Origin of the sequence: Bacteroides pyogenes DSM 20611 = JCM 6294 (genome assembly GCF_000428105.1) — a bacterium.
GTDB classification, from domain to species: Bacteria; Bacteroidota; Bacteroidia; order Bacteroidales; family Bacteroidaceae; genus Bacteroides; species Bacteroides pyogenes.
Genome location: NZ_KE386623.1, coordinates 10,670 through 126,012 on the forward strand (window position 1 = coordinate 10,670; position 115,343 = coordinate 126,012).

Consider the following 115,343-nt stretch of genomic DNA (forward strand, 5'->3'; position numbering starts at 1 on the left):
GTATAAAACCAACGCGTTGTTATGAAAACTACACGATATTGTGGGGCATAGAGCGCCTGAGCATAGTACGGAAACCAATGCGCTGTTATGAAAGCTGCACGATGCAGTAGGGGCATAGAGCGCCTGAGCATAGTATAAAATCAACGAACTATTATGAAAGCAGTTGTCAGAAGTCTTGTCTTTTTGTTTTGCGTGCCGCTGTGCGCCTGTAAGAACGGGAACGCTTCCAATACCCGGATCTGCGGGGAAGCGGCGCAGGATACGGTAAAAGCAATCGTTTTGCCCGCCATTCCTCCTATGTTTACCACAATCGAGCAGCGGGCAGACTTTCTGGTAAAGCATTATTGGGATAACGTGAACTTTGCCGACACGAATTATATTCATCACCCCGATGTGACGGAGCAGGCGTGGGTGGACTACTGCGACCTGCTGAAGCATGTTCCTTTGTCTGTGGCGCAGGATGCCGTGCGGGCAACCATCAAGCGAACGGAGGCGGACAAGAAGGTGTTTGTTTACATCACCGATCTGGCAGACAAGTATTTGTACGATCCCAACTCGCCCATGCGCAACGAAGAGCACTACATCCCTGTGCTCGATGCGATGATCGCCTCCCCATTGCTGGACGAGACGGAGAAGATACGCCCCCGCGCCCGCCGCGAACTGGCGCAAAAGAACCGTCGGGGCACAAAAGCGCTGGACTTCTCGTACACAACGGCGTCGGGCGCGCAGGGTTCTTTGTATGGCGTGAAGGCCGCCTATACGCTGCTCTTCATCAATAATCCCGGCTGCTACGCCTGTACGGCGGCTATCGAAGAGTTGAAGACTGCCCCGACTATCAGTTCCCTTCATCGCAACAACCGGCTTGCCGTTCTTTCCGTCTATCCGGACGATGAACCGGAAGAGTGGAAGAAGCATCTGACGGATTTTCCGAAGAGCTGGATCAACGGGTACGACAAGCACACGGCCATCAAAAACCGGCAAATCTACGACCTGAAAGCGATTCCCACCTTATACCTTCTCGACAGGGAAAAGAACGTGTTGCTGAAAGACGCTACCGTGCAGGCAATCGAGGAGTACCTCTCGGCTACGGCTCGCTGAAGTAGTTTGCTGTCGTGGGTAGCGAGTCGATGAGTAGTGCCGGCTCTTTTGATTACTGTTCGCTGAAGAAACTTGCTGTCGTGGGTAGCGAGTTGATGGGTAGTGCCGGCTCTTCCGACTACTGTTTGCTGAAGAAGCTTGCTGTCGTGGGTAGTGAGTCGATGAGTAGTGCCGGCTTTTCCGACTGTCGCTCGCTGAAGTAGTTTTTTTCCCCTCATCATGAAAAGAGCAGGAGGCTTCTATTTGCTTTTCTTTGCCTGTTTGCTAACAGCGTATTTTTCTCCTTTCGCTATGAAAAGAGGGGGAAACTTCTATTTGCTTTTCCTTACTCTGTCTTGCGAACGATTGTTTTTTACCGTGACCGCAAAGGATGAATCCGAAAGGTCTGCGGTTGATACTTTTCACGTGTGACGTTTTTCTTTAATCATGAATGGAGAAAATCTCAGACATCGTTTCTCCGGACTGATTCTTTTTCCCCTCGTCATGAAAAGAGGGGGAAACTCCTATTTGATTTTCTTTACTCTGTCTTGCCAACAGCGTATTTTTCTCCCCTCGCTATGAAAAGAGCAGGAGACTTCTATTTCCTTTTCTTCGATTGTTTGCCGATGGCGGGCTTTTCTTTCGCCAGCGTGAAAAGGAACTCCAGTCCTCCTTCGGGACTGTGCTTGGCGGAGATGCTTCCGCCGTGTATGAGAACCGCGTTCTTCACGATGGCAAGTCCCAACCCCGTTCCGCCGAGCTTGCGCGACCGCCCCTTGTCTACCCGGTAGAACCGTTCGAACAGACGGCTCAAGTGTTCGGGCGGCACTCCCGCCCCCGTGTCGGCAAAGCTGAAATAATAGAATTGGTCGTCTTCGCGGAAGCAGCCGATGCGGATCTGTATGTCCGTGCCGGCATAAGCGATGGCATTGTCCGTCAGATTGCGGAAGATGGAGTATAGCAGCGAATGGTTGCCCCTGATGCGTATGCCCTCCTTCAGCGTGTTCGCCACGGTGATGCGCTTCTTCTCCAGCTCCAGCGACACTTCGCCGATGATGTCGCCCACAAGCGCGCCGATGTCCACCGTCTCCATGTCCGTCAGGTCGGCTGCCTCGTCCATGCGCGTGAGTACCGATATGTCGCGCAGCAGGCGGCTGAGGCGGTTGCTCTGCGCATAACACCGTTCCAGAAACGTATTCGCCTGCCCGTCGGAGATGCCCGGCGTGTTCAGTATGGTTTCCAGATACCCCTGTATGCTGCTGACGGGTGTTTTCAGCTCATGCGCTATGTTCTGCGTCAGTTGTCGTTTCAGGCGATTCTGCTCCTCCTCGCGTGTGATGTCGTTGATGGAAATCTCGAAGCTCGCGTCTTGAAAGAGGATGCACTCGACGTGGAACGTCCGTCCGCTTTTCGGGATAACGACCGAGAGCTTCTTTTCTCGTTTTCCGGCGGTGGGTTGCTTCCGGTTCTGGTTGATGAAGCGGGTAATCTCTTCGAACTCGGCGATGGCGAAGACTTCTTCGGTCGTTTCCAGATTCGAGTCGGCTATCAGGTTGCTGTACCGAATGAAGAGGTTGTTGGCCAGAATCTCCTTTTTGTTCCTGTCGAATATCCCCAGCCCTTCGCGCGAGATCCGGAGGTGGGTGATGAGTTTTTCGCGTTCGATGTAAAGCGCGTCTTTGGTTTCGTGCAGCCGTTCGTATATCCGGATGATATGCTGCGATATTTCGCCCAGTTCGTTGTGAGGGAAGGCCGCTTGCATTTCCGCGCTGATGGGTTCGTTGCGGTCCGCCCGCATGGCAAATTCGCGCAGCCGGCTGACCGAAGTCCCCAGCTTGCGCACGTACCGGTAGAACACCGCCATCAGCAGCAAAGTGATGAGCGCCGTAAACCACAAGTAGTGCGAGTCCGCCCGCAGGGTGTGGCTCAGACTGACGTTGTAGGGAAGCGCCGAGCGGACGATGCAGCGCGGAAAACGAGTGGCGGAATAGAAGTACGGCAGTCCGGTGGTTTCGGAAGTGCGGCGGACGTCGAACCCGTCTCCGTTTTTCACCGCTTTCCGCACCTCCGGACGGTTCAGGTGGTTCTCGGCGGGATGGTTCGGAGCGTGAAAGCTGTCGTACGCCACATCGCCTTGCAGACTGATGACGGTCACCCGAAGCTCTTTCAGCCCGTGCTTTCGTATATAGCCGTCGACGGATTCGCTCTCCGTCTTTCCATTCCCGTCCGTGTTTTCGCTCAACAGCTCGTACAGCCGCGCGTTGTGGTTTTGGAGTTGCGTGTGAAGCAATTCCACCTTATAGCTTTTCTCGCGGCGGTACTGGTAGGCGATGAAGCTCACGGCAAAGGCCAGAAACAGGGAAACCACCGAAAGGAACAGCTTCCGGCTGAAAGAAAGAATTCGTTTGCGGCGTACGGGCGTGTGCATGATGTCGGTCGTTATTCGGTTTCGAAACAATATCCGTATCCCAGCCGGGTGACAATGTTCTTGCCGTATTTCCCTATCTTCTTGCGCAGGCGGGTGATGTTCACGTCGACGGTGCGGTCGAGCACGTACACTTCGTCGGTCCACACGCGGTCGAGTATCTCCTCGCGCGAGAAGACACGCCCTTTGTTTTGCAGCAACAGCGAAAGAATTTCGAACTCCTTCTTCGTGAGCGGTGTCTCCTTGCCGTCGACGCTCGCTTTCTTCCTGCCTGCGTCGATGACGAGCGACTCATGCGCTATCGTCCTCGCGGAGGCTCCCGCAGAGTCGGCGGCAGTGCGCCGCAGCACGGCCTTCACCCGGGCGACGACCTCGCGCAGGGAGAAAGGTTTGGAAATGTAATCGTCGGCTCCCAGATTGAATCCGGTCATCGTGTCGTTTTCGGTATCTTTGGCAGTGATGAAGATAATCGGTATCGCGGCGGTCTTCTTGTCTTTCTTCAGCATGCTTGCCATCTTGAATCCCGATATCTCGCCCATCATCACGTCCAGCAGGATGAGGTGGTAGCTGCCGATGTCCATTCGCAGCGCTTCTTCGGCAGAGTTGGCGGTGTCTGCTTCGTATCCTTCGTTTTCGAGGTTGAACTTCAGTATCTCGCAGAGGTCTTCTTCGTCGTCGACGATCAAAATGCGGTAGTCATTCATAAGCGGCGCATGTTATATACATGTTATATATTAAGTGTAACAGCCCAAAGGTAGGCTTTTCGTTTCATTTCCGCAGCAAAATTGCGGAGATTTTGTTACAGCCCGGTGAAACAAATGTTACGATTGCATTACATTTTGTGGGGAGCTGTGCCGTTGTGTGGGAGCTGCACCATTGTGTGGGAGCTGCACCGTCGTGTGGGAATCTGCGCCTTTGTGTGAAAAGCTGTACCGTTGTGTGGAAAGCTGCTCCATTGTGTGAAAAGCTGCGCCTTTGTGTGGGAATCTGCGCCGTTGTGTGGGAATCTGCGCCTTTGTGTGGGAATCTGCGTCTTTGTGTAAAAAGCTGCACCATTGTGTGGAAAGTTGCATCGTTTTGTGGGAATCTGCGCCGTTGTGTGAAAAGCAAACCTCGTTGTGTGAAAGCAATCTCCGTTGTGTGAAAGCAATCTCCGTTGTGTGAAAGCAATCTCCGTTGTGTGAAAGCAATCTCCATTTAGTGAAAAACAAATCTCTGTTTTATGTGAAATGAATCTCTATTTTGTGTGAAACAAATCTCTGTTTCCCCTTTCATTTGATGATTGCATACTTATCGGGATAGTGTTGTCTTCTTGTTTCTTGCCGATTGTTTATCCTCTTGCAGTTTCACAAAGAAACGTTGCCGATGGAAGCTTGGGGCATGATGCCGGTTGTTTATCCTCTTGCAGTTTCACCCGCTTGATTCCTTGAAAAAAGCCTCTCTTGACTCGAATCTGAAAGATTTTGTCCGGTGGCTGGGAAAATACGCTTCCAATTTGTTATCTTTGCCTCATTAAAAACAGACTTTGCAAAAACAGACTTTGCCAAAATGACCATATCTATCGATTTCAAAAGATATAAACGGGAAATAACGGGGGCTTTCGTCGCTCTGCTGATTCTCATCGGGGGCGTGTCTCTGTTCAGGTACGCCTCTTCTGGTTCGGGATTTGAGATTGTGGACGATCTGGGAGGGAACATTTTCCCCTCGGCTATCCTCTCGGTAGCCACTACCGATGCACAGGTCATCGTGCCTTCCGATTCGGTGTACGTGGGCAATCCGAAGTCGTGCGTTGCCGTCAGGCTGAAATCTCGGAAGGCCTATACGCGGGTGCGTGTCGAAGTGGCGGGCACTCCTTTCTTCTCGCGCTCGGTTTCGGAGTTCGTGCTCGACAGGGCGAGAACGGAATATACCGTGTATCCCGACATCATCTGGAATTACGAAGCCTTGCGGAACAATGTGCAGGCGGAACCCGTGAGCGTGGCGGTGACCGTGGAGGTGAACGGCGAGGAGATGGGGCAGAAGGTGCGGACGTTTTCCGTGCGCAGCATCAACGAGTGCTTGCTGGGGTACGTTGCCAACGGAACCGACTTTCACGACACGAGCCTTTTCTTTGCCGCGTACGTGAACGAGGAAAACCCGCAGATCGACGCATTGCTTCGCGAGGCGCTCAATACGCGCATCGTCACCCGTTTTCTCGGCTACCAGAGCAAAGCTTCCGGGGCGGTGGACAAGCAGGTTTACGCGCTCTGGAACGTATTGCAGAAACGCCGCTTCCGGTACAGCTCGGTGTCGAACACCAGCCTGTCGAGCAATGTGGTCTACTCCCAGCGGGTGCGCACGTTCGACGATGCCTTGCAGTCTTCGCAGGTGAACTGTGTAGACGGTAGCGTTTTGCTGGCTTCGCTGCTTCGCGCCATCAATATCGACCCCATTCTGGTGCGTACGCCGGGACACATGTTCGTGGGCTACTACACAGATAATTCGCACAAGGAGAAGAATTTCCTCGAAACCACGATGATAGGCGATGTCGACCTCGACGATTTCTTTCCCGACGAGAAGCTCGACTCTACCATGGTGGGCAAGTCGCAGAACGAAATGTCGCTGCTCACGTTCGAGAAGTCGATGGAGTATGCCAACAAGAAATATAAGGAGAATGAAACGGGTATTCATTCCGGAAAGTTGAACTATATGTTCCTCGAAATATCGAAAGAGGTGCGGAGGAAAATACAGCCCATCGGGAAGTGACCCGGGAAGGAGACCGTCGCTATTGCGGAATAAGCAGTGGTGAAAAGCGGCAGTGAGGGAGCCGATGACAGAAAGCCTTCGCCTGCTTTCGAACAGCTTGGCTGCGGTCGAAAGCGGCAGTGTCGGAACCGATGAAAGAAAGCCTTCGCCTGTTTTCGAACAGCTCGGCTGCGGTCGAAAGTGGCAGTGGCGGAACCGCTCATAGAAAGCCTTCGCCTGTTTTCGAACGGCTTGGCTGCGGTCGAAAGCGGCAGTGTCGGAACCGATGACAGAAAGCCCTCACCCGTTTTCGAACGGCTCGGTTGCGGTGAAACCAGCATTGGCGGAACCGCTCATAGAAAGCCTTCGCCTGTTTTCGAACGGCTCGGTTACTGGTGAAAAGCGGCAGTGGTGGAGGAGTCGCAGAAACTTTCACCTGTTTTCGAACAGCTCGGTTACTGGTGAAAGCGGCAGTGGAGGAACGAATGAGCAAGAATTTAAGCGTTGACAAATATAGAATCCAGATAGAACAGAAAAGATGATGAAAGGCAAGAAATTTATCTCTCCCGGAGGATGGTTCGCTATCGTCTATCCTTCCGACTGGAGCGAGTTTGAGGATGGCGAAGGCTCTTTCCTCTTCTACAACCCCGATGTATGGACGGGCAATTTCCGCATTTCCGCCTATAGAGGCAAACCCGGATACGGACGTGAAGCCGTCAGGCAGGAGCTGAAGGCGTCCGGTTCGGCGTCTGCGGTGCGTGTGGGCGGGTTGGAGTGTGCTTACAGCAAAGAGACGTTTCAGGAAGAAGGCGCTTGTTACACGTCCCATTTGTGGGTTACGGGCGTGGGAAATACGGCTGTGGAGTGCTCTTTCACCGTGCCTGAGGGAAGGTCGGTGAAAGAAGCCGAAGAGGTGATCGCTTCTTTGCAGGTGCGCGAAGAGGGACGGAAATATCCCGCCGAGCTCATTCCCATCCGTCTCTCGGAGATTTATCAGGTGAACGAGGGGTACGAGTGGGTGGTGTCTGCCGTCAGCCGCGAACTGAAAAAGGAGTTTCAGGGAACCGAAGCCGATTTGGAGTATCTTCAGCAGCTTGTCGACAGCGGCAGGATAGGCACGAAGAAAAAAGAAGAATGGCTGGCTGTAGGCATTGCCGTCTGTGTCATACTCGCCAACGAGGTGGAAGGCATGGAGTGGGCCACGCTCGTCGACGGCAATCGCGAGGCGCCCGTACTTCGCTACAAGGAGGAGGTGATCGACCCGATGAAGATGGCATGGAGCAAGGTGAAAGCGGGTGAAGCCTGCAATGTGATCGAAGAATACAAGGCAGTGGTGGGCGGTTAGCGCAGCGTTGCCGGTTATAGGATATAACATAGAAATACGAATAATGACGCCTTATCTGCAAATAGACGGTCTGACCAAGTCGTTCGGCGACCTGGTTCTTTTTGAGAACATCTCTTTCGGCATTGCCGAAGGCCAACGCATCGGACTTATTGCCAAGAACGGAGCCGGAAAGACCACGCTGCTCAATATCATTTCGGGCAAGGAGGGATACGACAGCGGGAACATCGTTTTCCGTCGCGACTTGCGTGTGGGCTATCTGGAACAAGACCCCCGCTATCCCGAAGAGCTGACCGTGCTCGAGGCTTGTTTTCATCGGGGAAATGACGTGGTGGAGCTTATCAGGGAGTACGAACGCTGTATGGAGACCGAAGGACATCCGGGACTGGAAGAGCTGTTGGAAAGGATGGACCACGCCCGGGCATGGGAGTATGAGCGGAAGGCGAAGCAGATTCTTTCGCAACTGAAAATCAGCGATTTCAACCAACAGGTGAAGCAGCTTTCCGGCGGGCAGCTCAAACGGGTGGCGCTGGCCAATGTGCTGATTGCCGAACCCGATCTGCTGATTCTCGACGAGCCGACCAACCACCTCGACCTCGACATGACGGAGTGGCTGGAGGAGTATCTGCGCCGGGCCGGACTCAGTCTGCTGATGGTGACGCACGACCGTTATTTTCTCGACCGGGTCTGTTCGGAAATCATCGAGATAGACAACCGTCAGGTGTATTCGTACAAGGGAAACTACAGTTATTATCTGGAGAAACGGCAGGAACGCATCGATGCCAAGACGGTTGAGATAGAGCGGGCGAACAATCTTTACCGCACCGAACTCGACTGGATGAGGCGGATGCCGCAGGCGCGCGGACACAAGGCGCGTTATCGCGAGGAGGCGTTCTACGAACTCGAGAAAGTGGCGAAGCAGCGGTTGAGCAACGACCGGGTGAAACTGGAGGTGAAAGCCGCCTATATCGGCAGCAAGATATTCGAGGTCGACAGCCTTTGCAAGCGTTACGGCGACCTGAAGATTCTCGATGATTTCTCGTATATCTTCTCGCGCTACGAAAAGATGGGAATTGTGGGCAACAACGGAACGGGGAAATCTACCTTTATCAAGATTCTGATGGGGCAGGTGCAACCCGACAGCGGTACGGTGGACATCGGGGAAACTGTCCGTTTCGGCTACTACTCGCAGGAAGGGATGGAATTCGACGAACAGATGAAGGTGATCGACGTGGTGCAGGACATCGCCGAAGTGATAGAAACGGGCGACGGGAAGAGGCTCACCGCCTCGGAATTTCTCCGGCATTTCCTGTTTACGCCCGAAACGCAGCATAGCTACGTCTATAAGCTCAGCGGCGGAGAGAGGCGCAGGCTCTACCTGTGCACCGTGCTGATGCGCAACCCTAATTTCCTTGTGCTCGACGAGCCTACCAACGATTTGGACATCATTACGCTCAATGTGCTCGAAGAGTATCTGCAAAGCTTCAAGGGATGCGTCATCGTTGTGTCGCACGACCGTTATTTCATGGACAAGGTAGTCGACCACCTGCTGGTCTTCAACGGGCAGGGCGACATTCGCGACTTCCCCGGCAATTACAGCGACTACCGCGACTGGAAAGAGGCGAAAGCCGAGAAAGAGGCGGAAGCGGAGAAGCCTCGCGAAGAGAAAACGGCACGGGTGCGCCTGAACGACAAACGGAAGATGAGCTTTAAGGAAAAGCGTGAGTTCGAACAGATCGAGAAAGAGATAGCCCGACTGGAAACGGAGAAGGCGCAGATCGAAGAGCAACTTTGCAGCGGCACGCTTTCGGTCGGTGAACTGACGGAGAAGTCGAAACGCCTACCCGAAGTGAATGAACTGATTGACGAAAAGACGATGCGTTGGCTCGAACTGAGCGAACTCGCCGATTGAAAAGATGGAAAAATAGTTGGAAGAAACCGGCGGTAGTTTCTTTAAAACCTGAAACCTGAAGAGAATATGACGAATTTGACAAATTACCACAGTCACTGCCTGTATTGCGACGGGCGCGCGAATATGGAGCTTTTTATCCGTTTCGCCCTCAGCGAGGGGTTCACTTCTTACGGGATTTCCTCCCACGCCCCGCTTCCTTTTCCCACTGCATGGACCATGGAGTGGGAGTGTATGGACGATTATCTTTCGGAAATTTCCCGTCTGAAAGAGAAGTACGCCGGGCGTATCGAATTGCTTGCGGGGCTTGAAATCGACTATCTGGACGAGGAGCATAATCCCTCGTCGGAGCGTTTTCGAAGCTTGCCGCTCGATTACAGGATAGGGTCTGTGCACATGCTTCGCTCCATGGAGGGAAGGGTAGTGGATATCGACACCTCGCCCGAAAAGTTCCGGCAGTCGGTCGACCGTTATTTCGCGGGCGACCTCGATTACGTGGTTTGCCTGTATTACACAAATTCCATGCGCATGTTGAGAGCGGGAGGGTTCGACATTGTGGGGCATCCGTGCAAGATGCATTATAATGCTTCCCGCTATCGGCCCGGTCTGGAAGAAGAAGGTTGGTACAACGACTTGGTAAGCAGATTCTTTGAAGAGATTGCCCGTGGCGGATATATCGCCGAGATCAACACCAAAGCATACCGCGACGCAGGCGTGTTCTATCCTTACGAGCGTTACTTCCCGCTGATGAAAGAGCTGGGCATACGGGTACAGGTGAACAGCGACGTCCATTGTCCCGACCTTGTCAACAGCGGCCGTCCGGAAGCGTTAGCTGCCTTGAAGCGGGCGGGGTTCACTTCGGTGACAGAGTGGAAAGATGGCGGATGGACGGAGGTGGAGATAGGCCGTCACGCAGCTTCCCCGTTCGGTTGACCTGCGGCATCCTGTGCGTTTCAAAGCTGCGCACTCACTGCCTGCGCTTACTCCGGCATATCGGCGTAAGCATTGTCCGGGCTTCGGATTTCTTCGCTCTTCATAGCCGGATGCTCTGACGACATATCGGCGTAAGCATGTCCGGACTTCAGCCGGCTTGCACTTATTCCATCCGTTTGCATCCGTTTACCTGAAAGAACTCGTTCAGCGTTTCCTCATGGTTGCCCCGCACCATCACGTGGTGGTTGCCCAGCGGTGTCTTCAGGAAATAGTCCACCGGAGTATTCATCCGGATGCGCACCTGTGTACGGCACATATTCACGTAATTGGTGTTTTCCGTCAGGTTGCCCGTCGAAAGATAATACTCGTTCAGGCATTCGCCGCCGCATTTCACTATCGTCACCTCTCCGGTAGGCATCACTCCCTGTATGCCGATTCCCTTTTCCGTTTCGAAGTGGTTGCGCAGGATGTATGTGTCCGACTGCTTGAGCCCCACTGTGCAGTGCGACAGGATGAGGTCGTTTGCCGGGGTGTTGATCATCGAGGGGTTTGCCATAAAGCCGTCCTGCCCTGTCAGCGCCTTTACCGTCAGCAAGGTGAATACCGACTGCAAGTCTCCTTCGCATCCCGCCGTAATGCCTTCGTCGTTGAGTAACGAAAGCGCCAGATAGCCGGTCGTGTTGATCTCTTCGATCACTTTGAAGCAGCTTAGCGTGATGGCATCCAGTTTTTCTTCGTGGCACACCTGCTTGATGGCGCGGTACAGACGCATCGATTTCAGCAGTTCCTCAGGAGTTGCTTCGCGAAGCGCAATCGCCTGTGAGGCCACGGCAGCGCAGGCAGCTTCCACTTCTTTGTCTCCGATTCGTTGGAAATGCTCGTACACACGTTCCAGAGGAATATCCATGTATTCGATTCCCCAACGGCGTTTGGCGAGCAGGTAATCCACGTTGCTGGCTATCAGCCAGGGCGAAGGCGAACCGATTACGCCGATGCGCTTGCCCGACAAAGAGCGTTGCGCCCGGAAATTGTTGTACAAGGCATGGATCCGTTCTATCACGGAAGTGGGGGCGCCATGAAGTATTTCGCTTTTCATTCCCCGCATCCTCAACCATGCCGATATTTCCAGAGCGGCAGCCAACGAATTTTGCATACCGTCGGCTAATAAAATCGCGGGGCGCGGCAAATGTTCGAACTGCTGCATGACAAGTTTTTCCACCCCTCCGGTAGCGATGAAAATGATTTTGAAGTCATCGTCGCTCAGCCGGTCCGTGTGCCGGTAATCTACGAATCTGACGGTATAATGTTTTTTAAGTTCATTCAGGATGGCTTCATGAGAATGGTGTAAAGATAGTTCAGGTTGAAGCGGTGATTTAAACGAAATAAGATGTATTTCCATGGCCCTTGTTTTTGTATTTTAGGTGTCACAAATGTATGCTTTCTTTTTGTATTATCATAGTGTTTTTAGCCTTGATAAGTATTTTAAAGTTTTTATGTCTGTGTATTCAAATTATTGCTAACTTTGTGGTTCCATAATTATGATGACTAAACAATAAATCGAGAATTATCTTATGCCAACCATATCCATTCGCGGGAATGAGATGCCTGCATCACCTATCAGAAAGTTGGCTCCTTTGGCCGATGCAGCCAAGCAACGGGGAGTCCATGTGTTTCATCTGAATATCGGCCAACCCGATTTGCCTACTCCGAAAGCCGCGATTGACGCCATACGCAACATCGACCGCACGGTACTGGAATACAGTCCGAGCGCAGGTTATGCCAGCTATCGCGAGAAGCTGGTGGGGTATTACGCCAAATACAACATCCGTCTCACCGCCGACGATATCATCGTTACTTCCGGCGGGTCGGAGGCGGTTCTTTTCGCTTTTCTTTCGTGCCTGAACCCGGGCGACGAGATCATTGTCCCGGAACCCGCCTATGCCAATTATATGGCTTTCGCCATCTCTGCCGGGGCCAAGATACGCACCATTGCCACTACCATCGAAGAAGGGTTCGCTTTGCCGAAGGTGGAAAAGTTCGAGGAACTGATCAACGAGCGTACCAAAGCCATACTGATCTGCAACCCGAACAATCCGACAGGTTATCTGTATACCCGCCGGGAGATGAACCAGATACGAGACTTGGTGAAGAAGTACGACCTCTTCCTTTTCTCCGACGAAGTGTACCGTGAGTTTATCTATACCGGTTCGCCTTATATCTCCGCCTGCCATCTGGAAGGAATAGAGAATAACGTGGTGCTCATCGACTCCGTGTCGAAACGCTATTCGGAGTGCGGCATCCGTATCGGGGCATTGATCACAAAGAACAAAGAGGTGCGCGACGCGGTGATGAAGTTTTGTCAGGCGCGCCTGAGCCCTCCCCTGATCGGACAGATTGCGGCGGAGGCTTCACTCGACGCGCCCGAAGAGTATTCGCGTGAGACGTACGATGAATATGTGGAGCGCCGCAAATGCCTCATCGACGGGCTGAACCGCATTCCCGGCGTCTATTCGCCCATTCCGATGGGAGCTTTCTATACGGTTGCCAAACTTCCTGTCGACGATGCCGACAAGTTCTGCGCATGGTGTCTTTCGGATTTCGAGTACGAAGGGCAGACTGTTTTCATGGCTCCGGCTTCGGGTTTCTATACCACGCCGGGATCGGGCGTCAACCAAGTCCGCATCGCCTATGTGTTGAAGAAAGAAGACCTCACCCGCGCGCTGTTTATCCTGCAAAAGGCTTTGGAGGCCTATCCGGGACGAACGGAAGGATGATGCGCGATGAAAACGACAAGAGTGTGCAATGGCATTCGTTAAATCATACATAAAAGGTAGCCTTCCTTTTTTTCTGGCGAGGCGCATCTACCGTGAGAGCGACGGGGGGAAGCAGGTTTCGCGTCCGGCCGTGCTCATTGCCATGGCGGGCATTGCCGTCGGGCTGGCGGTGATGATCGTTGCGGTGGCGGTAGTGGTCGGTTTCAAGAGCGAGGTGCGCAACAAAGTCATCGGCTTCGGGTCGCACATCCAGATAACCAATCTCGACGCCGTGACGTCTTATGAAACACATCCGCTGGTGGTGGGCGACAGTATGATGGAGGCATTGAGGCGTTATCCCGAGGTGGAGCATGTGCAACGCTACGCTACCAAGCCGGGTATGATAAAGACCGATGAGGCTTTTCAGGGAATGGTGCTGAAGGGAGTTGGGAAAGAGTTCGACGCCCGCTTTATGAAAGAGCATCTGCTGGAAGGAGCGATACCCGCTTTCGGCGATTCCGCGTCCGCCAATCAAGTGCTTATCTCCAAGACTCTGGCCGACAAACTGAGGCTGAAAACTGGGGATAAAATCTATACGTATTACATTCAGGATGATGTACGTGCCCGCCGATTGACGATTGCCGGAATCTATCAGACCAATTTTGCCGAATATGACAACCTATTTCTGCTGACCGACCTTGCCCTCGTGAACCGGCTCAATCGTTGGCAGAACGATCAGGTGAGCGGCGTGGAGTTGCAGATACGCGATTACGACCGCTTGGAGGAGGTTACCTACCGGATAGCGGCGGATACGGATAATCGCCGTGACGCGCTTGGAGGAGTATATTACGTGCGCAATATCGAGCAGATGAATCCGCAGATATTCGCCTGGCTCGACCTGCTCGACCTGAACGTATGGGTGATTCTTTTCCTGATGATCGGCGTGGCAGGCTTCACCATGATTTCGGGATTGCTGATCATCATCATCGAGCGTACCCATATGATCGGGCTGCTGAAAGCTCTGGGAGCCGACAACTTTACCATACGCAAGACTTTCCTCTGGTTCTCCGTCTTTCTTATCGGCAAGGGGATGCTTTGGGGAAATGCGTTGGGGCTGGCGTTCTGTTTCGTTCAGTCGCGGTTCGGCGTTTTCACGCTCAACCCGGAGACTTATTATGTGGATACCGTTCCCGTCTCCTTCAACCTGTTGCTTTTCATGCTCATCAACGCAGGCACGCTTGCCGCCTCTGTCCTGATGCTGGTCGGTCCCTCTTTCCTGATCACCAAAATCCGTCCGGCAAGCTCCATGAGGTACGAGTAAGCCGTGACGCGAGGACGACTCCGAATCACCTTCTCATGAAGTCGCCCTTTCCTCTCAACCGTCGGTAGAGCTTGAACTTCAGAGTCTGCAAAGGCAAAAGAATGTCGAACACCGGCAGTGAGAAATAATACCTTCTGCCTCCTCCCAATTCTTTGGCTGCCCGGTTCACTACGACCGCTTGCAATGCGTAACGGCAGCACCAGACGCATAGGGCGACGCCTGCAACGAGCCAGTGGGCGTGCAGGATGCCCGAAACCATTCCCGCTATGCATACGGCATAGAGCATGAGGTAAGAGAACGTCTCAAATCCGCAAAGGTAGCGTTGGATGCCTTTGTAGAAGCGAGCCGTCGCCATGTAGCTTATCTTCTCTTCTTTCCATTCTTTGCGTGAGGCCGGCAGGATGCAGACAGTGGCGGACGGATCTGTCTCCACACGCGTGTTCGAGCGGGTTACCGAATGGTTTATGAACAGATCGTCTTCGCCCCGTTGCAGGTTCAGGTAAGAAGAGAATCCTTTCTGGCGGAAGAACACCTCTTTGCGATAGGCGAGGTTGCGGCCGATACCCATGTACGGACAGCGGGCGAGGGCGAAGCCCAGATAGCGCAAAGAACGGAACAGATTGTCGAATGCCGTCCGTTTGTGAAACCATCCCTTCGTGCGGGCATATCCGCTGTAACCCAATACGATTTCCGTCTCCGGTGTGAAATTCCGCGCCAGCATCTTCAGCCATTGGTTGCTTGCCGGTGTGCATCCGGTCTCCGTAAATACCAGCCAGTCGTATCTGCTTGCCTTGATTCCCAAGGTCAAAGCCAGTTTCTTGTGACTGATGTACCGGGCCGTGTTCGGCGTGAAGCTGTGGTACAGATGGGGATACTTTTCTTCGAGCACGCCAAGCACGTCTTCGGTGTCATCGGTCGATCCGTCGTTGATGACAATCACTTCGAAGCAAGGATAATCCTGCTCCAGAACGGCGGGAAGCATCTTGCGCAGGTTGTCGGCCTCGTTGCGCGCGCAAATCACCACCGAAAGCGGTTCGAAATCCGCTGCAAACGTTAGTTTGTTTTTGCCTGCGGCTTTGTTGCGGACATATATACGATTGTATAAACCTAAATAATAAATAAGTTGAATTGCGAAAAGAACTCCGGCCGCCGATGTTAAAATCAATTCGGCCGTGTTGAACGTAAATGCTTCCATCTATTTGTCTATGTAGTAATGTTTATTACATGCAAATGTAAGCCTTTTCGGGAAGATTTTCCCTATTTGTAGAATCTTATTTTCCCATTGTCCAGATATTCTCTTTTCAGTATGTCGACAAACAGAAAGAATAGGGAGAGAAGCAGCGGACCGAAGATGACTCCCATGAAACCGAAGAGCGGAAGTCCGATGACAACTCCGAATACGGTGATGAGCGGATGGATGTCCGCCATTTGCTTCTGGATGATAAACCGGATGAGGTTGTCGGAGTTGGATACAATGATAATTCCGTAGGCGGCTATCCCGATGGCTCCGAACCAGTCGTCGCTGAGCGCCATGTAGATGGCGGCGGGCAGCCATACGATTCCCGAGCCTACTACCGGTATGACGCTTGCAATGCTGGTGAGCACACCCAGAATGATGGCGTTGGGAACCCCGAATATGAAAAAGCCGACTGTCGCCACAGCTCCCTGTATCAACGCCAGCAGAGGGATTCCGATGGCATTGGAGCGGATGATCATATTGATTTCGTTGGTCACATTCAGCCTGTTTTCTTTATTGAAAGGAAGCAGTTCGCTCACATATTTTTCCATTCGTTCTCCTCCCATCAACATGAAATAGAGCACGAAGATGAGCACGAAGATGTTGATTACGAAACTCCCGATTCCGCCCATTACGGCCTGTCCGATACGCGGAAGCTGGGCTAACAGGAAAGAGAGCGCGTCGCCTCCCAATATGTCGTATCCCGTTTTCTTCCGGATAGCGGCAGCCAATTGCTCTATGGGAGCGATGAATGATTGCGGATCCAGATTGATGTCTTGCAGTTTGTTCACCAGCATCCAAACGATTAGCGAGAGCGGAACCAAAAAGAACAGAATCGCCTCTACGGTAATGATAGTCGCTCCGATAACCCGTTTCATTCTTCGTTTCTTGGTGAGATAGAACATTTGTCCCCGTACGAGGGTATAGATGGTCAGCGCTCCAAGCAACCCTCCTATGAAAGGAGTCATCTGTCTCAAGATAACAATTCCTATCAGCAGGATGATGCTGATGAGCGAATATTTCCGGTATTTGTCGGTAAAGTCCATGACACGTATCTTTGTTGTTCATTAAAAATAACACGAAAAAGGAGAAAAAAGTTTATTCGTCCGCTTTTTTCTTTCATCGTTTCAGTCGTACGATTTCGCTTTCCTGCTATGGGGCGAAACAGTAGCTATTTTTTATTTTTTATCGTCGCAAGCGTTCGGTTTTGCTTTCTTATCACAGGGCAAAGCAGTAGCCGGGTCTTCTCTTTCACTTCAAAGAAGTCTGGTTGTACATCGAAGCTGATAGGCGAAGCAGTAGCCGGTTTTTTACTTTTCATCGTCGCAAGCGTTCGGTTTTGCTTGTCTGCCACAGGGGGAGCAGTATCTTGTTCCTCTTTTTCATCGTTTCGGTCGTACGATTTTGCTTTTCTGCGGCAGGAAAAAGCGACATTCGGTTTCTTTTTTTACTGTCGTAAGCTTTCGGCACATAATAAACACTACTGAATCGAAGTAAGCAGGGCTTTCTTTTGCTACTGTCGTAAGCTTTCGACTTGCAGAAAAGGCGGGAATCGCTGTCGCTTTGCCGCGCCGTTTCTTCTTCCCCCTTTTGCCCTGCGTTTACTTGGTTTGCAGTTCAGGCACGAGCACGAATCCGGTTTCGGGGAAGTGCTTGCCGAGATATTCGCGGATAAACTCCATCGTATCGTTCTGTATGGTTTTGTCTTCCACCGGCGGATACAGGTTGTATGCCACCGTGTCGAGGGTGATGCCTCGCCGCTGTATGGCCTCGAAGCTGAGTAGCGTATGGTTGATGCTTCCCAGTTTGCCGGAGGTGACGAAGATGAGCGGATAGCCCTCCCGCGCGATGTAGTCGATGGTCAGAAGCTCCTTCGTCAGCGGAACCATGAGTCCGCCCGCCCCTTCCAGCAGTACGGCGTCGTAGCGTTCGCTCAGTCTTTCGGTCGCCTCTTTTATCTTGCGGAAGTCGATCGCGCGGTTGTCGATGCGGGAGGCGAGGAGCGGCGAGGCGGGATACGAGAAAATCTCCGGCATGGTCCATCCCTTCTCATCCTCTTCGGTGAACGGGATTCCCATGATGCGACGGTGCAGGTCGATGTCTTCCGAATGCCCCACGTTGCCCGTCTGAATGAATTTCTGGGTGATGGTGCGCCGTCCCGCCCTGTTCCATTCGCGGGCGATGAAGGCTGTGGCATAGCTTTTTCCGGCATCCGTGTCGATGCCGCTGACGAAATATACATTCTGTTTCATTATTCTTTCTTTTTAGCGATTATATAAATAGGGTGATAAGTGAGCGATACGGAATGGTCGCGACGAAAAAGGCGGTCGTACCGCTCGCAGAACTCGTGTAGGTCGCGGCGTGTCCACGGACGTGTCGCTCCACCTTCTTGTCCGGTCGGAATAGAGCCTCTGTTCGACTGAAATGGAGCGTTCACTCCGGTCTGTTTGAGGTGGTAAAGCACCTCGATAGAGCCTCTGAATGCAAGCGGTATGATTTCCTCCTCCGAGTGTATGATGTCGAAGCGGGGCGACAAAGCCTTTTCCAGCTCTTCCAACGATCGGTACGGAAGTCCGTTGCCGGTGAGCGTTCTCACTTCGCGCATGTTTTCCTTCCCGAAGGTGCTGAACGCAAAGTACCCCCGGCTGCGGAGCAGGGCGTTGCAACGCTCGAAGAATTTTTCGGGCGATTCGAACCATTGCAGCGCAGAGCAAGACGTGATCAGGCTCGTACCGGCGGGGAACGGAATTGTTTCGGCGTCGCCGGGCAGGAAAGAAACCCGGTGTTCTTTCAGCAGATCTCCGCAACACGCTTCCATCTTCGGGCAGAGGTCGTTCAGAAACAGCCTGCGGGGGCGGAAAGCGTCGAACAGCAGGCGGGAGTAAGTCCCCGTGCCGCATCCGAACTCGATTACTTCCGGGCATGGAGAGGGGATGTGCGTTTGCAGCAGCCCGATCATTTTGCCGGCTATCCGGCGTTGTACGTTCGCTTCGCGCGGGTAAGTCGCCGCCGCTTTGCCGAAACGTTCGGCTATCAGTGATTTATCCATGTACGTTTGTTATCTGTCGGTTGGTCAATAGGTTTTCGAAAAGAGAGCGGCTGTAATGGGCGGCTTCGGTCTGCGTCACGTCTGTCGTGCCCGCCCATGCCCTCAATTGGTTTGCCGGCGGGAAAATCCGGTCGCTGGTTCCCACCACCGCCTGTCGCCACCGGAATGCCGAAGCCGGGAGCGCATCGTATTGCCTGCGGATGGATTCGAGTTCTTCCTTCAGCTCTTCCGCAGTCCGTTGCGGCATCACATCCGCAAAGGCCTCGTACTCGTCCGCCGAGCCGCACATTCTGCGGCGGAACTTCCTCAGGGTCTGCTCGTTGAGCCCTTGCAACGTCCCCTCGAAGATGGAAGGAGGGATGCCCCTCGTTTCGTCGATGGGGTAGGGAGTGCCGTTGATCGCTATGCTTTGGGTGACGGGGAGGTCGGGAAACCGGCGCATGACTTGCGTAGCCGTCCATACCCCCATCGACCACCCGATGAGGGTGATGCGGGAGTAGGCTTGCAGCAGGGTGTCGTCGAACTCCGGCGAGCGGTAGTCGTAGCAGATCATCCAGTCGCACCCCGCAGGACGTATGCGGGCGAACGGGCGTTCGTTCATCCCCCAGCCTGCGAAGAAAAGCAGCAGTTCCGGTTCGTTATTTTTTATCATAAACAGTTGCTCCATCGGTTTATCGTTTTTTCAGTCGGTCTATATTATTTTTTTTATCGGTTAGTTTATACACTTCTTTCAGTTTGTTTACGCTTTGTCAAGCCGGTTTGTCTTGCTTTTACCAGCCTGTTTATGCTCTGTCAAGCCGGCTTGTCTTCCTTCTTTCAGCTTGTTTATGCTCTGTCAGGTCGACTTGTTTTGCTTCTTTACAGTCTGTTTATAGTTTCTCTTTCAGTTTCCTTTATCAATTCTTTCACCTTCTTTATACTCTGTCAAGCCGATCTGTTTTGCTTTTGCCAGTCAGTCTATCACTTCTATCAACCTCTCTATATCGTGTTCCGTCAGGTCTGCCGTCAGCGAGAAGCGGAGGCGGGAAGTGCCTTCGGAAACTGTGGGCGGGCGTACGGGGAGGACGTAGAATCCTTTCCGCTGCAATTCGTCTGCTTTGAGCACGGCGGCTTCGCTTGCTCCCGCAATGAGAGGGATGATGTGGCTCTCCGAAGGACTATCGTATCCTTTTGCCGCCAACGCTTGTTTCAGCGTAGAGCTGATGCGTGATAAATGTTCCCTTCTGTCCGAAAATTCCGGCAGCCGACCGAGCACCCATGACGTCCATGCGATGTTCACCGGCGGGAGAGCCGTAGTGAAGATCAGCGTCCGCATCTTGTTGATGAGGTATTCTCTCACCACCTTCCGGCATACGATGTATGCCCCTGCGGAGGCGGCAGCTTTTCCGAACGTGCCCACCAGAAAGTCGATTTGCCCGATGCACCCCTGTTCTTCGGCGCATCCCAGTCCGTTCGCACCCCGCACACCGAAAGCATGCGCTTCGTCGACATACAGGAGCACGTTGGGGTAGCTTTGTTTCAGCCGCACCAACGCGCGGAGGTCGCTCACATCTCCGTCCATGCTGAATATGCTTTCGGTGACGAGGATGATTTGCCGGTACGCGTCGTGATGCTGTTCCACCAGCCGGGCGGCCTGCGCCAGATCGTTGTGCCGGTAACGGATACATTTGGCTGCCGACAGCCGGATGCCGTCGATGAGGCTGGCGTGTACCAGTTTGTCGGCGAGTATCAGCGTCTGTGCGTCGCTCACCGCAGGCAGAATCCCCGTGTTGGCATGGTATCCGCTGTTGAATATCAGCGCGCTTTCCGTTCCGAACATTTCCGCCAGTCGCCCTTCCAACTCTTCGCAGGCGGTAAAGTTGCCCGTGAGCAATCGCGACGAAGAGGCTGAGGGAAAGAAATTGCGGGGAGTGAGCGTGCGTATGAACGCTTCCCGCAGCGACGGCTCATTCGCCAGTCCCAGATAATCGTTCGACGAAAGGTTCAGCATCCGCCGTCCGTTCAGTATCACTTCGCGTCCGTCGTGCACCAGCGGAGGAAGCGAACGGAAGTTCCCTTTCCTTTTCAGCGTCTCCAACTCTTCGTGCATCGTTTCCAATATATTCATCTCATTTCTTGTTTCCTTGTTGATGTATGTTACGAACTCAAGATGTCGGCTCATTTTTTCAAGCCTTTCTCAAGTCTTCCTTCTTTACATCTCTTTCACTATTTTCAGCACTCCCGCAGTCAGCTTGCTCAGCTGTTCCGGCGTGATGACGAACGGCGGCATCAGGTACACCAGTCTGCCGAACGGCCGCACCCATATCCCTTCTTCCACGAATCGCCGCTGCATATAAGCCATATCCACAGGCTGCTTTGTCTCTATCACGCCGATGGCGCCCAGCACCCGTACGTCCGCCACTTGCGGCAGTTGTGCCGCCGGAGCCAGTTCTTCTTTCAGTTGCCGTTCGATGCGTTTTACTTTCGTTTCCCAGTCCGATTCGAGCAACAGGCGGATCGAGGCGCAAGCCACGGCGCAAGCCAACGGGTTGCCCATGAACGTGGGGCCGTGCATGAACACACCCGGAGCATGGTTGGATATGGTATCGGCTATCCGGTTGGAAGCCAGAACCGCCGAGAGCGTCATATATCCTCCCGTAAGCGCCTTGCCGATGCACATGATGTCCGGCTCTACGCCGGCATGTTCCCAGGCAAAGAGCTTTCCGGTACGTCCGAATCCGGTGGCTATCTCGTCGAATATCAGCAGGACGTCGTGTTTGCGGCATAGGCGGGCGGCTTCGCGCAGGTATTGCGGGTGGTAGAACCGCATTCCTCCCGCCCCTTGCACCACAGGCTCGAGAATCAATGCCGCCAGTTCGCCGGCATGCTCTTCCATTACCTTTTGAAGGGGCAGGATGTCTGAGGGATCCCACTCCCCATCGAATCTCGAACGGGGGGCGGGAACGAAATGGCGGATGGGCAGCGATGAACCGAAAAGACTGTGCATCCCCGTCACCGGGTCGCATACCGACATGGCGTTCCACGTATCGCCGTGGTATCCCGAACGGATGGTTACGAAATTACTTTTCGACGGTTTGCCTGCCGCATAGGCATACTGCACCGCCATTTTCATGGCAACCTCCACCGCCACCGAGCCCGAGTCGGCGTAGAAAATTTTCTGCATCGAGGGAGGGACGATACGGAGCAGCGACTTCGCCAATTCGATGGCAGGTTCGTGGGTCAGTCCGCCGAACATCACGTGCGACATGCTTTCCAATTGCTCCCGTACGGCTTCGTTCAGCACCGGATGGTTGTACCCGTGCACCGCGCACCACCATGAAGACATCCCCTCTACCAGCGTCTCTCCGCTTTCGAGGGTAATGGTGGCTCCTTCGGCACTCCTTACCTTGTACACCGGAAGCGGGTCGGTGGTCGAGGTATACGGGTGCCACAGATGCTCCCGGTCGAACTGCGAGTCGGGGAAACGGTATCCTTCTTTCAGTATCATCTCTTTGTCGTCCGAAACCTTCGAACCGAGCGTGGTGAGCAGGTCGCCCACGATGGCGGAGTTGATCCCGATGTAGAGGGCTTTGTGCATGGCTTCCTGCGAGAGTTGCGAGCGTCCTCCCGCGAAACGGAGAAAGGCTGTGGGGTTGATGAAGCGGAACAGGGCGATGGTGGTCAGCACCTCTTCCTCTTCCAAAGGCTTCTGCCCTTCGAGCGGAGTGCCTGCGATGGGACTCAGCAGATTGATAGGGATAGACTGCACGCCCAGCTTGCGGAGGGTGAAGGCAAATTCGATTCGTTGTTCCATCGTTTCGCCCATGCCGATGATTCCCCCGCAGCAGATGTCCATGCCCACCCGTCGGGCGGCCGCCAGTGTCTCGAGCTTCTGTTCCTGAGTATGCGTGGAGCAGAGTTGCGGGAAATAAGAAGGGGCGGTTTCCAGATTGCAGTGGTAGCGTGTGATGCCGGCATCGTGGAGCTGCCTGAGCTCTTCTTCTTCCAACAACCCCAGTGAGGCGCATAGTTGGATGGACGAATGGCGGCGGATATGGCGCGTGGTATCGCAAAGCCGAGAAAGTTGTTTGGAGGAAGGTTTTCGTCCGCTGGTGACGAGTGAGAAGCGGTTTACGCTTTGATTTTCGTTGTATCGGGCTTGCCGGAGGCATTCTTCTGCGGGGAGGAGGTCGTAAATATCCGCTTTGGTACGGTAGTGGGCGGATTGTGCGCACCATTTGCAGTTTTCGGGACATTTGCCTGATTTGGCATTGATGATGGAGCACATGTCGAATTCTTGTGACGCACAAGCGACGGTTATCTCGTGCGCGGCGGCATATAAAGCCTCGCGGTCGGCCGTATCGGCAAGCCAGGCTGCTTGTTCGGGAGAGATGTCGACCCCGGACAACACCTGTTCTTTGATCTCTTCGAGTGTCATATAAGTAAGATATGGGATGGTTTGAGCGGCGTTCTGTTTCCGAAGAGACATCGCCACCACATTGGTATGCAGGTGGCCGATGCGGACTTCACGTCCCAGACTTGCGAATACGGCATAGTTTTTCCTGCCCCAGTAGCGGAAGCTGGAAAAAGAATGTTTACCCTGTACGCGCTCTTTTCTCTTCATCTGAAAGCTGCTTGAATCTTTATTTACGGGGCAAATGTATAAAGAATCTTTTTGCCTGCAAATCTTTATTTCCTTTTTCTTTTGCGGTATTCTTTGCGCAGGTGGAAGTTGAAACCCGCATAGATTTGAAGGACACCGAAGCCGTTATGAAGGGAAAAGCTGCTGCGGTGATAATTGAATACCTGTCCTACGAACGAGGTCCCCACGTAGTATTTGCGGTTGTTGTACACCACTCCCGCGCGGGTGAGGAAGTCGACGCTGAACTTATCGCTTGTGTTCTCTACTTCACTTGCTTCCACACTTATATCGGAACTTTTATATGCCACCGACGGGTTCAGCGACAAACAGGCGAGGCAATTGCGTGCGAACACCCAGTTGTAAGCATATCCGATGTTGAAACTGGCGTTGCTGTATTCTATCCGTGTCACCCGCATATCGGGATTCATGTTCTTTTGCACAAAGTCGGGGAAGCGACTGTTGTCGAAGTCGAGTTTGTGTTTGGAGAACGAGAAACCCGCGATAAGCGAGCCTGCGTTCCGGCGCTGGTTGGTCGATTGGCTGAAGGCTGCGGGATAAGAGAACTTGCGGTTGTTGAATATATAATAGACATTCAGCCCTTTGATATTCACATTCAGGCCGTCGAACTTGGCGGAGTAGCGGGGAGGAACATCCTCCGGAAATCCTTTGAGCTTATGTATCTTGTACCTGTTTCCCGTATTCCTGTAGAATAAATCCAGTCCGATTTTGGAACTGTACAGGCTCAGGTCGAACTCCGTGTTTTTGTTCTTCCGGTTTGTTTTTCGCGAAATGTCGTTGACGTCTACCGACCATCCCAGAAATATCCAGCGCCATCCGAAGTATAAACCGACCTTGTGGTGCGGGTTGGGCGAGAAGCTGATTTTTTGGGCATCAGGCTCCGAACCGCTTAGCGAATAATACTCGAAGTTGGTGATATGCGCGCCCATTATCGTGTAGTTGTAACGGTTGGGGCTGATGTATAGCGTGTCGAAATCGCTGAAGTTCAGAAACTTTTTGATTGCTTTTTTAAATCCGCTTGTTTGGGGAGCAGATGGTATGCTGTCGTGCACGAGTGTGCTTTCCCTTGTAGCTTGGGCGCATAAGGGCAGTGTGTAGAATAATATCAGTATAAAGGCTGCCTTCTTAATCATGACACGAAAATATGAGATTCCCTTGAGTTTTGCTAACTTTCGGTTCAAAAAAATATTCGTTCGGGGTAAAAAACTGCTGTTTTTTCATTTTGATTGCGTCTTTGCCGGCATTCATCTGTGGACTGGTCGTGACCAAAGATGGTTCGCGCTGATAAAACACACAGCTTTTTTTCGGAGTTGGATTCGTAAACCGAATTCTCTTTCTACTCTTTTGGTTAATATATTTTAAACATCTAAACTATTCTAAATGAATTCCTGTTTTTGAAGAAAAAAGTAATACGTATGAATACAATTTGGTTTATTATCATCGGTGTTCTTGCCGGTTTGATCGCAGGTAAAATAATGCGCGGCGGAGGTTTCGGTTTTTTCATCAATCTGTTGCTCGGCATTATCGGAGGAGTGATTGGAGGATGGGTGTTCAGTTTGTTCGGTTTGGAAGCTTCCGGTTTAGTGGGAAGCTTGATAACCGCCACAGTAGGAGCCATCTTGGTGTTATGGATCGCTTCTCTGTTCTCTCACCCTAAATAGGGGATACTGGTTGTCTTTTGGTAATTAAGAGCGTGGTTTCTTTATTTGGAAACTTCACGCTCATTTTTTATTTCCGACAATGGAGTGGAGGGCATGGATGGTTTCCCTTACTCGTTTCACGGTAGTCGATGTGCGTTCATATTCGTCGATATGCACCGTCCCTCCCATAGAAACCGATTCGTTTTTGTAAGTCATCGGGCTTCTTGCGCTTTCGCGGGCGGAGAAGTGAAACTCTTGTATGCCTGTTTCTTTCGCTATCCGCGCGATGTTGCCCTCATTCACCCCGCATCCCGCCAGCAGAATGATTCTTCCCGCCGCCTGTTCCTGCATCTCTCTGAGCAAAGGGATTCCCTTCTCGGCCGATGGCTGTTGTCCCGATGTCAGAATGCGGTGGCAGCCCAGTTCGATAATCTCTTCCATCGCTTTCTGCGGATTCCGGCACACATCGAACGCCCGGTGGAAAGTTACCGACATTCCTTTCGAGGCGTGCATCAACTCCCGCATGACGCTGAGGTCTATCTCCCCGTCGGCCGTCAGGCATCCGAATACCACTCCGTCTGCCTTTAACCGGTGTGCCGCTTCTATATCCTTCAGCATGGTTCTCACTTCGATGGGAGAGTAGAGGAAGTCTCCGCCGCGCGGACGGATAATGACATGCAGGCGGGTGTGGGTGAGAAGTTCGCGCGCCACGGATATTTCTCCGTAGGAGGGAGTTGTTCCTCCTTCGGGGATACCTGCGCAAAGCTCTACGCGATGTGCTCCGCCTGCTTGCGCCGCCAAGCAGCTTTCCACTGAGTTGGCGCAAATTTCAAACTGATATTTCTTCATAAACCGGTGTATTGAAAAATCACGCAGACCGACGAGGGTGTGTCAAAACAAAAATGATCATCCCGAAAAGTTACAGATTGTAACTACCAAACTTAAAAGAGCCGTATAGAACTCTGTTTCGAGTAATGATACGGCTCTTTCTCTTGCTTTTTAGGATGCTCAAGTTTCAGATTAAAAGTTCTTCTTTGGTTTAATTTAGTTTTGACACACCCTCGTGAATCTGCGTGATTCTTTGGATTCCGTTTTGTTATTTCGCGAAACTTACCGCGCGGGTTTCCCTGATGACGGTGATTTTCACCTGTCCGGGGTAAGTCATTTCGTCCTGTATCTTCTTTGCGATTTCGCCCGAGAGGTTTTCCGTCTGCTTGTCGTCTATTTTATCCGCTCCCACGATGACGCGAAGCTCGCGACCTGCTTGGATGGCGTAGGTTTTCGTCACTCCGGGATACGACATGGCAAGCTGTTCCAAATCGTTCAGACGCTTGATATAAGCTTCCACGATTTCGCGGCGTGCGCCGGGGCGTGCACCGGAAATGGCATCGCACACCTGCACGATGGGAGCCAGCAGACTCGTCATTTCCACCTCGTCGTGGTGAGCGCCGATGGCGTTGCAGATATCTGCTTTTTCTTTGTATTTCTCCGCCAGCTTCATACCCAGTAACGCGTGCGGCAATTCCGGTTCCTCATCCGGCACCTTGCCGATATCGTGGAGCAATCCGGCACGTTTGGCCTTTTTCGGATTCAATCCCAATTCGGAAGCCATGACGGCGCAGAGGTTGGCTGTCTCGCGAGCGTGTTGCAACAAGTTCTGTCCGTAAGAAGAACGGTATTTCATTTTACCGATGATACGGATAAGTTCCGGATGCAAGCCGTGGATGCCGAGGTCGATCGTGGTCCGTTTACCTGTTTCGATGATTTCTTCTTCCACCTGCTTCTGTACTTTAGACACCACTTCCTCGATACGCGCGGGATGGATACGTCCGTCGGTCACCAATTGATGGAGCGCCAGCCGCGCAATTTCGCGGCGTACGGGGTCGAACGCCGAAAGCACGATTGCTTCCGGAGTGTCGTCGACAACGATTTCCACGCCGGTAGCCGCTTCCAACGCGCGGATGTTGCGTCCTTCACGTCCGATGATGCGTCCCTTGATTTCGTCCGATTCGATGTGGAATACCGTGACGGAGTTTTCGATGGCTGTTTCGGTGGCTACGCGCTGAATGGATTGGATCACGATGCGTTTCGCCTCTTTGCTGGCTGTGAGCTTGGCATCGTCCATAATATCGTTGATGTACGACTGAGCCTGTGTTTTGGCTTCTTCTTTCAGCGATTCCACCAGACGTTCTTTCGCGTCTTCGGCAGAGAGTCCCGAAATGGTTTCCAGCTTTTCTATCTGCTGTTGCTGCATTTTGTCGAGCTCTTCTTTCTTCTTATCGACGATTACAAGCTGCGCTTCCAGATTCTCTTTTACGGCTTCGGCCTCCTGTTTCTTCCGCTGAATTTCCTCGTGGCGTTGGTTGAGCACCATCTCCCGTTGTTTCAGTTTGTTTTCCGCCTGCTGTATTTTCTGGTTGCGCAGGGCTACCTCTTTCTCCAGGTCGGCTTTCTTGTTGAGGAACTTCTCCTTTACTTCCAGTAATTTGTTTTTCTTGATTACTTCGGCTTCGGTCTCTGCTTCTTTCAGTACATTATCATATTTGGACTTCAGTATATACCGGAACAGTATATATGAAAGAATTCCTCCTGCGATAAAGAAAGCAACGGCTGTTGTTATTATTGCTGTCATTTCTACATTTAATTTAAAATATATAAATAAAAACGCACTGCCAACTATCGGAACAATTTCTTATCCGGATATTTTGCAGTGCGCGTGGTTGTTTCCTTTTCGATCGGCGGATGTCCGAAAACTTTTCTTCATTTTTCCTGAAAGTAGTTTTCCAACAATTCCGTCAGCTCTTTTATCTTCTCCATATAGGGAGCAGTATCGTTACGTTGTTTCAGTTTGAGCTTTTCCAGCGAAAACTGATAGGCTACCATGGGCATAATTCTTTCCGGATCGATGCTCTTATAGCGTTCCCGGTATTCATTAAGCCAGATGTTTACCTGTTTGGCAGCTTCCCGCACCATTTGTTCCTCCTCGCGGTTGATGGTGATCGGGTAGATTAAGTCTGCTATCGGCAGGTTTATCTTTATTTTATCGTCCATACATCTCCTTTTTCTTAAACTATTCATTCAATAAAGCGATGCATTTGTCGACCTCACGCACTAATTTTGACAATCGCAGCTTCGTCTCTTTTACGTCGCCACTGTTAAGGCTGATTGCCGCAGCTGTTTTCAGGTTTGTGTAATCGATTTCCAGTTTGTCGTATTGAGCTTGCACCTTCTCGTTTTTTAGTTTCTCATTTTCGAGAAGTTGCTTCAACCCGGCATTTTCACGTTTAAGTTCATCGTGAAGATAGATTAAATGCCGCAGTTTTGTTTCGAAGGTATTCAATAACTTTTTTTCTTCTTCGGTCATCGCCACACAAAATTGTACACAAAAATACGATTAACTCCGGTATTTCAAAAACTTTTTAGCAGAAAATGTTTTTTCTTTAAAACTTATTGTGTTGTTTGCTTTGAAAACGATGCCCGACAGGAAGCAGATTGTCCGCATGGGGATGCAGACCGGTCATGAACATTATTTGTCATTCTTTTGCTGCCGCACTGTGCAGAGATTCCTTTACATCCGCCATGCCCGTCGGCGTATGGTGTATTGTACCTGCCGCATAAATCGGCGGAGTGAAATGAAAAAAACGGAAAAACGCTGTGGTGTTCGGATGATAAAGTTTATTTTTGTGCATTCGTTTATTCTCTAAACAAAGAACAGATATATGTGGAAAATACTGGTGACTTATGCCGTGCAGGATGAGTTTGTCGAAATAAAATGGCCGGATGCGGAACCGTACTATGTACGTACGGGAATAGGTAAGGTGAAGGCGGCTTATCATTTGTCCGAAGCCATCCGTCAGGTGGAGCCCGATTTGGTGCTGAACATCGGGAGCGCCGGCTCCGTCAATCATCGGGTGGGCGATGTTTTCGTATGCCGCCGCTTCGTAGACCGCGATATGCAGAAGCTTTCCGCCTTCGGACTGGAGTGGGAGATAGATACCTCCGCCTTGCTTGAGGAGAAAGGTTTTTGCAGGGATTGGACGGAAAACGGGGTTTGCAATACGGGCGACGGTTTTCTTACCGAACTGTCTGAAGTTGCCGGCGATGTGGCGGATATGGAGGCATACGCACAGGCATTCGTCTGCCGCGCACGGCAAATTCCGTTCGTCTCGGTGAAGTATGTGACCGATATCATCGGGCAAAATTCCGTGAAGCACTGGGAAGATAAGCTGGCGGATGCCCGGCGGGGACTTTCCCATTATCTGAATGTGATGAAAAAGGGAATTGCGCACGAAGCGTAGCGAAAATAGAATGTGGCTAATTAATATAAATATATGATGAAAGTAGGTTTGTTTATTCCTTGCTATGTGAATGCTATTTATCCCAACGTGGGAGTAGCTTCGTATAAGCTGTTGACGAGTTTGGGAGTAGACGTCGATTATCCGTTGGATCAGACTTGTTGCGGACAACCGATGGCGAATGCCGGTTTTCAGGACGAATCCGTCAGGCTGGCGCTCCGTTTCGATGAATTGTTCCGCGAATACGATTATATTGTCGGTCCTTCTGCCAGTTGCGTGTCTTTTGTGAAAGAGAACCATCCGGATATTTTGAAGAAGGAGGGGCATACTTGCCTGAGTGCCGGAAAGATTTATGATATCTGCGAGTTTGTTCACGACGTGGTGAAGCCTGCCGGCCTGCCGTCGCACTTTCCGCACAAAGTAAGCATTCATAACAGTTGCCACGGCGTGCGGGAGCTTTCGCTTTCGGCCCCGAGCGAAAGAAATATTCCTTATTATAATAAGTTGCGCAATCTGCTCGCTCTGGTAGAAGGGGTGGAAGTGTTCGAACCCTCCCATACGGACGAATGCTGCGGATTCGGCGGAATGTTTGCCGTGGAGGAGCAGGCGGTATCCGTCTGCATGGCACGCGATAAGGTGAAAGACCATATCGGCACGGGAGCCGAGTATATAACCGGAGCCGACAGCTCGTGCCTGATGCACATGCAAGGTGTCATCGAGCGCGAACATTTGCCGGTACGGGTCATGCATATTGTAGAAATTTTAGCATCGGGACTATGAGTACACGACATTCGGAAGCTGCTGAAAAGTTCTTGCAAAACAGCTGTCAACGGGCAGGAAACATTCTCATACCCCATTCGGAAGCTGCTGAAAAGTTCTTGCAAAACAGCAAGATGGCGGCATGGCATAACGAAACTCTTTGGATGGTTCGCGCCAAAAGGGATAAAATAAGCAAGACGGTTCCCGAATGGGAAGAGTTGCGCGACAAAGCCTGCGAGTTGAAACTTTATTCGAACAGTCATCTCGACGAGCTTTTGGTGGAGTTTGAGAAGAACGCCGAGGCAAATGGCGCTATCGTTCATTGGGCGAAAGATGCCGGCGAGTATTGCCGGATCGTTTACGATATTCTGAGCGCTCATAAGGTGAAGAGGTTTGTGAAGAGCAAATCGATGCTTGCCGAAGAGTGCGGGTTGAATCCTTTTCTGATGGAACGGGGCATCGACGTAGTGGAAACCGACCTGGGCGAACGAATCTTGCAGTTGATGCATCTGGAGCCGAGCCACATTGTTTTGCCCGCCATTCATATCAAGCGCGAGCAGGTGGGCGAATTGTTCGAGAAGGAAATGGGAACCGAAAAAGGCAATTTCGACCCTACTTACCTCACTCACGCGGCGCGGAAGAACCTGCGTTCCCGTTTCCTGAATGCCGAAGCAGCCATGACCGGAGCCAACTTTGCCGTGGCTTCTACCGGAGATATCGTGGTTTGTACCAACGAGGGAAATGCCGATATGGGTACTTCGTATCCGAAGTTGAACATCGCAGCCTTCGGTATGGAAAAGATTGTGCCCGATATGGAATCGTTGGGGATATTCACCCGTTTGCTGGCACGGTCGGCTACGGGACAGCCCATCACTACATATACCTCTCATTACCGCCGTCCGCGCGAAGGGGGAGAGTATCACATCATCATCGTCGACAACGGGCGGAGCGCCTTGCTTTCGCATCCCGAACATATTAAGACGCTGAATTGCATCCGTTGCGGCGCTTGCATGAATACCTGTCCTGTCTATCGCCGTAGCGGAGGATACTCTTATACTTATTTTATTCCCGGACCCATCGGCATCAACCTCGGTATGGTGCACGATCCCGAGAAATATTCCGACAATCTGTCGGCTTGCTCTTTGTGTCTGTCTTGCTCGTGCGTTTGTCCCGCCAAGGTCGACTTGGGCGAGCAGATTTATAAGTGGCGGCAGGAACTCGACCGGTTGGGCAAGGCAAGCAAACAGAAGAAGATGATGTCCGGCGGCATGAAGTTGCTCATGGAACGTCCCGTATTGTTCAATGCGGCATTGCGGGCTGCGCCGATGGTCAATGCCTTGCCTCGTTTCATGAAATATCATGCTCTGAATGAGTGGGGAAAAGGGAGGGAACTCCCGAAATTCGCTCCGGAGTCGTTCAATGAGATGTGGAAGAAAAACAAAGTACAGAAAAAGGAGGAGAAGAAATGAGCAGCAGAGAAGAAATACTGGCCGCTATCCGGCGGAATACGCAGAAGCGGTATGAGAAACCCGACGTGCGGATAGAGAAGCGATTAAGCTATGCAGATAAGATCGGGCAGTTTTGCTCCGTCAGCCGGGCGGTCGGTGGTCGGGCGGTGGTACTTGGCGAGGGAGAAGACCTGAACGAGGCGATTCGAAGTGTTTATCCTTCTGCCAAGCGCATAGCTTCCGTGCTTCCGGAGGTCACGTGCGCTACCTTCAATCCCGATGAGTTGGACGATCCGAAAGAACTCGACGGTACAGATCTGGCGGTGATTTCCGGCGAATGGGGTGTGGCGGAGAACGGGGCGGTGTGGATTCCGCAGACGGTGAAGCACAAGGCCGTGTATTTTATTGCCGAACGGCTGGTGATACTGCTCGACCGTAATCGTATTGTAGATACCATGTACGATGCTTACCGGAAGTTAGATAAACAGCCGTATGAGTTCGGGACGTTCATCTCGGGACCTTCGAAAACGGCTGATATCGAGCAGGCGTTGGTCATGGGAGCGCACGGCGCAAGGGAGGTTACGGTCATTCTTGTCTGACGTGTGTCGGGCAAGGAAGTACATAATTGCAAATCAGAGCCTTTATTTGATTGAAACGAAGGCTCTCTTTTGAGGAAACGGAATCTCTCTTTTTAGAAAACGGAGGCTCTTTGGGGAGAAACGAAGTTCTTCTTTTGAGAAAACGGAGGCTGTTTGGAGAGAAACAAAGCTCTTCTTTGGGGAAATCGGAATCTCTCTTTTGAGCAATGGAGATCATTTTTAGGAGAAACGAAGTTCTTCTTTTGAGAAAGCGAAGGCTCTTTTTTGAGCAACAAAGCTCCTCTTTTAGGAGAAACGGAATCTCTCCTCTTGAGAAAACGGAACGTTTGTCTGAAGGTATTGTTATTTAATTTATCGATCATTAAAAATTAATCATTTATCATCACGTGTATTCGAATAAAGTTAAAAAAATTGCTGCCGTACACGATCTTTGCGGCATAGGGAGACTTTCACTGACGGTTGTCATTCCCATTCTTTCGTCCATGGGCTTTCAGGTATGCCCCCTGCCTACGGCAGTTCTTTCCAACCATACGCAGTATCCCGATTTCTCTTTTCTCGACCTGACGGATGAAATGCCGAAAATCATTGCCGAATGGAAAAGGCTGGGGATGAGGTTCGACGCCATCTATACCGGATATCTGGGCTCTTCCCGGCAGATTCGCATAGTTTCCGACTTTATCGACAACTTCCGTCAGCCTGACGGATTGGTTGTTGTCGATCCGGTATTGGGCGACAACGGTCGGCTGTACACCAATTTCGATGTAAAGATGGTGGAAGAGATGCGTCATCTCGTTGCCAAAGCGGATGTGATTACGCCTAACCTGACGGAGGTGTTTTATCTGTTGGACCGCCCGTATGAGACCGCTCATGCGGATGAAGAAGTGAAAGAGTATCTGCGATTGCTTTCCGATAAAGGTCCGCAGGTGGTTGTCATCACCAGCGTGCCTGTAAGCGGCGACAGCCATAAAACTTCCGTTTATGCTTACAATCGTCAGGGAGACCGTTACTGGAAGATTACCTGCCCTTACCTGCCTGCTCATTATCCGGGCACGGGAGATACGTTTACAAGTGTCATTACCGGGGCGTTGATGCAAGGCGACAGTCTGCCGATTGCTTTGGATCGTGCCACTCAATTCATCCTTCAAGGTATCCGCGCCACTTTCGGCTATGAATACGACAACCGTGAAGGAATCCTTCTGGAAAAAGTGTTGCACAATCTCGATATTCCCATTCAGAGTTCCAGCTACGAACTGATATGACGGGCGGTCTTCAAACAGGCGAAATATAAAAATATTCGCAAAGAAAAGTGTACCGAAGTTTCTTTTGCCGAGACGATATTTCGCAGGAGATATACTTTGAGCCGATGAAATTATCTTTCTTACAAACTCATGAGTTCGAAAGTTATAAGGTGCGGCTTCTATTTCTCACTCTTTGCTTTGAGATGTTTTTTGCAGAATCGGTAAATTCCCAATTGTACTATACATATTAACTTCTTTTAGCTTGTGCACGGAAGGAGAGGCTCGAACTCCCGACACCCGGTTTTGGAGACCGGTGCTCTACCAACTGAGCTACTCCCGTGTTTGCGGCTGCAAAGGTAACAGAAACTTCCGAATCTGCAAGCGTTCGCTCGTGTAAGTTTCAAGATTATTTTAATTTTTCCCACTCATTGGCTTTGAAACCTACTAAGACAAAAGTGCCGGTCACTACCAGCGGGCGTTTCACGAGTTTCCCGTTGGAAGCCAACAAGCCGATTTGTTCCTCTTCGCTCATTGCCGGCAGCTTTTCTTTCAGGTTCAGTTCTTTATAAACCAACCCGCTGGTGTTGAAAAACTTCTTTACCGGCAGGCCGCTGAGCGGAATCCATGCTTTCAGCTCCTCCACCGTAGGGTGTTCTTCCACGATAAGCCTGCTTGTGTATGCTATTTTGTTTTCTATCAGCCATTTTTCGGCTTTCCGGCATGTGCTGCATGCGGGGTATTGCAAAAATAAAGGTTTCATAATGATAATATTTAGCGGTTCTTATTCCATGTTTTTACAATTCATAGCCCAGTTCTAAAAACATATTGCGATAGGCAGCCCCTTTCTTCTCCAAGGCCAGCGGGTATGCCCGTGAGGAAGAGGGCATGCGATAGAGCTTCATCGCCCGGTTCTCAAAAAGAAATTCTGTGAAATCGCCCACTTTGGGCTCTTTCGTGGCAAACTGTCCGCGCAGGGTGTCTGTCGCTTTTTGTCCGGTGGTAACCAATGCTTTGCATAGCGGAATCTTTCGCAGCAAGGCGGCAATGTCGGTAGGGCGAACCACTTCCAGAAATTTGTCGGAAGCGTTGTCTTGCAACCGTCGGACGCAGGTGGCCGTGTCGAACAAAGCAATCCCTTTCTCGTTCAGAAAATCGACGATTCGCTCGCGGCAGAAAGCTTTCCGCGTGTCGTTGAGGAAATGCTCTTTATCGTTGAAGAATAAAAGCCCGAAAATCCTCCACATGTCATTGTTCAGGTTCGGGTAATAAAAATCCATCGACCATCGTTTCTTTTGCGGAGGAAAGCTTCCCAGCATCAACAACTTTGCCTCAGGCGGAAGAAAAGGCTCCAGCGGATGTTTCTCTATTTCTATTTCCATCTCTTTCGATATTTTCTCAATTTTTTCACAAACATAGTGATAAAATCTGTAGGTTTAACTACTTTTGCGTCTTCATTTAAAAAAACATCTATTATGAAAAAAGTATTTTCTGCTCTTTTCCTGTGCATGTTGCTTTCTGCCGTAACAGGATTGCAGGCGCAAAACATTCAGTTGCATTATGATTTCGGTCGTTCGCTTTACAAGGAAATGGATACGCACGACTTTAAACGTCCGCTGGTAACCACCACAGTAGAGAAATTCCATCCCGATGCATGGGGGAGCACATTCTTCTTCGTAGATATGGACTACACGTCTGCGGGAGTTACTTCGGCTTATTGGGAAATCGCCCGCGAGCTGAAATTCTGGAAAGGTCCTTTTTCGGCGCATCTGGAGTATAACGGAGGAGTGGCGAAAGGATTTTCTTATAATAATGCTTATTTGGCGGGAGCAACCTATACATACAATTCCGCCGATTTCTCGAAAGGGTTTTCCTTATCGGCGATGTACAAATATATTCAGAAGCACAAATCGCCTAACAACTTTCAGCTGACGGGTACTTGGTATGTGAACTTCTGTGACAATCTGCTCACTTTCTCGGGTTTCGCCGACTGGTGGCGCGAGGAGAATAATTATGGGAAAACCATTTTCTTGTCGGAACCTCAATTCTGGGTAAATCTGAATCGCGTAAAAGGAGTGAACAAGAACTTTAATCTGAGTGTGGGATCGGAAGTGGAGTTGAGCAACAACTTTGCCAATCGGGACGGCTTCTACGCTATTCCTACGCTGGCTTTGAAGTGGACATTCAATTAAAAAAAACGACTGTACTGTATTCCCGGGTCGTTTCTGTAAGAACCGGTTATGGAAAAGGCTTGAAGCAACCGGAGCGCAAAAATACGGCTGTTTGTACAGAGCTTGCCTATATCGCGCCCGGTATTCTTTAGAGATTTATTTTCGATAATGTTTCTTGCCGGTATCGAAGAATGCGGCTTCTTATGTAACTTTGCCGCTCTTGTCGATGCGGAATAGCTGTGGAAGATCCGGAATATGTTTAAATCGAATATCAAATGAAAACAGATTTAATCTATGGCGTAGAAGATCGTCCGCCGTTTAAAGATGCTTTTTTCGCGGCATTGCAGCATCTGCTGGCCATCTTTGTAGCTATCATTACACCGCCTCTTATCATTGCCGGAGCTTTGAAACTCGATGTCGAAAAAACCGGCTTTCTGGTTTCTATGGCGCTTTTTGCCTCAGGCATTTCCACTTTTATCCAATGCCGCAGATTCGGACCTTTAGGAGCAGGTTTGCTTTGCGTGCAGGGAACGAGCTTTTCTTTCATCGGTCCCATCATTGCCACCGGGCTTGTCGGCGGTTTACCTTTAATATTCGGAGCCTGTATAGCGGCGGCTCCTGTCGAAATGATAGTCAGTCGCACGTTCAAGTATCTCCGCGACATCATTACCCCGCTGGTTTCGGGTATCGTTGTCCTTTTAATCGGTTTAAGCCTTATAAAGGTCGGAATCGTAGCGTGTGCGGGAGGGTATGGCGCAATGGACAACGGAACATTCGGGAGTTGGGAGAATCTGTCGATTGCCGCGCTTGTATTGCTTAGCGTATTGTTTTTCAATCGAAGCAAAAACAAATATCTTCGTATGAGCTCCATTGTGTTGGGTCTGTGCTTGGGTTATGGCTTGGCTTTCGTTTTGGGAAAGGTGGATATGAGCTCGCTCAGTGCCGAAACCTTTATGAGTTTCAACATCCCTCAGCCTTTTAAATATGGCGTCGATTTCAATCTTTCTTCTTTTATCGCCATCGGTCTGGTTTATCTGATCACCGCTATTGAGGCGACCGGTGATGTGACTGCCAACTCCATGATCTCCGGTCTTCCGGTCGAAGGGGACTCGTACCTGAAGAGAGTATCCGGCGGCGTGATGGCAGACGGTTTCAATTCGTTGCTTGCCGGCGTGTTCAACTCTTTTCCTAACTCCATCTTTGCGCAGAATAATGGCCTCATTCAGTTGACAGGTGTAGCGAGCCGGTATGTCGGTTATTATATCGCCGCGATGCTTGTTGTCTTAGGGCTTTTTCCTATTGTAGGCGCTGTGTTCTCTTTAATGCCCGATCCAGTTCTGGGAGGAGCAACCTTGTTGATGTTCGGAACTGTGGCTGCCGCCGGTATCCGTATCGTTTCGTCCCAACAAATAGGGCGTAAGGAAACATTAGTCTTGGCAGTCAGTCTCTCCTTAGGCTTAGGCGTGGAGTTAATGCCGGATGTATTAAAACAAGCTCCGGAAGCAATTCGAAGCATATTTTCTTCGGGAATCACTACCGGAGGTCTCACTGCGATAATTGCGAATGTTGTCATTCGCGTAAAAGAAGAAGAGATAGGCGATTAAAGAACCAGATTACTCATTCTTTCCGTAGATTGGAAGGGGAAGTCGGGATACTCGTACAAATGAAAGCGAGGCTCGGTTTCTCCTTTTGTATAATTCCAAATGGATGCATAGTCTTCAATCTCTTCGCCCATCTTGCTTAATTGACGCAAATAAGCCGCCAAGGATTTGTTTTCTACAATATAGATCTTTCCCATGCGGTCTATGATCGGACTGTGGCGGCGTGTACGGTCGTGGTCGAAACGCAGGATGCGTTTTCCTTCGGGCGTGAGTCCTATCAGCCGGAAAGTCATGCTTTTCCCGATTGCCGGTAAGTTCAGCACATTGCGGTCGGTGGCTAAAAACGGCAATCGGTGCTTTTTCATGAATTGCTTTACTCGAGTGGCTACATCGCTTCGTTTGCTATTCGGCTCGTCCTGATTTTCTGATAAGAGATGGCACAGCTCTTCTGCTTGTTCCGTAGTCATTCGTCCGTATTTCTTTTCTTCTTGTTGCTCTTGTATGGAGCGGCTGTTGGGGGTAAATACGGTGTAGTTTTCATTGAATCCTTTGACTGAGAAAGTATAATAGCACATCACTCCCAATTTATTGAGGGCCTCACGAAGCCGTGCGGTATGTCCGCGTCGGGAAGCGGATACAGTGTACACCAGTTGGTTGGTTATGATCCATCCTGCCGAGAGAATCTTCCGGATGGCTTCTTCAGCTTCGGGGGTTATTTCCAATGGAGTTTGAAAATGGGTCTGTATGATAAATTGTCTCACTCCGATGGCTGAGGCTTTTTCTTTAAATTCTTTTAGAATCTCTACCAGTTCGTCGTTGATACGCATAGGCAAGTAGGCGAGTAGCCGCGAACCGAGCCTCACCCGTTGGATTTCTGCGAACTTTTCTCCTTCGGGACGTTGCAGGTTCGCTTTCTGTTTGCGTACTGCCATACGGTAAACGGCATTCAATAAATTGCGGAGTGTTTTGTTTTGGCTCATCAGTGCGTCGCCTCCCGTAATAAGAATATCTCGCAGTTGGGTGTCTTCTTCAAAATAGGTCATGAGGCGTCGTAGCTTGTGATCCCATGTTTCCTTCGGGCGTAAAGTGTCAAATTCAAAGTTCAGCCGTTCGCTTTGGAAGTCATACATCCGCTGGCACGAAGCGCAAAGCCCTCCGCACGCTCTACCCATCGTGTCGGGTATAAGAATGGCGACCTCCGGATAGCGGCGGTGTATGTTGTGCCCCTCAGGCAGTAACCATCCGGCGGCATTAGGTTTTCCTGCTTCTACCACGTCTTCTTTTTCCCAGGCATGGATATGTCCGTAGGTTTCTACCAAACGGGGAGAATAAAGGATGTAGCTTCGTATGGTTTCATCGTCGTATCCTTCTTTCGAGATGTTCAATAAAGATAAATAATAGGGAGTTGCGAAGAAAGGCATTCCTTTCTTGCGCGCCTGGTGAAGCAGGTACATGGTTTCTGTCGAAAGGGTGTTCCCAAGAAAGCGGTTTAACTCTGTCGGACTTTTAACAGCCATTGATAAATGAAAGCGCGATTCATTCCACCACTCGTTTACCAATCGGTATTTTTCCTCATAGCTGATTCCTTCTTCGAAACGGAAGCGTCCGGAAGACTTCGATTTACGGTTCTCTATTTTTTGAATCAGCAAATGAATCATCCGTTCCTTGTTTTCAGCCCGTATCTCTTTGACTTCTTTATTAAGACCGTCGGGCCATCGTTCGCTAAGGCTTTTGATTCTTTGGTGCGAGAGAGGGGGCGTCGTCGCTCCTTTGAGGCGACGAAATACTTGGAATAATTCTATAAACAAATCAGTGGGCATTTCTGTATTTTCCAATGTGCCTGATAGAAATTGGTGGAGTAAAGAAATCGTTTTCACAAGCAGTTTTTGCCCTGTAGACAACTCATGGATTTCCTGTCCATCATAATGGAGTAATGTTCGAATTTGCTCTCTCGCTTCTTCAGTCTTTTCATCGGTTGCAGAAAACTTATCCAGATATGTCGACAAGTCGGCCTTGAAGTCCTCGTTTGTCGGACTTGCCAAAGCTATTGCTGTTATTTCCGGTAATTCCTGAAAGTAAGTTTGTCTCAATTGAGAAAGAGTGAGGAGTAGCATTTTCTTTTGTTTCATAAGCAATTATTTTTATTTACCTTTAAATATAATAAAAAAAGCGGAGGAAAAATCCCTCCGCTTTTGTATGTTCTAAAATTTTTATATTTCTTTCTTTTTGATAACAGTTTCGATTTTATCGAAACTTATCGCTGTTGCAGACTTGCTAAATGTAGATATTAGTAAGTGATAACCGGTTCCAGTTCTTTAGCCTGTGCAATCATTTTCTCCAATTCGCTGACAGCCGGAACTCGATTGCAAAGGTTCTTGGCTTCATTAGTTTCTACTAACTTGGCGTGTAAGTTAGCCGGTACGCGATGACGGAATTCTTTTACCGTATCCACCCCTGCCGCTTCCAGTAATTCGGCAAATTGTCCCGCAATTCCTTTAATGCGGAATAAATCTGCATGGTTTGTCCACTTCAGGATTAGTTTCCCACTGATTCCAGTCTCTTCGGCCAGTTTGGCACGACCTGCTGCTGTAGCTCCTTTTTCCAACAAAGCTTCTGTTGTTTTAATTCCGGCAGCATTTAACTTTTGTGCATATACTTCACCAATGCCCTCAATTTGTTCAATCTTATGTGCCATTTTCCTGTTTTTTAAAAGGTTAATATTAAAAACTACGGCACAAGATAGAAATTCTTTTTAAAACGAACAAGGGAAAATGGATATTTAGTAGGATTTATAAAACTATTCGTTTTTCGATATCATTCAGGCTTTTGCTTCTTGTTCTTTATGTTTGGGTTCTTTTTTCGCGAGCAACAGAATGTTGTATACATATTCCGTCATCCATGCTTCCGAATAACCTAAGCGTTCTTTATATTGGCGAACGGCTGCTGCTGTCTTGTGTACATCGTCCGCTTTCCATATTTGTTTAGTGCACACTTCATGCACGGATTTTTGAGTCATTCCGTAAAGCGCTTTTTTGAAGATAGAAGGCATACGGAGTTTCCATTGCATCAGGTTGCCCATCAGCATCATCAAGTCGTTGGAGAAACCTTGATACATAAAAAGGTATGGCTGAATGTCGTTTTGAGTCCGGCAATTACGCTTTACCGAGGCGTCGATTTCTTTGAAAAAGTTTTCGCTGATCCCGTAGTCTTGCATCAGCATTTTACGCGATGCCGATTTTTCGGCTAATCCTAATTTCCCGTTTTGAGTGGCTATCTTGAAAAGGCGTTTGAAATTTGCCACATCCGGTAAGAAGCGGATGTTGGTTATGCCGAGATTGGTTGCGATAACCGACTGAAAATAAACCCGGGTGAGTGAGATGAAATCTTCTACATTACCGACTTGTGTTTTGTCGGATTTCTTTTTGAATACATCAAATAATCCCATTTTGTTATTTACAATTTTACTGTTTACTATTAATTGCGTAGTATTCGAGACGCTGATTTCTCAAATCTTGGGCAAAGGTAGTAAATCTGTTTATTTTCACCAATACTCTGATTTGCTTTTCGATATCGGCACGCTATCTTCTTTCTGCTGTGATGCCTCAAAGGTGTGCCGGAGAGCTGTTTTTCGGTTTTCCGCTGTCGGCGATATATTCTTTCTTTGTCATTTTTTTATGCGGAAATAGAATTTGTGGTTTTCGAATACCGGTTCCACTATCCCGTAACGGATGAATTTAGCGAGCAAATGTTCGGCTGAGCGACGGGAAATTCCCGTTTGCCGGCAATAGCGGCCGAGTGAAAGCCGGGTGTCTTGTTCCAGCAGTTCCAGCAAGGTTTGCTCGTTTTCTGTGTATCGGATCAATTCACCTCGGGGATTTTTTATTTGCTGCCACACACGCAAATGTACAGGAGTTGCCAGAATATTCTCATCTTGAATACGAAGATAGGCGAGAGGCTTTCCGCTTTCGTCTTTGGCATAAACGGGCTTTTGAGAGCTTTCGTCAATCGATGCCAACAGGACTTGCCGCCCTTCTACGATATATGTCCGGATGGTGTATTGAACTTTCGGTGTACAATAAAACTGAGCAGCGGCTTCGATCATATATTTTTCTTCTTCCGACCGCACACCGGCTATTCGTCCGTTATCTTTTACCCCGATAAGCAGGCGCCCTCCGTCAGTGTTGGCGAAAGCCGATAGTGTCTTAGCTATTTTGCGTGCATCGGATATTTCGAACTTGAAGTCTTGTTGCTGATGCTCGCCTTCGGCTATTAAAGCATGAATATAATCGCTGTCTGTAAACGGTTTCATACTTGCAAAGGTAGGTAAAAAAGGTGAAAATGCGCCTTATTTCAGTGTTTTCGGCTTTAATTTCAAAAAATATATATTTTTTTGTGTGTTTATTTCAGGAAACGGTGTATTTTTGTCGCACATTATTAACGAAAACATAAAAGGATTATGAAAGAATTGGTAGAAAAGATTGCAGCTTTGTATGCTGACTTCTCAAAAGATGCTAACGCTCAGATTGAAAATGGAAACAAAGCAGCCGGAACCCGCGCTCGTAAAGCTTCTTTGGAAATCGAAAAAGCAATGAAAGAATTCCGTAAAGCATCTTTGGAAGCTTCTAAGAAATAACTTAGGGAGATACCTGAATGGTTTTGAAAAAAAGAGGGCATGTCAAGTAAGGCGTGCCTTTTTGTTTTCAAGTAAATGTTGAAGGAGATATAAACAAACAGGTTATTCGATTATATTTTGATCTTCTTTGACTGTTGTTTTTCTATTCTTCACTCTGTCGCCGATGCCTAACTTGTGTCCGCAGTATTTACAATATCTTGCGCCTTTCTCATGTCCGGTGCGGTGGCATCCCGGGCATCTCTTGCCTTTTTTATCAGAAGCTTTTATGATTGAAGCAGATACGATACCTGTCGGTACGGCAATGATGGTATACCCCATGAGCATTACAAGGGCCGACAGGAATCTCCCTATGCCCGTAATGGGAGTAATATCTCCGTATCCCACTGTTGTCATAGTGACAATGGCCCAATAGATGCTGTTGGGGATGTTGGTGAATTGTGAGTTTGGCTGTGTGCCTTCTATCATGTACATCAGCGTGCCAATGGAGGTAACAAGAATGACGACAAACAAAAAGAAAACCAGAATCTTTTTACTGCTTTCTTTTACTGCGTTGAGCAGCCTTTCGCCTTCCGACAGGAAATTGAATAGTTTGAATATACGGAATATCCGTATCAGGCGGAAAGCGCGGATGATGATGAGATATCGCGCTCCGGGGAAAATGATGCCGATATATAGCGGCAGCGTAGCCAATAAATCTACAATACCGAAAAAACTGAATATATATGCGTGCGGTTTGGGAGAGCAGTAAATCCGTGTCAGATATTCGAAAGTAAAGAAGAAGGTAAATAAATATTCCAATATAATAAATGGAGTATTCAGATAAGAGGGAAGCCCTTGCAGACTTTCGACAATGACCAGTAATACGCTGAGCAGGATACACCATATCAGTGTAATGTCGAATATCTTGCCCGCCGGTGTATCTGCGTCGAAGATGATTTTGTATAGCTTTTGTTTCAGCTTCCGGTTATGCAGAAAATGCCGGAAACTCTCTTTAATTTTCATCATGCTGACCTTGTTCTATGTATGACAACTTTTTTATAGACCAGATATTGCCTGCCGGCATTGTCTCTCTTCCGTTCAGTCTATCACCCAATGTTTCTTGTAAGCTACCGTGTTTCGGGGAGTATAGCGTATCCCTTCTTTGGTCGGTATGTGCAATACGTATGCTTTGCCCCGGGAATTTTTTAGTGAATGATCTCTGAGCCATGCATTCGCATCTTTTAGCTGAGCGTAGGTGATGCCGTGTTGGCGGGCAAAACGACCGAGGCTGTCGATAGATGTTCTGACCGTTACTTCTTTATAGGGGATGGCAGGGTATAGTTGTTCCTGCTTTAGTAAGAATCCGTAATGCTGAGGTTGACTGAAAACTTGTTTTGCCGCCAGTATCCGGAACATGTATCGGGAAGTCTCTTCTACCAGCCACAGATCCATGGCATGACCGGTCAATTGCTTTTCCAACTGCGAGGATATACGCGCTTGTCCGGCGTTATAAGCCGCAGAAACAGTCATCCAGTTGCCGTATTTGGCGTAGGCTTGCCTAAGGTATTTGCAGGCTGCTTGTGTCGCTTTCTCCGTATGGTAACGTTCGTCGACGTTATCGTTCACTTCGAGGCCGAACTCTCGTGCCGTGCCGGCCATGAATTGCCATAATCCCGCTGCCCCCGCAGGAGATCGGGCTACATTGTTCAGGTTGCTTTCGATGACCATCAGGTATTTAAAGTCATCGGGGATGCCGTTCACCTTCAGAATCGGTTCGATAACAGGGAAGTACCGATTGGCTCGTTTAATCATCAGCATTGTCGTAGAGTGCATATAGGTAAATGCCATCAATTCGCGATCCATGCGTTCGCGGCGGTCGTACGGGCGAAGGTCGATTACCTCTCCTGCAAACGAAACCTGTTCGGGAACTTTCGGTGAAGTTACGCAATAAGGAACCTCTGATTTTGCGGAGTGTCCGTTTTCAACCGGTCGGGTACTTGTGAGCAGAGGGATTGCCGCACCGATGCAAAGAGCAATTACAAACGTAAGAATATAGTTGATGTTTTTAGGCTGTTTCATGCGGATGTATCTTTAATTTCGGATGTGAGTTTTTGCAAAGATAACTTCATTTCTGTTTTCTCAAAGAACTTTTTGTGCATTTTATACGTTCCTTTAAATAGTAAGAACCACAAAAAAGAAGAGTTTATGGAGTATAATATTGTTCATCAACCCGGACAGCAGCTGTTTAAAACAGAAGTGGAGGGGCGTACCGCTTTCGTACAATATCGCCTGATAGAAGGAAGCCTCGATATTATTCATACACAAGTGCCCATTCCTTTGGAAGGCAGGGGGATAGCGGGTGCTTTGGTGAAAGCTGCTTACGATTATGCTTTAGACAACGGATTGAAGCTGAAAGCCACGTGTTCGTATGCCGTGAAATGGCTCGAACGCCATCCCGAACTCAGTGATAAAACAGTGTAGAGGTTTCTTTTTTGTTTTCCTCATTTTTATGAGGCCTCTGTTCATGGCTGCTCAGCCACGCACAGAGGCTCGTTTTTTATCCCTTTGTTTTTACGGGCATTCGCTTCCATATCTCGCGGGGAATCAGTCGCCAAAAGAAAACGAGCAGTCGGTACCTCCGGTCGATAATCAACACCCGCTTTTTCCGCTTCAATCCTCGTACAATCTGCCGGGCAACTTCCCCGGTTTTCATCAGCATGGGATAATGCTTGCCGTCGTTCAGCAGGTCTGTCCGCACAAAGCCGGGACGTATGTCGGTGAAGCGGATATTCGCCCCTTGCAAGTGAGCGAGTTGCTCCAGCGCATCCAGATAAGTGTTCTGAAATCGTTTGGTGGCAGAGTAGGCGGGAGCTACGCCCAGACCTTTTGTCCCCGCAATGGAGCTGATAGCTGCCAGATGTCCTTCCCCCTTTTCTTTAAAATAAGAAAAAGCCGTGTTTGTCATGCGTATAAAGCCCACCACATTGGTGTGCGCGGTCTTCAGTTCTATGTCCGGTTTCAAGTCCGTGTTCTGAAAGCCGATGCCGGAACTAAGCAAAAACAGGTCCATCCCGCCCGTTTTTTCTATCAACTCTTGCAGTTTTCCGGATGCGTCGTCTGATGTCACATCCAGTTCTTGTATCTCCACCTGTTGCGGAGCCGTGCGCTGCAACTCCTCCAAAGCCCCGCGCCTTCTTCCGGCTATTCCCACTTTCCATCCCTCCTGAAGCAGGAGTTTGGCTGTTTCTTTTCCGATGCCCGACGTCGCTCCTATAATGATTGCTCGTTTCATACTGACCGATTGTTTGGATATGTACGGGCAAATGTACGAGATTATTCTCAGATTTGCTTCGAAGTTCAATCTTTCTTTGCACTTTGGTTTACTCGTACGCGGAAGTCGGGAAACTCTTATGCGGAAGTCGGGAAACTCGTACGCGGAAGGAGGGAAGCCGGATGAATTTCATAAAGCGGCTGAAGGCAGATTCTGTACTTATTCCTTATCGGGGCTCAAGAAATGGTGTGTTTTGTATGCCGAATCGGACTTATGTCATATCTTTGCAGCATGAGAAAATTATTGTGCCCGCAATGTAAGATTGCAGCGATGTATGTGAAGAACGAACTGGGAGACCGTTTGTTGGTCTATGTGCTCGAAGATGGAAAGATAGTACCCAAATCTCCGGAAGAATCATTGGAAGGTTTTGACCTGACGGAGGTTTACTGCTTGGGCTGCTCTTGGCATGGGTCGCCCAAGAGGCTGGTGATAAGATAAGGATTTCACGGTTTCGTGGCTTGACAAATGATTGCTTCCGTCCGGTAGGGGTGATAAGAAGACAAGCAATTCTCCGGTTTCGTGCTCTATCTGTGAGTTGGTGCGTCTTATCAAACAGACTGATATCCTTATGCGAAGCAAGTGTTTCCGGAGGGTAAGGCCGATGGTAATGGACAGGACTGTCGTCACAGTACTTCCGATGTGAATGTTGTTATCCCGGAGGTTACGTAAAACAACTGCCCGGTTAGAAATCGGCGGTTTTCTCCGCGCAAACTCTTTTCCCGTTGACGGGATGACGGAATTCGATGTATTCGGCGTGCAGATAGAGGCGATCTGCCTTTTTGCCGTAAAGCGTGTCGCCTGTGATGGGGCAGCCCAAACCCTGAGGATGAGCGGCGTGTACACGCAGCTGATGCGTGCGCCCAGTCAGCGGAAAGAAGCGCACGCGTATCTGTTCCTCCGAAATCTCCAGTATCCGGTAGTCGGTGACGGCAGGTTTGCCATGCTCCCGGCTGACTATTTGCCGCGGACGGTCTAAGGGATCGAGGCAAATGGGAAGCTCGATTCTTCCCGATTGCTTCAGCAGCCTTTCGTTTTCACTTCTATCCAGCAGGGCGATATAGCGTTTTTTCACCGTCCGTTGTTCGAACTGTGCCTGCAACTGCCGGTGTATCTCTTTGCTCTTGGCTATCAGCAGCAGTCCTGATGTAGCCATGTCGAGCCGGTGGACAAGCAGCGGACCGGTGGCTTCCGGGTATTTCTCCCGTATGAAACGGTATACGCTGTTCGCTTCTTCGGACTTTCCGGGTACGGAAAGCATGCCGGGAGGCTTGTTGATTACCGCCAACCATTCGTCTTCGAATACCGTTTCGGGTTCTTTTGTCCCCATGCTTTGCGCAAGGAGCGGATTTTCGTCTACCTCCAGTCCCCGGAGCATGTGTTGCAGAATAGGTTCGCATTTGCCTTTGCACGACGGATAGTAATGCCCGTGGCAGCGTATCTCCGTCTTCGGAGATCCGCCCCACCAAAACTCCGCCATAGCCAATGGCTTGAGCTTGTGGAGGTATGCGTATTGCAGCAGTTTGGGCAACGCGCACTCTCCGGCTCCTGCGGGAGGAACTTTTCCGACCGTTTGCGCGAAGATGGAGCACAGGTCTTTCACTTCACCCTTGGCGTTCAGCATCCGGAACCGACCGAACAATTTTTGCTGCAAAGCCGCCGAACGTTCTTTCCGCTCGGCTTTTTGCTCCCTGATGGCTTCCTCATGAACTTCGATTTCCGCCTTCAGGGCTTCGAGTCTCGCTTGGGCTTTCCGTTCCATTCGTTTAACTTCCGCTTTCCGGAAGCGGCTCTCTTCGATCATAGCAGCCTGCTCTTCTTCCGAAGGGGCGGGGGAGGACTGCCGCCGCATGTCCCGTGCCTGCTTGGCTGCTTTCAAGGCTGTTTTCGCCTCTTGCAATGCTTCGGCGGCCTGTTGCGTTTCAACTTTCAGCTTTTCTTGCAGGTTTACGTAAGCCGCATCCGTTTCCAATTCTTTGATGCGGGAGTTGATGGCCGATATCTGTTCCTCTTCTATTTTGAAGAAACCTTGCGGCTGCAACAAATCGTATACGGGGGGAACGAAGTAAGGATGATCGTTTCTTCCTGCCAGATTGCCCGAGAAAGCTGCCAGATAGCCTACCGTTCCCTGCTCGTCTTGCACCGCCAGCACGCCGAACATCTTACCGAGAGACAGCTCCGCTTCCCATTCTTTTCGGGAGCCGATATAGCGTTTCACCTCTTCCGCCGCCAATACGCACAACGGATGCGGCGTGTAGTGAAAAGGGTAAGTGAATTTCTCCGGCAGCGGGATGTGGCTTGCCGGGAGGCTGAATAAATGGAATATCGGTTCGTATATCTGCGTCATTGTCGTGCAAAAGTAAGGAAATATGCGAATTTTGTTCTATATTTGTTCTCATATTATTCTTTTACCATCATAAAACAGCCAAATAATGAATAAACTTGTTATCAATTCGTATCAGGATTTCGAGAAGCTGATCGGGCAGCAGTTAGGAGTTTCCGATTACATAGAACTCTCGCAGGAACGCATCAATCTCTTTGCCGACGCCACGCTCGATCACCAATGGATTCATGTGGATACGGAGCGCGCCCGCGCGGAAAGTCCGTATCGAAGCACCATCGCCCACGGTTATCTGACGTTGTCGATGCTTCCTTATTTGTGGAATCAGATCATCGAGGTGAACAACCTGAAGATGATGATCAACTACGGGATGGATAAGATGAAGTTCGGTCAGGCGGTTCTGGCAGGTCAAAGCATCCGTCTGGTGGCGGCGCTGCATTCGCTCACCAACCTGCGCGGTGTGGCTAAAGCCGAGATAAAGTTTGCCATTGAGATTAAAGACCAACCGAAAAAAGCGTTGGAAGGCATCGCCGTTTTCCTGTACTACTTCGACTGATCTGTGTATGGCTGACTACGGACGGCATAGGCTGCCCTTTCTGTTTTCCTGTATCACTTCGACCGTTCATCTTTAGTCTTTACTGCAAAATAGAATTCGGGAAATTGCTCGTAGAAGCATAAGTCTGTCTTGCTGCGGTGAACCCTCTTTTTTATCGGGCGGTTCATCGCTTTCAGTATGTTTGCTCGCACGCTTCGCACAGCCGGCGGCAGCAATTCCGGCTCCATGATTTCAAGCAGCGTGCGCAGTTCCTGTTGCAGTTCGGGCGTGCCCTGTGTCAGCTTGTGCGCCAGCTTCAAGCATAGCGACCGGATGGCGGGAGGCTCTTGCTGCGATGTCATCCGCTCCATGCAGAAGTTCAGCAAGTCTATGCGCAGCGGGATGTCGAACGCTTCGCGGGCGAGTAGCGAAAGCATCAATCGTTTTTTTCCCGCATGCGTGCAATGCGTCACGGAGTCGATAAGTTTGTCCTGCTTACGGCAAAGCTCCTCCAGTTCGCAGTCTGTCATGTGCGTGCACACCCACAACGCCTGATAAGCCATTTGGTCGTCCGTGTCGAATATCAGCCGGAACAAGTTTTTCCGGAGATTGTCGTCACTCTGCGCATAATACGTTATTTCCTGCACATCCTCCATCTGTATTCTTTTGGAGAGCTTGGAGCGTAGATTTATTCTTTTCATTTTTTTGATTTATTTCATCACGTCGTTTGCCCGATCGAATTTTCATCTGCGGGCGACAGAACTTTCATGGATTCCGGACATCGTTTTCATTTGCGGCAGAAACGGTTGCTGTCTTTTTACAATGGGATTCCATTCGTTATAGGCAAGCCTTTGTCTGCGACAAACAGAGCCTTCATTCTTGTCGAACAGAACCTCTGTTTTTGACGAACAGAGCTTTTATTCCTGACGAATGAAGGTTCTGTTTGTTGTGCCCGAAGCTTTCATCTGCCAATAGGTCATTTGATTTCATTTCAGATTTCGGGGTGTACCGAAAACAATCCGCACACCCCTGACTCTTTGCGGCAAAGATATTTAAAATTCGTTGATGCCGCACAATAATATGAGAAGAATCGGTTTCATTTCCGTTCTCCGTACCCTTTTAGCTATTCCAGTTCGTCGAGAATCTTTTTCACGTCTACCGGTTGCAAGCGTCCGTACACTTTTTCACCAATCATCACTACCGGCGCCAGTCCGCAGGCTCCCACACATCGCAGGCAGTCGAGCGAATATTTGCCGTCCGGCGTCGTTTCACCCACGTCGATACCCAGCACCCTCCTGAATTCGTCGAGCAGCTTTTCCGATCCGCGCACGTAACATGCTGTTCCCATACAAACGGATATCGGATGCTTCCCTTTGGGCGCCATGGTGAAAAAGGTGTAGAAAGTGACCACCCCGTATACTTTGGAAACCGGTATGCCCAGTTTGGAAGCGATGATTCGTTGCATCTCTTCGGGCAAATATCCTTGCAGATGCTGAGCTTCATGGAGTATGTTGATCAGTTCTCCGGGGTCGTTCCGGTGCTTGTCGCAGATTGCTCTGACCTGCTCTGCTATTTCACAAGCGAGTTTTATATCTGACATAATTTTTCCTTTTACGTTAGTTCTTGGATTTGTTGAAGTAGTGCGTATGCAGCAGCTTTTCCGATATCTCACTCAGTGGCTTGTCAAGGTATTCTTCATACAATTGCTTGATATACGGATTGTTGTGCGATTTGCGCAACTGTTTCTTTGAGTCTTCGCGATAAAGCGCGTTGGCGCGGGCGTACAGCACATCGGATTTGCCGTGGTGTAACGGTTGTCCGCCTCCTCCGATACAACCTCCCGGACATGCCATGATCTCAATGACGTGGTATTCGTTATGTCCGTTCCGGATATCTTCGAGCAGTTGGCGGGCGTTTCCCAATCCGTGCGCAATGCCTACTTTAAGGTCGAATCCGTTTAAATTGATTGTGGCTCTTCGTACACCGCTCAGTCCGCGTACTTGTTCGAAGTTCACATCCTCCAAGATTTTCCCGGTATAGATTTCGTACACAGAGCGCAAAGCTGCTTCCATCACGCCGCCTGTAGTACCGAAGATCACTCCCGCTCCGGTAGATTCTCCCAGCGGATTGTCGAACTCGCTGTCCGGAAGCAGTGTGAAACCTATGTTGGCCCGTTTGATGAGCCTCGCCAACTCGCGGGTAGAGATGGAATAATCGACATCGGGATTGCCGTCTGTTTTGAATTCATGACGGTCGCATTCGTATTTCTTGGCCAGGCACGGCATAATGGAGACTACGGTCAGTTTCTCTCTGGGTATTCCCATTTTCTCCGCCCAATAACTTTTGGCGATGGAGCCGAACATTTGCTGGGGCGAGCGCGCGGTGGAAGGAATGTCGAGCATATCCGGAAAATGGTGCTCGAAGAAATTGACCCATGCCGGGCAACAGGAAGTCAGGATGGGAAGACGTACCGATTTGTCCCCGTCGAGATAGCGGGTAAGACGGTTTAGTATCTCCGAACCTTCTTCCATAATGGTGAGGTCGGCGGCAAAGTCTGTATCGAACACGTAATCGAATCCCAGTTCCCGCAGGGCGTAGACCATTTTCCCGGTGACCAGCGTACCGGGTTTCAGTCCGAACTCTTCGCCTAAGGCTGCCCGCACGGCAGGAGCCGTCTGTACAATCACTGTTTTGTCCGGATTGGCCAGATCTTCGAGCAAACGGTTGGTATGATCGCGTTCGGTCAGCGCTCCGACCGGGCACACGGCGACGCACTGTCCGCAATAGGTACATTCGCTTTCGGTCATCATTTTATCGAAAGCAGGAGCGATGGTTGTATTGAAACCGCGGCGGATGGCTCCGAGCGCGCCGACGGTCTGCACCTCGTTGCATACGCTTTCGCACCGGCGGCAGAATATACACTTGTCCATGTTGCGCACAATGGATGAGGTGACTTCTCGTTTGCGCGGAGAAAGTTCGCCTCCGTTGAAAGGCATCTCGCGGATGTTGAAGCGCAATGCCAATGTCTGGAGTTCGCAGTCGCCGCATTTGGGACAGGTGAGACAGTCGTTCGGATGATCCGATAGAATTAGTTCGGCAACAATCTTCCGGGCATTCATCACCCGCAACGTACTGGTTTTTACAACCATTCCCTCTGTGCACGGAGTGGAGCACGAGGGTGCCAGATTTCTTCGTCCGGCTACTTCCACTACACAGATGCGGCACGAAGCCGGATTGTTCTTAATGCAAGTTCCTTTCAGGTCGATGTGGCAAAGAGTCGGTATGTCGATGCCTATTTTACAGGCTGCTTCGAGAATCGTGCTTCCTTCGGGGACGGTAATGAAGTGCCCGTCGATTTGAAGTGTAATCTGTTTTTCTTCCATAATATATAGGTTTTAGCAAACGAGAATAGCTTTGAATTTGCAACGCGCCATACACATGCCGCACTTGATGCACATATCGGGATTTATCACGTGAGGTTTTCGTACCGTGCCGCTGATGGCATCCGCCGGACAATGCTTCGCGCAGAGATGGCAACCGATGCACAGTTCGGGGTTGATGGTGTATGTGAGTAAGGCTTTGCAACGTTTGGAGCGGCAGGTCTTGTCTCTGACGTGTTCCATATATTCGTCGTGGAAATTGTCTATGGTAGATAATACCGGATTCGGGGAGGTTTGCCCTAATCCGCAGAGAGCTGTGTCTTTGATTACGCGTCCCAATGTAGAGAGCATTTCCAGATCTTTTTCATTCCCTTTCCCTTCTGTTATTTTATTTAATATTTCCAGCAGACGTTTGTTCCCGATGCGGCACGGAGTACATTTGCCGCACGACTCTTCTACCGTGAAGTCGAGATAAAAGCGGGCTACAGACACCATGCAGTCGTCTTCGTCCATTACAATCATACCGCCCGATCCCATCATAGAACCCGCTGCCAGAAGATTGTCGAAGTCGATGGGAGTGTCCAGATGTTTTTCCGTGAGGCATCCGCCCGACGGACCTCCTGTCTGCACCGCCTTAAACTTTTTGCCGTCTTTGATACCTCCGCCAATCTCATAGATTACTTCCCGCAGAGTAGTTCCCATAGGAACCTCGATAAGTCCCACATTGTTTATCTTTCCGGCGAGGGCAAAAACTTTGGTTCCTTTCGACCGTTCGGTGCCGATAGAGGCAAACCATTCGTACCCTTTAGTCAGTATGACGGGAATATTGGCCAATGTCTCCACATTGTTCACATTGGTAGGTTTGCCCTGATATCCGCATTCTGCGGGATAGGGAGGTTTCAGTGTCGGTTCGCCGCGTTTGCCCTCCATCGAATGGATTAAAGCCGTCTCCTCACCGCATACGAAAGCCCCTGCTCCGTAGCGGATTTCAATATCGAAAGAGAAGTCGGTTCCCAATATGTTGGCTCCCAGCAATCCGTATTTCTGCGCCTGTTCTATCGCTTTCTTCAAACGTTGTATGGCGAGCGGATATTCTGCGCGTATGTACACCAATCCTTTGGACGAACCTATGGAATAACCGCAAATGGCCATCGCTTCTACGATGGAATGCGGGTCGCCTTCCATGATGGAACGGTCCATGAATGCGCCCGGGTCTCCTTCGTCGGCATTGCAAACCACATATTTGATGTCCGATTCCTGCTTATGCGCGAACTCCCATTTAAGGCCGGTAGGGAAACCTCCTCCGCCTCGTCCCCGCAGTCCCGACCGCTTGATGAGATCGATAACGTCCATCGGTTGCTTTTGGAGAAGGCAGTCGGCAAGAGCGAAGTATCCGTCGCGGGCAATGTATTCTTCAATATTTTCGGGATCGATAAAACCGCAATTACGTAAAGCGACTCTCATCTGTTTCCTATAGAAATCCATGTGTTTGGAGTCGCTGACTGCCTTTTGAGTCTTCGGGTCTTCGTAGAGCAACCGCTCCACTTTATGCCCTCCGATGATGTGCTCGTTGATTATTTCCTCCGCATCTTCGGGGGTGACTTCTGTGTAAAACGTGTTGTCCGGAATGATTTTCACGATAGGCCCTTTCTCGCAGAAACCGAAGCAACCTACGGTAATCACTTCCACTTTATCGGCTATGCCGTTCTTTTCAATCGCTTTTTTCAGGTTTTCCCTGATAGTATGGCTGGAAGAAGCCTTGCATCCGGTGCCTTCGCAAGTCAGTATTTGGAGATGTTCTGTGCCTGCTGCCAATCCACAGCTCTCTTCTACTAACTTTTTGTTACTTTCTTCACGCAATAGTAAGGCGTGCGCCGCTCTCTTCCTGATTGTTTGCAAATCATAGATAGATAGAAGTTTCATAAGTATTAGATTTTGAGACGTTGCAAATATAGCTCTTTGTTTGATATTACAATCTTGTTTGATGGAAATATTAATCGCCTTATTTTTAATATATTAGAAAAAAGACAACATGCATATAAACTCTTTTGTATACATTATTCTTTCGGGTAGCAAAAAGATTTCAAATGCCCCGTAATGTCCTGTCAAAAACCTTTTTAATTGTTGAAAGGAAATGGAAAGAAGATCTTTGAGGTGATATTTTTTCTGTTTTTTTCTACTCCCGGTGTAAATTAAAAATGCTTACTATATGTTTTAGTTCTTTTTGTAAGAACAAGAAGCAAGGGAGACCGCGTTTGTTTTTCTTCCGCTTTTGTCTCCTTTATCTTTTATTTATCGTTCTCCCGCATAAACGGCTGTATTAATGTGTTAATAATTGGCTAAAGAAAATGAAATACGAAGAAAAAGACGAAGAATAATTGTTTATGTATTAGTAGGTTACTATCTTTCCCATTCAAGATAGGCCTCTGTGATGTTAGTAGATGATGCGTGTTACCATTATTTAAAAAACTTGTAAGATGAAGAATACTGTTAGACTTTTAGTTGTGTCATTACTGGCCTTTCTATGGGCAAGCTCGGTCAATTTATGGGCGCAAGGTGAAATGGAAGGGCATCTTATTGTTACGGGAGTGGTGAAAGACAAGCAAAACAAAAAACCGTTGGAGAATGTAAATGTATCTCTTTTCGGAAGCCACATTGGAACTGTGACCAATGCCGACGGATTGTTCACTTTAAAGATAAGGAAGGAAGAGACTGCACCGGTTTTGGAGCTTTCTCATATCGGTTATCAGAATGTTCGTGTTTCTCCCGAAGGAAACCGGAAATCGGAAATCGTGGTATGGATGGTTCCGCAGGCGAGCCTGTTGCATGAAATCGTAGTTTTCGGGAATAATCCATGGGCGGTGATAGAAGAGGCGATCAAGAAGATACCGGTCAATTATAGTGCAAAAGACGATTTGTTGACCGGTTTCTATCGCGAGACTGTACAGAAAGGACGACGCTATATCAGTATTTCCGAGGCGGTGATCGATATTCTGAAAACCTCTTATGAAGATAGAACGGCCGACTCGGACAAGGTAAAGATCGATAAAGGGCGACGCTTATTGAGCCCGAAGCTGAGCGATACACTCGCCGTTAAGGTAGTGGGAGGCCCTAATCTGTCTCTTTATCTCGATATAGTGAAGAACAGCGAAGCTTTACTGAATCGGGAGAGTTTGAGATACTACGACTTCTGGATGGAAGAACCTGTAATGATTGCCAACCGCTTGCAGTACGTGATCGGTTTTCGGCCCGGAGTGGTGTTGCCTTACGCTCTCTTTTACGGCAAACTATATATCGACCGCGAAAAATTTGCTTTTACCCGTGCGGAATTTAATCTCGACATGAGCCATAAGATAAAGGCCACTCAGGCCATTCTTTATAAAAAGCCGTTGGGGTTGCGGTTCAAACCGCAGGAAGTGAGTTTTTTGATTACTTATAACGAGCGCGACGGAAAGACATACCTGAATTACATTCGCAATGAAATGCGGTTTAAATGTGATTGGAAGAAACGGCTGTTCTCTTCGGGATATACTGTTCTTACCGAAATGGTTGTTACGGACAGGAAAGAGGCGGAACGGTCTGTAATATCCAACAAAGCGGCTTTTGGCGCCAAGCAAGTATTCTATGATAAAGTCGATGAATATTGGAATCCTGATTTCTGGGGAGCTTATAATATTCTGGAGCCTACGGAATCTCTGGAGCATGCGGTGGATAAATTGAAAAAGCGATCTCGTTGAGCAAAAAATACGGTAAAAAGATTTTCCGGAAACGAAAAAAAACGTCTCGAAGAGCTGATATTCGTGGAATCATTGTACTTTTGCAGCAAAATTATCTGTTTGTGATGGAATTACCCAAAGACCCGATGATGCTTTTCAGCGTTATCAATATGAAATTGCGCGACTGCTATTCTTCACTCGATGAATTGTGTGAAGATATGAACGTAGACCGTGAAGATATAGTGAGCCGGCTGAAAAATGTCGGCTTTGAGTATAGTGCCGAATATAATAAGTTCTGGTAACTCGCCGTTTCTTTCAACTCCCCGCCACTTGTATTATCGGGTATGAGATGCGTTTATCATATCCGATGGCTTAGTTTCCGTCCAAGCTTCTTTCACTCATTTTTTCCGGAAGTTCGATATAGTCCGATATTTCCTCGGTTTATCGCCCATACCCTCACCGTTTGTTAATAAAAGCCAAAACCTCTCTTTCTCATTTAACTTCCTTTCTTTGTCGCGTTCTAATCTCATAAAGACCGGAAAAAGAAATGATGAACGAAGAACAAATCCGACAAACATATCTTCTAAACCGTGAACGCGGGTTCAAAATGTTGATGGACACTTTCCAAGAGCCGATATATAATTATATCCGCAGATTGGTTGTATCTCACGAAGATGCGGAAGATGTTCTGCAGGAAGTATTCATACGGGTGTTTCGCAACTTCGAACAGTTCCGTAACGAGAGTTCTCTTTCTACATGGATATACCGGATCGCAACAAACGAAAGCTTGCGTTTGCTGAACCGGCGAAAAGGAGAAAAAATCGTTTCGTCCGGTGAAATACATGAAGAGTTGGTGGGCAAGTTGAGAGCGTCGGAATACGTTGATTATGAAAATGAATTGGCTGTAAAATTCCAGGAAGCTATTTTAAGTCTGCCCGAAAAACAACGCCTTGTATTCAACCTGCGGTATTATGACGAGCTCGATTATGACCAAATAGAACGCATTCTGGAAACGAAAGCGGAGACTCTTAAAGTGAATTATCATTATGCGAAAGAAAAAATAAAAGAGTATATATTAAACCGATAGGACGATGAAAAAGGATTTTGATTTTGATGATATTGGGAAACAGACACCTTATCGTGTACCCGAAGGGTTCTTTGCCGAAATGCAACAAAAAGTGCTGAAGCAGGCGGGAGTGAAACCGCATCCGAAGTTTAGCAGGAAACTGATTGTTCCTTTTGTTGCTGCGGCAGCGGCTATATTGGCGGGATTCTTCTTTATCCCATCTTTGATGCAGACCGACGCAACGGTTTCATCATCGGATGTACTGGCTGTTGAAAACAATCATGTAACTGCCGACCCGATGGACGAATGGATTAGAAACTTGTCGGATGAGGAGTTGGAAGACCTCGTCGGCTTCTCTGAAAACGATATATTTTTAAACTAAAAAACGTAAGATTATGAAAACTAAAATTGTTTATGTAATGGCAATCGCCCTCTTCATGGCAGGGCATTCTTCTGTTTTTGCTCAAGTCAAAGATAACAGAGAAAAGAAAGAAGTTCCTACTCAGGAACAGGTCATAAAGATGCATGTAGACCGTGCCGTAAAAGCTTTGATGCTCGATGACGCTACGGCTGCGAAATTTACTCCCGTGTACGAAAAGTATCTCACGGAGTTGCGCGAATGCCGCTTGGCAATGAATTGTGTGCCCGGTATGAGGAGAAATATGTTTCTGGAAAGGGATAATACTCCTACTCAGTTGGCGGAGATGACCGATGCGGATGTTGCCAAACTATTGAAAGAACAGTTTGCCCAAAGCCGTAAAATGCTCGATGTGCGGGAGAAATATTACGTGGAATTCAGCAAAATTCTTTCTCAAAAGCAGATTCTGGGAATGTACCGGATGGAAAGAAACAATGTGAATAAGTTCAGGAGAGAGTTCGACCGCAGGAGAGGGCAGAGAGTGGGAGACGGATATCGTCAAAGACAGAAAGATTGTCCTTTTCGTAAGTAATCTTGAAAGGAATTTTACGGAAAAGCCGATGTAGCGTATCACATACGTCGGAAAGGACGATATAGCAATCTCCTTATTCAACCTTTGCTCCATAATTTAAGAAAGGTTGGATAAGGAGATTATCTTTTCGAAGCGGCTGCTTTGCTTGCAGAGTTTCTACTGCCGGATATTTATTTTCGGAATAACAGCTTTTCCGTTGCACGGATGATACGTCCGGATTATTCCGTCACGGCCCTGCCGTTTCAAACCGTTGCCGCAACGGACAGTTTTCTCAGCCATGCGATTTCTTCCGCCCACTTGCTTTCGTCCGGAGTTTCGAGAATGAGAGGCATGTTGTCGAACCGCGGATCGCTCATCAACCGTTCGAAGAAAGCGTTCCCGATCAGTCCCATACCGATGCTGTCGTGGCGGTCGACACGGCTGCCCAATGCTTTCTTCGAGTCGTTGATATGCATTCCCCGCAGATAGCCGAACCCTACTTCCCGGTCGAACTCTTCGAAAACACGGTCATAGTCCGTCAGGAAATCATAGCCGGCTGTGAAGGTATGGCAAGTGTCGAGGCATACTCCTACGCGACTCTTGTCGTCTACACGGTCGATGATGTACTTCAAATGCCAAAATTCATTTCCCAGATTACTGCCTTGTCCCGCAGTATTTTCGATAACCGCCGTTACTCCGGCGGTTTTTTCCAATGCCATGTTGATGCTCTCGGCAATGCGCGACAAACACTCTTCTACGCCGATCTTGTTCAGGTGACTGCCCGGATGAAAGTTCAGCAGCTTCAGTCCCAAGGCTTCGCAACGTTGCATCTCGTCCAGAAAGGCAGTGCGGCTTTTCTCCAGCCCTTCCTCTTCCGGATGGCCGAGATTGATGAGATAACTGTCGTGCGGAAGAATATGTTCCGGTTTGAAACCGTACTTTTTGCAATTCTCTTTAAACAGACGGATGCTTTCTTCCGTCAAAGGCTTGCTTACCCATTGCCGCTGATTCTTCGTGAACAGGGCAAAAGCGTTCGCTCCGATTTCATGTGCGTTGACAGGCGCCAGTTCCACGCCGCCCGATGCCGATACATGTGCTCCGATGTATTTCATGTTTTCTTTTTCGTTTATGAATGATTCGTTACAAAGATAACGCTTATCCTGCCTTCTATGTTTGCAAACAGCGGAATGAAAAGCACGGACCGGGGTTCTTCTGCTTACTTTTCATGCCTTCTATGTTTGCAAACACCGCGGCCCATGTATCTTCATATCTCGAGGTCGGGCAGATAATCCATGAGCGTATGTTCCACCTGTTTGCCTTTCACTCTCTCGGTCACGAGGGTCGCCCCTTCTTTCTTTCCGGCGTCGTAAGTCAACGACACCTTTTCTTTCCGGTTGCTTACCGATATCGCCGCTTTTCCGTGTTCCTTCAGGTTGCACTCCACGCTCCAGTCTCCTATCCGGAACGTATCTCCTTTACGGACTACCTCCATATCCGGCCGGTCACTTCCGTGCGTGTCGATAACCGTCAGGAAGCGGGCGATACGGCACGGAGCGGTAGTGGCAGAGAAGTGCCAGTGGTTCTGATGTTTCACCGCTTTTCCTTTCGCATCGGTCTGGTTTTTCCAGTTCGTAGGGGCGCAGAAGAAAGTATCCGTCAGCTCCTGCACGGTCGGCGCCGAGCAAAAAAGATGAGCGACAGATACGCCTCCCGCTTTGTTCTTGCCGGTTACGCTGATCCTGTCGGCAGCCTCCTTTACTTCCATCGGCAGCTCTACGGTATGAAGCAGGTAACTCCACTTCACGTCTTTCTTACCTTCCAGTTCGTCGTAGATGAGGAATATACCCGTTGCACCGAGCTGAATGATATGGCGGCGGAACAGATCTACTTTATTCTCGTCCCATCCGTTTTCCGGCGTGTAGCGTGTTCCGGAAAGCTCTCCCCGTTTCAGCCAGAGAGGAGAAGTAACTTTCCCGTAAGCATTGGAAGCATCGCCCACCATATACGAAATCTTTTCTCCTTCGTATCGGCGGGGAATCCATCCATAACCTTCCGTTCCTATCTTTTGTGTCATCCCGTCGGCCAGAATGCTGTTATGAGCGCGGGTGTTCCGGTAAGAGTACATGCAATGGTCGTCGGTGAATCCGGTACGATGCCCGCTGCTGTAGAATATTTCTTTCCCGCCGTAGAATGTGTTGAACGCATTCTGGTTGGACAACGCATGGGAAGTAGCTCCGTAAGGACTGGAGCGGAAGGAGAGCATCGCGTTCTTCTCCGGTTCCGCCAGTGAAGTGTGCATGGTAGCCACTCCCGTTTCGTTGAAAACTTTAGCCGAGGGAAGTTCCGCCAGCGAACGCTTTTCTTCCGGAAACGCCTTGCGAGTGGTGCAACGATACCAGGTCAGGTCGCCCGACTTGCCCAGAAACGTACTTTTCATGATGTCCGGTTCCCTCTCCAGAATAGCTCTCACATAAGCGGCAGCCCACGGATTCTTTCGTTCGCGCGCCAAAGCCTCCGCATAACCTACACGTGTTCCGCTCGGCTTTTTCCGGGTTTCGTGCGAATTTCCGTGTCCGGCGGATTTCGAAAACGGAGGCTGGTGATAAATGACGTAAAGAGCGTTATTGTCATACCACGGATCGGCAAAGAAGTCGAATCCGCTGATACGGGAATAGAAAGCGGGCACTTCGATCAGCGTGCGGATGTTGACGTGGAAGTAAGAGTCTCCGTTGTGCCATCCGCCGTCTGTGTTCAATCCCGGCAGGCGCGATACCCATTCGTTGTAACAATAATCCGCCCAGACCGATGCTTCGGGCAATTCGCCGTAAGTGGCGAAGGCAGCCATGTTGAGAATGCGGAACGTCATTTGCCACACATGGTTGTCGGCAATGCGGTTTTCCAGATGGTTCACATATTCGCTGAAAAACCTCCGTCCGTTGTCGCGGATATTCGCCAGCAGCAATTTCTTTTCAGACGGAGACAACAGATTATGGAATGCGTCGTAGGCCGAAGTGCACATCGACAAAATGGTAGAGCGGTTGAAATCGCCGGCAAACAACTTGCTCTCTTTCCACGACAGTATTTCGGTGAGCCGCTTCATTCCCTCCCGGTAGTATTTTTCGTCTTTCGTCAGCAGATAAGCCCGTACGATGGCTTCCACGTTCGCTTCTTCGCGGTCTACGATTTTACGTCCTTCACGTATCAATACCGACCGACGTTGTACGATGTTCGTCAGCTTTGCCAGTTGGCTGGTGTCTATCTCTTCTTCCAGATGCTTCAGTTGCCTCGACAAACATTTGCCGGCTTTCCGGATGTAAGCGCGGGCTTCGACATTGTTCCGGTTGCGGACTATTACATCGTCCCATTCTTTGGCATCGAGCAAGATGCGTGGATGCGCTCCGGGCAGCTTGTTCAGCATTTCCTCCAAAGACGGCGGATTGAACGTCTTCGTCTTTTCATCGATGTAAAAATGGTATACGGGCGACCATTCCTCGTTTCCGTTCTTGTCTACATAAGCATGCTGCCAGTACCATTTTCCTTTTTCGAACAGGCGGAACGGATTGAAGAAAGCCCATCGCCGTTCGGCTGTGATCAGCCCCGATTTGAATTCGGGATCGCGGGCAATGCGAATCCGATAGGTTACTCCGGGTTTGCGTTCCTCACCTTCCACACCGTCGAGCACAGCACCTAAGTGAGGGAACTTGTCGGGCCACATAAATCTCGGGGGATTCATGGCAATGTGTTGCCCGTTTAGGGGAGAAGGCGTCTCGCGAACTTCGTGCATCAAGGTGGGTTGTGTGAGACGCATTATGCTTTTTTGCGCGTATCCCTTGCCGGGAAGCAAAGCCAGTAGCAGGAGAATGTAGAGGTGTTTCATATCTTTTATGAAATTAGTTTGACGTATTTGTTCGATTCGTTACAATGATGAGTAAGCAAGGTTCGAGCGACCGGGTCATTACAAAGCGTTGCTTTCGGAAAACCGCATGAGCGCGAGTGAAGCCGCTCCGATACTTCCTGCCCGGTTGCCTAATGAAGCAGCCGTGATTTCGGTGTTTATATCGCAGTCGGGCATGGCATACCGGTGAGCCTTCTCGCTGACTTTACGGATGTAGAAGTCGCCCGCTTCCGATAATCCGCCTCCGATGACAACTTTCTGCGGACTAAAGATATTAATCAGCCCCGCAATGCCTCTTCCTAAGAAATCGAAATGTTCTTCGAGCGACTCGATGGCTGTCGGATCACCTTGCCGGTATAGCCGCACAATGAGTTCCCCGTTTATCTCTTCAGCCGGACAGGTGATGTTTGCCGCGGCGATTCGCTTCTTGAAACGGCGTATCAGAGCGGATGCAGACGCATATTGCTCCAAACATCCCACCGAACCGCACGTACATGGCTCTCCGTTGTGGATAAGAGGGATATGTCCCAACTCGGTGCCCCGGTTGGCAAAACCATTGAACAGCTTTCCGCCGATAACCACGGCGCCGCCGATACCGGTTCCCACCGTGAGGAAGACAATGTATGTCGCACCTTGTCCGGCTCCGTACATGGTTTCTCCCAACCCCATCGCATTGGCGTCGTTCTCCAATACGGCAGGCAGTTCTGTTTCCGCCTCAATCCGGTCGGCCAACGGCACGTTTACCCACCCCTCGATATTGTCTGAACCTCCCAGCACAATGCGATTGGAAGCATCTACGATGCCCGGCGTTCCGATGCCGACACCTTCTACCGTATAGCCTTGACCGGCGGCAAACTCTTTCGCTTCTTTTACAGCTTTTACCAACTGACCGATAACGGCTTCCGCCGAAACTTCGGCTTTCGAAGCCAGCTTATTCTGAAACAGAACCGTGCCTTTATTGTCGATGAGGGCATATTTGATCGAAGTGCCGCCAAGATCGATTCCTATTGCGTATCTCTTTTTCATGATTGTTGTCTTTATTTGTCATGCGCTTATGCTGATCTGTCTGTTCCCGTCATGTTCTTTCCGCCCAGATAGGCGAACTCCATGCCCATTGCCCGTCGCGCTGGCGGACACGGACATAATAATAATCCGTATCCCGTTGCGGCTCTTTGTCCTCCATATAGTGTTCTATCGTAAAACAGCTTTCGGGCATGGCACGGTTGAAAAGAATCGCTTCGCTCAACCACCCGGTTATGAAGTGCGAGCGTGAGCCTTCGAGCAATTCTCCCAATGTATGTTCAAACTTCTTGCCGTTGAACTCCGCAATCACCTTTCCGCTTTTCGGCATCTCCACATCCAGAATCACAGCCTGCGTAGCGGCAGTGGTGGTATTGGGATTCTTCGTGCTGTACATGTCGAGTTCCGTTTCCTTTTCACCGATGGACAGGATGCGGTTCACGTGAGTATGAAACTCGGTCTCGCCTTCTTGCGGTGAAGTGAACGCCGCCCCTCGGAAGCAGGGAGTGACGCTGCGGATACTTCCTTTATCCACCGACAGTTTTCCCTGCCAATGTACGTATTTCTCTTCACGATTCCAACCGAAATCTACTTTTACTTTGCAACGGAGCGTATCGCCTTCGGGCGCGACCGGTGTCAACGGCCCGCTCAAACGTGCGATGGTTTGTCCGTTCTTTACGATGTCTACATAGTCGATGCAGCTTTCGCCCGCAACATTCAGGTAAATGCGCCGGCTGTTTCCGCGTATCACGTCACCCATGAACGCGTCGTTGAGGCGGAAGTCTATTCGTATTTTATCGCCTGTGGCTGCACATACATGCCGGTTCTTCAAGGCTTCCCACACAGCGTTCCGCGTCAACGACGGAGCCAACACGCCGATCCTTCCGTCTCCATAGCTTCCCGGATAACCCGAATGCTGGTCGGTAGAAGCCATGATACCGAATTTATGTCCCTGCTCCAGACCGTATTGAACGGTTCCTTCCCATTGGCGAGGTCCCATGTCGTGCAGATACGGATAATCTCCCTGATCGCTTTCCGCCAGACCGTGACGGGAATACATTTCGACGAAAGGAGTCTGATCGCCTTCGGTGAAGCATTTCCAGTTATAACCGCGGAATCCTCCCTGATAACCCATGTGATGCGGGGTGATGAATACCTTGTGCCCTTTAGCCTTGCGTTTCCAGTCTTCAATCGAAGTGCATTCCACGAGAGGAGCGTCCAAATCATAATTCAGCGCAACGTGGTCGCCGTGTTCCATGCTGTGGGCTTCGTAACCGATGAACGCAAGGAATTCGCCTTCTTTATTGTATTCGTTCGTCATGGCGACGTACTTCTCGTATCCGCCTTCACGCAGACGTTTAAAAGCTCCCGTGTGATAATCGATCACCCATTTCAAACGAGGATCGTCGGCTCCGGGGATGTCCGGCCACATGGCATGAGGCGTTACGCTGACAAAGTCCAACTGCCCTTTGGCGGCATCGAAGGCATCGCGCATATCTCCGTGTCCGTAGGTGAGGTTGCAGTGATTGTGGAGGTCGCCCCAGTACAACTTCAAATTACTTGCGCCCGGCATTCTCTTTTTCGCTTCCTTGCTGCTTGCTACACACGAATGGAGCAAGCTGCCCGAAGCGGCCAGTCCTAAAAAGGACCAGCCTGTATTTTTAAGAAAACTTCTTCTGTTCATGGTATTGTGTCTTTGGATATTATAGTTTATACTGCAACAACTGTTTCTTCCCGTTCACTTTTACTTCCACCTCCAGCGAGTTTTCGCTGAACTTTTTGTTTTTGAAACGGGCGTACAGCTTCGGTGCATCCGCACTCTTCCGTACGGGATAGATGACAGTGATGTAGCGTACGGCTTTTTCATCTTCCTTTTTCACGTTGAACGACACGTTCATCCGTTTGTACCGCTTGCGGTAAGCCGTAGAACACCAACCCGGTTCCTTTTTCATCGTCATTCCTTCGGGACCGAAGCATTGCAGCTTCATATTGCTTCCGTCATCGAACCGGGTAGCGAAGGTCATGTCTTCGCGACTGTTGGCGATTTCTCCCTTCGGCATCTGATAATGCAAGTTGACAGAGCCGCGTGCGCTGCCTGTCACTTCGTCGACAAGGACAAAATACGTGTTGTCTACGAAGAAAACACTACGGCGGTGGTTGAAGTTCTTGTATCCGGGATTTTCGGTTACGAGTGTCTGTACGTCTCCTTCCGGCTGCCAGAGCCTGGTCACCGATTCGGTTGTTTCAAGATTGCGATTGTTCAGTGTCACCGTGTTGTGTACAGCGGTCTGACGGTGCCAGTTGCGCTCCGCCATCACTTCGCCCTCGCCGGCATAGACGTACGAGCCCGAGTCGGGGAAGAGGTTCTTTCCGTTGAACCACAGCTCGAATGTTCCGTTGTCGGGCTGACAATGCCAGAAAGCTTTCGGACCCGCCTTTACCACCATCTGCGTGGCGTCTGTTTTCCACGAATTGCGGAAAATGAAGAATCCCGACGTGAGGAATCCTTTCGACAGATAATCGGGCAAAGCTCCCTCTTTTCCTTCGGTGGCGAAGTAGAGGATCGCTTTGTTTTCAGGAAACAGTTTGTGCCAGTCGCGGTAGTTTTTGAGCATTTCTTTCTTGGTGGTGAGCTTGGCGTCGCTGAAACACGGGTTGGTATAATCGGGGAAACTGATGTTCATGTAGAACATTATCATATTTTCCACCGTGTCGAGATATGTTTTCGGAAACTCGTTGCGGAATCCGTTCGTATCGGCCATTCGCAATGCCTTGCAGAAGATGTTGATAGCTGCCAGGTGATAGTGCGGATCGAGCTCGAATTGTCCGCCGTCCGGGTACACCTGTACGTTGATCTCGCGATTGAGTATTTCGATTCCGCTTTTTCTCCATGAGGCGGCATCCTTGAATTCGGGGAAGAACGCGCCGGCGTAAATCATGCGCTGCGCTTCGAACAACAGGTGGTTGCCCTGATCGGAGTAGTTGCCCAAAATGTGGACGGCATGTTTGTGGTAGTTTACCAGAAACTCTGTAAGGAATCGGGGAGTGAAAGAGGGCGAGGGGAGGAACAGCTGGAATTGAGAGGTCTGGTCTTGCAGGCGGTTGCTCACCTCGAGCGGGCGCCAGGCAAAACGAACGTTCTCGACTTCTCCCCTGATTTCGCCGTCGCTCACCAGTTCGTATTCTCTTTTGCTCATTTTCACCAGCGGGTTTTTCCGAATCCAGTCGATATACTGTACAGTCCATTCGCGGGCATATTTTTCGTCGCCCGACGTGCGGTAGGCTTTCCCCATCGGAGTGAACCATTTGTGGCGGTGCAACTGCCAGCGAAGCTCGTTATCCTTTACCGGCCAGTATTGCCAGTCGATGTCTTTCCCGTAGTTGTACGAAGGCTGGTAGCCCTTGTGTACGAAGAACGTATGCTCCATCGCGTCGTCCGCCCATTTCTGCTCTTCCTTGCCGATGCTGATATGCTTCAGGTCGATGTCCGGTGTTCTCACGTCCGTTCGCTCGCGGTAATAGCCGAGCAACGCTTCCGCCGCTTCTTCGTCTTTCCCCTGTTCGTGGAGAGTTTTCACTTTTTCAAGGCCGGGACGTTCGAGGTCGAGCAGTCCGAATACCTCGCTTCTCAGTTCTTGCCCGCAGACGTTGCCCGTGCAGCAGGCAATCATCCATAGAGCGATGTATGTAACTATGTTTTTTCTCATACCGAAGTTCTTGTTTTTTTAGTTTCTTTTCTTTCTTCCGCATCCGTAAATGATGCGGGAGAGACTCTGTTCGATTGTGATAGAGGCTCTGTTCGATTGTGATAGAGGTTCTGTTTGATTGTAACGGAAGCTCTGTTTCATCGTGACGGAAGCTCTGTTTCATTGTGATGAACGTTTTGTTTCACCGAATGAAACACTTTGTTTCACCGAATAGAACACTTTGTTTCATCAGCATGAAACACTTTGTTTCACCTCGCTGAAACACTGCTTCGCCTCAATGAACGTATTGCTTCATCTCGATGCTGCTTCCGGAATTTACAATGATTTGATTTTTCCGTCCTGAAGTTTCAGTTTCTTCAAATCCATGAACCGTTTCAGGGCTTCCAGATAATAATAATCGGCGTAGTTCAACGGAGTATCTATTTCCGAGCCGTTGGGCAGCGAGCCGACAGAGTGCATCAGGATGAAGCCTTGGTTTTCTCCCTCTTTGGCAAGATAGGCATCGCTCGAAAGGCTTTTCAGGATTTTCTCTGCATAGTCCAGATATTTCTTTCCGCTGTGTACCATCGTGCTCAGCTCGATCATTGCCGAAGCGGTGATGGCTGCCGCCGAAGCGTCGCGCGGAGTCTCTCGGGTGACGGGAGCGTCGTAATCCCAATAAGGAACGGCGTCTTCGGTCTTTACACGCTCCATTATCATATCGGCTATTTTCGTGGCGAAGTTCATGTAGATGCTGTCTTTCGTCTCACGGTAGCACGAGGTGTATCCGTACACCGCCCACGCTTGTCCGCGTGCCCATGAAGAATCGTCGTTCTTTCCCTGATGGGTCTGCTTGCGTTCCACCGTTCCGTCGTTGTTGTAGCTCACCACATGCCAGCAGGTATAGTCGGGGCGGAAGTGGTGCCGCATGGTGGTCATGGCATGCTTCAGCGCAATCTCTTTGTACTTCGGGTTTCCGGTGCGGTTGCTTACGTTGAACAGAAGGTCGAGGTTCATCATGTTGTCGATGATGACCGGGAAGTTCCACGTCCCGAAGTCCCACGAACGGATGGCTTCTATGGAATCGTCGAAGCGTCCGCAGAGATTGTCCGCCGTTTCTCTCATCACCGTCGCAATGGTGTCGTTCGGTGCAAGGCGTTCGGCGTTGCCATAGCTGCAATTGACCATGAAACCGAGGTCGTGCGTTCCTTTGTAATAACGCACCGGGTTCAACAGGTTCGTATAGTGGGTCGCCTCTTTTTTCAACGTTTCGTCGCCCGTGAGTTCATAAGCATACCACAGAGATCCGGGGAAGAAGCCGCTCGTCCAGTCGTATACTCCGCAAAGGCGGCGCTTGCCGATCTCTTCGGCAGCGGGGTTGGCGCGCAACGAATCTTTGAATGTCTGCGAATCTCTTTCCAGTTGGCGGCACAGAAAGTCTATATCGTATCCGGTACGGATGGAGCGGGGGAGTTGTCCCGTGCTCCGGATTTCTTCCGCCGTCAACCGGAGTTGTGCCGAGGCTGCATCGATTCCTTTCTGTATCCAGTGATAATCTTCCCGGGGAGTAGTATGGCACGAAGCCAACGTTATGCCGACCGAAGCTAAGAGAATAAGTTTCTTTTTCATTTGATTCATTTGATAATATGGTTGTCAGTAAGTTTAATTGTAAGTTTTATTTTTCCCAGCCCGGGTTTTGGATGAATTTCTTGCAAAGATCCATGTCCCGTTGCGGAATGGGATAGAGCTCGTGCTTACCCTTGGTGGTGTATCCGGGAGTCGCCGCCGCATAGTTGGGCGATCCGTCGGATGTCCACCATTGTCCGAGCGCCACCGAAGTCTCTTTCACTGTTTCGTAATACACGCCCCAGCGTATAAGGTCGAGGCGGCGATGCCCTTCAAAAGCCAGTTCGTAAGCGCGTTCCTTATGAATGGCTTCGCGGAAGCTTTCATACGACAGACCTTCCGGCAGGTCGACCGCCTTGTCTGCTGCCGTCACCGGTTTGCCGTAACCGCGCCGGCGTACCATATTGACCGCCGTATACGCTTCCGCATCGGGAGCTTTCTTCCATTCGTTGACGGCTTCGGCATAAATCAGCAATACGTCGGCATAACGGAGCAAGTACCAGTTGACGTTCGATTTGTCGTTGTTGATCAGCGCGTTGCTCTGGGGTACGTATTTCTCGATGTCCCATTTGGCGGGAGTATAATTCTGCTTCTCTTTCTGTTTCTTTTCCGGGTCGAGGTCGGCAGCGGCGGCCGTTTCTTCCGAATCGTTCTTTCCTTTTGCGTAAAGCGTCTTGCCGGGATTGTACAGATAGTTGGCAATGGATATGTCACGGCGGAGGTCGCCTTCATTCTTTCGCCAGTCGAGTACAAAAGTATGCACCACCTTTACGTTGCCCGCGCAACTGCCACGCTTTCCCGCAATGACTGTAGTCTTCACGCCGTTCCATTTGCCAATGCGTCCGCAGGGGTCCGAAGCTCCTCCCGTGGTAGTGGGAGTGTAGAAGCTGACTTCGAGCAAACTCTCCGTTGCGTCCCATGTGCTGCTTCCCGAATTTTTCCACAATTGTTCGAAGTCGCTCAGCAAACCGTGCTTACCCGATTCGATCAATACTTTGGCTGTGCGTGCGGCGGCTTCCCATTTGCTTTCGTCCTTTACGGGATAACCTGCCCAAGTGGCGTATACTTTGGCCAGCAAGCCCAAAGCCGATCCTTTGGAGAAACGGAACTCTTTGTTGACGCGATATGTGTCGTCCGCGGCATACGGCAGGTTGTCGATGGCGAACTTCAGGTCTTCTTCGATAAACTCGTATACTTTTGCCGGATCTGCCTGCTCGAAAGTTGCAGGCGGCTGTTGAGACATTTGGGTGGTGCTCATCAACGCCACATTTCCGTAGCGGCGCACCAGCTCGAAGTAATACAGAGCGCGCAATCCTCTTGCTTCCGCCATATAAATGCGCGCCAGCACTTTGTCTCCGTCGGAGTAGTTTCCGGCTTTCTGTTCCAGCCCCTCCATAAAGTCGTTGGCGTTGTAGATGGAATTATACAATGTCTTCCACGTTTGTTGCACTTCCGCCTGAGTGGTAGGGAAAGAGTTGGTGGGAATGATACGGAAATTCTCGTTCGTGCTTCCTTCCACCTGTGCGATGTCGGTCGCCAGATTGAAAAGAATAGACATGTTGTATCCATACATGGCGTCGGTCACCATGTTGCGGTATACGCCCAGCAATACGTTCTCGGCTTCCGCCGCGTTTTTCATATAATTCTTTTTGGCAACCTCCGTTTTCGATTCCTCGTCCAGCAAGTCGGAGCAGGAAGAGAAGGAGAGTGTGCAGCAAACAGATAAAATGATGGTATATAAAATCTTTTTCATTGCGCTCATCTTATTTTAAAATTGAATATCAAGTCCGAAAGTAAATACTTTGCTTCTGGGATAAGCTCCCCAGTCGAGTCCGGGTCTCATCGGATCCTGGTATCTGCTCACTTCGGGGTCGTAACCGCTGTATCCGGTGAGGCAGAACAAATTCTGTCCGGTGGCGTATACGCGGAGTTTCGATACGTAGGCTTTCTTCGTCCATTTGGCCGGAAGCGTATAGCCCAATGTTACATTTTTGAGACGCAGGAACGATCCGTCTTCTACAAAACGCGAATAGACATCGTTGGTGATGTATCCGTCGAAAGCCGGAACTTTGTTCGAAGCGTTTGTCGGGCTCCAGCGGTCGGCCGCTTCCGCCAGCATATTCCGTCTGCCGCTTCTGGTTTGCGTAGCATACAGCCGTGTGGCGTTGTAAATGTCGTTTCCGTAGTTAAACTGAAGCATGAAGCTCAAATCCACATTCTTGAACCGGAAACTGTTTGTGATGCCTCCGAACCATTTCGGCAGCGTATTCCCGATCACGGTACGGTCGGCGGTAGTAATTATGCCGTCGCCGTTCCGGTCTTTGTACTTCACCACACCCGGTCTTACCCCTTGTGTGTACCGGGTGTTGTCGGTAATTCCTTCGCGCAGCTGTTGTCTGCCTTCGGGAGTCGTATAGAAATCGGAACTTTGATAGATGCCGTCGAATTCGTATCCGTAAATCAATCCCAGCGAACGCCCTACGATAGCGATGTAATCGTCTTGTGTGAAATTACTGTCGAATTGAGAACGCGTGGTTCTGTAATCGGCTCCGGAATCCAGTGCTTTCAGTTCGTTGCGTATCACCGAAAGGTTGAAAGAAGTCTGCCAGTCGAAGTCACGAGTCCGTATGTTGACACTGTTCACACTCAGCTCGAATCCTCTGTTCTGAATCTTACCGATATTTTGCATCTGGTCGGAGAATCCTGTAACATGCGCCAGCGATTGCGACAACAGGAGGTCTTTGGTGTCTTTTATAAAGAAATCCGCAGTAACATTCAGGCGATTGTCGAGGAAGCCCAGATCGAAACCTAAATTGACTGTGGAAGAACCTTCCCATTTCAGGTTCCGGTTTTTGATTTGCTTCGGAGTCAATACCGTCATGGTAGTGCTTCCCGAACCGTACTTGCTCGGCTCGTACAAATCGAGCGAAAGGAAACTCGGAATGGCGTCGTTTCCTACCGTACCCCAACCCAGCCGAAGTTTGAAGTTGGAGATCCATTTCACCGGTTTCATGAACGCTTCTTCCGAAACACGCCAGGCAGCGGAGAATGACGGAAAGTATCCCCATTTGTTTTTCTTTGAGAATACGGTAGAACCGTCGGCACGAAACGTTGCCGTCAGGAGATAGCGGTTGTTATAGTTGTAATTGCCTCGGGCAAAGAACGAAAGCAATGTTTTCTCACCGAAGCCGGTATCTACTTTGCTCGGCGTGGCTCCTATGCCCAGATTGTCGTTTCCGAGATTATCGAACGGGAAATCCATCGCCTGCCCCAGCAGATATTCGTTGCTCCGGTAAGAGATTTCCTGGCCCAGCATCACGTCGTATTGATGTTTCTTAATTTTTTGTTTCCAAGTCAGGTTGTTGTAGTTCGTCCAACGCACATCGCGTCCCATTTGAGTCTGTCCGTAAGGTTTTTGTCCGTTACGGAACGCTTCTTTCGAACCGTTTTTGTAGAAAACGTTCACGCGGCTGTTGGTGGTGTTGTACGTCCCTGCTGTCTTGAAAGTCAGCCCTTTTCTGATTTGCCATGTCAATGCGAGATTGCCCGACCACATTTCCGCACGTTTCGTGTTCGTCACCGATTCGGTTTGTACCACCGGATTCACCTGAGCAAGGCTTGTTCCGTCTTCGAGCATCTCAGGGTCGATGGCCGAGTTCAGCAGGGTGGCGTCATCGATCTTTAATCCTCCCGTAGGACGCGCACTCAGAATTTGAGCCAGCATGTTGAACCGTCCGTTGTCTGCCGAAGTGCCCGCTCCTTCTCTGAACGTATTGGCATAATTGATGGTAGCGTCCATCGAAAGCTGCTTGGTTATCTTCTGATTAATCCGGAACTTGGCGGTTGTTTTATCGAATCCGCTGTTGTTGAAAATTCCGTTTTCGGCATATCGTGAGAAAGAGAGCGCGTATTTGGTATCTTCGCTTCCTCCGTTGACGGCTATGTTGTGATCTTGCGACCAGGTGGGATTGAAAGTCTCGTCCTGCCAGTTTATCCCTTTCACACCCGTATAATCGTCGAGCGATTGATAAATATAAGACGTGCCGTTGTCGTCGTTACCCGGTTTATAATACGTGTCTTTGTATTTCTCGTTCACTTCGCCCTGCAACCTGACAAACTCGTAGGGAGAGAGCAGGTCGAGTGTTTTTGAAATCTTACGGTAACTGGCCGAACCGTTGTAAGTGATGGACGGTTTGCCTGCTTTTCCCGATTTGGTGGTGACCATGACTACCCCGTTGGCGGCACGGGCTCCGTAGATGGCGGCGGAAGATGCGTCTTTCAGAATTTCGATCGATTCGATGTCCGAGTTGGCCAGATAATCGATGTTGCTTACTTGAAATCCGTCTACGATGTATAAAGGAGTAGCGTCGCCGGTCAATGTTCCCACACCGCGCACATTGATGTTAAACCCCGAACCCGGTGTTCCGTCCGTCTGCGTGATTTGCACGCCGGCTATCTGTCCTCCCAAAGCTTCCACTACAGAACCGGTTTTAAAGCCTTCGATGTTTTTCGAAGCGACCGAAGCGACCGAGCCGGTCAGATCGCCGCGTTTCATCGAACCATATCCTACGACGACCACTTCGTCGAGTGTCTTGCTGTCGGGTTCCAGCTTCACTTTGATGGGTTGCCCTGTGTATTTAATCTCCTGTGGCTTGTATCCGATGTAAGAGATGACGATTATCGCTCCATTTTTTACTTTCGGCATTGTAAAGTTACCGTCGAAATCGGTGATGGTGCCCGAAGTGGTCTGCCCTTTTATCATGATGGTAGCTCCGATAAGGGGCATATCGGTTTCATCGAGCACTACTCCTTTGGCTGTGCTTTGGGCATAGAGACCGATAGTCATGATGAGTGCCAGGAGGATTATAAACCCTCTTTGGCTTATTGTTTTTATATTTGAAATATTATGCATACTTTTTAGATTAGTGCGTTACATATTAAAACTTCGTATCCAGCCAAATCACTACCGGGAAATGCTTGTTGGGGTTTTTGCTGTCGTCGCAGTCTTTTATCCCTTTCGTCGAGAAAGGAATTTGTCCGAACAGCAATCCGTTTGCATACTCTCCGTCGGCAGTCCACTTTTCGGGGTTTACCACAATGGTGAAGTTGTTGCTATTATCCACATAAGCCAAAGGTTTGGTCAGATCGCTCTTGTTTGTGAAATAAGAAAGCGGGTCTTTGCTTCCGGTCTTCGATTCGTCTCCGTTGAAATAGTTGCTCCACAATTTGAACAGGAAAGAATCTTTGTCTTTAGGCTGCCCTTTCTTATGGGAACCTTTAATCGGATAATAATTGAACGAACGGCGGTAATCCATCACGAAATCCGGTGTGACAGTCGTTCCTTTTACGGTTGGCGCTACCGAAACGGTCTTTTGTTTAGGATTTGCTTGAATCACAAAAGGAGTATACTCTACAAGTATTCCGCTCAACTCTTGCGCAAAGTTGAAGAATACCGGCTGAGTGACAGAAACAGCCGCTTTTCCTTCTCCGGCGGTAGCGGTTACTAAAACAGCTCCTGTTTGAGAGGCTTTCAAACCTGCTAATGTTATTTCTCCGGTTTCGGGATCGATAGTCGTTCCCGCAGCCTGATGTATGGGCGTAATGCTCCAGACAAGTTTAACTTTTGCGTCTGTTTTTACAGGTTTGGGGTGTACACTGCTCAGCTTACCTCCGGCTTCTACCCTGAACTGGTCGGCATACTTCTCTTCCGGTGTCAGCCCTATATTGTTTCCGTAGCGGAAGTATGTGAAAAAGTTCGGATTCTCTTTGACGGAGAGAGTGAACGTTGCGACGGCAGGATGTTCGGGATCGCTCTTCGGGTTGGTGGCCTTTACCTTGATGGTATAATTGCCCAAAGGAATATCATTGCCATGTTTTACTCTGATTGTCCCGTCCACTTCCAAAGTCAGCGCGCTTTTCAGTTTAGGGTCCGGTTCGACAAACTCGAACTTCACTTCGTCGCCTTTGAAGCCGGCATTGGGCTTTATTTCCGTTTCCACAGCCTGTACGCATTCTGTGTCGGGATATCCGAAGTCGGTAATGGGCGCGATGAAATCGACGACTTCGAGTGTAAACACGTCTGTGAAGTCTACCCCTTCCTTATCGTAATCATTGACTACATGTACACTTACAACGAACTTCTCTTTCGCTTTGAATCCGTGGCTTGCCGCAACGGACAATACGCCGGACTTGGAGTCGATAGTAATCTTATCGGTAGCGGGCATGATACTCTTGATGGAATATGCGATGCCTTCCGGTGAACCTTTCAGAGTAGGAGCGTTGCTTGTGAAGGTTGTCTGGCCGCTTTGGGGTGTTTCTTCCTCTATCTTTCCGTTGTCGGGATAATACTTCAGCTCCAGCGGTTTGGAAGTGATATTGATTTCCACTGCATTCTCGAATATTCCTTCATCTTCTCCGGTCGCTCCCGTAGTAAGTTTCAGCGCCAGCACATAGATTCCGGGCACCAATTTGGGATTTCCTTTCAGAATGGAAATCTCGCCTGTTTGAGAAATAGCGAAGCAATCGGAATATTCGCTTTGGGCTATCTCGTATTTGCGGATTGATACGTGGTTTCCGTCTGTTTTGACCTGAGCCGTGGGAAGTGCCGTTTCGCTGTTCGGATCTGCTACGTCGGCATATTCTGCCTGAAGCTTGTTCGGTTCCACTGTGATTCCGTCCGGTACGGCTTTCATCATATTTACTTGTACGATGTCTTTAAACTGATACGTTTTTCCGTTCGAAACACAGGAAATGCTCAGGCTGTATATTCCTATCGGAGTATCTTTTTTACTTGAAACGGAGATTGCTCCGGTAGCCGGGTCGATACTGAATTGTTCACCGTTCACCGTTTCTCCGTTTAGGGTGACGCCGGTGATGGAAAAATCGGACGGAGCGTTGCCCTTATACGTAGGGCTGCCGATTACTCCGCTCATGGATGGCCCGATGTCGGTCATTCCCGAATAATAAATGATAAAGCCGGTTTCGTCGGTGGTTTCGGTATCGGAGCAGGAAACGCCCGCCACAGATACAAGTATCACCGTCAGAAAGGCTAATAAACTTGAAGATAACTGTCTTAGCTTCATTGTTGTTGAATATTAGATGATTAATGATGTTCGCAAATTATAAGGTATATGCCAGATTATATTTCTTTCCGTTGACGGTAACTTCGACGGAAGAGCCCTCGGCTTTGTATTCTTCTGTAAACTTTGCCGTGACGGTTGCCGTTTCGGCAGTGCCTTCGACGGGAAGGAGTACGGTGATGTAACGTGCGGTCTTGTCGGTTGCCTTTTTTATATCGACGGAATATGCCCGGCGTGTGGTGTATTTTCCGTCGACAGCATAAGAAACACGGCTTTCAAACGGTACGCAGATCAGCGGAGAGTCGCTGAAAGTGCGAACCAGCAGGTTGTTTCCGTCCGTAAAAGCTGTGTGCGCGCCATTGGCAAGCTGGTCGACAACTACTTCGCTATCGTTTCCTTCGAGCAGGTTGAAATTCAGGTTCACTGTTCCCGAAGCGTTCCCTATCCCTTCGTCTATCAGTACGAAAAACTTTTTGTCGACAAAGAAGATAGCGCGGCGGTGGGTTAAGTCCGAATACCCTGCATTTTCGGTGACAATCAGCTCATTGCTTCCTTCTTCCGATTTCAGCAAACGCCCATCGGCATGCGTGATGTTTTTTCCATCCAATGTCAGTGTATTGTGTACCTTAGTCTGGCGAAACCATTTGCGCAGCTCATTGGCGGCAGAATTGCCCGAATAGCTGCACACGCCTGCATCGGGGAAGAAGTTCCGGCCGTTGTGATAGAGCTCGAATGTCCCGTTGTCGGGCTGGTTGTGGCTGTATAATTTCAGATTGTCTTCGGATGTCTTGGCATTGTTGCTGTGGATAAGCATGGTAGACGATTCGTCCCATCCGTTACGCATCACATAAAATCCGGCACGGTCGAACAGTTTCATACGGGTGTCGGGCGCAGGGCCTTGCGGGTAGACCATGTAACGCAGGTCTTTATTGGTGGGGAACATTTCCAGATACCGCTTAAAGTTGCGTGTCAACACACTGCGTGTCCAGTTGCTTTTCCACGAATCGTTGAACGCCGGCACGCAATATTCTTTGCTTTTGGCATTGAAGAATGTAGGGTAAGTGAAGTGAATTACGGTTTCGGCAGCTTTCTCCAACGATTCGCTTAGGTTGGCGGGGAGTTTGCTTCGCAGGTTGTTCGCTTCCGCCAGCTTCATTGCGCTGTAAAAGTCGGCAAGCGTACTGATATGGTAATGGAGCGAGAGTTCGATGTGCATTCCGTCGCTTAAAAACTGTTTGCCGGCTTGTTGACTGAGGATGCCGAAACCTTCTTCCATCCAGCTTGCGGCATTTTTGAATTCCGGAAACAATGTTCCGGCGTATGCCAATGCGTTGGCTTGGGAAATGAGGATATTCCCTTCGCTTTTGTAGGGGTATTGTTTTAGAAAGTCGGCATGGCGGGCAAAGTTTACTAAAAACACGGAGAGCCATTGCGGTGTGAAGTGAACGGAGTTTTTATAATATTCGAACAGTTCCACTTGGTCGGAAATGCGTGAGGCGACCTGTAGTTGCCACCATGTGGTCGTGTTCGGCCCCGTTGCGGGTATCGGATTTTGCTTAAGCCAGTCGGTGTATACATTGATCCACGATTGGATGTATTTCTCATCTGCGGTGACACGGTATACCTTGGCTTGGGGGATGAACCACTGATGGCGGTGAAGTTGTTTTTGATATTCGTCGCTGGCATTTTGAGGCACGAATGCCCAGTCTATTTTGCCTTCTTTTTCCAGCGAATATGGCTTTTTCGACTCTGGGTCTTCGTAGAAATTGTTGACGAAAAAGCGTGATTTATCCATTGCGTAATCGGCTTTCAGGCGATCATCGCTCGATGCCGTGACATTAAACAGCGAGAGGGAAGGGTTGGTCACATGGTTGCGCAGGCGATAATAGTTTAGCAGTTCTTGCGCCGCAAAATAAAGTTCTCCCGATTCATAATGTGCTTTGACTTTTTCCAGACCTGTACGATCGAGGTCTATTACATCGAAAAGTTTCGAGTCTATTACGCTGTCGGGATACGGTTGTGGAATAGTAAACGAACCATTCCCTCCGGTAAAGGGTTCGTCGTCATTTTCCGTGCATCCGGTCAATGTGAATAATGCGAATAAGCAAAAAATGATGTTCTTCATACTTCTTTCGATTAGAATTGAATGATTAAATTGTCTATTGTTCGCAAAATTACTGCAATTCGTCGCAACTCTCTTCCAGCACTGTTCACGGTTTGTTTAAATATGATTTTGTGATATTAATCTTGTTGAATTTGATATCAGGTTTGTTGAATTGCCTTTTTATGTGTTTGCTGACTTACCGCATTGAACAAAACGCTGTGTCGGCGATCGGATGCGAACGGTCGTGGAAATACGGTGGATTTCTTTTTCTGCCTAAAAAATATTTGTGTTTAGAAAGGAGGGTACTGAAAAAGTTCCCGTTTTGTGAGAGCCATTGTAATTTTGCTTGTAAGTTATAAGTAAGAGACGTTTTTCTACGTCTTTTATGCGCTGTATAATATCGATTTTAGAGTTTTACTCTATATACTTAATATTGAGACTGAAACTTTTAATGCAGTATTAAATACTTTTTCAGTTGCCTTCCCGTAGCTTACGGATATATTCGGTAGGCAAGTATCCGAAATATTTCTTGAAGCTGGTGGCGAAATAAGAGGGAGTGTTGAAACCTACCATTGTGCTGACTTCAGCTACCGTATATCTGCCGTCTTTGAGTAACTTTGTCGCTTCGTTGAACCGTATCTTGCGGATGAAATCGATAGTCGATTCGCCTGTGATGGCTTTCATCTTCAGGTGAAGGTTGGAGCGACTCATGTTCATTTCGCGGGCAAACTCGTCGGTTGAAAAAGAGGCGTTGTCCATGTTTTTCTCCACGATAGACACGGCACGTTTTAGCAGCGCTTCGTCCATAGCGTTGAAAGTGATTTTTTCCGGTTCTACTTCGAGAGATTTGGAATATCGTTCGATCATTCGGTGACGTGTGCGCATCATATTCTGTATCTTAGTTGTCAGTACAGAGAGCGAGAAGGGTTTAGGAATATAGTCGTCGGCTCCTACCTGCAATCCTTCCATTTGGTGTTTTATATCGGTTTTGGCAGAGAGGATAATTACCGGTATGTGGCAGGTACGAATATTTTGTTTCACGTTCTTGCACAGCTTGATTCCATCCATTACAGGCATCATCACGTCGGTCACAATCACATCCGCTTCGTTTTCTTTTAGAATCTCCAGCGCCTTTTCACCGTTCTCGGCTTCCAAAGTGTTGAACAGCTCCGCAAGTCCGCTCGTCAGGTAATGCCTGATTTCCTGATTATCTTCTACGATGAGGATGGTTCCCCGCTTTTTATCGCGTGATTCCACCGCTTCGGTTGTTTCCGTTTCTGTGTCGATGAAGTACATTTCTTTTGAATTGGTGGAGTATACCTGCTCTTCTTCCGGATTCTCTTCGTCGGCCAATTCCGATACGGCATATACTGCTATCGATTGCGGCAGGCGCACGGAAAAACAGCTTCCTTTGCCTTCTTCACTTTCCAGTTCGATACGTCCGTGGTGTAATTCTACCAGACGTTGTACCAGCGACAAACCGATGCCGCTGCCAACATATTCGCTTTCCACCTGATAAAAACGTTCGAATATCTTCCCTTGCTTGTTGATGGGGATGCCGATCCCCGTATCGCTGACTTGGAGTAGCAGCCATCCGTTGTCTTCTTTCAGGGTGACGGTGATGCTCTGTCCGTTTCCTGTATATTTGAAAGCGTTGGACAAGAGATTGTTCAGTATCAGTTCCAGGTAATTGGGGTCGAAAAGCATCTCTTTCTCTTCCAGTTCAGAATGTAGTGAGTACGCAATATTCTTATGGCGAGCCAACTTGTCGTAATACCGGAAATTTTCGGAAACGAGGCGGTGAGCATTCCCTTTTTTCACTTTGAGTTCGAATACACCCAGCTCAGCGCGGCGGTAGTCCATCAACTGATTCACCAGATGAAGCAGACGGTTTGCGTTTCGCCCGATATATTCGAGTTGGTTGCGTGTCCATCGGTCGCTGATTCTATTGATAATCTCCTGTAACGGAGCCAGAATCAAGGTGAGCGGCGTACGTAATTCGTGAGAAATATTGATGAAGAATCGCATCTTCATTTGATTAATTTCCTCTTGCTGTTCCTTGTCTCTCCGTTCCATTTCCAACTCTGCGGCCATACTCTTGCGCATCCAGAAAAAGCGGAAAACGAATGTGAGAAAAGCTATGAAAGCAATGAGAAATAACAGGAGAGCCCACCACGTCTTATACCATACCGGAAGAACGATAATTTCCAAAGTAGTAGGTGTTGTATTCCATTTGCCGTCGCTATTGGCAGCTTTTACATGGAAGTGATACGTGCCTTGCCGCAAGTTGGAGTATGATACCGTACGTTTATCTGTCAGGTAATACCATTCTTTATCATATCCTTCCAATTGGTAGGCAAACGTATTGTGTTGTCCGGAGATATAATTGGATACGACGAACTCAAGTGAAAAAGCCGTTTGCGATGATTTCAAAGTGATACGTTTCGTTTCGCTGATGTTTTTGGTCAGGATACCGGTTTCATCATCGGGACGAACGGTTTTGTTGAACAATTGTAATCGTGTAATGACTACCGGAGGTGCATAAGGATTGTCGAGCAGCAACTCCGGGCGGAAAGTTGTAATGCCTTCGATACCGCCGAAATACATCTGTCCCGTGGAAGTACGGCAATAAGAAGACGTAAACTGATTGCTCTGAAGTCCGTCCGATTCGGTAAAGTTGCGAAATTTTTCCGTTTCCGGATGAAAGCAGGCAATTCCCCGGTTCGTACTTAACCATATCTGTCCCGAAGAATCTTCTAAGATACCGTATACGACATTGTTGGGCAATCCTTTTGCAGTGGTGTAGCGGTTGATCTTCTTCTTTTTCTCATTGAAACAATAGACTCCTTCCCGTGTACCGATCCAAAAGATACCGTTGGAAGATTCGTAAATGCAGTTCACAAACGCTTCAGTAATGGATGATTTTGGGAAGACTGATTCTCTTTGCAATTCGCCTTTGTGCTGAGTGTAGACCGAAATTCCTTCCTCTCCTCCAATCCACAAACGTTTTTCGGAATCGCGGAACAACGTGGTAATCCGTTTGGCGGTAAACAATGTTCCATTTTTCTCTTTTTCAACGGTTGTGAAAGATTGCTTGCGTGGTTCGAATCGCACAAGCGCGCCTAATGTTCCGAGCCATAATCCGCCTTCTTCATCGGGAAGAATGGCATATACATTTTCATTGATCAGTTCGCTGTTTTTTTGGTCAAAGTGCTCTACCTTGCCGGTGGAGCGATGAAGAATATTCAATCCTCCGGCATGTGTTCCTATGTATACCAGTCCGCCGGGTTCATCCAGATAAACGGCCTTGATATTGTTGGAACCCATACCTCTTTCCCGTTCGCTTTCTTGCAGGGTGTAATGTGTGAATTGCCCGTTAGCTGTGTTGTATAGGTTTAATCCTCCATCGTTTGTACCGATCCATAGATTCTTATCCTTATCTTCGACGATGCAGCTCACCACATTATCGCTGAGCGAATTTTTGTAGGGTATGCGGCGTATATTTTTAAAGCGGTTCCTGATAGGGTGGTAGTAGTTCAGACCACCGAAGTAAGTACCCAGCCACATGCCTCCTTGCGAATCCATGAATATGCTACGTACAGAACGTTGCGACAGGCTTCCGTTTTCCGTCGGGCTGCTACCGTAGGATATAAACGAATCGGTTCCTTCTTGAAAAATATTCAAATCATTCAGTGTACCTATCCAGAGCCGGTTTTGTCCGTCGAGTGCCAGAGAGCGGATATAGTTCGAACTGATGCTTTTTGAATCGGATGCGGAATGGAGATAATTTTTAGCCTTTTTTGTTTTGGGATTGATGAGAAAAAGTCCATGTCCTTCGGTGGCGACCCATACTTGTGTAGGAGATTGCTGTAGTACAGCTTGAATCTGTTTGTCGTCGAGTGCTGGGGTTAATTTCTGAAGAGTACGTTCCGACACGGAATAGCAGAAAAGTCCTTTATTGAAGGTTCCGATATAAATGTGGTTTCCCGATCTGTACAAGGTGGAAACGGGTAATTCACGCATTTGTCGGTTAAGTGGGGCTGCGGTGAATACAGATGATTTTACATCGAAAAGAGTAAGCCCTTCGGAAGTGTTGATAAGCAGTTGGTCGGGAGTGATTTCAGCAATGGCGTTGACGGAAATGTGTCCCCTCTTTTTCTGATAAAAGAAGTTCTTAAATTGATCTTTTTCTTCGTCATAACATGATAAACCGTCGCGTGTTCCTATCCAGATACGTCCCCGACTGTCTGCTTTGACTATTCTTGAGATATCGTTTGGTATGCTGTTGGGATTCGATTCATCATGTCGGTATACAGTAAAGGCATAGCCGTCGTATTTGTTTACTCCGTCGTATGTGGCAAACCACATGTTGCCTCGCTTGTCTTGGTCTATCGAGAACACTGTACTTTGCGACAGTCCTTCGTTAATCGATATATGAGAAAAAGTAATCTGATCCGAAGCGGCAAAAGTAAAATTTGCTCCGACACATAAGAAGAGCAGGTAGAAAATGATATCTTTGAGGCTGAACATTAATTAAGTTCTAAACAATTAAATTTGCCTCAAAGATAATCATATCTTTTTAATACCCGGTGATATAGAATGAAAAACTGTATGTTTTTCTTATTTGGATAAGTCGCCTATCTGATTCAGACTCTTTTGTATGTCTTCATCAGAAAGTGAGTAATTGATCAGATCGCCCGAGAGATATTTGTCGTAAGAAGCCATGTCGATAAGCCCGTGTCCGGAGAGATTGAAAAGGATGACTTTTTCTTCTCCCGTTTCTTTGCATTTGTTTGCTTCGCGGATGGCGGATGCAATGGCGTGGCAAGATTCCGGAGCCGGAATAATTCCTTCCATCTGGGCAAACAGGTATCCGGCTTCGAATGATTCCAATTGAGGAATATCGGTAGCTTCCATCAGACCGTCTTTCAGCAATTGAGAAACAATAACGCCTGCGCCGTGATAACGGAGACCACCGGCATGAACATGAGCCGGAGAGAAGTTATGTCCCAATGTGAACATCGGAAGTAAAGGAGTATATCCGGCTTCATCACCGAAATCGTATTGGAATTTTCCTCTTGTCAGTTTAGGGCAGGAAGCAGGTTCTGCTGCGATGAATCGGGTCTTTTTGCCGTTCAGGATGTTGTGTCTCATGAAAGGGAAAGAGATTCCGCCAAAGTTTGAACCGCCGCCGAAACATCCGATCACCATATCCGGATATTCGCCTGCCATCTCCATTTGTTTTTCGGCTTCCAAGCCGATTACTGTTTGATGCAGGGTAACGTGGCTGAGTACCGATCCCAGTGTGTATTTGCAATTGGGAGTGACACGTGCCAATTCGATGGCTTCCGAGATAGCTGTTCCCAGTGACCCCTGATAATTGGGATGAGCAGTCAGAATGTTTTTGCCCGCGCGTGTAGACATGGAAGGCGACGGAGTGACTTGCGCTCCGAAAGTTTGCATGATGCTGCGGCGGTAGGGTTTTTGCTCATAACTGATTTTTACTTGGTAAACGGCTGCTTCCAAACCGAATACTTTAGCCGCATAGGAGAGGGCGGCTCCCCATTGTCCGGCTCCTGTTTCGGTGGTGATGTTCGTCACCCCTTCTTGTTTGCAGTAATAAGCCTGTGCCAATGCCGAGTTCAGTTTGTGTGAACCGATGGGGCTGACACTTTCATTTTTAAAATAGATATGTGCAGGAGTGCCAAGTGCTTTTTCCAATCCATAAGCACGTACGAGTGGGGTGCTGCGATAATATTTATACATTTCACGCACTTCTTCAGGAATTTCAATCCAGGCATCAGTCTGATTTAGTTCCTGACGGCACAGCTCTTCGGCGAAGATGGGATACATATCTTCAGCCTTCAACGGTTGTTTGGTTGTCGGATGCAACGGAGGCATCGGCTTGTTTACCATGTCGGCTTGTATATTATACCAGTAATGCGGAATTTCTTCTTCAGGCAGAATATACCTTTTTTTCTTGTCACTCATAGCTAATCTTTGTTTTTCTAAAATTTGCCGTCAAAATTAGACAAAAAAATAAGAATCAGATAGTTTTATGATTAAAGAATAGGTTTTGTTATTTGATTTTTGCTATTTTTGCGTTTGATATCAATACATAGAGTCAGGATGAAAAAGGTTATTTGCATACTTGGTTTGTCGTTGTCGTTTATTGCGGCGGCTTGTAGCAGTAAAGGAGGAAGTGCTAAGGAAATCTCGAACATTACAGGAATGGATTCTGTAGATGCCGACGGATTGCAGCGTATGCAGGTTTCTACGGTCGAGACCCGGATTAACTTCAAAGATAAAGAATATCGTTCGGTAGTTTCGCGTATGCCCGACGAAACCCTTCCGCATGTGACTAATGACATGGGAGATATTTATGTAGACAATAAGATTACGTTGAAGCTGACGCGAAGTGGTGAAACGGTGTTGAACAAGACGTTTACAAAAGCTGATTTTGCGTCTGTAGTTGAGCTTGATTTTTTGAAAAAATCTATTTTGGAAGGACTTGTATTCGATAAAACAACTTCGCATGGCATTGTTTATGCCGCCAGTGTCTGTTATCCTCAGACCGATTTGTATGTCCCGCTTTCCATTATTGTTACCCCTGATGGCAAGATGAGTATTGAAAGGGTGGAATCGCTGGAGGAAGCTTACAATGAAAAACGGGAGAATAATGGTATCATCTCCCGTTGAGAACTGAATGAAGTTGTGAAACATTTCTCCGCTGGCATAGCGCATAATAATATGTCTTACTTTGGCTCTTTTCGTATATTTACGTTCTATATTTGTGATACGTTTTACCTCTCTTCCATATTCATGCGGATGGTTTGGGGTGAAATATATGTTTATCCAATAGGTTCTTTATTCTTTGATATATTGCAGATTACATTTGCTGATAATCTTTTGCCAGCCCTCCTTCGCTGGTTTCTTTGTAGAGTGACGGAAGGTCATGCCCGGTCTGTTTCATAACTTGAACTACCTTGTCGAAAGAAACACGATGCATCCCGTCGGTGAAAGCCGAATAGAGATTTGCGTCCAAAGCACGGGCGGCAGCATAAGCATTACGCTCAATACAAGGTATCTGAACCAGTCCGCATACCGGATCACAAGTCATTCCGAGATGATGCTCCAATCCCATTTCCGCAGCATATTCGATTTGTGCAGGACTGCCTCCGAACAACTGATTCGCAGCTGCTGAAGCCATAGCGCAAGCTACGCCGACTTCTCCTTGACAGCCCACTTCGGCTCCGGAGATGGATGCGTTGTGCTTGACGATATTCCCCACCAAGCCCGCTGTAGCCAATGCACGCAATATGCGCATGTCACTAAACTCCCGGCTTTGTTGCAAATGATAAAGCACTGCCGGCATTACTCCGCAAGAACCGCAAGTGGGAGCAGTGACGATTTTACCACCGGAAGCATTCTCTTCGCTTACCGCCAATGCATAGGCAAAGACGAGCCCTCGTGAACGTAGCGACTGTTTGAATCCTGTTGCACGGATATAATAGGTTGAGGCTTTACGTCGCAGGTTTAAGGGACCCGGTAATACCCCTTCCGCTTCCAAACCTCGATGAATGGCTTCTTTCATTGTACTCCATACTTCTGCCAGATAATCCCATATATCTTCCTCCTCGCATTGTTTCACGTATTCCCAATAGCTTCTACCCGTTTGTTCGCACCAGCCCAATATTTCGGTCATAAGATGCATATCATATACTTCAGGGCTTTCGATAGTCGATGTTTCATTGTTTTCTGCAAGAGCGCCTCCTCCGATGCTATAAACAGTCCAGTTTCCCAACAGCTTATGATTGGCGTTGAATGCTGCAAAAGTCATTGCATTGGGGTGAAAAGGCAGGAAAACTTTCGGTTGCCATACGATTTCTACCGGTGCCGTAGGTTGTAATGTGTCGATGATCGCCACATCCGTCATGTGCCCTTGTCCGGTAGCGGCCAGACTTCCGTAGAGTGTAACTTTGAATGAAGCGGCGTCGGGATAACGCGTGAGAAAAGTTTCTGCAGCTTTGCGAGGTCCCATAGTGTGGCTGCTCGATGGGCCTGTTCCTATGCGATATAGTTCTTTGATTGATTTCATGTTTTAATAGGGTGTTTGTTAATACCATTTCTTTTTTCTAAAGTATATGAATACAATTACTCCGATGATAAGCATTAATATCCAGGCGAATAAATAACCGTGTTTCCAATTGAGTTCGGGCATGTTTTCGAAATTCATGCCCCATACTCCTGCCAGAAATGTAAGCGGAATGAAAATAGTAGATACAATGGTAAGACGTTTCATTATATCGTTCATTCGCAAATCGTTGTTGGAAATATAAAGGTCGACTAAAGAAGAGAGAGTTTCTCTACAAATTTCAATGGTTTGAAGTACAAATTGCAAATGATCGTTTACGTCATTGAAAAAAATACGATTGGCTTTATGTATAAGCAGATTTTCGGTGCGTAATAATCTAACGTATTGTTCTTTGAGCGGTAAAACCGTTTTTTTTATCATCATATATTCACGGCGAAGTGTTTGAATCTGGATTCCAATTTTATTCTCACCGGTAATATTGAGCATTTCTTCTTCCAAATCTTCAAGAGCATCCTCGATGAACGAGACTGTGGAAATATAGTTGCTCATTACGCTGTTCAGAAGTACACTGAATAGATAGTCACTTTGCCGTTGCCTTATTTTGAGAATATCGTTTCGTAAAGCGTTGATTACATCGTCGAAAAAATCTGTTTCTTCTTCCAAAAAAGTCAGAATAAAGTTGTTTCCTAAAATAATGCAGACCTGTTGTTGAAGCTTTTCCTTTTCTTCTCCTTCTTGTATATCTTTGTTTCCATCATTTTTTTTCTTTTCAATTTTGAATATTTTTAATATCAAGACAATATGCTTTTCGCTTTCTTCTATTTTAGTGGGATGATTTGCATTAAGAATATCTTGTAAAGTGAGAAAGTTTATTTCAAAACGTTCACAAATCTGTCGGATGATTTCAGTATTGTTCATTCCGTGTATCTGCAACCAGTTAATCTGTTCTTCATCTAAAGTTGCGTCAAGTGCTTGCAGGCTGCTTCCGTTAGCTTCCTCCATTTTAATAGCGCTATATGTGCAGAGATGAAGATGCGTAGGGGTAGTGCTTTCCCCTGTATAGATAAGCTTTTCACTCAAGAGGTTGTTGTTCATATTCTTTGTCAGTTTTGCAGATATTTCTTTAAAATAGGAGCGAGGCTTGTTGTGTCTTACGAGCAAAGTTAGTTGTTTTTATCATCAGAACAAGGAGTTCTGATGAAATATTTCAAGTTACTCTAAATCGACTATTGTAATTCCCGCTCCTCCGAATTGTACATGCTCGTCTGAAAAATGCCGGATACCTTGTACTGTTGACAGATATTCGCGGATGAGAGTGCGTAAAATGCCCGTTCCTGTGCCGTGAAGAATGCGTACGCGGTCCATGCCGATTAGAATGGCATCGTCGATAAAATAAGTGACGGCTTGTAAGGCTTCGTCTCCACGCATCCCTCGAACATCGATATCTTGCTTGAAGCTAAGTTTCTTTTCATACATCTGATCGTGTGTTTGCGTACTGATAAAAGTACTTTTGGCAATTCCTTCGGTTTTGGGTATGGTTTGCGTACGTTCCAGGCGCTCGGTCTTTACAGTGGTTTTAATACTTCCGAAAACTACTATGGCATTCTTCCCATTTATTTCCATCACTTGCCCAATGCTGGTTTGTCCCTTTATTTTTACGTATTCGCCGACACTGATGGAATTGGGCTTGGCAATAACGACTGTGGATGGCGCTCCCGGGCGGGGAGCGTTTTTCTTGTTTTTCTTCCGCTCTTGTTTTTCTTTCAGCCTTTCCATCTTACGCGCGATTTTCTCCTCCAGCTCTTTGGAAGCAATCGTCTCCAGCGAAGTGCGGAAATCGTTTAACTCTTGTCGCGCCATTCTGGTTTTTTCTTTCTCAGCTTGAGCTTCTTTGATGGTACGAATTGTATTCTCAATGCGCGCGTTCGATTCCTGCAACATTCGTTCCGCTTCTTCTTTTGCCTGACGGATGATTTCTTTTCGTGATTTTTGCAATTCTTCCATCTCCTTTTGGTAACGAGCAATCGTTTCCTCCATTTGCTTTTCCCGTTGCCGAATCGTTTGGCGCTTTCCTTCCCAGTAACGTTTGTCGCGTACGATGTCCTGCAGATATTTATCGGCATTGATATATTCACTGCCCACGATTTCAGATGCGTCTGAAATGACTTCCTCCGGCAATCCTATCTTTCGTGCTATTTCCACTGCGAACGAACTGCCCGGATTCCCTATTTGCAGTTGAAAGAGAGCTTGCATTAAATGCCGGTCGTATAACATTGCTCCGTTAACCACTCCTTCATGATCTTCGGCAAAATGTTTTAGATTTTGATAGTGAGTCGTAATCACTCCGAATGTTTGTTTCTCGTTGAAACGTTTCAAAACAGCTTCGGCGATAGCGCCGCCTATCTGCGGTTCTGTCCCCCCTCCGAACTCATCGATCAGTATCAAGCTGCTTTCGTTGCAGTGTTTCATCATCATTTTCATGTTGGTGAGGTGCGAGGAATAAGTACTCAAATCATCTTCGATAGACTGTTCATCGCCAATGTCGATGAATATGCTGCTGAATATGCCGGCGCGGCTGCGTTCGTGTACGGGGATCAACATTCCGCACTGCAACATATATTGTAGCAAGCCGACTGTTTTCAGGCAGACAGACTTCCCTCCGGCATTCGGTCCGGAAATAATAAGGATGCGTTGCTTTCGGTTGAGTTCTATATCCAGGGGGACCACTTTCTTACTATGTTTTGCCAATGACATTTGAAGCAAAGGATGTACTGCCATTGTCCAATCTATTAAGCGGTTGTTTTCTATTGCCGGTTTTAAACTTCCCGTTTGTATAGCAAAAAAACTTTTGGCGCGGATGAAGTCTATTTCTGCCAGAAACTCATACGACTGTAGAATCTCGGGGATGGCAGGGCGCAAAATATTTGAGAGTTCGGTTAAAATGCGAATGATTTCCCGTCGTTCGTCTCCCTCCAATTCCCTGATGCGATTGTTGGCTTCCACTACTTCCGCCGGTTCTATGAAGACGGTCTTCCCGCTGGCAGATTCATCGTGAACGATTCCTTTTATCTTTCGTTTAAGTCCCGGGGCAACAGGAATAACCAGGCGGCCGTCACGCAGAGTCGGAGCGACATCTTTATCCACATATCCTTCCGATTGCGCGTTGCGTAGAATCTGGTTTAGCGAACGGGAAATGCTCCCCATCGTATTGGAGAGCTCGCGTCGTATACGGGCAAGTTCGGCGGAAGCATTGTCTTTTATCTTTCCATATTTATTAAGAATGCCGTCTATTTTGCCAATCAGTTGGGGAAACACCGCGATATCCCCTGCCAGCAGCTTTAATGACGGATATGGAGTGTTTTCCTCTTCTTCATTTCGGTTCAGAAAACGCACGATATTCCGAATAGTTTCCAATGATCTCCGCAAATCGAACAATTCTTGCTCATCCAGATACATCCCTTCTATTCGTACTCGTTTGAGCGATGGGCGGACATCAAAAAAGAATTGATCGGGGAAACAGTCTTCTTCTCGGATAATGTGAACGAACTCCGTTACTTGATTTATTTTCTCGTTTATTTCTTCGTATTTTTGAGAGAAGCTCATTTCAGCAACCCGTTCTTCACCCAGAGTGCTTAGACATTTATCTTTCAGTAATTGCCTGATCTGTTTAAATCCTATTTTATGTTCGAAATTTTGGGGATATATCATTATTATACTACTTTAATAGTTGCTATACGTTCTGCGTCAGATTGTTTACTTATTTATCTCTGTTAAGATTCTAAGTAGCTTGCAAAAATACAATTTATTTCCAAAAAAATGGATGAAAACATTTGTATATTTAAAAAGGATTCGTACCTTTGCACCGCTTTTAAAAGAAAGCGCTTCCGATCGGGAAGCCTTGGAGAGGTGGCAGAGTGGTCGATTGCGGCGGTCTTGAAAACCGTTGTACCGCGAGGTACCCGGGGTTCGAATCCCTGTCTCTCCGCCAGTAAATGTTGAATACCAATAATTTACAGAATTAACGCCCGGTTTTACTTCGAGAAATGTAAAGCCGGGTGTTTTATTTAAAAGAGTTATGAATGTACTATTTTTAGCTTGAGCTATTGTTTCGATGAAATGAGTACGCGATTTTCCTTCAGTAAGATCTATTTCGAATATTTTTCTCTTCTAATATTTGATTTTCTGTTTGTATACTTCGTATCTTGACCTGATGTCACGTACAAAATTGTATGTCTCTATACCCCGGAAATATCCGTTCTTACAGACAGGATCGTTGAAGTATTCTTCACTGCTTTTAAGCAAGATGTAGTTTTCCACATTATCTTTCCAGATATATTTATTTTTCCCATACTTATCAGCCAGAGCCATAGCGTCATAAATATGCCCTAAACCGGCATTGTATGAAGCCAGAATAAAGTTTAGCCGCTCTTCTTTATCTTTTACGACCCTTAAGCTACGGTCGGTGGAGGCTATGTATTTGACTGCCGCCTTAATACTTTCTTCGGCATTTTGCTCTTTCCCTTGAGGCACTCCCATCGCTCTTGCTGTTGCAGGCATAAGTTGCATCAGTCCTTTGGCGCCTGCCCAGGAAACCACCGTAGTGTCGAAGTTTGATTCGGTATATGCCAAAGAAGCGAGCATACGCCAATCCCAGTCAATTTCCTTGGCATATTTTTTAAATAGACCGTCGAAATGTGATATTTTCCCTTTTTCCAAAGATAGGATGGGTGAATGCGGAGCTGTTTTACTGTTCTCGAAATAACGCTTCATACTTGCCGTATATGCAGGAGAAGCCATGTTTTCTTTCTGCCATTGGTCGGCGGCTTCGGCTAACTTCGGGCAATCCCTGCGCACTGCCCAAGAAGAACGCTGATCGAAGCTGATGGAAAGATTTATGTTTAGATTGGGGTAGTAGGTCTTGTTCAATTTTGCAATATCATTATCGGCTACCGTGTATGATATTTTCCCTTGAGCAACTTGTGTTATCAATTCTTCCGATGTAATACTGTCACTGCTTACTTTATGAATATGGATCCCACCTCCTAATTCTTTGTTCAGATTGTTCAGACGGTCATAAAATCTTCCGGGTTTTACGTATACGTCTTTTCCTACAAGATCGGTAACATCCTTTAGTAACGGATATTTCCCGTTTGCCTGCTGTATGATGACCTGATGAGTAATTACGTCTTCACCGCAAAACAAAAGGCTGTCTTTCCACTCTTTGGTAATGGGTAGGTTGTAGGCAATCATGTCTCCTTCGCCTGCAATAAGTTTTTCAATAAGCTCTTGAACGTTATTGGCTACTTTAATCTTGAGGTTGAGGCCAAGGCTTTTCGCAAATTGTTCGCTCAGTTCGTACTGGAATCCCATTTCCTGACCTCGGTATATGAAATAAGAAGTAGAACTGTAGAGTGTTAGCACCACCAACTCACCGCTATCTTTAATCTGTGGAAGATCGTGTGCCGTTTGTTTCTCTTTACCGTAATGCTTGTTTCGGCATCCCATGCAGCAGAAAAACAAAAGGCATAGAAGCATGACAAATGCTTTAGTGCCCTTTTTAAATTTCTTATTTTTCATTTTTTAGGTGCTTCTTGATATACATTGTTAATATATCAACGGCTATTTTATTGTTACCGCCTTCGGGAATAATAAGGTCTGCGTATCTTTTGCATGGTTCGATGAATTGCAGATGCATCGGCTTTAAGACCCTTGTGTATCGTTCCATGACGGCTTCGGCTGTTCGTCCGCGTTCTACAACATCTCTTTGAATGACTCGAATCAAACGTTCGTCCGGATCGGCATCTACAAATATTTTAAGATCCATCATGCTGCGTAGTTTTTTATCGCACAGAGCGAGGATGCCTTCAATGATGATAACTTCACGCGGTTCGATGTGAATAGTTTTGGATTGACGTGTACAAGTCAGATAGGAATAAGTGGGCTGTTCAATGCTTTTTCCCTCTTTTAACATTCCCACGTGTTTAGAGAGCAGACTCCATTCAAAAGCGTCCGGATGGTCGAAATTGATATTTTGACGTTCATCGACGGGGACATGACTGCTGTCTTTATAGTATGAATCTTGGGGTAATAAGACAACCTCTCCTGCGGAGAGGCTGTCGATTATTTTTCTTACAACGGTGGTTTTTCCCGATCCTGTTCCACCGGCTATTCCTATTATTAACATCTCTTTATAATGTAATTTGAACTAAATGGAGTATTTTTGCGTCATTTAAATATGTTACAAATATAGAAACAATTCATTAAACTAGCAACGTATGGTAAAACACATTGTATTATTTAAATTGAAAGACGAAGTCTCGACTGATAGAAAAATAGAAGTAATGAATAGTTTTAAGAAAGCTATCGAAGCGCTTCCGGCAAAGATTTCAGTCATTCGGAAAATAGAAGTGGGACTGAATATAAATCCGGGAGAGAGCTGGAATATAGCTCTTTATAGTGAGTTTGATACGTTGGAAGATGTGAAGTTTTATGCCGGTCATCCCGATCACTTGGCGGCAGGAAAGATTTTGGCCGAGACGAAGGAAAGCCGATCGTGTGTGGATTATGAAGTATAACCCTCTAAAATGATAAAAATGAAAAAGCTTTTCTTGCTATTATTTTTCAGCATGGCTGCTTATGCATTGCAAGCTCAAATCAAAGAACCTGTAAAATTTAAAACGGAGTGGAAGAGTCTTTCCGACTCTGAAGCGGAAATAATATTCGCCGGTATTATTGATAACGGTTGGCATGTATATTCAACGGAGCTGGGTGATGGTGGTCCAATCTCGGCAACGTTCAATATTGACAAGAAAGAAGGAGTCGAACCTGTCGGGAAATTAAGATTTGCGGGTAAAGAAATTGAAGCTTATGATAAGCTTTTCGAAATGAAGGTTCGCTATTTCGCAAATTCTGTGCAATTTATTCAGAAAGTAAAGCTGACCGGCGGTCCCTATTCGATAGAGGGATATTTGGAATATGGAGCATGTAATGATGAAAGTTGTCTTCCTCCCACACAAGTGTCGTTTAAATATTCGGGGCAATCCAAATCTGCCCCTGCTTTGCCTGCGGCTCCGGTTGTAAAGGAAGAAAAAATAAAAAAAAACGAACCTGACTCAGCTGTAATTGCTACAATTCCGTTTGCCACGGATTCCGCCTCTGCGGAAATGGGGGAGGCGGATTTTGCCACAGGCGATTTATGGAAACCCGTGATTACAGAATTGCAAGCTTTGGGAGAGGAGCAGGCAGGAGCAGATAAAACATGGCTTTATATCTTTATTGCGGGTTTCTTAGGCGGTTTGCTGGCATTGTTCACTCCCTGCGTGTGGCCTATCATTCCGATGACGGTCAGTTTTTTCTTAAAACGCAGCAAGGACAAGAAAAAAGGAATCAGAGACGCATGGACGTATGGGGCTTCCATTGTGGTTATTTATGTGACTTTAGGGGTTGCCATTACGCTTATTTTCGGTCCCAGCGCATTGAATGCGTTATCTACAAATGCTATTTTCAATATATTCTTTTTCTTGATGCTGGTGGTTTTTGCCGCTTCTTTTTTCGGTGCGTTCGAGATAACACTGCCTTCGAAATGGAGTAATGCGGTGGATAGTAAAGCCGAGTCGACTACCGGGCTATTGAGTATTTTCTTGATGGCATTTACTTTGGCATTGGTTTCTTTCTCTTGCACGGGCCCCATCATCGGTTTGCTGTTGGTGCAAGTGTCCACTATGGGCAGTGTGATAGCTCCTACCATTGGAATGTTGGGTTTTGCCATTGCATTGGCTTTACCTTTTACATTGTTCGCTTTGTTTCCCACATGGTTGAAATCCATGCCGAAATCGGGCGGGTGGATGAATGTGATCAAAGTCACGCTTGGATTCTTGGAGCTGGCTTTTGCCTTGAAGTTCTTGTCTGTTGCCGATTTGGCCTACGGCTGGAGAATTCTTGACCGGGAAACTTTTTTGGCGTTGTGGATTGTGATTTTTGCTTTGCTTGGTTTTTATTTGTTGGGAAAAATCAAATTTCCGCATGATGACGATGAATACAAAGTGGGGGTTACACGCTTTTTCATGGCTCTTATATCGTTGGCTTTTGCGGTATATATGGTTCCGGGATTATGGGGCGCGCCTTTGAAAGCAGTGAGCGCTTTCGCTCCGCCGATGAACACGCAAGATTTTAATCTTTATAAGAATGAGGTGCACGCCAAGTTTGACGATTATGACCTTGGGATGGAATATGCCCGTCGCAATGGTAAGCCTGTGATGCTCGACTTTACGGGATATGGTTGTGTGAACTGTCGTAAAATGGAGGCTGCCGTTTGGACCGATACGAAGGTGAGCGACTTGATGAATAATGATTATGTGCTCATTACGCTATACGTAGACAATAAAGATCCGTTGCCCGAACACATAAAGGTTTCGGAGAATGGAAAAGAACGTACTTTGCGTACTGTAGGAGACAAATGGAGTTATTTACAGCGTGTAAAGTTCGGCGCTAACGCCCAACCTTTCTATGTGTTGATCGATAATCAGGGAATGCCGCTGAATAAGTCTTATGCTTATGATGAAGATGTAGATAAATACGTTCAGTTCTTGCAAACAGGTCTGGATAATTATCGAAAGAAATAACCGATATTGTTTTTTGCATAAGGGGTGTCCGAAAAGTTTGTATTTTCGGACACTTTTTTTGTTATGTACATCGCCTAACATTATGGATATCTTCGAAACAAAGATGAGGCATGATACATCCGCCCTTGCCGGTTCTTGCAAAATCAACTCCTTGATGTAAATGGAAAAACGAGCGTCAACTTGTAATAAAAATAAGTATTAACTGAGTCAACCGACTTTGAAAATAAGTCGTAAAGTGGTCAACTAAAAACATTAAACCACACAATCTTCAATATAAACCACAGTGAAGCAAAAGTTTCCCACTTGTGAAGCAAAAGTTTCCCACTTGTGAAACAAAAGTTTCCCACTTGTGAAGCAAAAGTTTCCCACTTGTGAAACAAAAGTTTCCCACTTGTGAAACAAAAGTTTCCCCGTGGGGAAACAAAAGTTTCATCGGTGGGAAACAAAAGTTTCCCCAGTGGGAAACTAAAGTGTCAATAGCATGAAACAAACCGAATGCTTATTCGTCGGTTCCGAATTTCCTGATTCCTTCTTAACTTGAATCTATGTAATGCCTGTAAAAAAGAAGAGAATGATTCTTTGAAATTTAAATGTAATGCCTATTTTTGTTGCTCTTTTATGTAAAATATGAAAAATGTTGATTAAAACAGAAAGGTCGAAATGTGTTGTATGCCTTTTTATCGGTCTGTTTTGTCAGAGTTTTATCAACCTTATATTAATACAAAATGAAATACCAGCTTAATTTGAAGAGGAGAATCTTTCTTCCTGTTATTCTTTTGCTTGCTTCGGCTTGCGTAAACCACATTTCCGAAGAAAATGAAATTACAGACAATGCCCATATTCCTTTAAGAATTTCCGGAGGCATAAAAACAAGAGTTGCCGATAATAAATTTCAGGAGGGCGATGAGGTCGGCCTGTTTGCCCTCATAGAGTCTACCACGCTAAAAGAAGAACGCTATGTAGATAATATGAGATTCGTATATTCTTCTGATGGAGAGCTTGTCTCGGACGAAATAGTCTATTATCCGGACGAGAATGTGAAACTGAATCTGATTAGTTATTATCCTTATCGGGCAGAAGGGGTGAAGATAGGCGAAAGTACCATGCAAGTAGAAACAGAAGCGGATCAGTCTGTTCCGGCCAATCTTTCCCAATCCGATTTCCTTCTTGCCGTCCATAAAGCTGTCGAACCCGCCGAAGCTCCGGTTCCTTTAATTTATGATCACAAATTCTTTCGTTTAAGAGTCTCCATAAAGCCCGAAGAAGGCGAGGATATAGGCGTTTTGTTACAGAGCGACCCTAAGTTGTCCGTTTCAGGCTTCTACAGAAAAGCCGTATATGATCTTCAGAAAGATTGTTATTCTTCTTATTCGGCTGAACAAGAGATGACTGCCGCCGGAAAATGGGAAATAAAAGACGGATGTTTGGTTGGGAAAGAATTTATCCTTATCCCGCAGAAAACGCAGGAAGATCATCAATACCTGACCTTGAATGTCGATGGAAAAGATTATATCAGCCGGCTAAGCTCCTTATTGGATATAAAAAGCGGGAAACAGCGGGAAGTGCAAATTTCTTTTGCAAGTGCCGAAGATGTATTGCTCAATCATCTGAATGGAGAGATTCGCGATTGGGAAGATGGGGGAAAAGAAGATATTGCATCGGACTTGATGCATAATTATATAGATATTTCTGAATTATCGTTTGAAGAGTCTGATGTATATAAAGTGTTGAGCCGGGGAAAACAAGTGGCGGAGATATGTAAAGAGTATCTCGTTGCTCGCGATGAATTTGCTTCACAAGCCATTGTTGCTTATCCGGTGAAGGAAGGAAGAACTGATTTATCCGGAGGAAAAGTCTTGAGATGTTTGGGAAATAAAGAAAATATCCACGGCGGCTCGGTTTCATGGGATATAGATAACAATTCATTGACGTACTTTCCCGGTAAGTTTGCCGAGCGGAATTATCTGTTCGTTTTGGCCGACGGCACAATCGCCTTGTCTTTATCTAAATCCGACAAGCCTTTGCCTGTAATAGCGGTGAGCGATGTGATACGGGATGTGCGCGGCAGTGTGATTCACAGTTACCCCATAGTGAAAATAGGCACGCAATATTGGATGAGAAATAATCTGGAGGCGTCATTATACAGCGACGGGACGGAAATAAATGAGTTGGATACCATTGCCGAGGGAAATGCAGGTTGCTTATTATCTTCCGAAAAAACTTATTTTTATACCATGGGAGCGGTAAATTCTCATAAACTGTTGCCATCCGGCTGGCAGATTCCGGGTTGGAAAGATTGGGAGTTATTAAAAACGTACTTGAAGAACGATGCCTCTGTTTTAAAATCGGGAAACTGGTTGCCTATAAAAGAAGGTGAAACAGTGTTTCAGCCGAATAATCTATCTGGGTTTAACGCTTCTCCGTCAGGGATGGCTTGGCGTAAAATTCAGAAGGAATATGATGGGAAATACGCTGCATATTGGACAATGGATGAAAAAGGCACAGCCGTAGATGCCCAAATCCTTTTGCTGCGAACTGATAAAAATGAAATGGACAGGGGAAAAGCGGCGGCGGATAAAGCTTGCTCTGTTCGTTGCATTCGCAAGTAATCTGATGATGTTCACTCATTGTTTCCCTATTTTGTTTATCTTTGAAGTAATAATTGGATAACAGGCTGTATTATGAAGAAAATAATTAATCCCTGGAAAGGATTGCCCGAGTATAAATGTTTCGGGTGTGCTCCGGATAATGAGTCGGGAGTGAAAATGGAATTTTTCGAAGATGGCGATGAAATTGTTAGTATCTGGAAGCCCCGTCCCGAGTTTCAAGGTTGGATCGATACTTTGCACGGAGGAATTCAGGCTGTATTGTTGGATGAAATATGTGCGTGGGTTGTACTGCGTAAATTACAAACTACGGGGGTGACTTCGAAGATGGAGACCCGTTATCGGAAAGCGATTAATACAAACGATTCGCATGTCGTGTTGCGTGCTTCCATAAAAGAAGTAAAAAGGAATATCGTTTTCATAGAAGCGCGACTATACAATAAAGAAGGCGATTTGTGTACAGAAGCTCTTTGCACTTATTTTGTTTTTCCTCAAGAGAAAGCGAAGCAAGAAATGGGATTCTTGGAATGTAATGTGGAGCCGGAAGAGATTCTTCCTTTAATATGAAATAAAAAATAGTTTTTTTGTGATAAAAGTTTGTTTATATAGAAGTAATACTTTATTTTTGTCGCCATAAGAATTCAAAAAGCATATATGAAGTATATCTTATCACATCATCACCATCTTTTTCCTGACGAACAGCTCGGTGGGCGTGGGTGATATATGTATTACTCCTAAAGATAAATGAAGGCTTACCGGACGGTAAGCCTTTTTTCGTTTGTTTGAGCAGAAATAATAAAATATAAATTCTTAATTTTGATTGGGTTATGTTGAGAATCGCTATTCAGGCCAAAGGAAGGCTTTTCGAAGAAACAATGGAACTTTTTGAAGAGTCGGATATAAAAATCAGTATGACGAAACGTACGCTGTTGGTACAGTCTTCAAATTTTCCTATCGAGGTGTTGTTTCTTCGCGATGATGATATTCCTCAAACGGTAGCGACCGGTGTTGCCGATTTGGGCATTGTCGGCGAGAACGAGCTTCTGGAGAAAGAAGGAGATGCCGAAATAATCAGAAGGTTGGGGTTCAGTAAATGCCGTTTGTCGCTGGCCATACCGAAAGATGTTGAATATGGGGGAGTTTCGTGGTTCGAAGGCAAGAAGATAGCCACATCTTATCCCGTTATTCTTCGCCGTTTTCTCGAGCAAAAAGGTGTGGATGCCGATATTCATATAATTACGGGTTCGGTGGAAGTGTCTCCCGGCATCGGTTTGTCCGATGCGATTTTCGACATAGTAAGCTCCGGATCCACATTGGCGAGCAACCGTCTGAAAGAAGTTGAGGTCGTGATGCGTTCAGAGGCTTTGTTGATAGGAAATAAGAAGATGGATGATGAGAAAAGAACGATTTTAAATGATTTCTTATTCAGGTTAAATGCGGTAAAAACGGCGGAAGATAAGAAGTATGTTTTGATGAATGCCCCTCAAAAGAATCTGAATGAAATTCTTGATGTGTTGCCGGGAATGAAAAGCCCTACTGTGATGCCGTTGGCACAAGAAGGATGGTGCTCGGTTCATACGGTGCTCGATGAAAAATGTTTCTGGGAAATTATCGGGAAGCTGAAAGGATTGGGCGCGGAAGGTATTTTGGTGTTGCCTATCGAGAAAATGATTATTTAGGAGGATTTGAAAAATGAAATTGATTAAATATCCGCATAGGGAAACATGGAGCGAACTCTTACAGCGTCCGGTGATGAATACGGAATGTTTGTTTGATGCGGTACGAGATATTATAAATAAGGTAAGGAGAGAGGGAGATAAGGCGCTGCTGGAATTTGAAGCGATTTTCGACAACGTTTCGCTGCCTGATTTATCTGTTACGAAAGAAGAATTGGAGAATGCGGGGAATCTGGTTGGTGAAGAACTGAAAAATGCTATTCTACTGGCTAAAAAGAATATCGAAACTTTTCATTCTGCCCAACGTTTTTATGGGGAAAAGGTAGAGACAATGCTGGGAGTTACTTGTTGGCAGAAAGCGGTAGCTATTGAGAAAGTGGGACTTTATGTACCGGGAGGGACGGCTCCTTTGTTCTCCACCGTATTGATGCTGGCTGTTCCCGCCCGCATTGCGGGTTGTAAAGAAATTGTTCTTTGCACTCCGCCTGATGCAAGCGGGCAAATTCATCCGGCTATTCTTTACGCCGCCACTTTGTCGGGCATAAACCAAATATATAAAGTAGGAGGAGCGCAGGCAATTGCGGCGATGGCATACGGTACCGAAAGCATACCTAAGGTATATAAAATATTTGGTCCCGGAAACCGGTATGTTACCGCTGCCAAACAATTGGTCGGCTTGCAGGATGTGGCTATCGATATGCCTGCCGGTCCTTCCGAAGTGCTGGTCTTGGCAGACCATTCGGCTAATCCTGTATTCGTAGCCGCCGATTTGCTTTCGCAAGCAGAGCACGGCAGCGACAGTCAGGTTATATTGGTCACTACTTCGGAAAGCTTGTTGGAAGAAGTGCATTTGGAGACTGAACGCCAACTTAGCCGTTTGCCTCGTCGCGATATTGCAAGGAAGGCGTTGGAAAACAGCAGGCTTATTCTTGTCAACGATATGGATGAGGCATTGGCCCTCACTAATGAGTACGCTCCGGAGCATTTGATTATAGAAACTGAGCGCTATATGGAAGTTGCCCGGCGGATAACGAATGCCGGTTCCGTATTTCTGGGTTCTATGACTCCCGAAAGCGCGGGAGATTACGCTTCCGGTACTAATCATACTTTACCCACCAACGGGTATGCGAAAGCATATAGCGGAGTGAGCTTGGACAGCTTTATCCGTAAAATCACGTTTCAGGAGATTCTTCCCGAAGGAATGAAGGCTATCGGTCCTGCAATCGAACGAATGGCTTGCGATGAAAAACTCGATGGACATAAAAATGCCGTCACTGTTCGCTTGCAGTCTTTGAAATAATATAACTTTGCAATAAACCTTTTTGAGATGAAAACATTGGAAGAACTGACTCGTCCGAACATCCGGAAACTACAACCTTACTCTTCGGCTCGTGACGAATATAAAGGAACGCAGGCATCGGTTTTCCTGGATGCAAACGAGAATCCGTACAATCTGCCTTATAATCGCTATCCGGATCCCATGCAGCGGGAATTGAAGATGCTTTTGTCGGGTGTGAAGAAAGTTTCTCCCGGCCATATATTTCTGGGCAACGGCAGCGATGAAGCCATCGATTTGCTTTACCGTGCCTTTTGTGAGCCGCGGCAGGACAATGTCGTTGCCATTGAACCGACTTACGGAATGTATCGGGTTTGCGCGGATATTAATGGAGTGGAATACCGGAAGGTTTTGTTGGACGAGCATTTTCAGCTTTCTGCTGAGAAGCTTTTGTCGGCAGTCGACGGGCATACCAAACTGGTTTTTCTATGTTCACCCAATAATCCTACGGGAAATCAGTTGCTTCGTTGCGAGATTGAAAAAGTATTGCAGCGGTTTGAAGGATTGCTTGTTTTAGATGAGGCCTATAATGACTTTTCCGAAGAATCTTCTTTCTTGTACGATTTGGATACTTTCCCGAATCTTGTTGTTTTGCAAACGTTTTCCAAAGCATGGGGCGGAGCGTCTGTACGGTTGGGAATGGCTTTTGCTTCGGAAGATGTTATCTCCGTTTTAAACAAAATCAAATATCCTTATAATGTAAATCAACTGACGCAACAGTATGCGTTGGATATGCTTCGTCATTATGACAAGATAGAGTTTTGGATAGAAACGTTGAAAGAAGAACGCAGCTATCTCGAACAGGAACTTGCGGGGATTCCTTGCGTAATCCGGATATATCCGTCGGATGCCAATTTCCTTTTAGTGAAAGTAACCGATGCCGCTGAAATTTACGACTATTTGGCGGGCGAAGGAATTATTGTTCGCAATCGCGATTCTGTGCCGCTTTGTGGCAACTGCCTGCGTGTGACGGTGGGTACCCGGACGGAGAATGATGCTTTGATTGCTGCACTTAAGAAATACGGAGAATAAATTATGAAAAAAAAGGTATTGTTTATAGACAGAGACGGTACGCTGGTCGTTGAACCGCCTGTCGACTGTCAGCTCGATTCGTTGGAAAAGCTGGAGTTCTATCCGAAGGTATTTCGTAATTTGGGATTTATCCGCAGCAGGCTCGATTTTGAGTTTGTGATGGTAACCAATCAGGACGGACTGGGTACCTCTTCTTTTCCTGAGGATACGTTTTGGCCTGCCCATCATTTGATTTTGAAAACGTTGGAGGGAGAGGGGGTTACTTTCGACAACATTTTGATAGACCGTAGTTTCCCCGAAGAAAATGCCCCGACTCGCAAGCCTCGTACCGGAATGCTGAGTGAGTATATGGACAATCCGGATTATGATCTTTCGGGAAGTTTCGTGATAGGCGATCGCATGACGGACGTAGAGCTGGCAAAGAACTTGGGGTGTAAAGCCATTTATTTGCACTCTTCCAAAGAGGGATTGGCAGAAAATGGGCTGGAGGATGTTTGCGTGTTGGCGACTGCCGATTGGGATAAGGTAGCCGAATTCCTTTTTGCCGGTGAGCGAAAGGCGGAAATCCGGCGTACTACGAAAGAAACCGATGTGTATGTCGCATTGGATTTGGACGGGAACGGGGTCTGTGACGTATCTACCGGACTTGCTTTTTTCGATCACATGCTCGAGCAACTGGGCAAACATTCCGGAATGGATATAACCATACGGGTGGATGGAGATTTGAATGTAGACGAACACCATACCATAGAAGATACCGGCATTGCGTTGGGTGATTGTATTTATCAGGCGTTGGGCAGCAAACGGGGGATTGAACGCTATGGATATGCTTTGCCGATGGACGATTGTCTCTGCCGGGCGTGTCTCGACTTCGGAGGACGCTCGTGGCTTGTATGGGAGGCGGAATTTAAGCGTGAGAAGATAGGAGAAATGCCTACGGAAATGTTTTTTCATTTTTTCAAGTCGCTGAGTGATGCCGCTAAAATGAACTTGAATATCAAAGCGGAAGGAGTGAACGAACATCATAAGATAGAAGGCATCTTCAAGGCTTTTGCGCGTGCTTTGAAAATGGCCTTGAAAAGAGATGTTTATCATTTCGAACTTCCTTCCAGCAAAGGAGTGCTTTGAAACAGATTCTTCGGCTTTCTTCTAAAATCATACCTAAAGTTTTACTTCGAATAAGAAACAGCGCTATTGAATCTCAACGTCCTCATTGCTTATTCGATATAACATTTATTGATAATGAATTTGAAACTATTTATCCTTGCTTCGTTTATCGGTTTATTTTTCTCTCTCACAATTTGCGGGCAGGAGGCTGAAGTGGAAAAGATTGTCTTGGAAGGACATAATCTTGCCAATTTTTATAGAATAGACGAGGGAGTGTATCGTTCGGAACAACCTTCGAGCGTTGATTTTAAAGTCTTGGAAAAGTACGGTATCGGAGAAGTATTGAATTTGCGCAACAGGCACAGCGATGATGACGAGGCGAAAGGTACAGGACTCACACTTCATCGGGTGCGGACAAAAGCGCATGCCATAAATGAGAAACAGTTGATCGCTTCGTTGCGTGTTATTTATCATCGCAAAAGGCCTGTTCTCATTCATTGTCATCATGGCTCCGATCGCACAGGTGCGGTTTGTGCCCTCTACAGAATAGTTTTTCAGGGATTTTCCAAAGAGAGAGCCATAGAGGAAATGGTTCATGGAGGATTCGGCTTCCATCGTATTTATAAAAATATTATTCGTCTTATCAGGCAGGCGGATATAGAACGTATCAGAAAAGAGGTATGCTCGACCGACTGCACGGATGCCATTTCAGACTTATAATTTCGTTTTTAAGAAGCTTTGGCTTAAAAAGTATTCTTTAATTGTTGCATTTTATTGGTAAATCGGTTACATTTGTCTGCGGCTTATATGGAGCTTATTCAATATTACAGAGCAAACCGGAGATTTAGAAAGTCTGAATTAATATAAAAACAAAGAATATGAATGTGGAGATAAATCCTTCCGAGTATAAAGTCCTCATTGTGGACGATGTTATTTCAAATGTACTGCTGTTAAAGGTTCTTTTGACAAATGAAAAGTTCGATACAATAATGGCCGAAAATGGGGAGCAAGCTCTGAAGATGATTGAAGAAGAACATCCGGACCTTGTGTTGCTCGACGTCATGATGCCCGATATGAGTGGATTTGAGGTTGCCGAGAAGATGAAGCTGAATCCTGAAATGGCTGATATTCCTATTATTTTTCTAACTGCGTTGAATGCTACCGAAGACATTGTGAAGGGGTTTAAAGTCGGGGGAAATGATTTTATCTCGAAACCTTTCAATAAGGAAGAGTTGATTATCCGCGTCACCCATCAGATATCATTGGTTGCGGCTAAGCGGATCATTAACAAACAAACCGAGGAATTGCGTAAAACCATTATGGGGCGCGATAAATTATATTCTGTCATTGCTCATGATCTGAGATCGCCGATCGGCTCTATTAAAATGGTGCTGAACATGCTTATCTTGCGACTTCCCGGTGATCTTATAGGAGCTGATTTGTATGAGTTGCTGACGATGGCTAATCAAACAACGGAGGAAGTTTTTTCGTTGCTCGACAATTTGTTGAAATGGACTAAAAGTCAGACAGGAAAACTCAAAGTCGTCCCTCAGGAAATCGATGTGGTAAAAGTAGCGGAAGGAGCGGCGGAAGTATTCGGCATGGTGGCGGAATTGAAGAAAATACGAATTAAAGCGGATTTGCCTGCCGATGCTATTCCGGTACGTGCCGATGTGGATATGATAAAAACGGTTATCCGCAATTTGCTCAGTAATGCCGTCAAGTTCAGCCATGAAGGGTCGGAAGTGGTAATATCCTTGAGAAAAGAAGGCGAAATGGCCGTTGTAAGTGTAGAAGACCGAGGTTGCGGAATTGATGAAGAGAACCAGAAAAAGTTATTGCATACCGGCACTCATTTCTCTACCTTCGGCACGAATAATGAGGAAGGAGCAGGATTGGGGCTTTTGCTTTGCCAAGATTTTGTAGCGAAGAACGGCGGAGAGCTTTGGTTTACTTCTAAGAAGGGGAAGGGATCTACGTTTAGTTTTTCCGTTCCGTTGGCCAAATAAATTCCCAAACCGGTGGTCAAGTTTGGAAACAGTCTGTTATTCTTGATTTATCCGGATAGCGTGAAAGAAACATGAAAGGGGAATGTGGCAGAGGAATCTCTTTTTTCCTGAATATTCTTATGTATGCAAAAGAGTCTGTCTGAAAGAAGAACGCATTTCCCTGAAAATAATAGCCCGGGATTTCCCAAGAAAATTTTAATACGGTGCTAAGAAAAGTTTCGCGTTTGCCTAAGAAATTTTTACGCTTAGGCAAACGCGAAACTTTTCTTAGGCAAAAAACATTTTTCCCGAACGTTGTGCAAACTCAAAAGACTTTTCGAACACCGTGTCTTTTTTCGAAACCCATCTCAATCGTTCGAACAATTCATTTTTCCCGATAAAAGCTTGTCGGGAAACTATGATGCGGATAGGACTATCGTCTGCAAATGGCTTTAAAATCACAGTATGCACATTTTTTTATATCTTCGGTTTGGGTGAAGGGCTCTTCTTTGTTGAAGATCTCTTTCAGCAGTGTGCTTAACCTTTCACGGAATTCATCCTCGAATAAAGCGAAGTTGTCGACGGGAATCTTCGGTTGACGAGGTTCGCCCATTTCAACGACCGGTGAGTAGCTTTCCGAAGCCGCCCGGTGAATATAAAGGAGGGCGGGGGCGACTTTCAGCGGTTGTTGGCGGCTCATGATGGCGGCGTACAGAAAGGTTTGGAAGATATAGTTCGGACGTGTCTCCGAAGGAGTGAACAGCTGTTCGATATTGGCAGGAGTCTTGGGACTTCCTCCGGTTTTGTAATCTACAATGCGCAGTGTGTCTTCCTTCGCGTCCATACGGTCGATGACTCCTCCTATGCGGAGGGTGAACGTTTTTTCTTCGGTTTCCACGTTTACTTCTTCCTCCACAGGCTTTTCCATGGCGACCATATCGAACGGCGCATACTGAAGGTCGTTGCGCAGCAATTGCTTCAGGTACGAAACAATTACTTTGGAGTTGATGAGTTGTATCCCGTTATATTCGGGTTTCTCATCGCCAGTCACTTTGAAAAATTTTTCTTTGAAAGCCTCATCTACATAGCTTTGCAGCTTCACCTCGTTGCGCAGCAAGCGTTCCAGATCTTCCTTTCGTATCGTTTTTCCATTGCTTGTCAGTTCCGTGTAAGCCAATTGAGCGGCCAAATGGAAAATAGTGCCGAACAGGGCAGAGTCAATCTCCGCACTGACCTCTTCCGGTGTTTTCAGTCCGGCAACGTATCGGTAATAAAACTTCAACCGGCAATCCAAGTAGGTGTTGAGCGCTGAAGGAGAAAGCTCCGATGAGCCCGGGTTGGAACAGTCGTAAGCATCTTGCATGCGTTTCCATACTCCGGCCGTTTTTTCAATTTTTATCTCTTGGCTGCCGCAGGGCGATTGTCCGGCCTCGAGATACTCGCGGGTTATTTCGTGAGGACTTTCGATGAACAGCTGAAGCATGAAGCGGGACTCTTCGCCGCGATTCAGTCCATCAGCGGAAGTGTTGTACAGCAACGTTATATTCTCCGCCCGTTGTATCAGCCGATAAAAATAATAGGCGTACACCGCGTTTTTGTGCTCGATGGTAGTCATGCCGAACGCCTTGCGTAGATTGTAGGGAATAAAAGAAGATTCTCCTCCGGCTTTAGGCAGTTGTCCCTCGTTGAGCGAAAGGATGATAAGGTTGCGGAAATCCAAATTACGAGTCTCCAGCACGCCCATCACTTGCATGCCTATGGCGGGTTCTCCGTGGAAAGGAATATTCGAAGCTGCCAGCACTTTTCCGATAAGACGTTTCAGCGTATCGGTACGTACATCCAGCTCTCCGCTTTCAATCAGCGTATAAAGCCGGTTGAGGGTGGTGAAGCATTTGAAGAGAGATTCGCGATACAGTTGGTTGAAGATATCGTGATATTCGCTCTCTTTCCGGTAAATGACGGAAATCTCTTTGACAAGTTCCGAAAGATAACTGCATAATTCTTTGACTCCGTTTCGCGGGGTGAAAAGAAAAGCCAGAAAATCATCTTTCTTCAGTTCCGACGGAAGAGGATAAAAGCGGTTGGTGCGCGTTAATTCCCGTTCCAGCAGTTCGGCATGGGCAGATAAACGGCGGGTGTACGGATGCTTTAAAACAGTCGATACGGCTTCATGGATAAACCGTCCCGTATCCGTCCGATAGCCGTTGGTCTGTAGCTCGAGCACTGCGTTGATGAAACTGTAAACCGGAGTTTGCGCCAGAGGAAATCCCATGGTTACATTGACATTCTTCACCTCTTGCGGAATAGAGTGCAGCACCGGGAGGAGCAATGCTTCGTTGCATAGCACTACCGCATTTTCTTTTTCTTTTCGCTCCTTCGCTTTTTCGTTATCGGTTTCCTTTGTGTTTCCACCAAGCATCCCCCCCTCTATTTCATTTTTTTCTCCTTCCGTCAGCTCTTTCGCCCATTCCGTAAGGAATCGTGCCTGGGCGTTTTCGGTAGGAGCTGAAATATACCTGATCTTTTTGGGTTTTTCCAAAGAGTCGAAGCAGCTTTCCGGCAGTTCGTTGGGGAAATTCTTCAGGTTTCTTAGGATAAACTCTCCGGCTTCGTGTTTTTTGATCCGTTGGGTATAGAAAACATCGTAATCCCAGTAGAACATCGCTTTCCCTGCCTCCTTCAGAAGCCTGAAGAATTTCGTTTCCACTTTATTCAGCACATTGAACCCGACGAACACATAGCGGTCGTATGGCAACTCTTCTGCATTTAGCCGCTCTATTACATTGCGGTAGAGCATCCCTTCGTAGGCGATGCCGAGATTGGCCAGATTCTCGCGATACCGGTGATAGATTGTTCCTAATTTCTCCCAAAGAGAAATAAACTTCTCTTTAAGCTCCGTGCGCTGTTCGATAGAGAAGTTACAGAAAAACAGCTGAATGGCCTCTTCCTGCTCCTTGTCGAGAAAATCATAGTCGTCTGTCAGAGCTTTCAGATCCTGCAAATTGCCGAATAATTTGTCGGCATCCACGAGATTTTTATCCACGTCGTCGAAATCGCTGATAAGCAATTCGCCCCAGAAATAAAAGTCGTCCAACGTCTCCCGGCTTCCTGTTTCTTCCCTGAACACTTTATATAATTCGCAAACCAGACGGATCGGATCTCCCGTTTTCTGTACGGATTGCGATTGGAACAGGTCGCTGATGCTCATAGTGGCAGGCGACCACACCGGTTGTTCGGATTCTTCTGCCAGATATTCGTTGAAAAACAGTCCGGCACGCTTGTTAGGGAAAACGAGCGCAACGCGCGACATATCGTTTCCTGTTTTCGTATACAGATCGTGGGCGACCAATTGAAGGAAAGTTTGCATCGTTGTTTTCTTTTTTTAATGTATTATCCTATCTGCTATATGATAGTTGCTATACTTTTTCCACTCTTTCTTCATCTACATACCACAAATACCCCGTGATATTTTTATAATTCATCCGGGCGAGCAGGCGCATATACTCTTTCACTTGTTTGTTGTATTTCGGATTCTGCTTGCCGAACTTAAAATCTACGACCACCACTTGTCCGTCTTTCATCATTACGCGGTCCGGTCGGCGGGTCTGCAACACTCCTCTCTCTTTATAGATGATGGCACATTCGTTGAACAATCTCCATCCCCCCGAATACCACTCCTGTATTTCGGGTAAAGCGAATGCTTTTCGCGCCACTTCGCGTATTTCTTCCTCTTTCTCGCGGCTGCTTATCACTCCTTCGAACACGAGTCTGTCGATAGCCCCGTCGATGTCTTCGGCTGTCGCGATGGCAGAAAACAATGTATGCAGCATGCGTCCCCGGTTTATAAAACGGTCGTCCGATTCTTCTTCCTCGACTCCTTGAATAAAATCGGCGGAACGATTAGATTGGCGGAATTTGATGTCAGGACGCACAGATTCCATGCGCACCGGCCGCTTTTCCGGTTCGCGTGTCAGCTTGTTTGTGGATGTCCGGCTCTTTTTTTCTTCGGAGGGGCAAATTTCTCCTTCTTCATATTGATTGTCTTCGTAGCAGGCTCCTTCTTTTTGCGCTGCGATGGGGAGAGTCCGGGCCAGCAATTCGGAAACTGTTCCTTTCTGCGCTTGCTTGCTCCATACTAAAAGATTCTTTCCTGCACGGGTAAAAGCTACATAAAGCAAATTCAGATTGTCTACCCAAAGCTGCAACCGTTCTTCCAGATAGTCGTTTCCGTAGACAGATTCGGCCATCGTGCCCGAATAGTTGACAGGAAGAATTTCCAATGCGTTGAACGGTGCCTGTTGCGGGACGCACCATACCAACTGGTTGTTCGTTTCATTCTCCAGCTTCCAGTCGCAGAAGGGGAGGAGGACGGTGTGAAACTCCAATCCTTTCGATTTGTGTATCGAAAAAATCCGTATGCCCTCTACTTCTCCGCTCGGAATGGTTTTTTGGCACAACTTCTCGTCCCAGTATCGGATAAAAGCGTCTGTTTCCGAAGAGTTGCTTTGAAGATATTCCGTTACCGCATCGAAGAAAGCGAACAAGTAGGCGTCTTGTTTTTCAATCCGTTTTATCTCGAATATGCTGAACAGCTCTTCCAATAATTCGTAAAGGGGCATGAGGCGTAGTTCGTCCTTTCTTTCCGGAAACTCGGGTGGCAGGTAATTTTCTGCCGGCGAGAGCAGGAGAGTGTTGTAGTCGGCTCCTTTCTGCAATATTTCGTTCTGGTAGCCGACCGCGAGCCTCGCGCGTGCTATGGCATTCTCTTCGTTCGATAAGTATCGGAGAGCATCTATCAGGATGCGGATGGCTTGTGAGGAGTCGAGCCGGAACGCTTCGTCCGACACAACCTTATAATGCAATTCTTTGTCGAAGTAATCGGCGATGCGTGGTATGTTTTTGTTTTTTCTCACCAGAATGGCAATATCGTTCAGTCGGACACCGGATGACAGCAGCCGTTCCACTTCCTTTCCCATACTGATTAAAGTCTGTTCGGCATAATCGCGCTCACCGTCTTCTTCAAGGAAAGAAACTTTAATGTAACCCTTGTCCACTGTGCGCGGAGTCTGTTGCTCCACATCGGCATAGGCTTTTTTCAAATCTTCGCAATCTTCGCCCAACTGCTCTTTGTAAATGCCGTTCAGGTAATCGGCGGCCGCGGTGAATATGCGGTTATTGAAGCGGATAATGTTTGTTTCGCTTCTGCGATTGGTGTCCAGCGTCTTCACACGCACCGGAAAATGATCGATCCGGTCGTTCAGCCGGTTGAGAATTCCCCAGTCGCCGGAGCGCCAACGATAGATCGACTGTTTCACATCGCCCACAATCAAACTGTCCGCTCCCTGTGACAATCCTTCAAGAAGCAGAATTTTGAAGTTGCCCCACTGCATGCGACTGGTGTCCTGAAATTCGTCGATCATCACATTTCGTATGTTCGTTCCGATTTTTTCGAACACAAAAGAGGAGTCTCCGTCTTTTACCAACCGATGCAGGAGCGCGTTGGTATCCGACAGCAGAAAGCGGTTGTTCTCGTGGTTGAGCAGACGAACCTCCGCATCGATATGGGCAAGCAGTTGCAACTTGTTGAGGTGTTGGAGCGAAAGGCGGCAACTGTTGAGCAAGAGATTGTTCTTCGACCGCAGTTTTTCGGCTTCTTTCAGTATCGGCATCAGCGTCGACTCTGCCAGAGCGATGATTTCCGCAGCGCGCGGCTTGCTCTTGGTTGCCCATTCTTTGCTGTCTTCCAAGCATTTCTCCAGAGTTTTGTTCAACACATCTTTATTCATCAGCTTGCCGTCGCGCAGTTTGCGGAAATAGCTGCCTATGCCGTTTTTCCCGCCTTTCAGATCTTCTGCCGAAAGTCCGTGCACTTCCAACTCTTCTTCAAAATGTTCGTAAAAGCCTTTCATTTGTTCCAACACTTCGGTCTCCAATGCTTTCAGTTGTTTCCGGTACTCTTTAATGGCATCCGGATGCTGAAGTTGTCGCCGCAGCCCTTCTCCTTTCTCTATGTAAGTCTCGTCGAAGATGTTTCGCCCGAAGCTTTTTACCTCGTCCGAGATATTCCAGCGTTTATCGTCGGCAATCCGTTCGCCGATGTAATCCAATATCCATGCCAAAACCGGTGAGCTCGGTTCCAATTTCTCGATCATGCTGTCTACGGCATCGCTCAATACTTCGGAATTGTTCAGTTCGATGTTGAGGTTCGGGCTAAGTTCCAGTTCACGCGCCAGGTTGCGCATCACCGATTGGAAGAATGAATCGATGGTTTCTACCCGGAAACGGCTGTAATCGTGCAGCATATAGCCTAAGGCCGTGCGTGCCGCTTCTCGTATTTCTTTTTTTGTCAGCCCCGTTTCCTCCTGAATTCGTTGAAGATATGCTTCGGAATCTTTATCTTCCGTCCCGATTCCGTAAAGCTGGCTGAGAATGCGCTCCTTCATTTCCGCCGTTGCTTTGTTGGTAAAGGTGACGGCCAGAATCTGACGGTAAGCGCGTGGATTAAGAATCAATTGCTTGATGTATTCCACCGCCAGTGTGAAGGTTTTTCCCGATCCTGCCGAAGCTTTGTAAACTAAGAGTTCGCTCATATCTGAAACTTAATGGATGTATGCTGTTTGGGTAATGACTGTCTGCACGCTTTCCGGTCTCTCATCGGTTTTCACCGATGATTGATGAAAGCCTTTGAAACAAGGGAAGAAGGGGCCGGCATGTTGTTTCATCCGGTTGAATGTGGCAAATAAGATCATGATTGTTGAAAAATATCGGTTCCGAGAAATAATGCGAATAAGGGCAAATAGTCTTTCAGAGCTATTCGTAAAAGCTTCAGAGCCTGACTGATGCGGTAATTCACCGTTTGAGGCGAAACATTCAGCTTGTCGGCAATTTCCTTATGTGTCAATCGCTGGTTGCGATTCATTTCATACGCTTCCCGAAATTCTTCGGGAAGTTGCTTCAACGCTTCTTCGTAAAGCCGGAAGAGTTCATTCCCGATATAAAAATCAGGATTCTCAACCTCAGTTTCATACTTTTCCACGATTTCCTGATGCACCTTTCGCTTTACTTCAAAGTGAGACAGGCGGTTGAGCGCCTTGTTCTTGACAATTGTAAAAAGCAACGTTTTCAATGTCAGTTCGGGTAAAAGGGCCGAACGGTTCTCCCATAACCACATCATAGTCTCTTGTACGATTTCTTCGACTTCGTCCTGTTGGCTTACATATTGCGAACAAAAAGCGCACAGCCTGCGGAAGTAATATCGGTAAACCGTATCGAATACCGATTCTTCCCCTGCCCGTAAAGCCTTGATGACGAGCCTGTTGTTTTCGATATCTAAATGTACGGGAGCTTGAGACATTCCTTGTTTTTCTGTTTATACAGAGCAAAAGTAGTCCAAAAAAAGGAGACGGCAAAAATGTTCTGTTCAAAAAGCCGGAAAGTTATGTTGTTATATACAATATTTTTTCCTGTGGCTTTAGTATATTTGCGTAGTTAATTGTATTATTATAAAACAGACTTTTAGTTTTTGAAAGAAAAAAGGTATCGAAATTAAAACATGGATGAAACTATATTGATAAACTATTTGCGTGAGCAATGCGATGAGGAAGAATGTAAGCAGGTGGAGAGATGGACGGAAGAATCTCCTGAAAACCGCCGGACACTGGAACAACTCTATTGCACACTTTTCATAGGCGATCGTATTGCTGCGATGAATGTTGCGGACACGGAAGCGTCGCTGCGGAAGTTTAAATCGGCCATTCGCGAGCGTGAAGAAGAAAGCAAAAAAGAACGCAAAGTTTTATCTCTCCGCTGGCGACGCGGGCTGAGTGTCGCAGCAGCTTTTCTGACGGGACTCGTTATTGCCGGAGGAATATCATGGGGATTGCTGTCAGGTAAGCTCTCCGATTATGTGGTTGCCACCACGGGAGGACAAAGGGCGCAGACCGTGCTTCCCGATGGAAGTAAGGTCTGGTTGAACGGAGCGACACGATTGACCTATCATCACTCTTTCTGGAACTCGAAGCGGCAAGTGTCTTTGTCGGGCGAAGCATATTTTGAAGTGAATCATAATAAACGCGCTCCCTTTATTGTACATAGCGGACGGATAAAAACATGCGTGTTGGGAACTAAATTCAATGTGCGTGCCCGCGAAGAAGAGAATCGGGTGGTCACTACTTTGCTTCAGGGATCTGTTCGGATAGATTCTCCGAAGACAGAAGGGAAGGGGATTTTACTTAAACCCGGACAAACGTTGGACATGAATGCCACGACTTATAGTTCCAAGCTTATAGAATATGGAAAACCCGGCGAGGTATTGCTGTGGATAAAAGGGCGTCTGACTTTCAACCGGAGTTCTTTACAGGCGATTACCTCTACAATGGAGAAAGTGTACGATGTTCAATTTGTGTATGAAGACGAGCAGTTGAAGTCGGAACAGTTTACAGGCGAGTTTTCGACAGACAGTACGCCGGACGAAATACTGAATGTGCTGATGCATACCAACCATTTCAGCTACCGGCAAGAAGGAAGAATGATTTATTTGTTTAAAAAATAGGGTTTTCATAGATATAAAATTAGGTAAAAGGTTGGTTAGACCGGTTTCATGGGTGAAATATACCAGTGGAACCGGTTTTTTATTTTTTCAGACAAACGAAGTGAAGTCTGAAAAAGCCCGCCGCCTTTTTTTCAAAGCCCGCCGTCTTTTTTTCTCGCTTCTTTTGAAAAAAAACGTTTTTTATTTAGTAAGGTAGTAAACTCAACTGTACTACTATCAAATAACCTGATTTTAAAGTATAATCTTTTAAATAATACATGTATGAAAAATAACAGTACTTAAAAAAGCACTTCTCTGCTATAATCCGCAATGAAACAGCGGATTTCCGATTGATCCCAATCTATTTATAAATACTAAATTAAAAACGAATTAAATGAAAGACATCATGAAACACAAGTTTTCCTACTTGTTACTTTTCCTTTTGTTGTTTTCGACTTTTACCTCGGCCTATGGGCAGGAGCGTCTGATCACTCTTGATAAGAAGAATGCCCCGTTGAGCGTTGTGCTGAAAGAAATCGAAAAACAAACATCCATGTCGGTGGTATACAACACGAACGACATTAACATAAACCGCAGTGTATCTATAAAAGTATCCGGCCAGTCACTTAATCAAGTCATGAGTCAACTTCTCAGAGGCACTGGCGTAAGTCATTCAATAGTAGACAAACACATTGTTTTGTCTGCTCAAAAATCGCAAGAGCAACAGCAGCAAAAAAAGACCCCGATTGCATTGAGCGGCAATGTGACGGATGGTACCGGCGAGCCGTTGATCGGTGTAAGTGTTTTCGTAAAAGGAACTTCCAACGGCACGGTAACCGATATGGACGGAAACTTTAAACTCAACGCTTCTAAAGGCGATATCGTAGAAGTTTCCTATATCGGTTATGCTTCTCAGACAATCACCGTAAGCAATGCTCAGCCTCTGAAAATTGTGATGGCGGAAGATTCGAAAGCTTTGGATGAAGTAGTAGTTACCGCATTGGGTATCAAACGTTCGGAGAAGGCGTTGAGCTACAATGTTCAGAAAGTGGGTAATGAAGCATTGACAGCAGTGAAAGACGCAAACTTCATGAATAGCCTGAATGGTAAGGTTGCCGGTGTGAATATTCAGCGTAGTGCTTCCGGAGTCGGTGGCGGTACACGTGTGGTTATGCGTGGAAATAAATCGATCAGCGGCGATAATAATGTATTATATGTTGTAGACGGTATACCTATCGGTAATCAAGCCAATAGAAGCGGCGATGGTACGGGATTCGGCGGAGCTACTTCCGGTGAGGGGATCGCCAATTTTAATCCTGACGATATTGAAAGTTTGTCCGTTTTGACAGGACCTTCAGCAGCAGCTCTTTATGGTGCAAGTGCAGCCAACGGTGTTATTTTGATTAATACGAAAAAGGGAGCGGCAGGAAAAGTTCAAGTTAATGTTTCATCTTCTGTAGAGTTCGCGAATCCTTTCGTTCTGCCTAAATTCCAAAACAGATACGGTAACTATGAAGGCGACTATACATCATGGGGAGATAAATTGGAAATGGCGAGTTCTTACGAACCGAAGAATTTTTTCCAAACAGGAACTCTGTTTAACAACTCATTTAACCTGTCTACGGGTACAGAGAAAAATCAAACTTATTTCTCTGCTTCAGCAGTGAATTCCGATGGAATGGTCATAAATAATAAATATCATCGCTATAATGTGACGCTTCGTAATACGGCGAAAATGTTGAATGACAAGTTAACACTCGATCTTTCGGCAAGCTATGTACGTGAGTTTTACAATAACATGGTTTCTTATGGCACTTACTTCAATCCCATTGTTGGGGCATATCTATATCCTCGTGGAATGAATTTTGAGCAAGAAAAATATTTTGAGCGTATCAATGAGGAGAAAGGTTATAATGTGCAACAATGGGGAGCCGGTGATTTGGGTATGGACATACAAAATCCTTATTGGATTGCTTACAGAAATGTTCGTCCCGAAGTAAAAGACCGGTATATGATGTATGCTTCATTAAAATATCAGATTCGTGATTATTTGGATGTTTCGGGACGTTTGCGTTTAGACAATACGTATACTGAGAAAGAAGACAAACGTTATGCTTCTACTTTCAGTACGTTTGCTGCAGAAAACGGAAGATATATTTATTCGAACGAAAGCTTTAAGCAAAAGTATGCGGATATTATGGCTAACTTTAATAAACAATTGGCCGAAAATTATCATTTGCAAGCGAATGCCGGTATTTCTTTCGAAGAATATGATACAAAAGGAAGAGGATATGGCGGCGATCTTTTACTCACTCCGAATAAGTTTATCTTTGATAATGTAAATCCTCAAAAATCAGCAGCTACTCAATCCGGAGGAGATAGCCGTAAACGTAATTTTGCCATGTTTGCTTCTGCTGAACTTGCATGGAAATCCGCACTTTATCTTACATTGACCGGACGTGGCGATAAGCCTTCTCAGTTGGTTAATACAGATAATGAATGGGTATTTTATCCTTCGGTAGGTGTTTCGGCCTTGATTACCGAATTACTCCCTGAGAGCACGCGCCATTCAATCAGCCCGGTTTTGGGATATCTTAAGCTGAGAGGTTCGTTTACCAAAGTAGGTTCTCCTATTCCGTTTACAGGACTTACTCCAAATACTGTTACTCACAAATTAACAGGTGGAACTATCGAGTCGTTCGAATACTATCCATTGGGTAGCTTTAAGCCTGAGGAGACTCGTTCATTCGAATTGGGTATCGACTCCAGATGGTTGAACAATACGATAACCTTAGGAGTTACTCTTTATCATTCAAATACGCGTAATCAGTTGCTGAAAGCTGATATGCCTGAAGGTTCCGGATATAAATATATGTTTGTCCAAGCCGGAAATGTTCAGAATCGCGGTATAGAAATAACTTTAGGTTATGATCAAACTTTTGGCGGATTTAATTATAATACTTCGTTTACAGCTACTGCCAATAGAAACAAGATCAAAAAACTTGCTTCAAATGTGAAAAATCCGGTCACTGGCGAAGTGAAAGATTTGAAAGATATCAAAATAGGACGCTTCCGTTTGCGCGAAGGCGGTGAAATGGGAGATATTTATGCCGATGAATGGATCAAAAGAGATCAGGATAACTATGTGGTATATACGCCCGGACAGTCGATAGCTACGGAAACTACTACACCTTACAAGTTGGGAAGTGTTAATCCGAAATGGAACTTAGGTTGGAGAAACGGATTCAATTATAAAGGTGTTAGTTTGAATCTTTTGTTCAATGCCCGTATCGGTGGAGTGGGAATCTCCAAAACACAGGCAGCATTAGATAAATATGGTGTATCGGAGGCGTCGGCTGATGCCCGGGATTTGGGATATATCAGCATGGGCAATATAAAAGTGCAGCCTAAAGACTTTTATAATACAGTTTATAATCTTGATTCTTACTATGTTTATTCTGCTACGAATGTTCGTTTGCAGGAAGCTACTTTAGGATACACCTTCCCTAATAAATGGTTTAAAGGCGTGATAAGAAACTTGAATTTGTCTGTATATGGCACTAACTTGTGGATGATTTATAACAAGGCTCCTTTCGATCCCGAGTTGACGGCATCTACCGGTACTTTCGGACAAGGATATGATTACTTCATGTTGCCGAGCCAACGTACTTTTGGCTTTAGCTTGAAGTTTGGTTTCTAATCTTTTTAAAATACTAAATTTTTGTGATATGAAAATAAAGAAATACATATACCCGCTATTGGCGCTTTTGATGTTATCGGCCTGCGATTATGAAGAAGTTAACAAAAGCACTACAGGGGTAACGGATGATGATTTGAAAGCCGGAGGACTGTTGTATGGAGCTCGCTTTTTGGAAATG

General features: G+C 47.5%; 88 protein-coding genes, 2 tRNA genes and 1 pseudogene (1 of these 91 cut by a window edge). 41 read left to right on the forward strand and 50 right to left on the reverse strand.

Annotated elements, in window-relative coordinates; translation table 11 throughout:
* Window positions 1-153 precede the first annotated feature (153 nt).
* Window positions 154-1,098, forward strand: a complete 945-nt coding sequence (locus C234_RS0112985) for a DUF5106 domain-containing protein (protein ID WP_027326102.1) — start codon at window positions 154-156, stop codon at window positions 1,096-1,098.
* 14 nt (window positions 1,099-1,112) lie between these two features.
* Window positions 1,113-1,301 (forward strand): hypothetical protein, encoded by a 189-nt coding sequence (locus tag C234_RS17610; RefSeq protein WP_152532493.1) that lies wholly within the window; start codon window positions 1,113-1,115, stop codon window positions 1,299-1,301.
* Window positions 1,302-1,675: 374 nt separating this feature from the next.
* On the opposite strand, the pseudogene phoR reads toward C234_RS17610, so the two are convergent.
* Window positions 1,676-3,536: pseudogene (gene phoR, locus C234_RS16515) on the reverse strand (two-component system sensor histidine kinase PhoR).
* Window positions 3,517-4,206 (reverse strand): two-component system response regulator PhoB, encoded by a 690-nt coding sequence (gene phoB, locus C234_RS0113000; protein ID WP_027326104.1) that lies wholly within the window; start codon window positions 4,204-4,206, stop codon window positions 3,517-3,519. The pseudogene phoR and the gene phoB overlap by 20 nt, the downstream one beginning before the upstream one ends.
* An 844-nt stretch (window positions 4,207-5,050) precedes the next feature.
* Between phoB and C234_RS0113005 the strand changes: the two genes are divergently transcribed.
* The 5 genes from C234_RS0113005 (at window position 5,051) to C234_RS0113025 (ending at window position 10,410) form a co-directional block, all read left to right on the forward strand.
* Window positions 5,051-6,247, forward strand: a complete 1,197-nt coding sequence (locus C234_RS0113005; protein WP_021646923.1) for a hypothetical protein — start codon at window positions 5,051-5,053, stop codon at window positions 6,245-6,247.
* Window positions 6,248-6,433: 186 nt separating this feature from the next.
* Complete coding sequence (locus C234_RS0113010; protein ID WP_154656427.1) at window positions 6,434-6,625, forward strand: hypothetical protein; 192 nt, start codon at window positions 6,434-6,436, stop codon at window positions 6,623-6,625.
* 142 nt (window positions 6,626-6,767) lie between these two features.
* Window positions 6,768-7,571: a DUF3805 domain-containing protein gene (locus tag C234_RS0113015; protein ID WP_027326106.1), complete on the forward strand. Its 804-nt coding sequence runs from the start codon at window positions 6,768-6,770 to the stop codon at window positions 7,569-7,571.
* A gap of 43 nt (window positions 7,572-7,614) precedes the next feature.
* Window positions 7,615-9,480: an ABC-F family ATP-binding cassette domain-containing protein gene (locus C234_RS0113020; RefSeq protein WP_027326107.1), complete on the forward strand. Its 1,866-nt coding sequence runs from the start codon at window positions 7,615-7,617 to the stop codon at window positions 9,478-9,480.
* 66 nt (window positions 9,481-9,546) lie between these two features.
* Entirely contained in the window at window positions 9,547-10,410 is an 864-nt protein-coding gene (locus C234_RS0113025) for a histidinol-phosphatase (RefSeq protein ID WP_027326108.1), read from the forward strand.
* Between the two features lie 163 nt (window positions 10,411-10,573).
* On the opposite strand, the gene C234_RS0113035 is transcribed toward C234_RS0113025, so the two are convergent.
* A complete protein-coding gene (locus C234_RS0113035) occupies window positions 10,574-11,809 on the reverse strand; it encodes a fucose isomerase (protein ID WP_027326109.1) in 1,236 nt (411 codons plus the stop codon).
* A 172-nt stretch (window positions 11,810-11,981) separates the two neighbouring features.
* On the opposite strand from C234_RS0113035, the gene C234_RS0113040 reads away from it, so the two are divergent.
* Both C234_RS0113040 and C234_RS0113045 read left to right on the forward strand, forming a co-directional pair.
* Complete coding sequence (locus C234_RS0113040; RefSeq protein WP_021646915.1) at window positions 11,982-13,184, forward strand: pyridoxal phosphate-dependent aminotransferase; 1,203 nt, start codon at window positions 11,982-11,984, stop codon at window positions 13,182-13,184.
* A 28-nt stretch (window positions 13,185-13,212) separates the two neighbouring features.
* Window positions 13,213-14,484, forward strand: coding sequence for an ABC transporter permease (locus C234_RS0113045; protein ID WP_027326110.1), 1,272 nt, complete (start codon window positions 13,213-13,215; stop codon window positions 14,482-14,484).
* 25 nt (window positions 14,485-14,509) lie between these two features.
* On the opposite strand, the gene C234_RS0113050 is transcribed toward C234_RS0113045, so the two are convergent.
* From C234_RS0113050 to C234_RS0113085, 8 genes are all read right to left on the reverse strand, one after another.
* A complete protein-coding gene (locus C234_RS0113050) occupies window positions 14,510-15,679 on the reverse strand; it encodes a glycosyltransferase (protein WP_027326111.1) in 1,170 nt (389 codons plus the stop codon).
* Window positions 15,680-15,741: 62 nt separating this feature from the next.
* The gene (locus C234_RS0113055; protein ID WP_027326112.1) at window positions 15,742-16,767 is read right to left on the reverse strand and encodes an AI-2E family transporter; all 1,026 of its coding nucleotides are present in this window, start codon (window positions 16,765-16,767) and stop codon (window positions 15,742-15,744) included.
* Window positions 16,768-17,322: 555 nt separating this feature from the next.
* Window positions 17,323-17,973, reverse strand: a complete 651-nt coding sequence (gene bioD / locus C234_RS0113060; protein ID WP_027326113.1) for a dethiobiotin synthase — start codon at window positions 17,971-17,973, stop codon at window positions 17,323-17,325.
* The gene (bioC, locus tag C234_RS0113065; RefSeq protein ID WP_027326114.1) at window positions 17,973-18,770 is read right to left on the reverse strand and encodes a malonyl-ACP O-methyltransferase BioC; all 798 of its coding nucleotides are present in this window, start codon (window positions 18,768-18,770) and stop codon (window positions 17,973-17,975) included. Before bioC ends, bioD begins: the two co-directional genes overlap by 1 nt.
* A complete protein-coding gene (locus C234_RS0113070; protein WP_027326115.1) occupies window positions 18,763-19,437 on the reverse strand; it encodes a DUF452 family protein in 675 nt (224 codons plus the stop codon). The genes bioC and C234_RS0113070 overlap by 8 nt, the downstream gene beginning before the upstream one ends.
* Before the next feature lie 285 nt (window positions 19,438-19,722).
* On the reverse strand, window positions 19,723-20,877 hold the full coding sequence (locus C234_RS0113075) for an 8-amino-7-oxononanoate synthase (protein ID WP_027326116.1): 1,155 nt from the start codon (window positions 20,875-20,877) through the stop codon (window positions 19,723-19,725).
* 84 nt (window positions 20,878-20,961) lie between these two features.
* The gene (gene bioA / locus C234_RS0113080; RefSeq protein WP_027326117.1) at window positions 20,962-23,373 is read right to left on the reverse strand and encodes an adenosylmethionine--8-amino-7-oxononanoate transaminase; all 2,412 of its coding nucleotides are present in this window, start codon (window positions 23,371-23,373) and stop codon (window positions 20,962-20,964) included.
* A gap of 65 nt (window positions 23,374-23,438) precedes the next feature.
* The gene (locus C234_RS0113085) at window positions 23,439-24,542 is read right to left on the reverse strand and encodes a DUF4421 domain-containing protein (RefSeq protein ID WP_027326118.1); all 1,104 of its coding nucleotides are present in this window, start codon (window positions 24,540-24,542) and stop codon (window positions 23,439-23,441) included.
* Window positions 24,543-24,824: 282 nt separating this feature from the next.
* Here C234_RS0113085 and C234_RS0113095 point away from each other — a divergent pair, with 282 nt between their 5' ends.
* On the forward strand, window positions 24,825-25,070 hold the full coding sequence (locus tag C234_RS0113095; RefSeq protein ID WP_027326119.1) for a GlsB/YeaQ/YmgE family stress response membrane protein: 246 nt from the start codon (window positions 24,825-24,827) through the stop codon (window positions 25,068-25,070).
* A gap of 60 nt (window positions 25,071-25,130) precedes the next feature.
* On the opposite strand, the gene C234_RS0113100 is transcribed toward C234_RS0113095, so the two are convergent.
* The 4 genes from C234_RS0113100 to C234_RS0113115 form a co-directional block, all read right to left on the reverse strand.
* Window positions 25,131-25,898 (reverse strand): copper homeostasis protein CutC, encoded by a 768-nt coding sequence (locus tag C234_RS0113100; RefSeq protein WP_027326120.1) that lies wholly within the window; start codon window positions 25,896-25,898, stop codon window positions 25,131-25,133.
* Window positions 25,899-26,145: 247 nt separating this feature from the next.
* Window positions 26,146-27,681, reverse strand: coding sequence for a ribonuclease Y (gene rny, locus C234_RS0113105; RefSeq protein WP_027326121.1), 1,536 nt, complete (start codon window positions 27,679-27,681; stop codon window positions 26,146-26,148).
* Window positions 27,682-27,809: 128 nt separating this feature from the next.
* The gene (locus tag C234_RS0113110) at window positions 27,810-28,100 is read right to left on the reverse strand and encodes a cell division protein ZapA (RefSeq protein ID WP_027326122.1); all 291 of its coding nucleotides are present in this window, start codon (window positions 28,098-28,100) and stop codon (window positions 27,810-27,812) included.
* A 19-nt stretch (window positions 28,101-28,119) separates the two neighbouring features.
* A complete protein-coding gene (locus C234_RS0113115) occupies window positions 28,120-28,413 on the reverse strand; it encodes a hypothetical protein (protein WP_021645020.1) in 294 nt (97 codons plus the stop codon).
* Between the two features lie 355 nt (window positions 28,414-28,768).
* On the opposite strand from C234_RS0113115, the gene C234_RS0113125 reads away from it, so the two are divergent.
* The 5 genes from C234_RS0113125 (at window position 28,769) to C234_RS0113150 (ending at window position 33,409) form a co-directional block, all read left to right on the forward strand.
* On the forward strand, window positions 28,769-29,347 hold the full coding sequence (locus tag C234_RS0113125) for a 5'-methylthioadenosine/S-adenosylhomocysteine nucleosidase family protein (RefSeq protein WP_027326123.1): 579 nt from the start codon (window positions 28,769-28,771) through the stop codon (window positions 29,345-29,347).
* Between the two features lie 36 nt (window positions 29,348-29,383).
* Window positions 29,384-30,124 (forward strand): (Fe-S)-binding protein, encoded by a 741-nt coding sequence (locus C234_RS0113130; RefSeq protein WP_027326124.1) that lies wholly within the window; start codon window positions 29,384-29,386, stop codon window positions 30,122-30,124.
* A gap of 113 nt (window positions 30,125-30,237) precedes the next feature.
* The gene (locus C234_RS0113135; RefSeq protein WP_051290278.1) at window positions 30,238-31,572 is read left to right on the forward strand and encodes a lactate utilization protein B; all 1,335 of its coding nucleotides are present in this window, start codon (window positions 30,238-30,240) and stop codon (window positions 31,570-31,572) included.
* The gene (locus C234_RS0113140) at window positions 31,569-32,150 is read left to right on the forward strand and encodes a LutC/YkgG family protein (protein ID WP_027326126.1); all 582 of its coding nucleotides are present in this window, start codon (window positions 31,569-31,571) and stop codon (window positions 32,148-32,150) included. Before C234_RS0113135 ends, C234_RS0113140 begins: the two co-directional genes overlap by 4 nt.
* Before the next feature lie 386 nt (window positions 32,151-32,536).
* A complete protein-coding gene (locus C234_RS0113150) occupies window positions 32,537-33,409 on the forward strand; it encodes a pyridoxamine kinase (protein ID WP_027326128.1) in 873 nt (290 codons plus the stop codon).
* 246 nt (window positions 33,410-33,655) lie between these two features.
* On the opposite strand, the gene C234_RS0113155 is transcribed toward C234_RS0113150, so the two are convergent.
* The 3 genes from C234_RS0113155 to C234_RS0113165 all read right to left on the reverse strand — a co-directional run bounded on the left by C234_RS0113155 (window position 33,656) and on the right by C234_RS0113165 (window position 34,767).
* Window positions 33,656-33,728 (reverse strand) — tRNA-Trp (locus C234_RS0113155).
* Between the two features lie 66 nt (window positions 33,729-33,794).
* Window positions 33,795-34,148 carry an arsenate reductase family protein gene (locus tag C234_RS0113160; RefSeq protein ID WP_027326129.1) on the reverse strand — a complete coding sequence of 118 codons (354 nt, stop codon included), beginning with the start codon at window positions 34,146-34,148 and terminating at the stop codon, window positions 33,795-33,797.
* A 34-nt stretch (window positions 34,149-34,182) separates the two neighbouring features.
* Entirely contained in the window at window positions 34,183-34,767 is a 585-nt protein-coding gene (locus C234_RS0113165; RefSeq protein ID WP_027326130.1) for a uracil-DNA glycosylase family protein, read from the reverse strand.
* Window positions 34,768-34,860: 93 nt separating this feature from the next.
* On the opposite strand from C234_RS0113165, the gene C234_RS0113170 reads away from it, so the two are divergent.
* Entirely contained in the window at window positions 34,861-35,577 is a 717-nt protein-coding gene (locus C234_RS0113170) for a nucleoside-specific channel-forming Tsx family protein (protein WP_027326131.1), read from the forward strand.
* A 254-nt stretch (window positions 35,578-35,831) separates the two neighbouring features.
* Window positions 35,832-37,160 carry a nucleobase:cation symporter-2 family protein gene (locus tag C234_RS0113180; protein ID WP_027326133.1) on the forward strand — a complete coding sequence of 443 codons (1,329 nt, stop codon included), beginning with the start codon at window positions 35,832-35,834 and terminating at the stop codon, window positions 37,158-37,160.
* Here the strand turns inward: C234_RS0113180 and C234_RS0113185 are convergent.
* The 4 genes from C234_RS0113185 to C234_RS0113200 all read right to left on the reverse strand — a co-directional run bounded on the left by C234_RS0113185 (window position 37,157) and on the right by C234_RS0113200 (window position 41,466).
* On the reverse strand, window positions 37,157-39,286 hold the full coding sequence (locus C234_RS0113185; RefSeq protein ID WP_027326134.1) for a KamA family radical SAM protein: 2,130 nt from the start codon (window positions 39,284-39,286) through the stop codon (window positions 37,157-37,159). The two genes, C234_RS0113180 and C234_RS0113185, sit on opposite strands and share 4 nt — an antisense overlap.
* A gap of 158 nt (window positions 39,287-39,444) precedes the next feature.
* Window positions 39,445-39,852, reverse strand: coding sequence for a DUF4332 domain-containing protein (locus C234_RS0113190; RefSeq protein ID WP_027326135.1), 408 nt, complete (start codon window positions 39,850-39,852; stop codon window positions 39,445-39,447).
* A gap of 123 nt (window positions 39,853-39,975) precedes the next feature.
* Window positions 39,976-40,602 carry a hypothetical protein gene (locus tag C234_RS0113195; protein ID WP_027326136.1) on the reverse strand — a complete coding sequence of 209 codons (627 nt, stop codon included), beginning with the start codon at window positions 40,600-40,602 and terminating at the stop codon, window positions 39,976-39,978.
* A 219-nt stretch (window positions 40,603-40,821) separates the two neighbouring features.
* On the reverse strand, window positions 40,822-41,466 hold the full coding sequence (locus C234_RS0113200; protein WP_027326137.1) for an AlbA family DNA-binding domain-containing protein: 645 nt from the start codon (window positions 41,464-41,466) through the stop codon (window positions 40,822-40,824).
* 147 nt (window positions 41,467-41,613) lie between these two features.
* Here C234_RS0113200 and C234_RS0113205 point away from each other — a divergent pair, with 147 nt between their 5' ends.
* The gene (locus C234_RS0113205) at window positions 41,614-41,790 is read left to right on the forward strand and encodes a histone H1 (protein ID WP_027326138.1); all 177 of its coding nucleotides are present in this window, start codon (window positions 41,614-41,616) and stop codon (window positions 41,788-41,790) included.
* Window positions 41,791-41,892: 102 nt separating this feature from the next.
* On the opposite strand, the gene C234_RS0113210 is transcribed toward C234_RS0113205, so the two are convergent.
* Together C234_RS0113210 and C234_RS0113215 are read right to left on the reverse strand one after the other, a co-directional pair.
* Window positions 41,893-42,792: an ion transporter gene (locus tag C234_RS0113210; protein WP_027326139.1), complete on the reverse strand. Its 900-nt coding sequence runs from the start codon at window positions 42,790-42,792 to the stop codon at window positions 41,893-41,895.
* Between the two features lie 75 nt (window positions 42,793-42,867).
* On the reverse strand, window positions 42,868-43,848 hold the full coding sequence (locus C234_RS0113215) for a lytic transglycosylase domain-containing protein (RefSeq protein WP_027326140.1): 981 nt from the start codon (window positions 43,846-43,848) through the stop codon (window positions 42,868-42,870).
* A 126-nt stretch (window positions 43,849-43,974) separates the two neighbouring features.
* Here C234_RS0113215 and C234_RS0113225 point away from each other — a divergent pair, with 126 nt between their 5' ends.
* Window positions 43,975-44,250, forward strand: a complete 276-nt coding sequence (locus C234_RS0113225; protein WP_027326141.1) for a GNAT family N-acetyltransferase — start codon at window positions 43,975-43,977, stop codon at window positions 44,248-44,250.
* 76 nt (window positions 44,251-44,326) lie between these two features.
* On the opposite strand, the gene C234_RS0113230 is transcribed toward C234_RS0113225, so the two are convergent.
* A complete protein-coding gene (locus C234_RS0113230) occupies window positions 44,327-45,061 on the reverse strand; it encodes an SDR family NAD(P)-dependent oxidoreductase (protein ID WP_027326142.1) in 735 nt (244 codons plus the stop codon).
* A gap of 270 nt (window positions 45,062-45,331) precedes the next feature.
* On the opposite strand from C234_RS0113230, the gene C234_RS0113240 reads away from it, so the two are divergent.
* The gene (locus C234_RS0113240; RefSeq protein WP_027326144.1) at window positions 45,332-45,538 is read left to right on the forward strand and encodes a hypothetical protein; all 207 of its coding nucleotides are present in this window, start codon (window positions 45,332-45,334) and stop codon (window positions 45,536-45,538) included.
* Window positions 45,539-45,782: 244 nt separating this feature from the next.
* On the opposite strand, the gene C234_RS0113245 is transcribed toward C234_RS0113240, so the two are convergent.
* Window positions 45,783-47,423, reverse strand: coding sequence for an RluA family pseudouridine synthase (locus C234_RS0113245; RefSeq protein WP_027326145.1), 1,641 nt, complete (start codon window positions 47,421-47,423; stop codon window positions 45,783-45,785).
* A 106-nt stretch (window positions 47,424-47,529) separates the two neighbouring features.
* On the opposite strand from C234_RS0113245, the gene C234_RS0113250 reads away from it, so the two are divergent.
* Window positions 47,530-47,994: a MaoC family dehydratase gene (locus tag C234_RS0113250; protein WP_021646894.1), complete on the forward strand. Its 465-nt coding sequence runs from the start codon at window positions 47,530-47,532 to the stop codon at window positions 47,992-47,994.
* Between the two features lie 53 nt (window positions 47,995-48,047).
* Here the strand turns inward: C234_RS0113250 and C234_RS16520 are convergent, their stop codons facing one another.
* The 4 genes from C234_RS16520 to C234_RS16525 form a co-directional block, all read right to left on the reverse strand.
* Entirely contained in the window at window positions 48,048-48,674 is a 627-nt protein-coding gene (locus C234_RS16520; RefSeq protein ID WP_248596506.1) for a hypothetical protein, read from the reverse strand.
* A 422-nt stretch (window positions 48,675-49,096) separates the two neighbouring features.
* A complete protein-coding gene (nuoE, locus tag C234_RS0113260; protein WP_021646891.1) occupies window positions 49,097-49,573 on the reverse strand; it encodes an NADH-quinone oxidoreductase subunit NuoE in 477 nt (158 codons plus the stop codon).
* Window positions 49,574-49,589: 16 nt separating this feature from the next.
* Entirely contained in the window at window positions 49,590-51,356 is a 1,767-nt protein-coding gene (locus C234_RS0113265) for an NADH-dependent [FeFe] hydrogenase, group A6 (protein ID WP_027326146.1), read from the reverse strand.
* Window positions 51,357-51,368: 12 nt separating this feature from the next.
* Window positions 51,369-53,276, reverse strand: a complete 1,908-nt coding sequence (locus C234_RS16525) for an NADH-quinone oxidoreductase subunit NuoF (protein WP_027326147.1) — start codon at window positions 53,274-53,276, stop codon at window positions 51,369-51,371.
* A gap of 554 nt (window positions 53,277-53,830) precedes the next feature.
* Here C234_RS16525 and C234_RS0113275 point away from each other — a divergent pair.
* The 5 genes from C234_RS0113275 to C234_RS0113300 all read left to right on the forward strand — a co-directional run bounded on the left by C234_RS0113275 (window position 53,831) and on the right by C234_RS0113300 (window position 57,085).
* Entirely contained in the window at window positions 53,831-55,090 is a 1,260-nt protein-coding gene (locus tag C234_RS0113275; RefSeq protein WP_027326148.1) for a carboxypeptidase-like regulatory domain-containing protein, read from the forward strand.
* A 104-nt stretch (window positions 55,091-55,194) separates the two neighbouring features.
* On the forward strand, window positions 55,195-55,371 hold the full coding sequence (locus C234_RS0113280; RefSeq protein WP_027326149.1) for a DUF4250 domain-containing protein: 177 nt from the start codon (window positions 55,195-55,197) through the stop codon (window positions 55,369-55,371).
* 245 nt (window positions 55,372-55,616) lie between these two features.
* Entirely contained in the window at window positions 55,617-56,156 is a 540-nt protein-coding gene (locus C234_RS0113290; protein WP_027326150.1) for an RNA polymerase sigma factor, read from the forward strand.
* A gap of 4 nt (window positions 56,157-56,160) precedes the next feature.
* Window positions 56,161-56,517: a hypothetical protein gene (locus C234_RS0113295; RefSeq protein WP_027326151.1), complete on the forward strand. Its 357-nt coding sequence runs from the start codon at window positions 56,161-56,163 to the stop codon at window positions 56,515-56,517.
* Between the two features lie 13 nt (window positions 56,518-56,530).
* Window positions 56,531-57,085 carry a hypothetical protein gene (locus C234_RS0113300; RefSeq protein WP_027326152.1) on the forward strand — a complete coding sequence of 185 codons (555 nt, stop codon included), beginning with the start codon at window positions 56,531-56,533 and terminating at the stop codon, window positions 57,083-57,085.
* Window positions 57,086-57,327: 242 nt separating this feature from the next.
* Here the strand turns inward: C234_RS0113300 and nfo are convergent, their stop codons facing one another.
* From nfo to C234_RS0113365, 12 genes are all read right to left on the reverse strand, one after another.
* Window positions 57,328-58,176, reverse strand: a complete 849-nt coding sequence (gene nfo, locus C234_RS0113310; RefSeq protein ID WP_021645463.1) for a deoxyribonuclease IV — start codon at window positions 58,174-58,176, stop codon at window positions 57,328-57,330.
* Between the two features lie 152 nt (window positions 58,177-58,328).
* Window positions 58,329-60,941: a DUF4962 domain-containing protein gene (locus C234_RS0113315; RefSeq protein ID WP_027326153.1), complete on the reverse strand. Its 2,613-nt coding sequence runs from the start codon at window positions 60,939-60,941 to the stop codon at window positions 58,329-58,331.
* A gap of 78 nt (window positions 60,942-61,019) precedes the next feature.
* Window positions 61,020-61,985: an ROK family protein gene (locus C234_RS0113320; RefSeq protein WP_027326154.1), complete on the reverse strand. Its 966-nt coding sequence runs from the start codon at window positions 61,983-61,985 to the stop codon at window positions 61,020-61,022.
* Window positions 61,986-62,034: 49 nt separating this feature from the next.
* The gene (locus C234_RS0113325) at window positions 62,035-63,663 is read right to left on the reverse strand and encodes a PHP domain-containing protein (protein ID WP_027326155.1); all 1,629 of its coding nucleotides are present in this window, start codon (window positions 63,661-63,663) and stop codon (window positions 62,035-62,037) included.
* Window positions 63,664-63,682: 19 nt separating this feature from the next.
* Entirely contained in the window at window positions 63,683-65,686 is a 2,004-nt protein-coding gene (hepC, locus tag C234_RS0113330) for a heparin-sulfate lyase HepC (RefSeq protein WP_027326156.1), read from the reverse strand.
* A 315-nt stretch (window positions 65,687-66,001) separates the two neighbouring features.
* On the reverse strand, window positions 66,002-67,303 hold the full coding sequence (locus tag C234_RS0113335; RefSeq protein ID WP_027326157.1) for a DUF4995 domain-containing protein: 1,302 nt from the start codon (window positions 67,301-67,303) through the stop codon (window positions 66,002-66,004).
* Between the two features lie 37 nt (window positions 67,304-67,340).
* Window positions 67,341-69,044 carry a RagB/SusD family nutrient uptake outer membrane protein gene (locus tag C234_RS0113340; protein WP_027326158.1) on the reverse strand — a complete coding sequence of 568 codons (1,704 nt, stop codon included), beginning with the start codon at window positions 69,042-69,044 and terminating at the stop codon, window positions 67,341-67,343.
* A 15-nt stretch (window positions 69,045-69,059) separates the two neighbouring features.
* On the reverse strand, window positions 69,060-72,203 hold the full coding sequence (locus C234_RS0113345; RefSeq protein ID WP_027326159.1) for a SusC/RagA family TonB-linked outer membrane protein: 3,144 nt from the start codon (window positions 72,201-72,203) through the stop codon (window positions 69,060-69,062).
* A gap of 25 nt (window positions 72,204-72,228) precedes the next feature.
* The gene (locus tag C234_RS0113350) at window positions 72,229-74,373 is read right to left on the reverse strand and encodes a surface glycan-binding family protein (RefSeq protein WP_027326160.1); all 2,145 of its coding nucleotides are present in this window, start codon (window positions 74,371-74,373) and stop codon (window positions 72,229-72,231) included.
* A gap of 37 nt (window positions 74,374-74,410) precedes the next feature.
* Window positions 74,411-76,495, reverse strand: coding sequence for a heparin-sulfate lyase HepC (gene hepC, locus C234_RS0113355; RefSeq protein WP_027326161.1), 2,085 nt, complete (start codon window positions 76,493-76,495; stop codon window positions 74,411-74,413).
* A gap of 450 nt (window positions 76,496-76,945) precedes the next feature.
* Window positions 76,946-81,004: a hybrid sensor histidine kinase/response regulator transcription factor gene (locus tag C234_RS0113360; RefSeq protein ID WP_027326162.1), complete on the reverse strand. Its 4,059-nt coding sequence runs from the start codon at window positions 81,002-81,004 to the stop codon at window positions 76,946-76,948.
* Between the two features lie 90 nt (window positions 81,005-81,094).
* The gene (locus C234_RS0113365; protein ID WP_021645477.1) at window positions 81,095-82,465 is read right to left on the reverse strand and encodes a TrpB-like pyridoxal phosphate-dependent enzyme; all 1,371 of its coding nucleotides are present in this window, start codon (window positions 82,463-82,465) and stop codon (window positions 81,095-81,097) included.
* Between the two features lie 138 nt (window positions 82,466-82,603).
* On the opposite strand from C234_RS0113365, the gene C234_RS0113370 reads away from it, so the two are divergent.
* A complete protein-coding gene (locus C234_RS0113370; RefSeq protein WP_027326163.1) occupies window positions 82,604-83,173 on the forward strand; it encodes a DUF4738 domain-containing protein in 570 nt (189 codons plus the stop codon).
* Between the two features lie 190 nt (window positions 83,174-83,363).
* Here C234_RS0113370 and C234_RS0113375 read toward each other — a convergent pair whose 3' ends face one another.
* From C234_RS0113375 to C234_RS0113385, 3 genes are all read right to left on the reverse strand, one after another.
* Entirely contained in the window at window positions 83,364-84,572 is a 1,209-nt protein-coding gene (locus tag C234_RS0113375) for an L-serine ammonia-lyase (protein WP_027326164.1), read from the reverse strand.
* Window positions 84,573-84,590: 18 nt separating this feature from the next.
* Entirely contained in the window at window positions 84,591-85,664 is a 1,074-nt protein-coding gene (corA, locus tag C234_RS0113380; protein WP_027326165.1) for a magnesium/cobalt transporter CorA, read from the reverse strand.
* Between the two features lie 117 nt (window positions 85,665-85,781).
* Complete coding sequence (locus C234_RS0113385; RefSeq protein ID WP_027326166.1) at window positions 85,782-88,277, reverse strand: endonuclease MutS2; 2,496 nt, start codon at window positions 88,275-88,277, stop codon at window positions 85,782-85,784.
* Between the two features lie 192 nt (window positions 88,278-88,469).
* On the opposite strand from C234_RS0113385, the gene C234_RS0113390 reads away from it, so the two are divergent.
* A tRNA-Ser gene (locus C234_RS0113390) sits at window positions 88,470-88,557 on the forward strand.
* A gap of 179 nt (window positions 88,558-88,736) precedes the next feature.
* Here C234_RS0113390 and C234_RS0113395 read toward each other — a convergent pair.
* Window positions 88,737-90,146: an MltF family protein gene (locus tag C234_RS0113395; RefSeq protein WP_051290276.1), complete on the reverse strand. Its 1,410-nt coding sequence runs from the start codon at window positions 90,144-90,146 to the stop codon at window positions 88,737-88,739.
* Entirely contained in the window at window positions 90,136-90,753 is a 618-nt protein-coding gene (gene udk / locus C234_RS0113400; RefSeq protein ID WP_027326168.1) for a uridine kinase, read from the reverse strand. Before udk ends, C234_RS0113395 begins: the two co-directional genes overlap by 11 nt.
* A gap of 91 nt (window positions 90,754-90,844) precedes the next feature.
* Here udk and C234_RS0113405 point away from each other — a divergent pair, with 91 nt between their 5' ends.
* The 10 genes from C234_RS0113405 (at window position 90,845) to C234_RS0113455 (ending at window position 102,956) form a co-directional block, all read left to right on the forward strand.
* Window positions 90,845-91,144 carry a Dabb family protein gene (locus C234_RS0113405; protein WP_027326169.1) on the forward strand — a complete coding sequence of 100 codons (300 nt, stop codon included), beginning with the start codon at window positions 90,845-90,847 and terminating at the stop codon, window positions 91,142-91,144.
* Between the two features lie 18 nt (window positions 91,145-91,162).
* On the forward strand, window positions 91,163-93,190 hold the full coding sequence (locus tag C234_RS0113410) for a protein-disulfide reductase DsbD family protein (protein ID WP_027326170.1): 2,028 nt from the start codon (window positions 91,163-91,165) through the stop codon (window positions 93,188-93,190).
* A 725-nt stretch (window positions 93,191-93,915) separates the two neighbouring features.
* Complete coding sequence (locus tag C234_RS0113420) at window positions 93,916-95,799, forward strand: fimbrillin family protein (RefSeq protein ID WP_027326171.1); 1,884 nt, start codon at window positions 93,916-93,918, stop codon at window positions 95,797-95,799.
* Window positions 95,800-95,871: 72 nt separating this feature from the next.
* A complete protein-coding gene (locus C234_RS0113425) occupies window positions 95,872-96,363 on the forward strand; it encodes a PaaI family thioesterase (RefSeq protein ID WP_027326172.1) in 492 nt (163 codons plus the stop codon).
* Between the two features lie 260 nt (window positions 96,364-96,623).
* Window positions 96,624-97,475, forward strand: a complete 852-nt coding sequence (gene hisG / locus C234_RS0113430) for an ATP phosphoribosyltransferase (protein WP_027326173.1) — start codon at window positions 96,624-96,626, stop codon at window positions 97,473-97,475.
* A 13-nt stretch (window positions 97,476-97,488) separates the two neighbouring features.
* On the forward strand, window positions 97,489-98,772 hold the full coding sequence (gene hisD / locus C234_RS0113435) for a histidinol dehydrogenase (protein ID WP_027326174.1): 1,284 nt from the start codon (window positions 97,489-97,491) through the stop codon (window positions 98,770-98,772).
* A gap of 27 nt (window positions 98,773-98,799) precedes the next feature.
* Window positions 98,800-99,840, forward strand: a complete 1,041-nt coding sequence (gene hisC / locus C234_RS0113440; protein WP_027326175.1) for a histidinol-phosphate transaminase — start codon at window positions 98,800-98,802, stop codon at window positions 99,838-99,840.
* A gap of 3 nt (window positions 99,841-99,843) precedes the next feature.
* Entirely contained in the window at window positions 99,844-100,968 is a 1,125-nt protein-coding gene (gene hisB / locus C234_RS0113445) for a bifunctional histidinol-phosphatase/imidazoleglycerol-phosphate dehydratase HisB (protein WP_027326176.1), read from the forward strand.
* A 114-nt stretch (window positions 100,969-101,082) separates the two neighbouring features.
* The gene (locus C234_RS0113450; protein ID WP_021647129.1) at window positions 101,083-101,667 is read left to right on the forward strand and encodes a phosphatase domain-containing putative toxin; all 585 of its coding nucleotides are present in this window, start codon (window positions 101,083-101,085) and stop codon (window positions 101,665-101,667) included.
* Window positions 101,668-101,825: 158 nt separating this feature from the next.
* Complete coding sequence (locus C234_RS0113455; RefSeq protein WP_027326178.1) at window positions 101,826-102,956, forward strand: hybrid sensor histidine kinase/response regulator; 1,131 nt, start codon at window positions 101,826-101,828, stop codon at window positions 102,954-102,956.
* A gap of 412 nt (window positions 102,957-103,368) precedes the next feature.
* Here the strand turns inward: C234_RS0113455 and C234_RS0113465 are convergent, their stop codons facing one another.
* The 3 genes from C234_RS0113465 to C234_RS0113480 form a co-directional block, all read right to left on the reverse strand.
* The gene (locus C234_RS0113465; RefSeq protein WP_027326180.1) at window positions 103,369-106,302 is read right to left on the reverse strand and encodes a PD-(D/E)XK nuclease family protein; all 2,934 of its coding nucleotides are present in this window, start codon (window positions 106,300-106,302) and stop codon (window positions 103,369-103,371) included.
* A 49-nt stretch (window positions 106,303-106,351) separates the two neighbouring features.
* Complete coding sequence (locus C234_RS0113470; protein WP_027326181.1) at window positions 106,352-109,525, reverse strand: UvrD-helicase domain-containing protein; 3,174 nt, start codon at window positions 109,523-109,525, stop codon at window positions 106,352-106,354.
* A gap of 155 nt (window positions 109,526-109,680) precedes the next feature.
* Window positions 109,681-110,289 (reverse strand): RNA polymerase sigma-70 factor, encoded by a 609-nt coding sequence (locus C234_RS0113480; RefSeq protein ID WP_027326182.1) that lies wholly within the window; start codon window positions 110,287-110,289, stop codon window positions 109,681-109,683.
* 198 nt (window positions 110,290-110,487) lie between these two features.
* On the opposite strand from C234_RS0113480, the gene C234_RS0113485 reads away from it, so the two are divergent.
* The 3 genes from C234_RS0113485 to C234_RS0113500 all read left to right on the forward strand — a co-directional run.
* Window positions 110,488-111,486: a FecR family protein gene (locus C234_RS0113485; protein WP_027326183.1), complete on the forward strand. Its 999-nt coding sequence runs from the start codon at window positions 110,488-110,490 to the stop codon at window positions 111,484-111,486.
* A gap of 373 nt (window positions 111,487-111,859) precedes the next feature.
* Window positions 111,860-115,165, forward strand: coding sequence for a SusC/RagA family TonB-linked outer membrane protein (locus C234_RS0113495; protein WP_027326184.1), 3,306 nt, complete (start codon window positions 111,860-111,862; stop codon window positions 115,163-115,165).
* A gap of 28 nt (window positions 115,166-115,193) precedes the next feature.
* Window positions 115,194-115,343, forward strand: the 5' end (the start) of a protein-coding gene (locus tag C234_RS0113500) for a SusD/RagB family nutrient-binding outer membrane lipoprotein (protein WP_021646153.1). Its footprint extends 1,491 nt past the window's final position; 150 of the gene's 1,641 nt are visible here — the first part of the coding sequence; it begins with the start codon at window positions 115,194-115,196; its stop codon lies off the right edge, out of view.

Excerpts from the sequence above, each read along its gene's own strand:
- hisC (WP_027326175.1), top strand. The coding sequence starts at position 98,800 with ATGAAAACATTGGAAGAACTGACTCGTCCGAACATCCGGAAACTACAA.
- C234_RS0113425 (WP_027326172.1), top strand. The coding sequence starts at position 95,872 with ATGAAGAAAATAATTAATCCCTGGAAAGGATTGCCCGAGTATAAATGT.
- C234_RS0113230 (WP_027326142.1), bottom strand. The coding sequence starts at position 45,061 with ATGAAACGAGCAATCATTATAGGAGCGACGTCGGGCATCGGAAAAGAA.
- C234_RS0113340 (WP_027326158.1), bottom strand. The coding sequence starts at position 69,044 with ATGAAAAAGATTTTATATACCATCATTTTATCTGTTTGCTGCACACTC.
- C234_RS0113250 (WP_021646894.1), top strand. The coding sequence starts at position 47,530 with ATGAATAAACTTGTTATCAATTCGTATCAGGATTTCGAGAAGCTGATC.
- hisB (WP_027326176.1), top strand. The coding sequence starts at position 99,844 with ATGAAAAAAAAGGTATTGTTTATAGACAGAGACGGTACGCTGGTCGTT.
- corA (WP_027326165.1), bottom strand. The coding sequence starts at position 85,664 with ATGAACAACAACCTCTTGAGTGAAAAGCTTATCTATACAGGGGAAAGC.
- C234_RS0113320 (WP_027326154.1), bottom strand. The coding sequence starts at position 61,985 with ATGAAAAAGAGATACGCAATAGGAATCGATCTTGGCGGCACTTCGATC.
- C234_RS0113455 (WP_027326178.1), top strand. The coding sequence starts at position 101,826 with ATGAATGTGGAGATAAATCCTTCCGAGTATAAAGTCCTCATTGTGGAC.
- hepC (WP_027326156.1), bottom strand. The coding sequence starts at position 65,686 with ATGAGAAAAAACATAGTTACATACATCGCTCTATGGATGATTGCCTGC.
- C234_RS0113240 (WP_027326144.1), top strand. The coding sequence starts at position 45,332 with ATGAGAAAATTATTGTGCCCGCAATGTAAGATTGCAGCGATGTATGTG.
- C234_RS0113345 (WP_027326159.1), bottom strand. The coding sequence starts at position 72,203 with ATGCATAATATTTCAAATATAAAAACAATAAGCCAAAGAGGGTTTATA.
- C234_RS0113195 (WP_027326136.1), bottom strand. The coding sequence starts at position 40,602 with ATGGGATTATTTGATGTATTCAAAAAGAAATCCGACAAAACACAAGTC.
- nfo (WP_021645463.1), bottom strand. The coding sequence starts at position 58,176 with ATGAAATACATCGGAGCACATGTATCGGCATCGGGCGGCGTGGAACTG.
- C234_RS0113100 (WP_027326120.1), bottom strand. The coding sequence starts at position 25,898 with ATGAAGAAATATCAGTTTGAAATTTGCGCCAACTCAGTGGAAAGCTGC.
- C234_RS0113045 (WP_027326110.1), top strand. The coding sequence starts at position 13,213 with ATGGCATTCGTTAAATCATACATAAAAGGTAGCCTTCCTTTTTTTCTG.
- C234_RS0113395 (WP_051290276.1), bottom strand. The coding sequence starts at position 90,146 with ATGAAAAATAAGAAATTTAAAAAGGGCACTAAAGCATTTGTCATGCTT.
- phoB (WP_027326104.1), bottom strand. The coding sequence starts at position 4,206 with ATGAATGACTACCGCATTTTGATCGTCGACGACGAAGAAGACCTCTGC.
- C234_RS0113465 (WP_027326180.1), bottom strand. The coding sequence starts at position 106,302 with ATGCAAACTTTCCTTCAATTGGTCGCCCACGATCTGTATACGAAAACA.
- bioD (WP_027326113.1), bottom strand. The coding sequence starts at position 17,973 with ATGAAACAGAATGTATATTTCGTCAGCGGCATCGACACGGATGCCGGA.
- C234_RS0113190 (WP_027326135.1), bottom strand. The coding sequence starts at position 39,852 with ATGGCACATAAGATTGAACAAATTGAGGGCATTGGTGAAGTATATGCA.
- C234_RS0113015 (WP_027326106.1), top strand. The coding sequence starts at position 6,768 with ATGAAAGGCAAGAAATTTATCTCTCCCGGAGGATGGTTCGCTATCGTC.
- C234_RS0113485 (WP_027326183.1), top strand. The coding sequence starts at position 110,488 with ATGGATGAAACTATATTGATAAACTATTTGCGTGAGCAATGCGATGAG.
- C234_RS0113095 (WP_027326119.1), top strand. The coding sequence starts at position 24,825 with ATGAATACAATTTGGTTTATTATCATCGGTGTTCTTGCCGGTTTGATC.
- C234_RS0113180 (WP_027326133.1), top strand. The coding sequence starts at position 35,832 with ATGAAAACAGATTTAATCTATGGCGTAGAAGATCGTCCGCCGTTTAAA.
- C234_RS0113375 (WP_027326164.1), bottom strand. The coding sequence starts at position 84,572 with ATGAAATCAATCAAAGAACTATATCGCATAGGAACAGGCCCATCGAGC.
- C234_RS0113200 (WP_027326137.1), bottom strand. The coding sequence starts at position 41,466 with ATGAAACCGTTTACAGACAGCGATTATATTCATGCTTTAATAGCCGAA.
- C234_RS0113495 (WP_027326184.1), top strand. The coding sequence starts at position 111,860 with ATGAAAGACATCATGAAACACAAGTTTTCCTACTTGTTACTTTTCCTT.
- C234_RS0113205 (WP_027326138.1), top strand. The coding sequence starts at position 41,614 with ATGAAAGAATTGGTAGAAAAGATTGCAGCTTTGTATGCTGACTTCTCA.
- C234_RS0113140 (WP_027326126.1), top strand. The coding sequence starts at position 31,569 with ATGAGCAGCAGAGAAGAAATACTGGCCGCTATCCGGCGGAATACGCAG.
- C234_RS0113050 (WP_027326111.1), bottom strand. The coding sequence starts at position 15,679 with ATGGAAGCATTTACGTTCAACACGGCCGAATTGATTTTAACATCGGCG.
- C234_RS0113215 (WP_027326140.1), bottom strand. The coding sequence starts at position 43,848 with ATGAAACAGCCTAAAAACATCAACTATATTCTTACGTTTGTAATTGCT.
- C234_RS0113480 (WP_027326182.1), bottom strand. The coding sequence starts at position 110,289 with ATGTCTCAAGCTCCCGTACATTTAGATATCGAAAACAACAGGCTCGTC.
- C234_RS0113335 (WP_027326157.1), bottom strand. The coding sequence starts at position 67,303 with ATGAATCAAATGAAAAAGAAACTTATTCTCTTAGCTTCGGTCGGCATA.
- bioA (WP_027326117.1), bottom strand. The coding sequence starts at position 23,373 with ATGAAGAGAAAAGAGCGCGTACAGGGTAAACATTCTTTTTCCAGCTTC.
- C234_RS0113225 (WP_027326141.1), top strand. The coding sequence starts at position 43,975 with ATGGAGTATAATATTGTTCATCAACCCGGACAGCAGCTGTTTAAAACA.
- C234_RS0113370 (WP_027326163.1), top strand. The coding sequence starts at position 82,604 with ATGAAAAAGGTTATTTGCATACTTGGTTTGTCGTTGTCGTTTATTGCG.
- C234_RS16520 (WP_248596506.1), bottom strand. The coding sequence starts at position 48,674 with ATGAAAAGAATAAATCTACGCTCCAAGCTCTCCAAAAGAATACAGATG.
- hepC (WP_027326161.1), bottom strand. The coding sequence starts at position 76,495 with ATGAAGAACATCATTTTTTGCTTATTCGCATTATTCACATTGACCGGA.
- C234_RS0113210 (WP_027326139.1), bottom strand. The coding sequence starts at position 42,792 with ATGAAAATTAAAGAGAGTTTCCGGCATTTTCTGCATAACCGGAAGCTG.
- C234_RS0113385 (WP_027326166.1), bottom strand. The coding sequence starts at position 88,277 with ATGATATATCCCCAAAATTTCGAACATAAAATAGGATTTAAACAGATC.
- C234_RS0113040 (WP_021646915.1), top strand. The coding sequence starts at position 11,982 with ATGCCAACCATATCCATTCGCGGGAATGAGATGCCTGCATCACCTATC.
- C234_RS0113035 (WP_027326109.1), bottom strand. The coding sequence starts at position 11,809 with ATGGAAATACATCTTATTTCGTTTAAATCACCGCTTCAACCTGAACTA.
- C234_RS0113280 (WP_027326149.1), top strand. The coding sequence starts at position 55,195 with ATGGAATTACCCAAAGACCCGATGATGCTTTTCAGCGTTATCAATATG.
- C234_RS0113125 (WP_027326123.1), top strand. The coding sequence starts at position 28,769 with ATGTGGAAAATACTGGTGACTTATGCCGTGCAGGATGAGTTTGTCGAA.
- C234_RS0113300 (WP_027326152.1), top strand. The coding sequence starts at position 56,531 with ATGAAAACTAAAATTGTTTATGTAATGGCAATCGCCCTCTTCATGGCA.
- C234_RS0113115 (WP_021645020.1), bottom strand. The coding sequence starts at position 28,413 with ATGACCGAAGAAGAAAAAAAGTTATTGAATACCTTCGAAACAAAACTG.
- C234_RS0113450 (WP_021647129.1), top strand. The coding sequence starts at position 101,083 with ATGAATTTGAAACTATTTATCCTTGCTTCGTTTATCGGTTTATTTTTC.
- C234_RS0113160 (WP_027326129.1), bottom strand. The coding sequence starts at position 34,148 with ATGAAACCTTTATTTTTGCAATACCCCGCATGCAGCACATGCCGGAAA.
- C234_RS0113290 (WP_027326150.1), top strand. The coding sequence starts at position 55,617 with ATGATGAACGAAGAACAAATCCGACAAACATATCTTCTAAACCGTGAA.
- C234_RS16525 (WP_027326147.1), bottom strand. The coding sequence starts at position 53,276 with ATGAAACTTCTATCTATCTATGATTTGCAAACAATCAGGAAGAGAGCG.
- C234_RS0113275 (WP_027326148.1), top strand. The coding sequence starts at position 53,831 with ATGAAGAATACTGTTAGACTTTTAGTTGTGTCATTACTGGCCTTTCTA.
- hisG (WP_027326173.1), top strand. The coding sequence starts at position 96,624 with ATGTTGAGAATCGCTATTCAGGCCAAAGGAAGGCTTTTCGAAGAAACA.
- C234_RS0113075 (WP_027326116.1), bottom strand. The coding sequence starts at position 20,877 with ATGAATATATTGGAAACGATGCACGAAGAGTTGGAGACGCTGAAAAGG.
- C234_RS0113325 (WP_027326155.1), bottom strand. The coding sequence starts at position 63,663 with ATGAACAGAAGAAGTTTTCTTAAAAATACAGGCTGGTCCTTTTTAGGA.
- C234_RS0113130 (WP_027326124.1), top strand. The coding sequence starts at position 29,384 with ATGAAAGTAGGTTTGTTTATTCCTTGCTATGTGAATGCTATTTATCCC.
- C234_RS0113085 (WP_027326118.1), bottom strand. The coding sequence starts at position 24,542 with ATGATTAAGAAGGCAGCCTTTATACTGATATTATTCTACACACTGCCC.
- C234_RS0113420 (WP_027326171.1), top strand. The coding sequence starts at position 93,916 with ATGAAATACCAGCTTAATTTGAAGAGGAGAATCTTTCTTCCTGTTATT.
- C234_RS0113055 (WP_027326112.1), bottom strand. The coding sequence starts at position 16,767 with ATGGACTTTACCGACAAATACCGGAAATATTCGCTCATCAGCATCATC.
- C234_RS0113405 (WP_027326169.1), top strand. The coding sequence starts at position 90,845 with ATGGTAAAACACATTGTATTATTTAAATTGAAAGACGAAGTCTCGACT.
- C234_RS0113185 (WP_027326134.1), bottom strand. The coding sequence starts at position 39,286 with ATGAAACAAAAGAAAATGCTACTCCTCACTCTTTCTCAATTGAGACAA.
- C234_RS0113020 (WP_027326107.1), top strand. The coding sequence starts at position 7,615 with ATGACGCCTTATCTGCAAATAGACGGTCTGACCAAGTCGTTCGGCGAC.
- C234_RS0113360 (WP_027326162.1), bottom strand. The coding sequence starts at position 81,004 with ATGTTCAGCCTCAAAGATATCATTTTCTACCTGCTCTTCTTATGTGTC.
- C234_RS0113025 (WP_027326108.1), top strand. The coding sequence starts at position 9,547 with ATGACGAATTTGACAAATTACCACAGTCACTGCCTGTATTGCGACGGG.
- C234_RS0113170 (WP_027326131.1), top strand. The coding sequence starts at position 34,861 with ATGAAAAAAGTATTTTCTGCTCTTTTCCTGTGCATGTTGCTTTCTGCC.
- C234_RS0113470 (WP_027326181.1), bottom strand. The coding sequence starts at position 109,525 with ATGAGCGAACTCTTAGTTTACAAAGCTTCGGCAGGATCGGGAAAAACC.
- C234_RS0113350 (WP_027326160.1), bottom strand. The coding sequence starts at position 74,373 with ATGAAGCTAAGACAGTTATCTTCAAGTTTATTAGCCTTTCTGACGGTG.
- C234_RS0113135 (WP_051290278.1), top strand. The coding sequence starts at position 30,238 with ATGGCGGCATGGCATAACGAAACTCTTTGGATGGTTCGCGCCAAAAGG.
- rny (WP_027326121.1), bottom strand. The coding sequence starts at position 27,681 with ATGACAGCAATAATAACAACAGCCGTTGCTTTCTTTATCGCAGGAGGA.
- C234_RS0113315 (WP_027326153.1), bottom strand. The coding sequence starts at position 60,941 with ATGAAACACCTCTACATTCTCCTGCTACTGGCTTTGCTTCCCGGCAAG.
- bioC (WP_027326114.1), bottom strand. The coding sequence starts at position 18,770 with ATGGATAAATCACTGATAGCCGAACGTTTCGGCAAAGCGGCGGCGACT.
- C234_RS0113070 (WP_027326115.1), bottom strand. The coding sequence starts at position 19,437 with ATGGAGCAACTGTTTATGATAAAAAATAACGAACCGGAACTGCTGCTT.
- nuoE (WP_021646891.1), bottom strand. The coding sequence starts at position 49,573 with ATGTCAGATATAAAACTCGCTTGTGAAATAGCAGAGCAGGTCAGAGCA.
- C234_RS0113265 (WP_027326146.1), bottom strand. The coding sequence starts at position 51,356 with ATGGAAGAAAAACAGATTACACTTCAAATCGACGGGCACTTCATTACC.
- C234_RS0112985 (WP_027326102.1), top strand. The coding sequence starts at position 154 with ATGAAAGCAGTTGTCAGAAGTCTTGTCTTTTTGTTTTGCGTGCCGCTG.
- C234_RS0113165 (WP_027326130.1), bottom strand. The coding sequence starts at position 34,767 with ATGGAAATAGAAATAGAGAAACATCCGCTGGAGCCTTTTCTTCCGCCT.
- C234_RS0113365 (WP_021645477.1), bottom strand. The coding sequence starts at position 82,465 with ATGAGTGACAAGAAAAAAAGGTATATTCTGCCTGAAGAAGAAATTCCG.
- C234_RS0113410 (WP_027326170.1), top strand. The coding sequence starts at position 91,163 with ATGAAAAAGCTTTTCTTGCTATTATTTTTCAGCATGGCTGCTTATGCA.
- C234_RS0113295 (WP_027326151.1), top strand. The coding sequence starts at position 56,161 with ATGAAAAAGGATTTTGATTTTGATGATATTGGGAAACAGACACCTTAT.
- C234_RS0113110 (WP_027326122.1), bottom strand. The coding sequence starts at position 28,100 with ATGGACGATAAAATAAAGATAAACCTGCCGATAGCAGACTTAATCTAC.
- C234_RS0113005 (WP_021646923.1), top strand. The coding sequence starts at position 5,051 with ATGACCATATCTATCGATTTCAAAAGATATAAACGGGAAATAACGGGG.
- udk (WP_027326168.1), bottom strand. The coding sequence starts at position 90,753 with ATGTTAATAATAGGAATAGCCGGTGGAACAGGATCGGGAAAAACCACC.
- hisD (WP_027326174.1), top strand. The coding sequence starts at position 97,489 with ATGAAATTGATTAAATATCCGCATAGGGAAACATGGAGCGAACTCTTA.